The organism is Catalinimonas alkaloidigena (assembly GCF_029504655.1).
Lineage (GTDB): Bacteria > Bacteroidota > Bacteroidia > Cytophagales > Cyclobacteriaceae > Catalinimonas > Catalinimonas alkaloidigena.
Window position 1 is genome coordinate 7,040,001 of sequence record NZ_JAQFIL010000001.1, and the last position, 115,343, is coordinate 7,155,343.

The window sequence follows — 115,343 nt, forward strand, 5'->3', positions numbered from 1 at the left end:
GGAGCAGCGTTAGGGTGAGTCTGACAGAGGTAGAGCTACCAATAGGACTAGGGGGAGTCACATCCTACCAAATCCTGATGAACTCCGAATGCTGTCAGATATACCTAGCAGTGAGGGCTTGGGTGCTAAGGTCCGAGTCCGAGAGGGAAAGAACCCAGACCATCAGCTAAGGTCCCTAAATATATACTAAGTTGAACTAAGGCGGTTTCGTTGCACAGACAGCCAGGATGTTAGCTTGGAAGCAGCTATCATTTAAAGAGTGCGTAACAGCTCACTGGTCGAGCGACGGAGCATCGATAATAAACGGGCATCAAGTATATTACCGAAGCTATGGATGCTGAACTTGTTTCAGCGTGGTAGGGGAGCATTCTATTTGGGCCGAAGCTGTGCTGTAAGGCATGGTGGACCGGATAGAAAAGCAAATGTAGGCATAAGTAACGATAATGCGGGTGAGAAACCCGCACACCGAAAGGCTCAGGTTTCCTGATCAACGCTAATCGGATCAGGGTTAGTCGGGACCTAAGGAGTAGGCGAAAGCTCAATCCGATGGACAACTGGTTAATATTCCAGTACTGACTTATTGTAGTGATGGGGTGACGGAGCAGTGACAGGTTCGCGCACTGACGGAATAGTGCGTTAAAGGTCGTAGGTATAGGACTTACAGGTAAATCCGTAAGTTTTGCTGAAAGCCGATAGTACCGCGAGGCTACGGCCAAGCGGATAGTAACCGTAATCATACTTCCAAGAAAAACCTCTAAACGTTACGCAATAAGCTACCCGTACCGTAAACCGACACAGGTAGCCGGGAGGAGAACTCTAAGGTGCTCGAGTGAGACGTGGCTAAGGAACTAGGCAAAATGGTCCTGTAACTTCGGGAGAAGGGACGCTTACCCTGAACTTGTTCAGGGAAGCCGCAGTGAATAGGCCCAGGCGACTGTTTAACAAAAACACATGGCTTTGCAAAAACGAAAGTTGAAGTATAAGGCCTGACACCTGCCCGGTGCTGGAAGGTTAAGGGGGGACGTTAGGGGTAACCCAAAGCGTTGAACCGAAGCCCCAGTAAACGGCGGCCGTAACTATAACGGTCCTAAGGTAGCGAAATTCCTTGTCGGGTAAGTTCCGACCTGCACGAATGGTGTAACGATCTGGGCACTGTCTCAGCCACGCGCTCGGTGAAATTGTAGTTCCGGTGAAGATGCCGGATACCCGCCACGGGACGGAAAGACCCCATGAACCTTTACTATAGCTTCACATTGACATTGGGTAAAAGATGTGTAGGATAGGCGGGAGTCTAGGAAGCGGTGTCGCCAGGCATCGTGGAGACAACCTTGAAATACCGCCCTTCTTTTATCTAGTGCCTAACCCTATCTGGGGACAGTGTGTGGTGGGTAGTTTGACTGGGGTGGTCGCCTCCTAAAAGGTAACGGAGGCTTCCCAAGGTGCCCTCAATGCCGTCGGTAACGGCATGTGGAGTGCAATAGCATAAGGGCGCTTGACTGTGAGACCTACAAGTCGAGCAGGGACGAAAGTCGGGTATAGTGATCCGGTGGTTCCGCATGGAAGGGCCATCGCTCAAAGGATAAAAGGTACTCTGGGGATAACAGGCTGATCTCCCCCAAGAGCTCACATCGACGGGGAGGTTTGGCACCTCGATGTCGGCTCGTCACATCCTGGGGCTGGAGAAGGTCCCAAGGGTTGGGCTGTTCGCCCATTAAAGTGGCACGCGAGCTGGGTTCAGAACGTCGTGAGACAGTTCGGTCCCTATCTGTGGTGGGCGTAGAAAGCTTGAGAAGTTCTGACCTTAGTACGAGAGGACCGGGTTGGACGAACCGCTGGTGTGCCGGTTGTGGTGCCTACTGCACCGCCGGGTAGCTACGTTCGGAAAGGATAAGCGCTGAAAGCATCTAAGCGCGAAACCTTCTTCAAGATGAGGCTTTCCTTGAGGGTCGTGATAGACGATCACGTTGATAGGTGGCAGGTGCAAGTGTAGAAATATATGTAGCTGAGCCATACTAATTACCCAATAGTCTTTCTGTGCACAGATTAATCTAAGTTTACATCTCTCTTACATATCTCATGTCAATATGATATTGATCGTTAAAAGTGAAAGCTTGAAAGTTGAGCAGTATAAAAGCTGTAACTTGAAACTATAAGCATTCACCTTTAACCAAAATCTCAGGATGGCTCTAGCGCCGGGGATCAGTTGAAAGCAACCCCTGCTCTTCCCATTCCAAACACTTCATAAGCTCAATAGGAGTTATGATAATAAAGTATTTAAGATCTTAGGGTGGCTCTAGCGCCGGGGATCACCTCTTCCCATTCCGAACAGAGAAGTTAAGCCCGGCAGCGCCAATGGTACTGCATTCCGCGGGAGAGTAGGTCGCCGCCTTTCTATTATTATTGCCCCTTTCTTGCTTAGAAAAGGGCAATCAAAGCTAAGCCTTACTACTGAAGTAGTAAGGCTTTTTTTTTGTAATTTATTAATTCAAAATGTCAACTTTTAGTATCTGCTATTTTTAAGCCTTATATTTCAGCTTGGTTGAATAAGCACTAAAAAGCTAAAAGTTATAAATGGACAATGCGATCATAGAAACGAGCGCTTATGCGCGGGCAGGACTACTAGGTAATCCTACAGATGGTTATTTCGGTAAAACAATTTCTATCATTATTAGAAACTTTGGAGCAAGAATTCTCCTCTATCCTTCCCCCGAATTACATATAGAAGCTCAAGAACAAGATGTAAATATTTTTCGCAACATTTATCATTTAGTAGACTCAGTTAAACTCACTGGATATTACGGCGGCTCAAGGTTAATAAAAGCTGCCATCAAAAAATTCGGTGAGTATTGTGAAGCAGAACAGATCAAATTACCTAACAAAAATTTTACAGTACGTTATCACTCTTCTATACCTAGGCAAGTAGGGTTGGCAGGCTCAAGCGCCATATTAACTGCTACCATGCGAGCATTAATGAAGTTTTATGAAGTAAATATTCCTCAAGAAATACTACCAAGTATAATCTTATCGGCAGAAGTCGACGAATTGGGTATCAATGCAGGCCTGCAGGATCGTGTAGCTCAAGTTTACGAAGGCTGTGTGTATATGGATTTCAATAAAGAGGGGATGAAAGAAAAGGGTTACGGAAATTATGAAAGAATAGACCCTTCCCTCCTACCAAACCTATATTTAGCATATAAAACTGATCTAAGTAAAGTTTCTGGGGCTGTATTTAATAATGTGAAAGCCCGTTTTGAGAAAGGTGACGAGGAAGTAATACAAACTATAGAAGAAATTGCCAACCTGGCAGATGAAGGGAAAAAGGCTATCCTCCAGAAAGATTATGACAAATTGAACAAATTGATTGATCGTAATTTTGATTTGAGGTGTAAGATTATGAATATCAGCGATAGTAACATGGAGTTGGTAGAAACAGCAAGGAGATGTGGAGCCTCAGCAAAGTTTACCGGTTCAGGAGGTTCAATTATAGGTATATACAAAAATGACGAAGTACTAAATAAGCTAGTTATAGAGCTTAAGAAAATAAATGCGAGAGTTGTAAAACCTTATACAGTTTAAACTAGATAAAATGGTAAGAAAAGCAGTAATTCCTGCAGCTGGACTGGGAACAAGATTTTTACCAGCCACAAAAGCACAGCCTAAAGAAATGCTTCCAATTATTGATACTCCAACAATCCAATATGTGGTTCAGGAAGCAGTGGATTCAGGTATTGACGATATACTCATTATTTCTGGGAAAGGTAAAAGAACAATTGAAGATCACTTTGACAGGAATTTTGAATTAGAGTCACGTTTAGCTGAGAAGCAAGACGAAAATTTCTATAATGAGATTGTACGTTTAGCCGACATGGCGAACATACATTTCATACGCCAAAAAGAGATGAATGGCCTGGGAGACGCAATTTATCATGCACGTCAACATGTAGGAAATGAGCCGTTCGCAGTGTTATTGGGAGATACTGTAGTAGACTCTATCATCCCAGTTACTCAACAATTAATAGATACGTATGAGCAATTTCACAGTACAGTGATTGCAGTGGAAGAAGTTCCTAAAGATAAGGTTTCAAGATATGGAATAGCAGGGGGTAAAAAACTGGATGACAAAACGATGGAAGTCAGCGAATTGGTAGAAAAACCAAGTCCTGAAAAAGCGCCTTCAAATCTTGCTATTGCCGGAAGATATATTTTAACACCCGAAATATTTCAGGCCATAGAACAAACGCCCAAAGGTAAAGGCAATGAAATTCAATTGACAGATGCACTTCATTTACTGATGAAACGGGAAACCATCATTGCCAATACTATTGAAGGCAAACGTTATGATATAGGAAATAAGTTAGACTTTTTGAAAACGACAGTAGAATTTGCACTAAAAAGGAAAGAATTTGCTGACCCATTTTATCAGTTTATGAAAGAGGCAGTAAAAAATTATGAGGAAAAAAGGAGCTAATTAATTTTTAATCATACAGCCAGTAGGGTGAGTGCTATCATTCAGAATGGGCTTGCCCTGCAGTACAGCATCAATTGCATCTTTCAGATAGTGATGAGAAACATCAGATGCCACTTGTGGATTATCATCAATAGAACCTCTATACAAAATTTGATAATCATCTCCCCTATTTTGCATAACAAAAGCTTCAGGTGTTTTTTGGACGTTAAAGAGATCGGCAGCCTCCTGTTTATCGTCAACTAAATAAGGTACATTCCAACGTAAATCCTTAACTTTTTTTGCCATTTCAGTAGGACTATCAGACGGACTTTGAGAGGGGTTATTAGGGTTAATTAATATAAATTTGACACCCTGCTGCCGATAAGTATCAAAGAGTGAACTGATACGCCGGTCATACAATTTGGCATAAGGACAATAATTACTGGTAAAAATAACAACTACGGCTTCATTATCTTCCACTTCTGATAAAGAAAACACATTGCCATCCACTGCATTGGGTAGACTAAAATCCTGTATGCTCACTATTTGAGTAAGTAGTGAAAGAGAGAGAGGCACAATGGTAAAAAGAAAATGGAAAATCATATCTTTTAATAAAAGGTGTAACTCATAAGATAAGAAATAAAAAAACCGGTTCAGGTTATATGTAACATACAGGTGATTTATTTAACAAAAATTAACTAAATATATTGCACCGCATGCAGTAGTATTATACAACTCATACATTGAATAAGACAAAAAAGTTCTCAAGAGGGATTATTTTTAGCTCGAAGTGTTGCGTTTGCTGAGGAAGAATAATATCTGCTTTCAGTAAGGGATTGTGGGGATAATCAATATCCTGAATACAGATATTTGCTTTAAAGCTTAGGTTTTTTCTTCCGTATAATTTGTATAAACTTTCTTTAGCACACCAGGCCAGGCAAAGCCGTTCGGGATTATCCTTAAAAGTCGCCCATTCAGATGGATGAAGAAATTTGTGTTGTACTCGTATAAGTTTATCTGAGGGTTTCTCAATGTCAATGCCTACAGGCTTATCTAAACTAACAATAGCAGTGGCGTAAGGAAAGGAATTGGCAAGAGAGATATGAAAAGAATACTGCATGATATGCGGTTTGCCATGAATATCTTTATACATGGTATATTCATCTACTCCAATGGAGGAAAGTAAGGCATGTAATGCAAGACGGCTTGCTAAAAATTCAGCCTTTTTGATGGGATGATGTATTGCATCAAGAAGCTTAAGCTCATCTCGTGATAATGTACGCTCTTGGAGAAGTTCAGTCCATGGAGCTTCTATTTTCCAGAGCGCCCAACTTAGCTTGTCGTTTATCTTTACTATTTTTGTTAAAGCCATTGCAATTACAAAGGTATTTTTTTAAATGAATGTTAACCAATTGAAGGGAAAATATGAGGAGCAAGACTTTACAGGTTGAAAAACTACATACACTTAAAGGTCACAAAGACTGCGTATATACCCTAAGCGAAGGTCCTGAAGATAAGATATTCTTCTCTGGAGCAGGTGACGGAATGGTAGTAAGATGGGATCTGGACGATGCGGAGAATGGTAAAATCATAGCCAAAGTACCTGCGTCTGTATATGCTGTACACCATGAGTCTGAAAGAAATAATCTGATTGTAGGCCAGAACTATGAAGGGCTGCATGTAATAGATCTGGATACCAAAAAAGAACTTGGTTCCGTTAAAATAACAGAAGCAGCTATATTTGATATAAAGGTATACCAAGAAAATGTGATAGTAGCATCTGGGGATGGGGTAATAAACATTCTCAACTATCAAAAGCTGAATCTCTTAAAGCGGTTCAAAGAGAGCGATCAAAGTGCAAGGTGTATTGCTGTTAATCCAGTAGCAAAAGAAATGGCTGTAGGCTACAGTGATAATACCATTAGAATACATGACCTGAAGACATACGAAAAAAAATACGAGGTGAAAGCTCATGATAATTCAGTCTTTACCCTTACTTACAGCCCGGATTATCGTTGGCTATTGTCAGGAAGTCGTGATGCACATTTAAAAATATGGGATGTAAATGATCATTATGCTTTGCACGAGTCAGTAGTGGCTCATATGTACTGTATAAACCATATAGATTATAGTCCGGATGGAAAATACTTTGCTACCTGTAGCATGGATAAGTCAGTGAAAATTTGGGATAGTGAAAGATTTAAACTCCTGAAAGTAATAGATAAAGCAAGACATGCGGGACATGCTACCTCTGTTAACCGGCTACTGTGGAGTAAATCCAAAACAGAAAAAGGGCAAAATCCTTTAATTTCGGCTAGTGATGACCGTAGCATTTCCGTATGGGAGGTTGATTTAAACGAAAAAAAGAACGATTATCAGTAAATATTAGTAATTAAGCTGGTAATCAGCACAAAGGGCAACATATCTGTGCTACTGTACATTATGAACGAAAACTGCGAGAGCAGGTTTAGTAGATAAAATATCTCAATCAAATGAAGATTACACCACTAGAAATAAGGCAAAAAGACTTTGAAAAAAACTTCCGGGGTTATGATAAAGATGAAGTAAATGCTTTTCTTCAGTCATTATCTCAGCAGTGGGAACGTACACTGGAAGAGAACAAAGAAATGCGATATAAGCTGGATGCTTCACAAAAAGAAGTGGAAAAGCTCCGAGAAGTGGAGAGCTCATTGTTTAAAACCCTTAAAACCGCAGAGGATACGGGGGCTAATATGGTAGATCAGGCTCAAAAAACGGCTGATCTTAAGATAAGAGAAGCAAAACTAGAAGCTAATACCATTATAAGCGATGCACACTCCAAAGCCAGAGATATCTTGAGTAAAGCAGAAGGCAAAGCCCAGGAAATAATAGATGAGATGGAAGAGCGGGTAAAAATGCTCAAACAGAGCTATAAAGCCGCGGAAAACGATTATGATACCTTACTGTTTGAACTCCGTAGCCTGGCACAAAAAACACTTCAGAAAGTAGATAAAGCGGAATCGCAGCAAAAATTTAATATTGAGACTAAAGTTGAAGAGGCAGAAAGAATAGTAGAAGAATATAATGAGTTTCTGACTCAACGAAAAGCGGAAAGTGAGCGGGAAACAGAAAATACTTCTACTGCAAAAGAACATAAACAATATCATCAAACGGAAGAGGAGCAGGAGGCTGAGGCCGTCGAGGAAAAAAATAAATACCGCTCTCCTAGCCCACCACCCACAGAGCCTAAAAAAGGGGGCTCGTTCTTTGACAATATTGATTGATTTCTATGGGAAAGATCTCTCTGCAAGGCTTAGAATTTTTTGCTTATCATGGCTTTCATGATGAAGAACAAAAGATAGGAAACCGATACGAGGTGGATATTACTGTAGAAACCAATTTTGATCAGGCAGCAGAAGATGATCTCTTGGAGCATACAGTAGATTACGGACAGCTTTACTATTTAGTGCAGGAAGAAATGCAGAAAACCACCAGGCTTCTAGAGCGCTTAACCGCTAGGATAGCCGAACGAACTCTGCAGAAGTGGACTGTAATTAACAGTGTGGAAGTGAGCGTTTCCAAACTCAACCCACCTCTGGGAGGCCTATGCAAAAAAGCCAAAGTTACTCTTCAGAAAAGCAGGAATGCATGAAAGTGATCTTTTTAGTCTTAGTATTTTGCACATTTGCTTTTGTCATGGACAAACCTGCTTACGTACTTTATAATGAAAAGGGCAAAAAGGCAGATTACTATAAGATGATCAGGCGCCTGAGTAAAGCAGATATAGTGTTGTTTGGTGAGTTGCATAACAATGCACTTGTACACTGGCTACAACTACAAGTCATTAAGGATTTGAAGAAAGAGCAAAGACAGCTGATCTTAGGAGCAGAAATGTTTGAAGCAGATGACCAAATCATTGTCAACGAATATCTGAAGGGACTGATTGAAGCACGTCATCTCGAAAACGAAGCTAAAATCTGGAATAATTACAGTACGGATTATAAACCTCTCTTGGACTTTGCCAAGGAGCAAGCTTATACCTTTATAGCTACTAACATTCCCCGACGTTATGCCAGCTTTGTATCAAGAGCAGGACTTGATTCATTAGAGAATCTATCTGAAGAAGCACAGTCTTACATAGCCCCTTTACCCATAGAATTTGATGTTAACTTATCCTCATACCAAAATATGCTACAGATGATGGGGGGACATAACAATAGCGGTCATGGAGGAATGAAGGCGGAAAACATGGTGAAAGCCCAAGCCATTAAAGATGCTACTATGGCTCATTTTATTCTTCAAAACCTGGAAGAGAACTGTACTTTTGTACACTTCAATGGCTCCTACCACTCCGATAATTTTGAGGGAATTTACTGGTACCTGAAGCAAGTTAAACCAGAACTAGATATTGTAACCCTAAGTAGTATTGAACAAGAGGATATCAATAGTTGGAATGAAGAGCTAGACAGTTTGGCAAACTATGTCATTAGCGTTCCTGCAGACATGACCAAAACTTATTAAAATTGATTTTACCTGTTCAGAAAGGCTTCTTTGGCTTTAGCTAGTATTTCAGCGTGGTCAAAGGCAAGTTCTGGTAATTTACGCGTGCTAAACCAACGCGTTTCAGCCGCATCAGTAGCAGCCTGAGGATTTATTTCTGATTGATCCACTTCAGTATAATAAGCTACTGAAATGGCTCGAGCACGGGGATCGCGCTCAGGCTTACCAAAAGTATAAAGTTGAGTTAGATTGCTGGTATGAACGCCTGTTTCTTCTTCTAATTCACGGGCAGCAGCGGTATCTAAAGCTTCATCATCTTCTACAAAGCCTCCGGGTAAAGCCCACTTCCCTTGAAAAGGATCGTTTTTTCTTTGGATAAGTAATACCTGTAAATCTTCTCTTTGATAGCCGAAAACTACAGCATCTACTGTTACTTTGATATTTTGTGGGTAAGCCATATCTTTTCTTTTATATAATTTACTTGATATAAAAGTTGAAGGGCTTGATTGTTTTTGATAAAGGGGTATCACTTTATATGAAAAGAGCCTACACGGGAATAATTACAACTGTTCAAAATATTTATTGGGTTGCTTACAAAGAAGAAGAGGTATATAGGTAATTTTCCCCAGAATGATGCCTTTCGTGCCCTATTTTTCCCCAAAGGGACCTTGAATGTTATTAATTTTTAAATAGGAATCAACAGAAGAAATAGAGTATTCAGAAGTGGTAACCTGATTATTCTTTATTTCAGAGGCATCCACAGACGTCTGTTCATCTTCGCAGGAAAGCAAAAAAGCGAAGATAAGCACATAAAAACTAAAGGTAAGTAAGAGCGAAAAGGAGTGTTCGTATATTCTATTGTACAGACTGTTGTTTTTCATCGGACTTTATAAAAGTAAAACCACGGGCATCATTACCTTCATAAAAGTCAACTTCCATACCAATCAAAAACATGGTATCTTTTTTAGCGATATACACGGGAACATTATCCAGAGTGAACTCGGCATCGCCTGTACCTTTTTTGTCAAAACCCAGTACATAAGAAACGCCGGCGCACCCTCCCCCATTGACACCGATGCGTAAACCATACTCGTCGGGAATATTTTTGTGTGCGATTGTTTTCTTAATCTCTTCAAGAGCCTTATCGGAAACTTTTACTGGAATCATAGATGAAAATTAATCAACAATATCAGGCAAGTAAGTAAAGTGCATTTCAATAAACAATCAGCACTTTTTTGCGCCGTTAAAATACTTAAATTTGAAACGTAAGAACGCGTATAATGATTCTCAACACATACAATTTTTAACAAACCACTATGGAAGTTATCGTAGAGTTTGCCAAGTTTATCTTGCCGGCAGCAATTGTTTTGTATGCCATGTACCTTACTGTAAAATCTTTTCTTGATAAAGAGATGGCCCAAAAGATGGTAGATATCAAAGCTCAGAACTCTACCGCTATTATTCCCACCCGTTTACAAGCTTATGAGCGGTTAACTTTGCTTTTAGAACGCATTACGCCCAATAACCTGGTGTTTAGACTCAATGACAGTGGATACTCTGCTAAGGAATTTCATCAGATACTGGTAGCGAATATACGTGAAGAGTTTAATCATAACCTTTCACAGCAGGTGTACGTGAGTGACGAAGTGTGGAGTATGACTAAAAATGCAGTAGAAGATGTGATATTGAGTATTAACCAGGCCTCACAAAATCTGGAAGATGATGCCCGTAGCATTGACCTGGGCCGAAAAATAATAGACCAGCAAATGCAGGCTCAGAACGAGCAAGATGCAGTAAGCCAAGCGCTCTCCGCATTAAAAAATGAAGTACGTCAGAATTTTTAGTGAAACTGTATGACAGTATGCACAGTTACCCATAAGTAACACTAAACAGTTTCTATTGTATGGCATTTTATGATAAAGCATATACTGAAGAGAACTACAGCTTTAAGAAAGCAAAAAAAAGAGCTTCAGGTATATTACAAGACCCAGATCGGCTGAAAAAGCTGTTAGCCAATTCTGCTAAAAAAGTTCGGGCCATTGGCAATGACAATGAGAGTTTACAAAAGCTGAAGCATCAGGTCAATACATTTAACCGTATGACCAGAGCGTATGTAAGCGGGGAGTACCGCAATGTACCCTGGAAAAATGTGCTTATGGTTACGGCAGGTATCGTTTATTTCGTTATGCCACTGGACCTCATCCCCGATTTTATTCCTCTTACCGGCTTTCTTGATGATCTGACTGTGCTGATGTGGGTTTTTAATTCCGTGCAGGGCACTATAGAAGAGTTTGAAGAATGGGAAAATACAGATGCTCAGCAGATGAAATAACAAGAGAGGTCTATGGCTAAAACTCGTTCAAAGGGGATGCTTGCTGTATCTAAGTCCTACATTGTTGAGGAACTTTATCAAGAGCTTTAAGAAAGAAACAGTCAACATGATTAGCATTTTTTAAAGTAGGTAGCACAAATCACTGACTAAGCATTGGATTCATTAACACAGGCAGTACTCGGGGCAACTGTAGGTGAGGTAGTCCTTGGAAAAAAAGTAGGAAACAAAGCCCCGTTCTGGGGAGCTGTAGCGGGCACTATACCTGACCTGGATGTAGTGCTTAATTTTTTTGTAGGCGAAGTACAAAGCACTATATGGCATCGCACTTTTTCTCATTCATTATTGGTACTTACGCTGGTGACGCCTGTATTTGGCTACTTGGTATTTCTCCTCTATCGGCGATCTTCTGTGGCGAGTTTTGGTGATTGGTCCAACCTCTTTTTTTGGGGGCTGATTACACATCCACTATTGGATAGCTTTACTAACTACGGGACCATGATCTTTTATCCTCTGAGTGATGTGAGGGTTGCCTGGCGTACCATCTTTATTGTTGACCCGCTTTATACTTTACCGCTGCTTTTTGCCAGTATAGCGGTTTTATTTATGGCGAAAACATCGCTTATAAGAAAGCGAACTGCGGTCTTAGCATTATCTATCAGTACATTTTATCTGTTCTTGACGATAATTAACAAAATTAATGTCAACCATATAGTAGAAGAAAACCTAAAGAGCCAAAGCATTAGTCATCAGAAATATATGACTTCCCCTACTTTTTTTAATAACCTGCTATGGTCAGTAGTGGTTAAGGCAGACGGCCAGTATTATGTAGGCTATTATTCACTGCTCGATGATGATAAACAGATAGACTTCAGTGAAATTCCGCAACAAAAAGCTTTATTGTTACCTTATCTTCAGGGAGCTGATGCGGAGAGCAGAGCCTTACTCCTGGAACTGATAGAGTTTACCGAGTATTTTTATGCGCTAGAGCCAGGAGAAAACAGTATATATCTCTATGACCTTCGTTTTGGTAAAATCAGCGGCTGGTTTAAATATACTCGGGATTTTATTTTTTCATTTCATATCCAGGACAAAAACAGTGGAATAGAAATTAATAGAACGCCTTCTGAATTAGAGTTAAAAGATGAAAGCGTTAATAGGCTCCTTGAGCGAACGCTGGGAAAATAAACTAAACAAACTATGGAAAATAAAAATGCATTAATCGCAGGAGCTACCGGCCTGATTGGTAGTGAATTATTACGCATATTAAAGCATCATCCTTATTATCAGAAAGTATATGTGCTGACCAGAAGACCTTTGGACATCAGCCATGAGCGGATTACAGAAATCATTGTCAATTTTGATGAGCTTAGTGCTGCCGATTTACCGCAGATAGATGATATTTATTGTTGCCTGGGAACTACTATGAAAAAAGCAGGCTCCAAAGAGGGTTTTCGTAAGGTTGACTATGATTACCCTCTTAAACTGGCAAAGCTGGGAAAAGAAAAGGGAGCCAGGCAGTATCTTATAGTAACAGCATTGGGTGCAGACAAAAAATCCCGCTTTTTTTACAATCAGGTAAAAGGTGAAGCAGAAGAGGCAATCGCTGCTACTGGCTATGAAGCTTTGCATATTTTTCGTCCTTCTATACTTTTAGGTGACAGAGGCGAAAACAGAACTGGAGAGCGCATAGGTCAGGTGATGATGAATGTCATGAGTCCTCTTATGTTAGGAACGCTCAAAAAATATCGCCCGATAGAAGGTAAAAATGTAGCAGAGGCTATGTTCATCGCAGCCAAGCAGAACCTTAAGGGGCCTCATCTTTTTGAATCAGAAAAAATTAAAATACTAGCCAAAAGCGAACTATGATTGCAGTCATCCAACGTGTAGCAGAAGCATCAGTCACTATTGAAAAACAGGTAAAAGGAAAAATTGACACAGGTCTACTCATTCTCCTCGGTATAGAAGAGGCTGACGGAGAAGAAGATATAAGCTGGCTAAGCCGTAAAATAGCTAATCTAAGGGTTTTTAATGATGAAGAAGGTGTGATGAATAAAAGCTTACTGGATATTGACGGAAACTTACTGGTCATCAGTCAGTTTACCTTACATGCCAGTACTAAAAAAGGCAACCGGCCTTCATATATCAAAGCAGCTAAACCGGATACGGCGGTGCCTTTGTATAAAAAGTTTATCAAAGCCTGTGAGCAGCAAATTGGTAAAATTGTAGCAACGGGTGAGTTTGGTGCAGATATGAAAGTAGGCCTAATCAATGACGGCCCGGTAACCATCATCATCGATACTAAAGATAAAAAGTAATGACCTTAGAAGAAGCACAAAGGCAGGTAGATGAGTGGATCAATACCACTGGGGTACGTTATTTCAGCGAACTTACCAATATGGCTGTTCTAACCGAAGAAGTGGGGGAAGTCGCCCGTCTGATTTCTCGTCAATATGGAGATCAGTCGTTTAAAGAAAGTGACAAAGGGAAAGAACTCAGCGATGAATTAGCAGATGTGTTGTGGGTTGTCATCTGCCTGGCCAATCAAACCGGAGTAAATTTAACTGAAGCCTTTGAAAAAAATATGGAGAAAAAAACGAAAAGAGATAAGGACCGTCATAAGAAAAATAAAAAGCTGGAATCCTGAATAACTGGGTATAATAATGCAAATTATTATACAATCGTGATTTATGGGAGAATATTGGTATAATATAATTTTAGGAAGTTCATCATAAGCTTTCAAGTGTTAGAGTTGGCATGTGAACAAATTGGTTTTACGCGTAATTGGGCACTATATTCGTAGTATCACAAGTTATTTTTTGGCTCAAATCTCACGGAATTATATATGAAAAATTATCTTTCTTTTCACGGCTTTTATATCAGTATTTTATTGCTTATCTCTTCTTTTGCGCAGGCACAAAATTACTGCAATTGGGAAACGCTATCTCCGGCATCGAGCCATCGGGTAGAAGCCATGACAGCATTAGTCAATGATAAGCTTTATGTGTTTTCTGGTTTTGGTTTTGAAATAAAAATTCTTTCTACCACAACTATGTATGATCCGGCAACAGATAGCTGGACGGAGAAAGCCCCAATACCTATACCGGTTACGCATACTGGGGCAATAACTGTAGGTGAAGAAGTATGGCTGGCAGGGGGCTTTGAAGGTGATAATCCCGGAGTATCAATCAATGCTGTTCAAGTCTATAATACAGTTACTGATAAGTGGCGATCTGGTCCGCCTTTACCGCAGAAAAGAGCCTCAGCTGCAATGGCGCTTGTAGGACGTAAACTACATGTCTTCGGAGGCTTAAAAGAAGATCGCCAGACTGATGTTGCTGATCACTATGTGTTAGATTTAGATAATGAGGCAAAAGGATGGACAAAAGCTGCACCTCTTCCGGAGGCGAGAAATCATTTGAGCGCAGCAACAGTCGGAGGTAAAATTTACGCTATCGGCGGACAAAAAGGACATGATGAAAGCATTGTCAATACTGCTTTACTTCATGCTTATGATCCTGTGACAAATCAATGGGAAAGAAAAGCGGATTTAACTTTTGAGAGATCACATTTTGAACCTGCCACCTTTGTACTAGACGGACAAATCTATATAGTAGGGGGAAGAACGGAGTTTGAGTTTTTTAACGAAATCACAAAATACTCGCCTGAAACCAATACATGGACCGAAGTATGCGGCCTTCCTCTAAAGCTACTGGCCCCTGCGGCCCGCGTGATCAATGATCAGCTTTATATTACACATGGGGGTGATAATAATGTAAGGAACCCACTTAATACTGTATGGAAACGGCCTATAGAAAGAAACTTTTCAGCTGATATGGGCTTTCTCCGAACCTCACTAACATTAACGCTAAGCGCAGGAAGCCAAAAAACCATAAAAGAAGCCTTATGGGTAAAAAGTGATGCCCCACAGTATACGCTCTCTTTGAGTGGAAATCCTTCCTGGATTACCGGGAATGCTTTTTCTGGACAGGCATCTCACGAAGGAGATCAGGTCAATATTGTTATAGATGCGAGAGGTCTTGCTCCCGGAAATTACAGTACGGTACTCAAAGCAACGGCCCCGGGTTATGCTACGGCTGAACTACCAGTTTCTATTACAGTGACCGATAACACAATTGCCGAGGCTATATTTCTAAATGCTGGTGGCGGAGAGACCGCTACTTTTAATGGCGCAACCTATATTAATGATAGCAATAGTTCTGCCTTCTACGATAGTGAACATACATACACTAATCCCGCCTTATCAAATATACTTTACCAAACGGAAAGAGGTTCAATGAATGATGCAGGCAGTTTAACTTATGACATTCCGGTAGCAAATGGAAAATACACCGTTAGGACACATCATGCAGAATTATACTATGGTTATAAAAAAACCAATGGACCTGGCAAAAGAGTATTTGATATTAGTTTGGAAAGCCAACTTGTAGAAGAAAACGTAGACCTTTACATAGAAGGAGTAGGCGTAGGCTTAGCCTCCGAAGCCAAAGTGTTTACCTTCGAGGAAGTAGAAGTTGTGGATGGTAGCCTCACCCTGACAATGGAGGCTTCAGTAAATAGACCTACCCTATCAGCGCTGGAAATTATTCCGGAAAATATTTCTCCCACAGATGAAATCTGGCTGGAAGCTGAGGAAGCCTCCATAGGAAGTAATTGGGAGGTGGGCGAGGCTAATGAAGCCTCAGGCAGTCAATATATTACAGTAAAGGCAGGAAGGAATAGCCATGCTCAGGCTCCTTCAGGCGAGGCTAATCATGTGAGCTTCAATTTTAATGTGAGTCAGGCAGGAGAATATCAGATCTTTGCCCGGGTAAAAGCCCCTACTTATGGTGATGATTCATTTTGGGTAAAAGTAAACGATGGAGAGTGGATAAGCTGGATGAAGGGGGTACAAACAGCTACTTTTGCGTGGAAAGAAGTTACAGAAGGCTTGTTTTCGCTTCAGCAAGGTTTGAATACCCTAACTTTTGCTTATCGTGAAGATGGAGCTCTCCTGGATAAAATTCATATCATTAGCATAGCACCATCCTCCAGTCCTCCCTCTCCCGATATTTGGTTAGAGAGCGAGTGTGCCTCTTCTATAGGAAGTAATTGGGAGGTGGGCGAGGCTAATGAAGCCTCAGGCAGTCAATATATTACAGTAAAGGCAGGAAGGAATAGCCATGCTCAGGCTCCTTCAGGCGAGGCTAATCATGTGAGCTTCAATTTTAATGTGAGTCAGGCAGGAGAATATCAGATCTTTGCCCGGGTAAAAGCCCCTACTTATGGTGATGATTCATTTTGGGTAAAAGTAAACGATGGAGAGTGGATAAGCTGGATGAAGGGGGTACAAACAGCTACTTTTGCGTGGAAAGAAGTTACAGAAGGCTTGTTTTCGCTTCAGCAAGGTTTGAATACCCTAACTTTTGCTTATCGTGAAGATGGAGCTCTCCTGGATAAAGTTTTTATTACTCTGGATGGTCAGGGGCCTCAAGGAACTGGAGAAGGTGCTATCAATTGTTCAGATGAAAATAATAATGCCAGAATTGCAGCTTCAAAGAAGCAGGCAGACATCATGTTTGATGATATACAATACAGTACTGAGCAGAAAAGTATTTCTTCAGCGTTTTTAGTTTATCCTAACCCTACTACCGATGAAGTGAAAATTCAGTTGGGAAAACAATTTGAAAAAGGCAATATCTTATACTTGTATGATTCAAAAGGGGTGCTCCAGCAGCAGATACGAATAACGAACCACAATATATCATTGGGTACGAAACAGCTACCTGCCGGTATATACTATATAAAATACCATGATGGGAAGAACAGCATAAGCCGTAAGCTTATGGTGAGCAAATAAACGATAAGGAGACGAGGATGAGCTTTAGCTTACTCATCCTCGTAAATACCGATATACATTGTTCCTTCGGTGTCTATAGAGGCACGGTACATTCCGGCAGTATTGAAAGGCAAAGCAATATTTCCTTCGCCATCGATGGAGATCACGCCACCGCCTCCCCCCATCTCAACCAGTTTATCTTTTACTACTTCATTAGCAGCTTCTTTCAGGCTTAAACCTTTGTATTTCATCAGAGCGGCGATATCATAAGCCACCACAGAGCGGATAAAATATTCTCCGTGCCCGGTAGCAGATACTGCGCAGGTAGCATTGTCAGCATAAGTGCCTGCTCCGATGATGGGTACGTCCCCTACTCTGCCGTAGCGTTTGTTGGTCATTCCTCCTGTAGAGGTAGCGGCTGCCAGATTGCCGTTCTGATCCAATGCTACCGCGCCTACAGTACCAAACTTTCTATCCGGAAATTTAGCGTCTAATACACCCTGTCTGCGGTCACCTCCTTCATGATCCCCATCATGATCAAGCTGTTGTTTTTCAGTCTCTTTGATCCGTTGTAGCTGCTCATAACGACGGTCGGTAAAAAAGTAAGAGGGGGCTACCATATCCAGGCCCTGCTCTTTGGCAAACTGCTCTGCCCCTTCCCCGATCATCATGACATGGGGTGAGTTTTCCATTACAGCACGAGCCGCTGCTATAGGGCTTTTCACAGTAGAAATACCAGCTACAGTACCGGCATTACGGGTGGCTCCGTCCATGATCGCAGCATCCAGTTCATTCTTTCCATCATTAGTAAATACGGCGCCCTTGCCAGCATTAAAGAGAGGTGATTCTTCCATAGTCTGAATGGCTGTTACTGCTGCATCCAGACTGCTCCCTCCATCTTCCAACACTTTGTGTCCTGCCTTGAGAGCCTCTTCCAGTTTGGCGCGGTATTCAGCTTCGCGCTCAGGCGACATATTTTCTCTTTTGATGGTTCCGGCTCCTCCATGAATAGCAATGGCAAACTTTCCGTGCTTACTCATCTGGGCAAAAGCAGTACTGCTTAAGAATATGAATGCTAGTAAGTAGATTATTCTTCTCATGATAAGGTTAGGATTTGCTTATACCCGTAAGATACACAAAGAAGAGAACAAGCTTCAAGTGAATAAGCAATAATGCAAAAAAAGCGCAACGAAATATATCGCTGCGCTTGTAAAAACAGTATGGGTAGTAATAAGTATCAGTAAGGAGGATCAAAGATCTTTTTCAACTTCTTCTTAGCTTCTTTCTTGACTTCTTCGGTCGTTTCTTTCACTTCTTCTTTTACCTCTTCTTTCACTTTTTCGGCTTCTGCTTTGGCTTTGGCTTCCGCTTCTTTCTTTGCCTTTTCAGCTTCTGCTTTGGCTTTGGCTTCCGCTTCCGCTTTCTGCTTTTGAAGCTCCTGCTCTAGTTCTTTCTTTTCCTGCGCTACTTTAGCGGCTACCGCAGCTTTGGCGCTTTGTGTAGTGCTTTCGCCAGCTTCAGCTCCGGCAAGGCTTACCTTTGGATCATCGTAAGTACCACCGATTTTAAGGTTTAGCAGTATATTGGAAGAAACCGCTCCATTTGCACCTGTCAGTTGTGCAATTACACTGTTTACGGCTGAGCCTACAGCTCCGGCCGGAATATTCATTTTGGCAATGTAATCTACGCTACCATCTATGCCGTTACTGCCAGCAAGGGTGGTTTTAAAGTTCCCGATATTGACATCAAAAGGTTCAACGAATACTCTTCCGTTCTTTACTTCCGCCCGTACCTTTACATCATTCAAAGTGATGCCATCGGTATTGTTGAGTTTAGATACTTTGGTAATAGCTTCTACCAATTTAGAATCTTTAAGAGCCGCGTCAGCAATGGAGATGATTCCCTTACCATCCAAGGTGTTCATATCAGGACTCATGTCAGGCAGTAATAAGCCGGCAATCTGGAAATCAGTAGAGAAGTTTCCTTCCATCTTTTCAGCCACGGGCGCTAATGCCTGAACTGTGTTAAAGCTTTCGTAAGCTTTATTAATCGCCAGCTCATTAATGTCCAGATTGAAATCAAAGGCTGGTTTTTGCATGTCGCGGGTATCATAGGCACCACTCATGGCAAATTGTCCTCCCAGTGTATTAAAGCCTAGCTGATCCATCCGCAGAACACCATTGCGTACAATCAGGTCGCCTTTAAAATTATTTAGTGTAAGGTCATCGTAGATCACTTCAGCGATGCTGGAAGTGAAGACAAAATCAATGTCTTTAGGCACTTCTACCACTTCCAGGGCTGCCTCAGTGGTGTCTTCCGGTACTTCCTCAGTATCTTCTGACATAAACTCATTCAGGTTCATTTTGCCTGACTTCAAAGCCATTTCACCTTTTAGTACCTGATTCTCTCCAAAGATATAAGCGATATAGTTGGCCAGATAACCATTCATACGGAGGTCAGTACTTCCGGCAGCACCATCAAAATTACTCAGAGTAATTCTTTGAGGGTTAAACTCACCCTTGGCATTGCTGATGGTAAATCCCTGAGGGAAGTCTTCACCTACATAGCTAAAGTCTTTGACTTCCATAGAACCGGAAGTTTGTAGTGCCTGATAGTTTTCGGCTTCTACATCCGACATTTTACCTTGAGAAGAAATATTAGCTGTAATGCGCCCAGCAAGCTCCATCCCTTCCATAGGGTAAATATGCATTAGCTCCTCCAGGTCAATGGCTCCATTTACATTCAGGTCCCAGGTGTAGTTATCCAAGTTGGTCAACACCATATTGGCAGAGAAAGGCTCTCCTGCCATTTGCATATTAAAATTATTAAGACGGATCACGGTCTGTGCCATATTTCCGCTTTCATTGACCACTGAGGAGGTGAAGTTGATGTTTTCCAGCGGTGGATATTCTCCTGATTTGACAAAACCATTCTGCATTCCCATGGCCAGATTAATCTGAGGAATGGTGTTGGTAGTGCTGTCGTAAGTACCTTTTGCATTCAGGTCAATGTCAAAATTTCCTTTCATAGACAGGCTATCCATAGGGAACATTCGGTTCAGCTCTCCCAAGTCTAACTGTGCTTTAGCCATAGCCTCAATATAAGGCTTATCTAAGCCTCGCATCAGAAATTTTGCGTCAAGCGGGTTATTGCCCATCTGCGCATGAAAAGTCTCCAGATTCACCACAGTATTATCAAGATTATTACCCTCTTCGGTTTCTACCAGCAGGTCTACATCGATATTGGTAACCGCAGTGGGTAAATCAGGATATTGGAACATGGCATTCTGGGTACCTAGCTCCATTTTAAAAGCAGGCATAGAATTATCATTATAGGTGCCGCGGATAAAACCATTGAAGTTTACTGTTCCCTCAGCGGTCAGGCCATTAAAATCTTCCTGATAAGCTCCTGGAACTAATGAGAACAAGCTCTTAAAAGTATTTTCCTTGGCCGCATAGTTGATATCCATCACCATATCATCACCAGGCATGGCAAAAAAACCATCAAAGCCCATCTTGAAATTATTGACAGCCACAGTATTGTCTTTGAAGGTGAATTTCATGTTTGCCAGATCCATCAACATGGTCACATCCGCATCTACCTGCTTATTGGTCATATATTCCACTCCGTCATAGTTGACGGTAAGGGCACCAATTTCGGTAAGGGTTTCCATATCAAACTCATCCAGCGTAAAATCACCGCTACCACTGTGATTCACATTTTGAAGTACCATGAGCATGGGTAACGTCAGGTCTTCGTAGATGATGTTACCATCGGTGATTTCCCAGTGGTCAATACCAATAGAAAACTCAGAAGCCGCAGTATCTGCCGGTACTTCTTCCTCTTCACTAGCAACTGTGATGTCATAATTAGCCCTGCCATCTTCTAAAACCCTAATGTATAGATTAGGATTGTTCAGGTTGACTTCACTCAGGCGGGGCTGGTCGTCAAAAAGTACACTCCTGAGGTTAACCACCAGCTCAAAATTTCCTACAGAAACCAGGGTATCTCCTTCAAAAGGAGCGTTATTAACTACTCCAAAGTCCTGCATGGAGACTGTAACATTAGGGAAGTTTCTGAGTACGGAGAGGCTAAATGCGTCAATGTTATAATAAACCTTAGCATTGAGATTCTCAGCCATGGCTTTATCCACAGCTTTTTGAATATCATCTTTGAAGATCATGGGAAGAATGATGGCTGCCAAAAGCACAATACCTACCAAGCTACCCAATACAATTAGTAATTTCTTCATCATTTTCAGTGTTAAAAATCTTTCCTTGAATATAAAAAGCAGGTCTTTCAACCTAACATCATATCATTCTGATTCGGCACCATGTAAGAATTCTACTTACAATTAGCTTAGGCACGTATAACGAATAATAGTTGAAAAAGATTGGTAAAAAATATGTGCCGTATGTAAAATTTAACGATAAATGAGTGTGGATGTTGAGTGAGAAAAAAGAAGGCCCTTAGAGTGTATAGGAAAGGATTAAAGCAAAAAAAAGGCTTCCTCTTCTTTGTATAAGGAAGCCTAAGAAACTTTCAAAGGGCTACAGAAATTCAACAGTAGTGTTTCATGCAAGTCTTACTTATTTCCAAGGGACAAATGGTGAGGGATAATAATTGATATTCATCGCCTCAAAACGGTCTTTCTGGGCAGCCAATCTTTCTTTGTACTCATCCCAGTTTCTTTCTCCGGAGGCCGTCCAGCCGATCTCGGCATAGCCGGGCAGACGAGGAAAAACCATATACTCCAACTCATCCAGATTGGTAATGGTTTCTGTCCATAATGGTGCTTCAATGCCAATAATTTGTTCCTTTTCTATCCCCTCAGCAAGTTCAGCGGGATTCCAGATATAAGCACTGTCTACTTCTATGTAAGCTGCCCAGTGCAACCCAAGCTGTGTCGTTGAATCATATTGCATATCCATATACGCTTTGGTAGCGGGCGACATCAGTACCTTTGCCCCCTGAGCTACAGCTTTCTGTGCATTCTCTGCTTCTGCCCAGTATTGAACTACCGCATTATCTACGAGCTCGGCATTGGCGATTTCGTCCCAACCCATCACCTGTTTTCCGTGTGATTTTACAATCCCCTGAGCCCGGTTGATAAAAGGAATATAATCTTCCATGGGCGTTACATGTGACTCATCTCCACCTATATGGATATAAGGACCGGGAGTCAAGGCTGCTAACTCACCTACTACATCATCAATAAACTCGTACACCACTTCTTTATCGGTACAAAGTGTGCTGAAACCCACCTCTATACCTGTATACAGTTCTCGGGCTTTATTATCACAATTAAGCTCAGGATAAGAAGAGAGGGCCGCATTGGTGTGGCCGGGCATATCAATTTCCGGTACAATAGTGATATAGCGATCTGCTGCATAAGCTACTATTTCGGCATATTCCTCCTGAGTATAGAAGCCTCCTTCCCCACCACCTACTTCAGTACTTCCACCAGTTTCCGTTAGCTTAGGCCATGATTTGATTTCTATACGCCAACCCTGATCGTCAGATAAGTGTAGGTGCATGGCATTCATTTTATAGTAAGCGATATAGTCCAGGTACTGCTTTACATCCTCTGGCGCAAAAAAGTGGCGAGCCACATCCAGCATCACTCCTCTATAACCATATTCAGGATAGTCACGGATAGTGCCGCTGGGGATGTACCAGGGACCTTGCTGTACAGATCCCATTTCAATGGAAGCAGGAAGTAGCTGAAAAAGCGTTTGCATGCCACGAAAAATCCCCTCTTCAGTATTAGCGTTTAAGCTTATAGCCTCTTCTGTTATATTTAACTCATAGCCTTCCTCTCCCAGTTGATCATCATTGGCACCGGTAGAAAGGTAAATATGTCCCTCTTCAGCTTCTCCTTCGCTGCCCTCTACGGCAAGCTCAAAACCGGTAGCAGGCTTGAGCTTATCAGCAAGATATTGGGCGTTTTTTCTCAACGCTTCTGACGCTCCCTGTATATGAATGCCAGCTTCAGTGGTAAGCTCAAAAGCAGAGTTGGTGGCAGTCACAGAAACAGGTTTAGGAATGATCACTTCCTGACTTAAGTTAGTGGCAGGCATTTTTTTTTCAGGAGCGCAGGATAAAGATACTCCAGCTGTCAAAACAGCAAATAATGCCTTACAGTAAAGATTCAATATTATAAATCTCATAAAATTTGTGTTAAGCTGCCAATTTAAGAACTTATTTCGATTCTTAAGAGAAGTTGAGAGCACGATTCTTAGGACTTATCGTATTAGAATTTCAGATTATACGCTAATTTTGCGCCCATTATGAATCAAGGAAGTATAGCCGCAGCACAGGAAATAGACCGCCAGGAGCTGTTGCAGAAAGAAAGCCGCAAGAGAGTTTACTTTATCCTGAAATTTCTTTTGCTCCTAGGAATCATGTACATGAACTATGAGTTTCAGGACTGGTTCAGAGAGGAAGGAGAAAGTGCAGAGAAAAATATTTTTGCCCTCATTATACGGGCTGTGCTTTTTTATCTGTCCACGCATCTGCTGGTTTCACTGGCTAGAATCGTTATCGTATATTTTTATATCAGGAGGAAAAAGCTTAAAGAGGAGCAGGATAATGTAGTGCTGGCGGTCAACCGAATCGCCACGCTCATCTCTATTGCTGCATTTGTAGCTGCTCTCTTTTTATTGTTTGATATAAAATGGGAGACCTTCTTTACTTCCTTTTCATTGGTAGCAGTAGCCTCCGTTTTACTTACCAAAGATTATATTTCCAACACAGTCAATGGTATGATCTTCATGGCGAGTGATCGCTTTTTATTAGGTGATTATATTAAGGTGGGCAACCATGAAGGTAAAGTAATTAACATTACGCTAAGCAGTGTACATTTGCGTACGGAAGAAGGGGATTTTGTGGCAATTCCTAACACTACTGTATACAATTCAGATATTACAAACTTGAGCCGTCGCGAGCAGGGCCTGGTGCATGTAGATCTGGAAGTAAAAACTGAGTTGCTTAAAGATACAGCTAAACTGATGGATCAGTTAATTATTGCCGCCCAGGAATATGAGCGTTATATTAAGAAAAATAGTTTTGAGCTGGTCGTACGGCAGCTCTCTTTTGATAAGGTACAAATAAGGTTCTTGTTTAAGCTGAAGTCAAGCAATCCTGAAAAAGAACGCGAAATCAGGCGTCACACCCTTAGGGAGGCTTCCCAGATGATTGCGAAGCTCATTTGAGCCGAAACGTGAGGGCTTTATGCGAAGGGTATGTTATAATGCTGATTTCTGTATTTGAACATGGCAAGCTTACTTTTTACTACTAATACGCAACATGAAAAAATATTCAACACAGCCTCTGCTCCTCTTAGGAGCTTTTATCTTTCTGGGATGTTCAGGCCAATCTGACAATGCGCAATCAGCGGAGCAAAACGAAACGCAATCACCCAATATCATTCTCATAATGAGTGACGATCAGGGCTGGGGCGACCTGAGTATGAATGGAAACGCCAACCTGAGCACACCCAATATTGATAATCTGGCGAAAAATGGAATTTCTTTTGAGCATTTTTATGTAAGTCCGGTGTGCTCACCCACGCGCGCTGAACTGCTAACCGGACGTTATCATACGCGTGGAGGCGTCTATTCTACTTCTGCCGGAGGAGAAAGACTAGACCTGGATGAAACTACCATTGCCCAGCATTTTCAAAAGGCGGGCTACCAAACTGCCTGCTACGGCAAGTGGCATAATGGGATGCAGTACCCTTACCATCCAAACGGCCGTGGATTTGATGACTTTTACGGCTTTGCCTCCGGGCATTGGGGCAATTACTTTAGTCCTATGCTGGAAAGAAATGGCGCCATTGTAAAAGGGGATGGTTATATTATTGACGATTTGACCAATAAGGGGATAGAATTTATTCAAAAGAACAAAGAACAGCCCTTTTTTCTTTACCTACCTTACAATACCCCCCACAGCCCCATGCAGGTGCCTGATCGGTGGTGGAATGAAATGGATGGCAAAACACTAGACTCTCTGCATCGCGACCCCTCCAAAGAAGACCCTCAATTTACCCGTGCTGCTTTAGCCATGTGTGAGAATATAGATTGGAATGTAGGCAGATTAATACAGACATTAAAAACGCAAGGGTTGGAAGAAAATACTATCGTACTCTATCTCTCCGATAACGGGCCAAATTCCTGGCGATGGAATGGCGATATGAAGGGAAGAAAAGGTGCTACCGACGAGGGAGGTGTGCGTTCACCTTTGCTTATGCAGTGGAAGGGAAGATTAGAGGCAGGTAAAAAAATAGAGGAAATTGCGGGTATCATAGATATATTTCCTACACTGGCAGACTTGGCGCAGATTGTTACAGAACAGGAAAAGACTTTGGATGGTAAGAGTCTCAAACCTATAATGCTCAATGAAGGACAAGTATCTTGGGAAGATAGAATGCTGATTAATCATTGGAACGGAAAAACCAGTGTACGTAGCCAGCAGTATCGCCTGGATCATGAAGGTCAGCTTTTTGATATAAACAATGATCCCGGGCAGCGCAATAATATTGCCGAAGCCCATCCTGAAGTAGTAGAGAAACTTGCTGCTGCTCGTCATGAGTGGGAAAAAGATGCCTTGGCAGAGCTTCCGGCTGAGGATCAGCGTAGCTTTCTGGTAGGGCATCCGGACTTCCGATACCATCAGATTCCGGCCAGAGATGGAGCAGCCCACGGAAATATTCAGCGCTCAAACCGCTATCCCAATTGTTCGTTTTTTGAAAACTGGACCAGTACTGAAGATAGCATTAGCTGGGAAGTGGAAGTGCTGGAAGCAGGTGATTTCGCGGTAGAAGTGTATTATACCTGCAAGCCGGAAGATGTGGGAGCAACGATGCGGTTGAATTTTCAGGATATCGCCCATACTTTCAAAATTAACGAAGCCCATGACCCACCCCTGATAGGCATGGAAAATGATCGTATTGAGCGGCAGGAATCTTATGTGAAGGATTTCAAATCCATGAGTGCAGGAGTCATGCACTTTAGCCAGGGGAAAGGAACCTTAAGCCTTAAAGCGACTGAAATACCCGGAAGCGAAGCGATCGACTTTAGGATGCTTATGTTGGAAAAGTTAGAGTGATCGCCTGTAAACCGATCTGCTATTGTACAAAAAGCTATGTTTTAGCAGAATCCACGCTTTATATACTAAGATTGAGCGGCAGGGAAAGGCTTTATAGCCTTTTGCAAAACTTTATTCCATAATATTTCCGCTAAATCGAACCTATTACGCTATTTTTGCGCTTTCATAGCATAATAAAAATTTATTTCATGCAGAGCATCAGAAATGTGGCGATTATCGCTCACGTTGACCACGGAAAAACTACGCTGGTTGACAAAATTATTCACGCCTCTAAAGTGCTGAGGGAGAATCAGGAAACCGGCGAACTTATATTAGATAATAACGACCTGGAAAGGGAACGGGGGATTACCATCGTTTCTAAAAACGTGTCTGTACGTTATGGAGATGTAAAGATTAACATCATAGATACTCCTGGTCACGCCGATTTTGGCGGAGAGGTAGAACGCGTACTTAAGATGGCCGATGGCGTACTACTATTGGTAGATGCCTTTGAAGGTCCCATGCCGCAAACACGTTTTGTCCTCAGTAAAGCACTTGCGCTAGGCCTTAAGCCTATTGTAGTGATCAATAAAGTAGATAAAGAAAACTGCCGTCCCGATGAGGTACATGAACATGTGTTTGATCTCATGTTCAATCTGGATGCTACAGAAGAGCAGCTGGATTTTGTGACCATGTACGGATCTTCCAAGCAGGGCTGGATGTCAGCCGACTGGAAAAAGCCTACCGACAGCATTCTGCCCTTGCTGGATGCGATTGTGGAGCACATTCCTGAAGCACCCCGCAGAGAAGGTATCCCTCAGATGCAGATCACTTCATTAGACTATTCGGCTTTCGTAGGTCGTATCGCTATCGGCCGTGTGTATCAGGGCAAACTGGTAGAAGGCGCTAACATGGCAATCTGTAAAAGAGATGGCAGTGTAAAGAAAGCCAAGATTAAAGAGATTCAATCTTTTGAAGGCCTAGGCAGAGTAAAGGTTTCCGAAGTAGAAAGTGGTGATATCTGTGCCATCGTAGGTCTGGATGATTTTGAGATTGGGGATACCCTTACCGACGCTGAAAACCCACAGCCACTACCACGTATTTCCATTGATGAGCCTACCATGAGTATGCTTTTCACCATTAATAATTCTCCATTCTACGGTAAAGAAGGTAAGTATGTAACTTCTCGCCACCTGCGTGACAGACTATTTAAAGAAACAGAGAAGAACCTGGCGCTGAAGATACAGGAGACTAATAGCGAAGATAAATTTTTAGTCTATGGACGTGGTATCCTTCACTTGTCAGTTCTGATAGAAACCATGCGTCGTGAAGGTTATGAATTACAAGTTGGACAGCCCCAGGTCCTTTTCAAGGAAATTGATAGTGTGCGTCATGAGCCTATTGAGCATTTGGTAGTAGATGTGCCTGACGAATTTGCCGGTAAAGTGATTGAATTGGCTACTCAGCGTAAAGGTGAGTTAACGATTATGGAATCTCGCGGTGATGTGCAGCATCTGGAGTTTGATATTCCTGCTCGTGGACTGATTGGTCTGCGAAGCAATGTGCTGACTTCTACCGCTGGTGAAGCGGTAATGAACCACAGGTTCAAATCTTATGAGCCATACAAGGGTTCTATTCAGGGAAGAAATAGTGGGTCACTCATCTCTATGGATACAGGCGCAGGTACAGGTTATGCCATAGATAAGTTACAGGACAGAGGCGTTTTCTTTGTGGATCCGGGTGAAGATGTGTACGTAGGGCAGGTAATCGGAGAGCACAGCCGTGGTAACGATTTGGTGGTTAATATTCTGAAAGGGAAAAAACTGACTAACATGCGTGCCTCTGGTTCAGATGATAACACTAAGATTGCTCCCAAAAAGACATTCTCTTTGGAAGAAGCGCTGGAATACATTCAAAAAGATGAGTATCTGGAAGTGACACCCAAGAACATCCGTATGCGTAAGATCTATCTGGATGAAAACGAGCGTAAACGTATGGCCGCTAAGCTGGAAGCGCAGTAGATTTTTACCCTGAAACATGTTCAGAGTCCTGATCTCAATCTGAAATCAGCTATATTTGTAAAAGCGTTGCCTTAATCAGGTAGCGCTTTTTTTTGCATATGCTTCTTGCTGTATGCATGAAAAGTAAGCTAAAAAACATAAATGTTGCTATTGTCGGAGTAAGTAACAAAAACTTATTGGCAAATTTCCTTTGGCACTGTTTAGCCAGAGTATAGCCTGGCTCTTCTGCTTTGTACCGGTCAGCACTTACACCTTCTTCATTGTTAAGCTTATAATCACGTGCCTGGGGTACAATGCATACGGAGAACAGTTCCAGTGCCTGATTGTAATCATTATTTAAAAGCTTTAATGGTAGTTTTTTTATCTACTATGCATAAATCCTAAATATCCCTTAACTTAAAGCCTCAAAGTTTTTTAATATGCAAACAACTACCTATCAAGCTAACCTGGAACAGGCAAGAGAATTTTTATACACTCTGATCCAAAAAAACGCAAGCCCTGAAGGTGTGGAGTGGCTGGATAAACAACTGAGCAAACTCAGGCAGGAATGGGACTATCGCACCTTCTACTTCTCATTCAGTTCTGTGCCCCGCTTCCTGGGCAAGGCCTCAATAACATACGATGAAGCTAGCCTGAGCAAAGCCAACGCCCTTCGTGAAGGCTTCACCCCCCAGGACTGGGATACGACTCAGATAACACGCACTTATATTCTGCTTTTTCTGCCTCATGATGATCTTAAGGAGTATGCACTGACCATTGATCGGATGTGCGAAACGGCCGATATGTATGAACAGCAGGCATTATATGCGGCGCTTCCTTTACTACCGCACCCTAAGGAACTTACCGGTAGGGCAGCCGAAGGAATTCGTACCAATATGACAAATGTATTTGATGCTATTGCTTTGCACAACCCTTATCCGGCAGATTACCTGGAGCAGGAAGCCTGGAATCAGCTGGTGCTCAAAGCAGTATTTATGGGAAGGCCGCTGTATAAAATATACCATGTAGATGAACGGGCAAATCCTGAACTGGCGCGTATGCTGATAGATTTTGCGCATGAACGCTGGGCAGCTCATCGCCAGATCAGCCCGGAAATCTGGCGCTTTGTGGCTCCTTACCTGAATGAAGAATATTTGTCTGAGCTCGAAAAGTCAGTTAAAGATGGTGAACCATTGGAGGTAGAAGCCGCCCTGCTTGCTTGTTCGGAAAACACCTATTCAGGAGGAAAAGAGTTGCTTGACCAACATCCGGATGTCAAAGGCCGCATTGCCAAGAAAGAAATCAACTGGCAAAGTATCGGAGATCGCTATAATGTTAATAAGTAATGACTGATGAGTAACGATGAATAAATAATGAGTGAATGGCTAATGCTTTTACTATTTATACCTTTAGCTTTTTAGAAGTCCAACTCGTCTTAGATAAGCTCATTACTGGAAACTTTTAACTTTTAACTTAAAACTAAATCATGCAATTCATAGATCCACACATACACGTAACCTCCAGAACTACTGATGACTATGAAGCTATGCAGGCAGCAGGTATTGTTGCCATTATAGAACCTGCTTTCTGGCTGGGCCAGCCACGTACCAAAGTGGGTAGCTTTCAGGATTATTTTAATAGCCTGGTAGGTTTTGAAAGGTTTAGAGCCAGCCAGTTTGGCATCAAGCACTATTGTACGATAGGTCTCAATTCTAAAGAGGCTAACAATGAACGACTGGCCGAGCAAGTCATGGAATTGCTTCCCCTTTATGTAGGCAAAGAAGGCGTAGTAGCGGTGGGTGAAATTGGCTACGATGACCAAACACCAGCGGAGGATAAGTATTATCGGATGCAATTGGAACTGGCCAAAGAAGTAGATATGCCTGTCATGATCCATACCCCCCACCGGGATAAAAAACGGGGCACTACCCGCAGTATGGATGTGGCTATTGAGCACGGACTGGCACCTCATATGGTGGTAGTAGACCATAACAATGAAGAGACGGTAAAAGAAGTGCTGGACCGGGGCTTCTGGGCGGCCTTTACCATTTATCCGCATACCAAAATGGGTAGTGAGCGCATGGTAGAGATAGTGAAGCAGTACGGTACGGAGCGCATTATTGTAGATAGCGCAGCCGACTGGGGTGTAAGCGATCCGCTGGCTGTGCCCAAAACCGCTAAGCTGATGATGGAAAAAGGAATTTCTGAAGCGGATGTGCATAAGGCTTGTTATCAGAACGCATTAGAGGCGTACAGCCAGAGTGGACAAATGAAAGAAAGTGACTGGCAGGAAGGAGTCGCTATCGATCAGCGAGAAAAATACTCAGGCAACAGTGTGCTACGTGGCGGCCAGACACCCAAAGTAAAAGGCTCCTCAGGCATAGTAGAGAATTAGCAGGCATTGAACTATTTGCTATTGACATATAACCTTGGCTGGTGCTCTCACTGACCACAATTATTTTTTTACCAAATACAGCAATCTCCTATTTTTTTATGAAAAAACTCATTGCGCATGTCAAACTGATGCGTCCGGCTAATGTAATCACTGCCATTGCAGATATCATGGCGGGTTTTGCTGCTTCTGGCCTGGCTATTCAGTGGATAGATAATGGTGACCACAGTGAATCCTTAATGTGGCTGGCGTTAGCCACTATCGGATTATATGCCGGAGGTGTAGTGTTCAATGATGTATTTGATGCCGAACTGGACCGTATTGAGCGTCCGGAAAGACCTATTCCCAGCGGCGATGCCAGCTTAGTCAGTGCAAGTCTTTTAGGAGCTATACTATTAATATTAGGAGTTTTATCTGCCTGGATGATATCATTGCTTAGCTTGCTCATTGCTTTTCTGGTAGCTGCCTGTGCCTTACTGTATGATGCCTGGGGAAAACATCAGAATATCTGGGGCCCTATCAATATGGGGATGTGCCGAGGAGGAAACCTTCTCTTAGGCGTGAGTGTGGTTCCTGCTGTTATCGGGGAGGTATGGTACATCAGCCTGATTCCAGTCATTTACATAGCCGCCATCACCATGATCAGCCGGGGAGAAGTGCATGGTGGAAACAGGCAGGCCATTCGTGGGGCAGCTTTTATGTATGGCTTTATTTTTATTTGCATACTCCTGCTGGCATTTTTGTTCAATCAGGTGTATTGGCAGGTAATCCCTTTTTTGGCTCTGCTGTCCTACTTCATATTTCCTCCTCTCTTCAAAGCACTGCGAAATCCAGAACCACGGCTGGTGGGCCTGGCGGTCAAAGCGGGTGTCCTTTCTCTTATTATACTGGATGCCGCACTGGCTACCGCATTTACCGGTTGGTTCTATGGGCTGGTCGTATTGCTCCTGTTTCCCATCTCCCGCCTGGTAGGAAAAGCTTTTGCGGTAACCTAAACATACGCGCTTGAGGCACTTTTAGCATAGATTCATGGTTGTTTTTGTAGCATAACTATTATCTTGCAATCTATCTTTCTGATCAATACGAGTACATGAAATCCATACAGCAGACTTTTAGTGTCCCTTTCCAATACCAAGTTTTATTTACAGAAAAACTTTTTCATACAAATAATACTCTATTGGCCGAGCTCGTCAGAAGCCAGCAAAAGCCTAAAGTTTATTATGTGGTAGATAGTGGTGTTGCCGAAGTCCACCCGACACTGTTGCGGCAGATCAACAAGCATGCGCAACATTATGCTAAGGATTTTACTTTATGTGCTCAGCCTCTGATCGTACCGGGAGGCGAGCAGGCAAAAAATGACACTAAACTTCTGCAGCAAATTGTAGAGGCTACCCATACCTACAGTATAGATCGCCACTCTTATATCATTGCCATAGGCGGTGGTGCGGTGCTTGACCTGGTAGGTTTTGCCAGTGCGGTATCACACCGCGGCATACGGCATATCAGGATTCCTACGACTGTATTATCTCAGAACGACTCCGGTGTGGGGGTAAAAAATGGGATTAACTATTTTGGTAAAAAAAACTACTTGGGCAGCTTCGCCCCTCCATTCGCTGTAATTAACGATTTTGACTTCCTTTCTACCCTGAATGATCGTGACTGGAGAGCAGGAATTTCAGAAGCCATCAAAGTCGCGCTGATCAAAGACGAAGCCTTTTTCAAACAACTGGAAAAAGATGCGGAAGCCCTGGCCAGCCGTGAAGCTAAGCCCATGCAGGAGCTAATTTATCGTTGTGCAGAGCTGCATTTGGAGCACATCTCAGGAGGAGACCCTTTTGAAATGGGATCTTCCCGTCCCTTGGATTTCGGACATTGGGCTGCACATAAGCTAGAGCAGCTTACAAACTATGAAGTGCGTCATGGGGAAGCCGTAGCGATAGGGATTGCCCTGGACGTCACTTACTCTCAGCTGAAAGGCATGATCAGTGAAGAAGATCTACACAGAGTGATTTATTTACTGAAAGTACTGGGCTTCACCCTGTATGTTCCCCAAATGGAGCAGGAAGAAATTGTACAGGGCTTGCAGGAGTTTAGAGAACATTTGGGCGGAGAACTTACTATTATGCTATTGGAAGCCATTGGGCGAGGGGTAGAAGTACACCAGATGGATGTGGTACTTATCCGTGAGGCGATTTCAAAGTTAGAAGTTTTTGAAGAGAGCGATCTTATCGTATAATATATCTTTTTTAAACTGTTTTTATGAAACTGAATAAGCAGTACCAGCTTACCTATTGTACTAATATTCATCCGGGCGAAGACTGGGATAGCGTCATGCAGACCCTGGATATTTATGTGCCCAGAATCAAAGCAGCCCTTTCTCCTGATGAGCATTTTGGCATTGGCTTACGTCTCTCGCGACAGGCAGCTGACCAGTTAAAAAATGCCCATCATCTGGCAACTTTTAAAAACTGGCTGGCAGCCCATGATTGTTATGTCTTTACCATGAACGGCTTTCCCTACGGAGGCTTTCATCGTCAGCGAGTGAAGGATGAGGTGCATCAGCCCGATTGGACTACCGAAGCACGTTATGAATACACCCGCAATCTTTTTCATATTCTAAGCGAACTCCTGCCCGATGCGATGGACGGCGGTATCTCTACTTCACCTATTTCCTACAAATACTGGCACAAGAATGAGAAAAAAGTCGAGGCGGCTATGGAAAAAGGTGTAAAATATCTGAGCAAGCTTGCCTGGCAACTGTACGAAATCAGAAAGCAGCATGGTCAGTTTCTCCATCTGGATATTGAGCCCGAGCCGGATGGGCTGCTGGAAGATACCGAAACCACGGTGCATTTTTATCAGGAACACCTGCTCCCGCAAGGGATTCAATATTTGGAAGAGAAGCATGGAATGAAGGCTGAAGAAGCAGAAGAATGTCTGCGGGAGCATATTCGTGTCTGCTATGATGTATGTCATTTTGCCGTCATGTATGAAGAGCCAGCGACAGTATTTCAGCGCTTTGAGCGAGAAGACATACGTATCGGAAAAGTGCAAATCAGTGCAGCATTAAAAGCAAACCTCCCACAAAACTCAGCAGAACGTAAACTGACCGAGCAGGCTTTTCAGCATTTATCAGAATCTACTTATTTACATCAGGTAGTAGCCGCCAATCAGAATGGTACTCGCCAGCAGTATCCTGACCTGCCAGATGCCCTGGAGCAAATCAACGATTCTCAGTATCAGGAATGGAGAACACATTTTCACGTGCCGGTATTTTTAGAAAACTATGGTTTATTACAGTCTACCCAGGATGATGTGCTGAAGACTTTTCAGTACCTGCAAAGCCACCCGGTCACGCACCATCTGGAGGTAGAAACTTATACCTGGGAAGTTTTACCTGAAGAAATACGTATAGAGTTGGGTGAATCTATCGCTCGGGAACTACAGTGGGTAAGAGAAAATTTTGAGCAGGCATGAAGAAAACTGTTGTCATCAATGTAGTAGCCCTCTCCCCCCGCCTTATCGGTGGACATACACCATTTCTGAAGCAGTGGAGAGACAAGGGCAGGCAAATATCTATTGACCCGGTGCTGCCAGCAGTTACCTGTAGCTCGCAGTACACCTATCTGACCGGGAAGTATCCCGAAGAGCATGGTATCGTGGGTAATGGCTGGTACTTTAAGGACGAATGTGAAATCAAGTTCTGGCGGCAGTCTAATCATCTGGTACAGGCGCCTAAAATCTGGGAAGAGGCGAAAAAAGCAGATCCCGATTTTACCTGTGCCAATATGTTTTGGTGGTACAATATGTACTCCAGCGCGGATTATTCAGTAACCCCCCGCCCCCTTTACCCTTCCGACGGACGCAAGCTACCGGATATCTATTCGTACCCTATGGATATGCGTGATCGCCTGCAGCAGGAGCTGGGCCAGTTTCCTCTCTTTAGCTTCTGGGGACCCAATGCCAATATCAGCTCCACCCGCTGGATAGCTGATGCCAGCAAGAAAGTAGAAGAATGGCATAACCCTACCCTTACACTCATCTACCTGCCTCATCTGGATTATAACCTACAGCGCTGCGGTATTGATTTCAGCAAAATTGCCAAAGATTTAAATGAGATTGATGAGGTATGTAAAGACCTGATTACTTTCTATGAAGCTCGAGGGGCGGAGGTTGTGTTGCTCTCAGAATATGGCATTACGGATGTGAACCATCCAATACATATTAACCGTGCATTGCGTAAGAAAGGATGGATTACCATCAAAGAAGAACTCGGTCTGGAAAGGCTGGACGCAGGCGCCAGTCGTGCATTTGCTGTAGTAGATCACCAGCTGGCCCATGTGTATGTCAATGATAAAAGTATTATGGCAGAAGTAAAGCAACTGCTGGAAGATCTACCCGGTGTAGAGCTGGTACTGGATGAGGAAGGGAAAAACCAATACCATATCAATCACGATCGTGCCGGTGATTTTGTGGTCGGAGCTGATAAAAATTCCTGGTTTAGCTATTATTACTGGCTGGACGATAAAAAGGCCCCTGACTTTGCCCGTACCGTAGATATTCACCAGAAACCCGGTTACGATCCGGTAGAAGTATTTGCTGATCCTGACATCAAATTTCTGAAAGCGAAAGTAGGAATGAAGCTGCTGAAGAAAAAGCTGGGCTTCCGCTATTTGATGGATGTGATTCCTCTGGATGCTACATTAGTCAGGGGCTCGCATGGCCGTATTCCTGAATCAGTAGAAGACCGTCCTTTGTTAATTAGCCAGGATAAAAACTTATTAGCTGAAGAGCATATAGCTCCTACCGAGGTGTACGACGTAATGATGCAACACTTACAAAAATAAATAATACAGGAGGGATACGTCCCTCCTGTGTAAAATTTATAATATCTCCCCCGCCCCTGCTTCTTCTTCCAGGCTTTCCAGTTCGCTGATAGCGAGTGCAATCTGTGCGCGCTGCTCTTCCAGCAGTACTTCCGTAGAATCATCAAGACTCTTACTCCTCAAAGCTTTATTGTAGTCCTTTAGTGCAGCCTCCTCACCTCGTATACACTCTTTGAGAACAGCGTCTTCATCATTTTCTGCGGTAATCTCAGACTTGAAGTTGATCCATGCCCTATGCAGTTCGCTCATGATGCTGGTGTCAGAGACAGGCTTTCCGCCCAGGTCCAGAATTTCTTCAGCGATATCTATAGCAAAACCTTGCCGTATGTCTGCATTCTGGAGTAAAAAATTAGCCAGACGAGAATTTTTCACATTTTCTGCCGCGCTACGATAGCCTTTCTCAGCATCGTAGTTTTTTTCCAGCAATTCATTAAGGATATTGACTGATCTTTTATGCTCTTCCATAATTAAGAAATTAAGGTGGATGAAAAAATTGTGTTTAAATAATTCTCAAAACGAGTACTTGCTCAAAAGGTTTTTGGTCCTTCTTGCCTTTTTTTAAAAGCTGCAATTCCTTGTAAAACAGGGACTTTAAAGCGTGAAATTTATTTTTACTCTCACTTTTTCTCACCCCTGATCAATAAAAAAAATCCCTCTAAAAATATAACATTTCTGATATGAGAGGAGTAGGGTGCAAATGAAATTTAATAAACAGGTATTTGCGTACCGTGTTGTAGTTAGGATATAAACCTGTACCAAACCTTATAATTCCTGCCCTTTATGAAAGCTACAAATTCTAGACAACGACAAGTCAGTAAAAAAAGAATTACCAAGGGACGATTGCTCAAAAGAACCATTGGGAGAAAAAGAAAACTACCAAAAAACAGTAGAAGAGATCGTATTAACAGTCGTAAAACAGCCGATCAGGCTAACCGCCAGTTGAGCAAATTTCGTCAGGCATCCATTGTGGCAGTAGCCTTCACGATGCTACTTTTACTGTTTTTTCCCGGCGGAGAAGCTTCACAAGCCCAGGATTCAACGGAGGCAGAAACCATAGTGGCTGAAGAAAAAAGTATGAGTGAAAATACTTCGGTGGCTGCCGATGAGGCACTTGCTACCGTAAGGGAGTTGTGGAATGGCTTTTACCAGAATTTGCCCAAGCTGCTCATAGCATTGTTGGCACTTCTCCTCGCCTGGGTGTTTCTCAGGCTACTACGTCCTTTGATCCGTAGGCTTACCCATCGCTGGAACTTCTCAAATGCTGTGATCGCAGTGTTTTCTATTTCTGTCTGGCTTTTGGCAGCGGGTGTGGCACTTAGCGTACTGGCGGGAGATATACGGGCACTGGTAGGTTCGGTAGGCCTGGTAGGACTTGCCCTCTCCTGGGCACTGCAAACGCCCATTGAGAGTTTTACCGGCTGGCTGCTCAACTCCTTTCAGGGCTACTATAGCGTAGGAGACCGCATCGCAGTAGGCGAAGTGTTTGGCGATGTGTACCAAATTGACTCACTCACCACCACCGTCTGGGAAATCGGTTCGCCCGATCAGCCGGGAGCAGTGCAGGCTGAGCAGTCCACCGGGAGGTTGGTTACTTTTCCCAACAATGAGATTCTGACCGGCACGGTAATTAATCTGACAAGAGATTTTCCTTATGTATGGGATGAGCTGGCAATCCCTATTGCAAATGAGTCAGACATATCATTGGCAATGGAGGTTTTACAAAAGGTCGCTGATGGACTATTGGGAGCGTATATGCTTCAGCCCGCTCAGGATTATGCTCAAATACTAAAAAAATCGAACATCCATGAAGCAGTAGCAAAAAAACCTCAACTCTTCATTTCTGCTACCGACTCCTGGACCAATATCACGATTCGCTATCTGGTGGGAGCCAAAGCCCGCAGAAAATGGAAAAGTGACTTACAGATGGCGGTAAATAAGGAGTTGAGCCTGACAAAATATAAAAAGAAAATTATCTCTGCTTATGTACGACAGCAATATCAGCCTCTAGATGAGGATGGAGTCCCAATTACTAAAGCAGTATAAATAAAAAGAGGCTTATAATGACTTTGAGTAGCCATAAACAAGATAAAGCAGAAAGAAGCAAACACCTACCCTTGCAGGACGTTGTTAATATGTGTACCTACGTACAAGCTATTAATACATACGAGAAACAAATAAGTTTTTTCATCTAATTAAAAACCAATACAAGTTATGGCAAATTGTTTTGCACTTTTAGGGTGGAGTTTACCTGTTATTGAGAGCATGCAAAAGCTCAACAAACCTTATGTAGTCGTTTCCTTCCCGGATTTTGAGTCTTATGCTCAAGAAAATAATATTCCTTTTGTTTCCTACCAGTTTGATGAGTGGAGCGACAGCTCAAACTCTATTGACCTTGCTGAAAAACTAAAATCTTTCAATGTAGATGTAGCGGTGCCTTTGTTTGAGGAAACTGTAGAATGGGCAGGAGCGCTCAATTCCATTTACAGAAATGACCCTCGCGTACTCAACAGAGCCTTTTTGTTCCGAAATAAAGCCATGATGAAACGTAAGGCACTGATTGGCGGACTAAAAGTAGGTTTTTTTGAAGAAGTTCATAATCGGGAGCAGGTACGTGAATTTATGAAAAGACTCAACCAGGCCAATTTGCAGGTGCCCGGTGAAGAAGATAGTTGGGTGCACCTCAAGCCTTTTGCGGCTGCCGGTACAGTAGGGCATCGCCTGCTGCGCTCCATGCGTGATATTGACGAAAAAGTAGAAGACACCGACTTTCCCTGTATGGCTGAAAGCCACCTGAGTGGACGAGAGTTCTCCTGCGAAGCTTATATTAACAAAGGAAAAATCCGATTCCTGAACATTACTGAATATGTCAAGTTAGGCTATTCTAACTTCATTCCTGAGGGGCATTATCTGGAGAGCAAGCGTGACCTTATCCATAAACATGTGCAGAAGCTGGTGGATATCTTCGGCATAGAATATGGTATGATTCATCCCGAGTGGTTCCTTACAGAAAATGATGAAATGAACTTTGGTGAGGTAGCCTGTCGTATCCCCGGAGGCCATATTTTAGAACTGGCAGCCAAGGCATATGACTTTGATGCTCTGGGTGCGTTTGTGCTGTCTCATGACCCAAATATTACAGAAGAAGAGCTGGATGCGGTTTTTCCTCCTAAAGGACATAAGCCGGAAACTTATTACGGAAATGTGATGATATATCCCCGTAAGGGAAAAATCTCCAAACTGGAAATTCCTGACGAACTTACAGAGGAGCCGTATTTTGTAGATCACAACTTAGTGCCTCCTTTGAGCACACAAAAAATTGATTCTCGTGAAGGTTATGGGAACCACTTTGGTACAATTAATTTTAAAGGAGAAGACCCGGATCGTATGACCGAGCTACTGAAGCATTATGAGAATGTAGATTTCTATTTATAAACCATTGAACGAATAAAGTTATTTTAGCAGAACAGAATATTGACAACTTCCAAAATTCCTATCAGGAGTTTCTGGAAGCCAGTGAATTAACAAAACAGGATAAGGCCACAAAACTCATTAGTCAGGTTGATAAACTCAGCCTGACCCTCGAGGGCATGGCGTATCTGTACGAAAAGATAGGCCCCCTGGAAAAGGCAGGTGTATTTAAAGGAACGCCTTGGAATGAACCCAACAAGCTTGTCCCTACCCTGGTAAAGGGTACCCTGAAAAGCGGACACCCAAACTCTTCTTTTGAAGTACTTAGTGAGCTGCGTATGCTTGCTTATGCCAAAGGAGACATCAAATCTCGTAAGCTAAGCACTGATGAAGCCGCTAATTTTCTGGAAGAGGTGCTGGTACATAATCTGGAATTCGTTTTTCAGGAGCCCACAGAAGAGTCACGCATCAACATGAGCGAGCGCGAGCTGAAGAAGATTAGCTTACTGTTTAGGTTTTTGCTAGAGCATTCACGGCTGGAAGGTATCAAAGAAAAACTGGCGGAAGAGATCACCATCGTTTGTGAACAGCGCCCGGTAGTGACACGTACTGCACGCGAAATTATCAGTTTGGTAAAACAAAAAGTCCAGCTGGACACCCAGTCAGAAAGCGACAGTACGTTGCAAATGTATGTAGATGAACTGTATGCCCCTTCCACAGGAGCGAGAGAGCACCAGGAGCTTGAGGCCTATGAGGAATTTCTGAAGCAAGCCAGCCCGGATGTGCTGGCAAAGGAAGCTTATGAGATGGGGAAATCAATGCGTGCCCACGGTCTGGTAAGTAATTTTCATGCCAGCCTGCTACTTCACCTTATTGCTGCTGAGCAGGATGACTTAGTTCCGGCGGCTTTTGAGCTTAGTGATACTGGTGAAGCGGAATGGTATAGACATAAGAAGTTTGTAAGAAAACTGATTAGAGAGGTTATTCATCCTAACAATGCTCAATGTATCTATGGTTTTGCCAAGATGCTGGAAAAAGGGCTGTTTTCTCGCCAGGCTGTACGTGCCGGTCTGGACAATATGCGACGCGTTAGGCTGCATAGCAAGACTGAAGAAGATATCATACAATCTATCGTGCAAAAGCATCCGGATGTAAAAGCTTTGCAGTACCTTATTGGTGCACTGATCCGTATCTTAGGCCAGCCGCTGGGGGTGGGGCAAGGAAACAATCCTACCTGTCAATCAGCACGAGGTATTAGCATGTGGAGCCAGCATGCTCCTGCCAAGCTGATCAACCTGGTGATTACTGCCGCTACGCAGAACAATCTGGCATTCCGCTTTGAAGGCCACGAACTGGAGTCAAGTAAACTGGGCAAAGGTTTGGTAGAAAATATGGATTATAACCTGGATGCGGTCTCGGTAGTACTGGTACCTAAACTGGATAAGATCTATAATGAAATGATGCGCCTGGCGTCCGGCCGGGGAGAAGACCCCCACAAATGGGTAAACCCCGCGCTTTATGGACAGTGGATACAGGTGGGCTTTGCCTCAGTATATAATTACCTGCTCAATGCTATACAGGATTTCAAGGGCTTTCAGCGGATATTTTATGCCTCCTGCCATCCCGATTTTAACGGAGGGCACCGACTGGTTTATCCTAATCCGGTAGGTATCTATATTACTTCCTCCCGAGGGGATATGCTGGGTTTCCATGCAGTATCACTTTTACGCATTCGTCGTGACCCTGAAGGTGAAATGAGGGCTTATTTTCTAAATCCTAATAACGAAGGCCGCCAGGACTGGGGCCAGGGGATAAAACCTTCAGTGTATGACCACGGGGAAAAGCACGGAGAGTCTTCTTTGCCATTCTACCAATTTGCTTCAAGAGTGTATGCTTTTCACTTTAATAGCTTGGAAGCAAAGTATTGGGTGGACAAAGTGCCCAGTCCGGAGATCAAGAAAGTAGAAAAGCTGGCCCGTGAGAGTTGGGGTCGCGCCTATGTTTGGAATGAAATCAAAAAACAATGGTAAAACACTCTTCAAGAATATTATTAAATCAGGCAGCACTCAAAAGCAACATTAATTTTATCAAAAAGAAAACCGGGCCTGATGTCCGGTTTTCTTCCGTAGTTAAGGCCAATGCCTACGGCCACGGTATTCATCAGTTTGTTCCCATGGCGGAGGCATGCGGGGTCCGTCATTTTTCAGTAGCCTCAGCTTTTGAGGCAGAGGAAGTGCTGGAAAGCGTCACCAAAGGTTCCGGCATCATGATCATGGGTATACTTTATGAAGATGACATTCCCTGGGCGATTGAACATGATATTGAATTTTATATTTATAATTTTGATCGACTTCCTAAAGCGTTGGAAGCTGCTAAAAAGTTAAATAAAAAGGCCAGAATTCATCTGGAAGTAGAAACCGGGGCCAACCGCACAGGCCTGCAAGATGATGAGTTTCCGAAAGCGTTGGAGTTTATGAAGGCAAATCAGAATTTTCTGATTTTTGAAGGCTTGTGTACACATTTTGGCGGGGCGGAGAGCCTATCCAATCAGTTTAAGATAGATCAGCAGCACAAACGCTACAAAGCATTTATAAAACAATGCCGGACCAAAAAGTTAATGCCTAACTATAGACATATCGCCTGCTCCGCAGCAGCGCTGGCCATGAAAGACACGGTTTATGATATGGTAAGAGTAGGGGTAGCACAATACGGCTTCTGGCCCAGCCCCGATATTTACTACCTCCATTTGCAGGAAGTAGGTAAGACTTCTGATAAACCTTTGAAGCGTATCTTTACCTGGAAAACAGACATCATGGATATTCGCCATGTGAAAGCCGGGGAGTTCATAGGGTATGGTACAGCTTATCAGGCTACGCAGGATATGGAAGTGGCAGTAATGCCTCTGGGCTATTCTAATGGATATCCTCGTGCTCTATCTAACCGTGGGCATGTTTTGATAGGCGGTAAAAAAGCACCTATCGTAGGCTTAATTAATATGAACCTCTTCATGGTAGATATTACTCACATCCCCGACACCAAGGTAGGAGATGAAGTGGTGCTGGTAGGGCGTCAGAAAAATAATGTGATCAACGTACAGTCCTTCACCAATTTTACGCACTTGGTAAACAACGAAATGCTAAGTCGGCTGCCGTCGGCTATCCCCAGAGAAGTAGTAAAATAGAGAAAAGTTACCAGCAGTGGTAGTGAAATACTGGACGGTTCAATGAACATATCCTCAATTTTCATTGCCGGGGAAAGAGATAGCTAACAAAGGGAAAATTGTCAGGTTAAGTGAGCGAGTAAATTTTTTCGCCTAAACATTTTCAATTTTTTAGCATGAAAGCACTTGTTTATCACAAACCTAAAGATGTAAAAGTAGATACCATTCCTGACCCTATCATCCGGGATACCCGTGACGCCATCATAAGGGTTACTTCCACAGCAATCTGTGGTTCAGACCTTCATATTTACAATGGCCTGATTCCTGACAAGCAAAAGTTTGTAGTAGGACATGAGTTTATGGGAATAGTGGAAGAAACCGGTACAGATGTCCGAAATCTGAAACGAGGTGACAGGGTGGTCGTCCCATTTCCTATCGCCTGCGGTCAATGCTTCTTCTGCCAGCAACAGCAGTTGCATACCCATTGCGAAAATTCTAATCCCGAGTTTTATGGCCCCGAAGGAGACTTGACCAAAGGAAAAGGCGGCGGCTTATTCGGGTATACCAGCATGTATGGCGGATATGATGGCGGCCAGGCAGAATATGCCCGTGTTCCCTTCGCTGATTTTGGTCCTCGTAAAGTCCCCGATGAACTTAGCGATGAGCAGGTACTCTTCCTGACAGATATTTTTCCTACCGGATATTCAGCCATTGACTGGGCAGACGTCAAAGGAGGTGAAACAGTAGTAGTCTTTGGCTGTGGCCCGGTGGGCATTATGGCCCAAAAGTCTGCCTGGCTTAGAGGAGCTGAGCGGGTAATAGGCGTAGATATTCAGCCCTATCGCCTGGAAAAAGCAAAACAGGCCGCAGGAAGTGAAGTGATCAATGCTGCCGAAGAAGAAGTAGCAGAGGTAGTAAGAAGCATGACTGAGGGAAGAGGAGCCGATATTTGTGTAGATGCGGTAGGCATGGAAGCAGATCGCTCAATCGTCAAGAAAGTAACCAGCACCTTGGGTGGACAAGTGGGCTCTGCTAAAGTATTGGAAAACTGCTTTGATACTGTAAGAAGAGGTGGAATGGTAACTACTACCGGAGTATATGCTTCCTACCACAATAATTTCCCCCTGGGTAAATTTTTTGACAAAGGATTAGGCTTAAGAGGCGGACAAGCACCGGTGCAACGCCATATTGATTATCTGATGGACGTAGTAAAAGAAGGTAAAGTCAAGCTTGATGATATTATTACCCACCGCTTGCCATTGAGTGAAGCCGAGCATGGCTATAAAATCTTTAATGAAAAGGAAGATAATTGTGTGAAAGTAGTACTACAGCCATAGTATTAGAAGTGAGAAAGAGCCCTTGAATGTACAATATTTTGCATTCAAGGGCACGATTTCTGTTCACTGACAATCTAAATTTGTCAGTTGAATTTATGAAAGACTATGTGATAAGAGGGGCTTTAAGCTTGTTGCTCATCCTGCCCTGGAGTTGTAACACCGATGATTGTGGAGATCTGGGGGGAACACAGTATTACCAGATTACCGATATTACCCTGGCCAATGTTCGTTTGATAGAAGGAGGGTATAGCATAGAGGAAAATATCCCGGCCCAGACAGCAATTGCCTATAATCGTTATGGGCTTAACCTGATGCCGCTTTCGGAGGAAAGTGACCAGCCGTCTCAGAACTTAACAGCAGGATTCTTTCCTGCGGCTTATGCCTGTTCACCAGTATCTCCTCAGCCTACTGAAGAAATCGCTGATATTGCTGTCTTTAGTGATGCGGATTATGTGCAGGCCGGCAGCAGTAAAGTGATAGCTGCTGGAGACACATTAAATTCAATCTTCAAAATTTATGATTTCTATAGCGGACGTATCGTAGGGCTCACTGACTTTCTTATTGATGATGGTCTTCTGGCTTCAAATGATCCTATTATTTTACAACCTGCTTCTGAACCTGAGTATGCACAAAAACATGCTTTTACTGTGCACTATCGTCTTACAAATGGAGAGTTTTACAGCATGACAGCTCAAACGGTGACCTTAACACCCTGAACAAGTCTTTCTTTCTGAGGTTAGGTAAGTGTAAATCACTTTTGAAATTAAAAACAGATTTTTATGGCTGACACAAGCATAAAGAAGATAGATTCAACTCATTCACCTGAGATGAAAAACGGTGAGAAATTTTTAGCTTCAGGAAAAGGAGTGTCCATGCGGATGTGGGAAGATGAGTCCCCTAACATGAATAAGCCGGAAGTAAGCCGTCCTTACGAAACAGTGGGTTATGTACTGAAAGGAAAAGCGGAACTGCACTCCGAAGGGCAGGTGGTAACGCTGGAAGCCGGCGACTCATATTTGGTACCCAAAGAAGCTAAACATACTTACAAAATTCTGGAACCCTTTTCGGCAGTTGAAGCTACTTCTCCCCCATCGCAGGTGCATAGTAGAGAAGAATAATATTTCTTAAGCGGCAGCAAAATTTGTTGCCGCTTTTTTTTATGCCCAAAACTGAAAAGAAACAGATACTTACAATCAATATTGAATGACCTTCAGCTAATTCTTTCAAATGTATCTTTCCAAAACTATTAAGTGGTAATATACTGATAAGATCAGAAAAAAGCGTTTATCTTCATAGGCATAATTTCCGATCAAAATATTAGCACGCAGATGTTAAAAGTATTGGTAGAGGATATTATTTACAGCTATACATATGCTGAGGTAGTAGGCATTACAATTGCTTATTTTCTTGTACTGTACCTTGGCCTTGCCCCACTTTTCTTATGGGTCTGTAAGCTTTTATGGAAAAAGGGACACTTACAGCAAATTATTTCCCGAAAAGCTAACCCTCAGCAGATTCGTTTTGAGATCGGTCATTCTCTCAAATCCGTATTTATTTTTGGACTGTCTGCCATCCCGATGGTTTGGATGATCCGGGAAGGCTGGGTTATACTGCTTCCCAATACCTTTGGTTATATAATATTAGGACTGATCATCCTGAGCATCTGGAATGAAATCCACTTTTTTACCATCCATCGTCTGATGCATATTCCCTTTTTCATGAAAAGGGTACACTATGTGCACCACCGATCCATTACCCCTACCGTATATTCGGTCTACAGCTTTCATGGACTGGAAGCTTTTTTACTCAGTACCGTTCCCTTGACCATTGCCCCCTGGGTTCCTTTTTCACCTATGGCTATATTCCTGTATCCTCTGGTAAGTATCCTCTTAAATTTCTGCGGACATTGTAATTACAGGTTTGGTAATGGCACAGGTGCAGGCTGGAAAATACTGAGTACGCGCCATGCCGAGCATCATCGCAAAGGAAGGAAAAACTATGGTTTCGCCAGCCCTATCCTGGATAATTTGACTGCTTTGAATACTTCAAAACCTAAATCCAACGTTTCTAATAAGGAACAACAGCCCAATGCATAAAGTCTACATCACTTCCCTGGGCACATTTTTGCCAAATGCGCCTGTCTCTAATGATGAGATGGAAGATTATCTAGGCAGAATTAACGGTAAAAGCAGTATTGTCAAAAACCGTATGCTCAGGCAAAACGGCATTATGTTCAGACATTATGCTTTGGACAAAGCCCAGCAGAGTACCCACACCAACGCACAAATGGCTGCCCTGGCTATAGGACAGGCGCTGGACAGGAGTAGGCTTAAGGCTAAAGATGTTCAATTGCTGGCTACCGGCACTACCCAGGGAGATTTGCCGGTGCCGGGCTTTGCTAGCATGGTGCATGGAGAATCTGGACTTTCTAAATGTGAGGTAGCCAGCTTTCAAAGTGTATGTGCCAGCGGGATGATGGCGATCAAAAATGCGTATACGCAGATCTACTGTGGGGAAAAACAAAATGCGGTATGTGTAGGCAGCGAGTTTGCCAGCCGTTTGTTCAAGGCTTCACGCTATGATGCCCAACAAATGACTTCCGTGCCCTTTGATACGGAATTTCTCCGCTGGATGCTCTCCGATGGTGCGGGTGCATTGGTTTTGGAAAACCATAAAAGAGAAGATGGTTTATCTTTTAGACTTGACTGGATAGAGTTGACGTCCCATGCCCATCAGTTTCCGGAGTGCATGTACACTGGCAAGAATGACAACAAAAATTCGCGGGAAGCCAGTTGGCTGGATTATCCGGATTATACGGCCGCTGCCAATGCCGGGGCAATCAACTTGAAGCAAGACATCCGGCTGCTGGAACAGGTGGTAAAGACCGGTATAGCCCATTATTTTGAGCTCATAGATCAGGAAAAAATAAAAATAGAAGAGGTTGACTGGCTTTGCTGCCACTATTCTTCCGAATTTTTCAAAGCCCCCATCAAAGAGCTGATGGCCAAAGGTGGCGCTCTGATTCCTGATGAAAAATGGTTCAGCAACCTGGCTACCAAAGGCAATACCGGAGCAGCTTCTATATACATCATGCTGGAAGAGCTCATGTATTCCGGCAAATTGAAAGATGGAGATAAGATACTATGTATGGTGCCGGAGAGTGGCAGGTTCATTACCTCTTTCATGCTACTTACGGTAGAAGGCGCAAAAACTACTGATAAAGCTTATCCATTGCGTGAGATTGAGGCCCCTGAATTGGTGGTGGATCCAAATCCTACTTCAGAATGGCTGGTGCGGCAGTTGAGCCAGACCTGGATTGACTTTGAAAGTAAACTACTGAAAGTACCCATTGTGCGTAAAATCCATGACGGACAGCTAAGCCTGGAAGATTATAAACTACTACTGATGGACCTGCGGCAGCAGGTAATAGATGGGTCGCAGTGGATTTCTCGTGCGGCTTCCAATATTGATATTGAGCTGTTTGAGCTGCGCTCTGCCTTCATCAAACATACCGCTACTGAACACAAAGATTATCAGCTACTGGAGAAGAACTTCCATGCCTTGGGAGAGGATTTGAGCAAGATCCGCAGCGGAAAAAAAAATGTGGGAAGCGTGGCGCTCTCTTCATTTATGTTTCAGCAGGCGAGCAAGCCTAATCCCATAGATTTGCTGGGGGCTATGTTCATTATTGAAGGCATTGGAAAACGACTGGCCGGCTATTGGGGAGAAATGATGAAAGACCAGCTGCATCTTCAGCAGGATCAGGTTTCCTTCTTCACTTATCATGGCGTAGCGGATGAAAACCATTTTCATAATCTGGAGCAGGCACTGAATCATCCGAGGATGGACAGGGAGGTTGCTGGGAAAATTGCGAAGACGGCTAAAGTGACCGCCCGCCTGTATCAGATGCAACTGGAAGAACTGGGTAACTACTAAAATCTCAATCGTATGGGCTCACAACACATGTTTGACCTTTCCACCCACGACAGCCGCGATCCAAATCCCTGGCTGGCGATGTACCTGGATAGCAGTATTCCGATCAATGACCACACCAAGCTGGCATTGATGCGTGATAACAGCTCACGCTCGGTTATGTATCTGCTTCCGCTGGTCCGCTTCTGGTCCAAGATCATGATCTTTTTGTATCCATGTCTTCAAATTCTTCCTCCCTAAGTTTCCTGATTCCTCCAGGGTGCTTCATAAAATCTTGGCCTGGGGACTGAAAAACTTTGTGAGTAGGGATGCTAATTTGCTGATCTTCAGGCATTTCCATGTGGGGAGTGAGATTATGCAGTTCATCGCTAAAAATGTGGAAGGCGTAGAAGTACAGACCAGTCCGCTGAAGCCCAAAGATTTTGAGGATATCAAAGAGGATCTCTTTTTGAAGCATGATCTGAATCTGTACAATTTTGTGATTAACCTGAACCGTCAGCTCAAAGAAAAGAAGCTGGGTATCAAAGGAAAACGTCCGATTGATCTGTCTATGATTACGCCCGATCGTTTTGACCACATAGAATTTCCTGACCGCTGGACGAATATTTTGGATTTAAGGTCAGCCATTGAGCTTTTCACCCCTTTCTATCAGTTTTTTCTTACAAATAATGATTTTATCAGAGCTTCAAATTCGCTGCAACTGGATGAGACTATCGGTATTTACACCTCACAAATTCTCAATACACCGGGGCATCTGAGTTTGGTGAACAACAAGCATCCGATGGTACCGGAGACGACTTATAGTGCAGCTTACAGGTTAGTACTCCATGGTTTGGCGGCAGAAACTTTACATGCGGTGCTGGTTAACCTCAAACAGGAACGTTTTGCCGATGGTGTGATCACTCCAAACGTACAGCCAACTACTTCTTCTTAATGGCCAGCTGACCGCAGGCGGCGTCTATGTCTTTGCCACGGCTCCGGCGAACATTGACAATAACCCCTTTCCTTTCCAGATAGGCGGCAAACTGATCCAGACGGTCGGCTTCGGTATTTTTGAAGTCAGCTTCCTTGATAGGATTGTACTCTATAATATTGACCTTGCTGGGCACGCGCTTGCAAAACTCCCAGAGCTCCCGGGCATCTTCCAGCGTATCGTTGAAGTTATAGAAGACAATATATTCAAAGGTGACTCTACTGCCGGTCTTGTCGTAAAAATAATTCAGTGCTTCACGCAAAGCTTCCAGCGTATTGCTCTCATTGATCGGCATGATCTGATCTCGCTTTTTATCATTGGCGGCATGTAGCGAGAGTGCCAGGTTAAATTTCACCTGATCATCTCCCAGCTTTTTGATCATCTTGGCAATGCCCGCCGTAGAGACCGTAATCCGCTTGGGCGACATGTTCAGACCTTCAGGAGAAGTGATATGTTCAATAGAAGTCAGTACGTTTTGGTAATTCAGCAGGGGCTCGCCCATACCCATGTACACAATATTAGAAAGGGGTATTTGATAATTTTCTTCTGCCTGCTGATTAATTAAAACGACCTGGTCATAGATTTCAGCAGCGTCCAGGTTACGCTTGCGCTCCATGTAGCCGGTAGCGCAGAACTTACAGCTGAGGGAGCAACCCACCTGCGAAGATACACAGGCCGTCATACGGCTGTCCGTAGGAATGAGTACACCTTCTACCGCATGTCCATCATGCAGCTGAAACATCGATTTGATGGTGCGGTCGCTGCTGAAGTTTTGTTCCTGTATGGCAACGGGTTTGATGACAAAGCGCTCCTGCAACAGCTCACGTGTGTTTTTAGAGAGGTTAGTCATCTCTTCAAAGCTTCGGGCAGACTTTTTCCACAACCATTCCTGTATCTGCTTGACGCGAAAAGGTTTCTCCCCTATTTCTGCCAAAAATGCCTTAATAGCTTCAGGTTTGGCTTTACGAATATCTGTTTTCTTTTGCTGTGCACTGACTACACTCATACGAACGAATAATGATGAATGAATTATGAAGAAAAGCTAGTTTTCAGATGATCTTGGTTAAGCCTTAATCAATAGATCAAACGAAAGTCGGCTTACTTCTCTGCAAATTTATGATATATTTGCTATGATCTATTACTACAATATTTATAAGCTACTAATTCAAAATTAGACGAATAAGTTGAGAAAAACCCTAGAAAGCGCCAGTAACTTTATTGATGGCATGAATGAAGCCATTGGCAAAGGTGTCTCCTGGCTCAACACCCTACTGGTCATACTCATTTGCTACGATGTGGCGGCCCGCTATCTTTTCAATACCTCCTCCTCTGGAATCGTAGAACTGGAATGGCATATCTTCTCTTTCATTTTTTTGTTGGGAGCAGCCTATGCCCTGAAGCACGATAAGCATGTGCGGGTAGATGTATTCTATCAGAATTTTTCACCAAAAAAACAGGCTTGGGTCAATCTGATTGGCACGCTGCTATTTTTAATTCCTTTCTGTATCATCACCATTCAGTCTTCACTGAAATTTACAGCCAATGCCTATGCCATCAACGAAGGATCACCTGATCCGGGAGGTTTACCCGCTCGTTTTATTGTGAAAGGGGCTATTCCTGTTGGTTTTTTTCTGCTGCTCTTACAAGCCTTTTCTTTAGCCTTCCGATCATTACTAACCGTTACCGAATCCACTAATAGCGACCATGCCTGATATACTGCCGATTATTCTCTTTCTGTCTATTTTCCTGTTAATTCTTTTTGGCTTTCCGGTGGCCTTTACGCTAGGTGGAGTATCCATCTTGTTTGGGTTGGTAACATTCGGTCCGGACTTCTTTTACCTGCTGCCCCTGCGCGTCTTCGGCACCATGACGAATTATGTGCTGTTGGCGGTACCGCTGTTCATCTATATGGGAATAATGCTGGAAAAATCCGGCCTGGCGGAGAGCCTGCTGGAAACGATGGCCTTGCTATTTGGTCGCTTTAAAGGGGGGTTAGCCATTTCAGTGATCATTGTAGGAGCGATGCTGGCCGCATCAACGGGAATTGTAGGAGCCACGGTTATTACCATGGGCCTGATCAGCCTGCCTACCATGCTCAAACGTGGATATAGTGCTGAGCTGGCTACGGGGACCATTGCTTCTTCAGGAACGCTGGGGCAGATCATTCCACCCTCGGTGGTACTGGTACTTTTGGGAAGTGTATTGAATGTATCAGTAGGCGACTTATTTACCGCTGCGCTCGTACCCGGACTGGCGCTGGTGGGATGCTATTTGCTGTATGTGGTGGGAGTGGCAACTTTTAAGCCGAGCGTAGCGCCTCCCATGCCTGCTGAAGAGATTGCTGAATTTAGAAGAGAGGGAATGTTGAAAAGAGTAATTGCTGCCTTTGTGCTGCCTTTTCTGCTCATCGCAGCCGTATTGGGGTCTATCTTCGCGGGTATTGCCTCTCCTACCGAGGCAGCAGCAGTGGGCGCTATGGGTGCTTCTTTGCTAACAATCCTTCAGGGACGCTTTAACATAAAAGTGCTGAAAGAAGTGATGCAGGAGACTACTCATTTGACCTGTATGGTGTTTATTATCCTTGTAGGAGCTACCGCTTTCGCCCTGGTCTTTCGTGGTATGGAGGGAGACCGCTATCTGGTGGAGCTAATTGAGCAGGCCAACCTTTCACCCATGGCTTTTCTGGCAATTGTAATGGTAGTGGTATTTGTTGCTGGCTTTTTTATTGATTTTATAGAGATCATTTTCATCATAGTACCAGTAGTAGCACCTATTTTTAGTGCAATGGGCATAGATTTAATATGGATTGGAATTCTGCTGGCGCTGAACTTACAGACTTCTTTTCTCTCTCCACCCTTTGGCTTCTCTCTCTTTTACCTGAAAGGCGTAGCCCCACCGCAAGTCACTACCGGTCATTTGTACAGAGGCATCATCCCTTATGTGATTATACAATTGGTTTTTCTGGCTTTGGTGGTCATCTTCCCTGAGCTCGTTACTTTTCTGTTGGAAGATTAGGAGAAGAAGACTGACCGGTAGTTGGAAGCCAAATAACGGAAGTGAGTGTTCCATGTTCCAGCTCTCAATCTTCCGCTTTAAGTAACCCTACCTTTTCCTTCATAGGAGAATTTCTTTAAATTATGTTCTACAACAACCTGCACCTAACATGTACAAGACTGTCTATTCTACTTTTTTCTTCATTTTTATTGGCTACTTTGGCATAGCTCAACCTTCTACTTCTCCCATGCAATGGCCAGACGGTAAACGTATGGCGCTCAGCCTGAGCTTTGATGACGGACGTCCCAGCCAGGTGGATGTGGGAACACCGCTCTTTGATCGCTATGATGCCAAAGCTACTTTCTACCTGGTACCTTCTGCTGTGGAGCAGCGCCTTTCTAAATGGAAGCAGGCGGCGAGCAACGGTCATGAAATGGGCAACCACTCACAGAAGCACCCCTGTTCCGGCAACTTTCTTTGGGCAAGAGATAAAGCTATAGAAACGTATAGTCTTGAGCAGATGGAGAAAGAGCTAAAAGACGCCAATCAGCAGATTGAGCAAATGTTAGGCGTGACACCCACTACTTTTGCCTATCCCTGCGGGCAAACGTATGTAGGGAGGGGTACACAGACACAAAGCTACGTGCCGATAGTCGCAGAATTATTCACAGCAGGGCGAGGATGGCTGGATGAAGCGCCTAATGATCCTTCTTACTGTGATATGGCACAGATTACAGGGGTTTCTATGGATGCCAAAGACTTTGATGAAATAAAACCTATGATAGAAGCTGCTGCAGCGCAAGGTCTTTGGCTGGTACTGGCAGGTCATGATATCGGGGAGGAAGGTGCACAAACTACTCGCACAGAGATGCTGGAAGCCTTGATTCAGTATGCCCAAGATCCGGACAATGGTATCTGGCTGGCCCCGGTTGGTGAAGTAGCGGATTATGTAGTGGCAGAGCGCTGAGCAAGCAAAAAAAATATTGAAATCCAAATTTTCAAAATCATTATATAGCTTTCTAAGTTGTGCATAACAAACGTAAAGCTATTTTTTATGAAATCTAACTTTCACATTTTTCGGACAATTTTCAGAGAATATCAGTGGATTCACCTTAGCCTTGGGATTATTGGTAATATTTCGTTCTTCGTAGGCAGTATTTTTTTTCTGTATGAGTCACTCAAAGATGCTGGGGTATGGCTATTTATCATTGGATCTTTTGGAATGCTGATCGGTAGTTTAGGAAGTGCCATTGTGAAATATGAGGAGAAAAAGCAGCCTGCTTAGCTTTTTACTATAACTCAAAGAATTCTTTCTGCCTGATGAGCTAGAATAGCAGTTTACAATTTCCTATGGGTCTGAACGTTACATTCTCACCCGTAAAATTATTTGGTATGGCATCAGGGAAAGAACATACAATGGGGTCAATACTGCTGACTCCGCTGGCCGGTTTGGTAGCCTGGCACCTGAGCGGGGGTGATCAGGCAGTCACGGCACTGGCTGCCGGTGGTTGCCTGAGCGGTATTTTCATAAGTCCCGATCTGGACATGCCGACCCGCACGGTATCGGAAACTACGCTGCTGCGCTGGTCCTGGGGAGTGGGATATATCTGGATTTTCCTCTGGTATCCATATGCCTTATTTTTTAAGCATAGAGGCATCAGCCATTGCCCGCTGGTAGGTACCTGTACGCGCCTGATTTATATGGTGGGCTTAGCTTTTCTGATACAGGAAATTTTTCGGCAAACGATGCAGGTGGATGGGCAGCTGATGTTCTGGATGAAAGATCATTATCTTGCCCTGGCTATTTTCTCAGCGGGCTTAGCGGTTTCAGATATAGGTCACTGGATTATGGACAATTTCTGACAAACCCTGATGATAAATGCTCTTAGCAGGTTCACAGTTTTTCTAAAACAACTGCTTTAATCTCTCCTACATTTTGTTGAGGAATGTTCAAGGCTTTCAGGCTGATCCTTTGTTCTCCCTTTTCAAGCTGAATACTCCCTACTACTAGACTTCCCCAGCTCTGTTCGTAAGACTCCTGTCCCCGGTCAGCCCGATCATATCCGCTAATGATTTTCGGAGTGAAAGGCTGATTGATTTTGCGCGAGACTTTATCGTTGGGCGTAGTAAGTTGCATCTCAGCCCCGGTTTGCTCCGTAGAAGCAGTGTATTTAAGCATAGCTTTATACTGACCGGCTTCTACCACATCCAGCTTCCAGTACATACTGTCTTGCCTATCTGTCCATTGATCCACCCAGTCATTAGCCCAGCCATGCGGACCAAATTTGTAAGAAAGGCCTTCAGAAAGAGTAGCCTCATGCGCTGGTAAGGTGACTACTGGAGCCTGATCGTATCCTACAGGAATAGGCGGCGCTTCAACACCCTTGGAAGTAGCCTTAGAAAACCATCGCAGATAATCTTTGTGCAGACTTCTGACAATATCTTTACGCTCAGTAGCCAAATCTTTTGTTTCGCCCGGGTCATTTCGCATGTCAAACAGGCTGATATCATTTTCGCTCTGCATCACCAGTCGGTATTGTGGCATGCGGACAGCGCCGGGATAAGTCTTGATTTCGCCATTTACCTGATGGGTAAAAATAGTGCGGTCTTTATCCAGATAATCTTTTTCACCGATGAGCAGTGGTAGAAGGCTAATACCATCCAAAGGTTGAGTTTTTATTGGCTCCAACTGGCACAATTCGTAGAGGGTAGGCAAAATATCTATATGAGCAGTAATCTGATCAATCACCCTTCCTTTTGGTAAGTGGCTGTCCCACTGGATAAAGCTGGGTACCCTAACCCCTCCCTCATGCACATGAGCCTTGCGGCCGCGCATGCCTCCGTTATAGCGCCAGGTATTGGGTCCATTATCAGTGATAAAAAGTACGATGGTATTTTCATTAATATCCAACTCATCCAGTCTTTGCAGAATACGCCCTACATTGTCGTCAATATTTTCGCACATCCCATAGATGGCTGCCAGCTTATCGTCTAACCCTTTAGCCTTATACTTATCAAAATACTTATCCGGTACCTGAAAGGGGCCATGCGGAGCATTATAAGGGATATAGCAGAAGAAAGGCTGGCTTTGATTTTCTTCAATAAAATTAATGGCGTAGTCAGTCAAGACATCTGTAATAAAACCTTTCGTCTGGATGCTGTCCTGATTATGCTCCAGTTGGGTGTCAAAATAATTGTACCAGTGCCCTGCCTTAAAACCTATGAATTCGTCAAACCCCTGCCCTAGCGGATCACGTGGATAGTGGGCGCCATTATGCCATTTGCCAAAGCAGCCGGTGGCATAGCCATTCTGCTTGAACATTTCAGCCAGGGTCACCTCTTCGCTTTGCATATCTTCCATGCCGCCAGTTACCCAGGAAGTACCTGTACGTAGATGATACCTTCCCGTAAGCAGGCTGGCGCGGGTAGGCGCACAAACAGGACTTACAAAAAAGCGGTCAAGCCGTACTCCTTCTTTGGCGAAATTGTCCAGCACAGGCGTTTCAATGGTGTCATTACCATGAATCCCTAAATCACCATAGCCCTGATCATCGGTAAGGATGAGCACTACATTCGGATGATTGACTACCGGATACTCTTCCTCCTCGGGAAGGGTGTCACAGGCAAAAGCAAAAAAAAGAGAGATTACAGCAAGGCATTTGAAACGAAGCATAAGTTAGACATTAGGATGAAAGCTGGAGTAGTAGATTTTTTCATTGTACTGAGCATAATCGTTAAACTGCAACTGAAATTTTTTATAAGACTCATAAGCCTTACGACTGGGAGCATCGTTTTCAATCATTTCGTTAACGACCTCTTCGCTATGCTGTCTGAATACATTCAGCACCTCATCGGGGAATTTACGGAAGTCTACATTTTCTTCATCCCTGAGTTTGATAGCATACTGGCTATTCATCACCTCTGACTGAGCAAAAGACCACATATTCAGGCGCTGAACACAAGTGATAAGTATTGCCTGAATGTCGGAAGGAAGCGCTTCAAACTTCTCTTTATTGGCAAAAAGCTCCAGAGCAGTGCCCGGCTCATGCCAGCCCGGATAGTAATAATAGCGTGCCACATCATAGAAGCCCATCTGGTAATCATGAAAAGGACCTATCCATTCAGTAGCATCAATAACACCTCTTTCCAGATTGGTATAAATTTCTCCACCTGCTACCAATACGGAAGTTCCTCCGGCTCTATTAAAAACCTTGCCCCCGATACCCGGAATCCGCATCTTCAGTCCCTGAATATCTTCCGGAGAGTTGATCTCCTGATTGAACCAACCACCCATTTGCATACCGGTATTGCCGGCAGGAAAAGGGAGAAGGTTATAATTGGCGTAAGTTTCCTGCCAGAGTTCAGTGCCGCCTCCCCCTACCAGCCAGGCATTCATCTGTTGGGCATTCATGCCAAAGGGAACGGTGGCAAAAAACTGGGCTGCCGGAATTTTTCCTGCCCAATAGTAGGCGGCACCGTGCCCCAGTTCTATGGCTCCGTTGCTGACCGCATCAAAAACTTCCAGGGCTGGCACCAGCTCTCCTCCACCATATACAGTAATCTCCATGCGTCCGCCCGACATCTCCTTCACCCATTCGGCAAACATATTACAGCCTTCTCCCAGAATCGGAAAATTAGGCGGCCAGGTCGTCACCATTTTCCAGCGAAAAGTGTCATTAAAATTGATATAAGGGGCCTGTGCTTGCTTTTTTTGCTGGCTTGAAGTGCAGGCAGACTGAGCCAATGCCGGAGCCGCTACTGCAGCAGTTAGACTGTGACGTAAGAATTTCCGTCGGGTAGATTTAGGTGTATCGTTCATAAATTTTTCAAAAGAGCAAGATATAAAGGAACGTGTAGAAATAAAAAGTAGTTAAAAGCTAAGCATTTGTGATATTTAATACAAAATCTGTTAACTTTGCAGTCTTTTACGACAAATGGACGGGTTCCATTATGTTTAACAAACATTTATTATGGCAGTAAAAATTAGATTGGCGCGTCGAGGACGCAAAAAACTGGCAATTTACGATGTAGTCGTAGCCGACGCCAGAGCACCACGGGATGGTCGCTTTATTGAAAAATTGGGTATTTACAACCCTAACACCAACCCTGCAATGATTGACATCAGGGAAGACAAAGCATTGGACTGGTTACTGAAAGGAGCCAAGCCTACCGATACGGTAAGGGCGATGTTGTCTTACCGCGGGGTGATGTTGAAAAAACACCTGCAGATTGGTGTCAACAAGGGTGCTATTACGCAGGAAGAAGCAGACAAGCGCTTTAACGAGTGGATAGAGTCTAAAGACGCTCAGGTAATGGGCAAGAAAGAGTCGCTGGCTAAGAAGCAGGAAGAAGAAAGAAAAGCACGTCTGGAAGCCGAGAAAAAGATCAACGAAGCTCGTGCCAAGGAACTAGCCGCGAGTCAGCAGGCAGAGGTTGAAGAAGCCGAAGCTGAATCTGCGGAGGAAGGTACTGCAGAAGCTGCAACTGAAGAGGCACCAGCAGAAGCTCCTGCTAAAGAAGAGCCCAAAGCTGAAGAGAAGCAGGAAGAGGCTGTAGCAGAAGAACCTAAGAAAGAAGAGGCGACTGCTGAGAAAGAAGAAAAAGCAGAGGAGAAGAAAGAAGAAGAAGCTCCCGCTGCTGAGGAAAAAAAGGAAGAGGCTCCGGTAGCTGAGAAGCAAGAAGAGACTCCTGAAGTTAAGGAAGAGTCTCAGGCTGAAGAGTCTCAGGCTGAAAAGAAAGAAGAAGCCAAGGCTGAAGAACCTAAAGCAGAAGAAAAGACTGAGGAGAAAAAAGAGGAAGCTCCTGCTGCTAAAAAAGAAGAGGTGAAAGCTGAGGAAAAGAAGGAAGACGAATCTTCTGAAGAAAAGAAAGAAAGTTAATATGTTATGCGGATTGATGACTGCTATCAGCTAGGATACGTCACCAAAACGCACGGCCTGCAAGGGGAAGTCAATGTATTTTTAGATGTTGATTTTCCTGAAGCATACGAAGAAATGGAATCAGTATTTCTGCAACTCTCAGGTTCAGGAACGCTGATTCCTTTTTTTATTGAGAGCCTACGTCTTCAAAAAGACAGTCTGATTGTCAAGTTTGAAGATATTGATAATATAGAACAGGCAGAAAGCCTGCTGAAAGCAAGTTTGTTCCTACCCCTAGACCAACTGCCCCCGTTGGAAGAAGGGCAGTTTTATTTCCATGAGATTATCGGCTTTCTGGTAGAGGATGAAAATGAAGGTCAGCTCGGAATGGTCAAAGATGTGTATGAGGCTGGTGAGCAGCACCTGATTGCGATGGATTATCAAAGCCAGGAAGTACTCATTCCGCTGAATGATGATATTATTCTGGAAGTAAATAAAGAAAAGAAAATCGTCTTTACCCGGCTGCCGGAAGGATTGCTGGATGTATATTTAGAGTGAGAATAGTTAGTTCTAAGTGTTAATCCGTAGTGATATAGTCAAAGAGCCAAAGTTTGTGACTATCGTACTTACTATTACGCTAAGAACCTAGAACTATTCATGCCAGTTCGCAATTGGCCAAGGCTACATAATCCGGACGGTCAGCTACATGTTGATGGCGGTAGCTCTTGAGCATCTCCCCTTTATAAAGCACAAACACGCCTGACATACGAAAACCATCTCCTGCCAGCCATCCTATGCCATGAGTTTTGATAACTCCAGTTTTAATACCTCTGATCCAGGCATGTATACCAAAAAGCTGGCTAAGTGTACCACGTTTAAGCTGAAAAGTATTGTAAAGGCTGCAATCCGGGTCACTGATATGTTTCACATTTGAAAGGCCCTGTTTCTCCAGAAATAGCTCTCCTTCATAGTGTGAACTCATGTGTACCAATATGATTTCTACTCCCTGCCGCTCTATTTCCTGGCGGTGTTTTCGAAGATCAGCCAAGGCTTCACGACAAAAGACACAACCGAAATGTCTTAAAAAAACCAGAAAAACAGGCTTACGAAAAGATAGGTCATTCAATGTGTCTCCCTCCTGAGTATTAAACCCCTTTAAAGTATCGGAAAGAGAGTTATGGGGATTGTGTTTGTCATCATTGGGTGTTTGCCAGGCTTTAAAAACATGATAAAGGATAATTCCAAATACTATCGACCAGATTACATCTTTAAGCGCGATAAATGATGCAAGACGAGCCGTAATAAGATCACTAAAATAATAGCTCATTAACATTAACGTGCCACATAATTTGATGAAAATACCAGTGGTGATAATGAGTACATGCCTCACAGGATTATCGGCTGCCAAATAGTAGGCCGCTCCAAAAATGATCGCGATTAACCCAAACATTTTCCAGGGGAAGACGGCATAAGGAGCTGGCATACCTGCCCAACGTAGCATTACCTCAGTAAAAAGTGCAAAAGTAAGTCCCCAGACGGCATTGGTGATACCAGCAAAACGGAGAACGATGGCAATCCAGTCAGGTAAATTTTTCATAAGTTGTTTTTGCGCTTTTAACTTGATAAGCTCTGACAAGAATAAATACAAATGGGATTACCCATACAAGGTCATTCATGATGAGATGAAACAAATATTGCTTAGTAGCTTTTTCTTCCAGTACAAAGAAGTAAAACCAGGCTGCTCCTCCAATTTTTGAAAAAATGCCTAATGCTAGCAGATACCAAAACCGAGTAGGATAAATAGCAACAGCTATATAAACCGCGCCAAAAAGCATTACACCTATCCCTTGCCAGCTAATAATGGCAGGAGCATTTAAATCACTCTGACTAAGCCACTGATAAAAAGAATTGGGGAAATTATAAATGAAAAACCCCCAACCTAAATTATAAGCACCTGCGAGTAGCAGAAGTCCTCGCATCCAGGGTTCTACCCTCAACTCTTCCTCTTCTACCATACTTTTACTCCGATTTTAGATATAAACATGAGACTCAGATCAATGGACATAACTTCCTGCGTTAATGTCAATAGTACAGCCGGTAGCATGATCTGCCATGCCGCTGGCTAAAAAGGCTACGGTAGGTGCTATGTCCTCCGGCTTAGTGAGCGCATTTAGCGCCAGGTCGTTTTTCACATAAGACTCTCCATACTTTTTGATAAAATCATCTGCCATATCGGTATGGGTAAAACCCGGTGCTACAATAAAAGCTTTGATGCCCTGTCTGCCATAAGCTCTTGCAATGGAGCGAGTGAGTGCTACTACGCCTCCTTTAGAGGCGGCATAAGCCAGAAAATCAGCGGTATCTCCTCTGAATGCAGCTCGCGAAGATATATTGATGATGCGTCCTCCGCCACATTCGGTAAAGTGTTCAATAGCTTTCTTACATAGCAGTCCGGTAGCGTGCAGGTTAACCTGCATCGTCTTTGACCAGGCATCTGTAAAAGCAATATCATCACCTTCAACCTCCGAACTGATCGCAATACCGGCATTATTCACGATGGCATGTAATCTCCCAAATTCAGCCATAACATTCTCAAAAAGCTGAATTACCTCAACCGGCTTACTTAGGTCAGCCTGAAAAATCTCAGCTCCTCTACCAATATCTTCCGCTACCCGCTGTGCAGTGTTGCGGTTGCGGTTATAATGGACTGCGATCTGAGCACCAGCCTCAGCGAGCTGTTCTGCAATGGCTTTGCCTATTCCACGGCTGGCACCGGTAACCACTATTTTTTGCCCTGACAAATCTATTTTCATAAGCGATATATACAAATAATTTACAAAGGAAAAGTTAAAAAAAATCTGCTACAAGTATAAAATATTTTTGTTCATAGAATTTTATTCTTTAGCAGCAAAACCTCCTGATAAGGATTTTGTATACTTGTTTTTTAAAAAAAATTAGTATCGCAATGAATATCACCCCTGAACAAGCTAATGAGCTGATACGCAAAAGAAGGTCTATTTACCCAGCGCTTTATAGTGGCGAGACAGTAGATCAGCAAATTATAGAGCAAATGCTGGAAAATGCCAACTGGGCGCCTACCCATGCACTTACCGAGCCCTGGCGTTTTACAGTATTCAGTGGAGCAGGTTTACAAAAGCTGGCGGACTTTCAGTCTGAACTTTACAAGGAGTTAAGTTCTGCCGAAGACAATTTTGATCAGATTAAATACCAAAAGCTGAAAGATAAACCTTTGCAATGCTCTCACATCATCGCGATAGCAATGAGCCGCGACCCTAAACAGAAAATCCCTGAAATAGAAGAAGTGGAAGCTACTGCCTGTGCTGTGCAGAATATGTACCTGACGGCTACTGCCTATGGGGTAGGTTGTTATTGGGGTACCGGAGGCATCACCTATAAAAAAGAAGCCAAACCCTTTTTCGGTCTCAATGAAGAGGATAAGCTTTTAGGTTTTTTGTACGTGGGCACGCCAACAGAAGGAAAGTGGCCGGAAGGCAGGAGAGGCCCCATTGATGCAAAAGTAAAATGGATTAATGATTAAGCCGGCTTACCAGCCATAACGATTAAATAAGTTTTCAGCTTCTTCCGTATAACGAGCGATATTACTTTGTGAGCTACTATCTGCATTGACTAAACCTAGATTACGTAGGCTGGGAGGGGGGTCAATATCCGGGCGGGTAGGGTACAAAAAGTGTAAACGGGTGTATTGAGTTACGATATCACGTGAAAAGAGATAATTGAGCAGCGCACGAGCCTGGGCAGGGTGAGGCGCTTCATCAAGGATGCCCACTCCCGTCAAATGGAGATAAATGGCAGGAGGTGAAAAAAGGAGCCCTGCCGATTGGAAGCGCTTTCCTTCGCTCAAATTTTTAATGTAATCCGCTGTATTTGTTAGCGCTAGCCAGGCAGTACTATCAGTAACAGAAAAATGCGCGGGAGAACGGTAATGAGCAGAGTCTAACAGATTGGCAGAGAGACCGGATATCCACTGCTCTGCCTCAGCACCCTGGTCAGCGAGCATGGAGGCAAGCTGCGACAGGTAAATATTTTTATTTTGGGTTCCCCAGCCTGTTTTTCCTCGCCATTCGGGATTGCTTAGGTCAGCGTAGCTACGCACTTGCAGCGTGTCAACGCTATCACGTAGGTAAGCTATGGCATTAGCACTATAGCCCAGCCCTATCCATTGCAAATTACGATCACGCAGGTGCTCAGGAATGGCATTGACAATGCTGCCTTGCGAAAGCGTGTCCAGCAGACCTACTTGTTTGGCCTTCTGAAAATAAGTGATGCCTTCTAATAGGATAAGATCAGCAATTACGCTATCCTGTTGTTGTTGGGCTAATCGTTCAATAATCTGTTCTCCCGTGTCAATGATAATATTTACTTTTACCCCGGAAGAGCGTTCAAAAGCTGTAAATAATTGCCGGTCTGTAGCATTTAGGGCATTACTAAATATGGTCACTACCTCACCCTGTTGCACCCTTGGTGTAGGTGAATCACAGGCAAGTATACCGCTGAGCAGAAAGAATAAAATCCAATACAATTTAGCCATAGACTGTAGGAGGCAGCCCTGCTATTATGCTGCCTGTACTTTGTTTACTGAAGGATAGCTTTTGAGTAATTTTTTGCTAAGGTAATGGAAGCGGGCGAAAAGTAAAATGGCAGCAAGAGTAAGGCTAAGCAAAAGACCGTACCAAATGCCATGAGCCCCTAACTCCATAGGGAAGGCCAGCCAGTAAGCAATAGGGAGACCCACCAGCCAGTAAGCCACCAGAGTGATAATGGTAGGAATCTTAACGTCAGCCATGCCTCTCAGGGTACCCAGGCCTACGGCTTGTACACCATCTGAAAGCTGAAAGAACGCAGCTACTATCAGCAATGAGCCTGCCAGTTCTATTACTTGCGGCTCATCAATATAAAGTGAAGGAAGAAAATATTTGCCTACTACAAAAATGATGGCGGAGGCAGTCATTAGCATCAAGCCCATCAGAAAAGCGCTGAAGCCGGCCCTTCTCATATTGGGGATATCCTGTTTTCCTAATTGGTTACCTACCCTTACGGTAGAAGCCGCAGCAATGCCAGTGACCATCATATAACTAACGGCTGCCATATTAAGCGCAATCTGGTGTGCTGCCAGTGCCTGAGCGCCGAGCCAGCCCATCATGATAGCTGCACAGCTAAAAGCACCTACCTCAAATACGTACTGGAAACCAGTTGGAATACCCAGTTTTAACATGCGTACCACCAGCTTCTTTTGAAATTGCTTTAGCTTAAGCCCCTGCTGAAACCAGCTTGCCCGGCTAACATAAATGACTATGGCGATGGCCATAATGACTCTCGAAATAAAAGTCGCCCATCCTGCACCATTAAGCCCCAGGGCTGGAAATCCCAGCTTGCCATAGATCAGCAGATAGTTAAGCAAGATATTCAGGAGGTTGGCACTCAAGGTAATAAACATGGCTGTGCGGGTAAAAGAAAGCCCTTCTGCATATTGCTTGAAAGTCTGGAACAACATAAAAGGCACCAATGAGAGTGTGATGATCAGGAGATAAGGAATGGTGATTTTAACCACCTGCTCAGGCTGCTCCAGATAATACAGCAATGATGATCCAGCCAGCACCAAAAGTCCGAGTAAAAACGCAGCGCATAAATTGATGATGAAGCCGTGACGGAATACCTGACCACTCTTTTGCTTATCGCCTTTCCCGTCAGCTGCAGCCACCAGTGGAGTGATGGCCATAGAGACACCAATGCCAAACATCAATACCAGCGAAAAAATACTGTTGGCCAGTGACACAGCCGCCAGCGGGTCGGTGCCTAATTCCCCTACCATTACACTATCAGCTACACCAACAGTGATATGCCCAAGTTGGCTTAAAACGATGGGGTAGGCAATGATAAAAGTTGTGCGAAAATGTGTATGTAAAGGTTGTAATGACATGCTTAAAATACACGATCAATAAGTATGATCAAATAATAGCCTGATAGTTAACAATCCGGCAGACAAAAAATTCCTTTCTTACTAAAGATTCAAGAGGCGGGCAGCCTTCAATAATCCTGAAACACTGATTGCGTCAGTGATGCGCCCTTCCATTACCATATCAACAGCTTCTGAAAAAGGAAGCTTCATGATTTCCAGATCTTCAGTTTCGTCAAATTCGGTGCTCCCTTCTTCCAACTCGCGAGCTATGTACGTAAACCCCTCTTCGTCAGTCACCGAGTTAGAAGTATGGAGACGCATCAGCAAAGTCCAGCTTTTGGCGGTAAGTCCGGTTTCTTCTTTGAGCTCCCGCCGGGCAGAGTCCAGCGGATCATTGGCTTTGCTACCACCGCCCATAGGTATTTCCCATGAGTATTCATCAAGGGTATAACGGTACTGCCCTACGAGCCAGGTGTTTCCTTGATCGTCTATCGGAATGATGCCAATGGCCAGGTTTTTAAAAAGCACTTTACCATATATCCCCTCCCCTCCTCGGGGGTTGATCACCTGGTCTTCGTGGACCTCTATCCAAGGGTTCTGGTAAAGCTCCTTACTGCTGATTTGTTTCCAGGGATTGATACGCTCTTTCATGCACAATATATTTTTCCGTTTATAAGCAACTTGCTCGTCTAGTTAATTCGATAAGATTTTTAACGGAGCACAAATATAATGCAACGTAAATGGCAGCCTGTAGTTTTGGCAAATTTGAGGAAATAAGGCTCTCTTGCTAAGCGGTCCAGCGCTTGGATGAAGTTATTTTTTGAAGGTTTTAGAGAAAGAATCTTAGTCGACCAGCTTTTTGAAAAAATCCCACATCACAATACCGATACTGACCGAAATATTGAGAGAGTGCTTCGTACCAAACTGGGGAATTTCCAGACAAGTGTCTGCTTTTTCCACAACCTCATCTGCAATACCAAAAACTTCATTGCCGAATACCAGGCAGTATTTATTATCTCTGTAAGGAAGAAAATCCTGTAGAGGGACTCCTTCATCTACCTGCTCCACACATAAGATTTTGAATCCCTCTTCTTTAAGCTCTTCAATTAGTTCAACAGTTTTTTCGCGGTATTCCCAACTTACCGCGTCCGTAGCACCTAAAGCTGTTTTGTTAATTTCGCGGTGAGGAGGCGTGGCCGTAATACCACATAGAAAAATTTTTTCTATCAGAAAGGCATCTGCTGTACGGAAGGCAGAGCCTACATTATTCATGCTCCGGATATTATCCAGTACAATCACGATCGGATGTTTCTTTTTGGCCTTAAACTCTTCCAGGCTAAGGCGTTCCAGTTCTTCGTTCTTAAGTTTTCTCATGTATGCGCAGATCATTGCTCCACTCCAAAGCCTGAGGTCTTTTCTAGTTCTAGTCAGATGTACCCAACAGGTACTGTGCTTAGTAGTGGTAGCTGGTTTTGGCTAAATAGTGAATATATAAGATATTGAGCTGAAGACAATGAATATAAAAATTTATCTACACTTATGAAGTATGAATTGTTTTTGCTGAGGAAAGGCTTCTTATTATTTTTGTAAAATCTCCAGTTAAAAAAAACACAAATATGCCGGGTGCTAAAGCTAAAGAAGACAGCAAGGACGCAAAAAAAGTGACACCACTTATGAAACAGTACAATGCTGTTAAAGGCAAGTATCCCGGTGCATTACTGTTGTTCAGGGTAGGAGATTTCTACGAAACTTTCGGGGAAGACGCGATTACCACCAGCAGAGTACTGGACATTGTACTGACCAAACGTGCAAATGGCTCTGCCTCGGAGGTTGAGCTGGCAGGCTTTCCTCATCACGCATTGGATAATTATCTGACCAAACTGGTGCGGGCCGGTTATCGCGTTGCGATCTGTGATCAGCTGGAAGATCCAAAATTTGCAAAAGGTGTAGTTAAGAGAGGTGTCACAGAATTGGTTACTCCCGGCCTTTCCTTTAATGATAATGTGTTGGATCGCAAGCGAAACAATTATCTTGCTTCCCTGCACTTCGAAAAAGATAAGATAGGTATAGCCCTCCTGGACTTGTCTACCGGAGAATTTATCACCTCCTGTGGTACAGTTACTTATATAGAAAAGCTGCTGCAGAGCTTTAACCCGGCAGAGGTTATTTATTGCAAGAAAGACAGAAAAGTTTATGAAGAGCTTTTCCGTGATCAGTATAATACTTATCGTCTAGAAGACTGGCTCTTTACGCACGATTACGCTTACGAAAGGCTCACAAAGCACTTTAATACGCAATCGCTGAAAGGTTTTGGTGTAGAAAATCTGACTGAAGGGATTATAGCTGCCGGGGCAGTGCTCTATTACCTGGAAGAGACAGAGCATCGAGAAATCAAGCATATATCCTCCCTTGCCCGTATCGAGGAAGAGAAATACGTTTGGCTGGATAAATTTACCATTCGTAACCTGGAACTGATTTTTCCCCAGCACGAGGGGGGTGTTCCACTGATTGATGTACTGGATAAAACATGTACACCCATGGGTGCCAGATTGCTTAAAAAGTGGATTGTGCTTCCTTTGAAGTCTAAAACAGCAATAGAAGAGCGGCTACATACGGTTGAAGCTTTACTGGAGCAGGAAGAAATGCGCAAGCAGATTATCCAATACCTGAAGACCATCGGTGATCTGGAAAGACTTATCTCCAAAGTTGCGGCGGGAAGAATCAATCCGCGGGAGATGATACAGCTCAAAAGGGCTATCAAACATAGTATACCCGTCAAACAATTATTGGCTTCACTGGAAATCCCACAGCTCAAGAAACTGGCGGATCAACTGCATACCTGCGAATACATACTGGATAAAATTGAGCGTGAACTCCGGGATGATCCTCCACTGGTCACCAATCAGGGAGGCTTAATCAGGGAAGGTATACATGAAGAGCTGGATGAACTCAATAAAATTGCCTACTCTGGCAAAGATTATCTGGAGCAAGTTCGTCAGCGAGAAATACAAAATACGGGCATTAGCTCGCTCAAGCTATCTTACAATAAGGTGTTTGGTTATTACCTGGAGGTTAGCAATGCCCACAAAAACAAGGTGCCTTCCGACTGGATCAGAAAACAAACCTTAGTAAATGCTGAGCGCTATATTACTGAGGAACTCAAAACTTACGAAGAAAAAATCCTGCATGCCGAAGAAAAGCTAACTCACATTGAGCAGAAACTTTATCAGGATTTAGTGCTGGCAACGACTGAGTTTGTAACGCAGATTCAGCAGAACGCCCGTACCCTGGCAGTAGTAGATTGCCTTTCTTCCTTCGCACAGATTGCCTATCAAAGCCACTATACTAAACCAAAATTAGCAGATGATGATGTAATAGATATCAAAGAAGGAAGGCATCCGGTAATAGAAAAGCAGATGACACCCGGGGAGAACTATGTGCCTAATGACATTTATCTGGATAATGAAAAGCAGCAGATCATCATCATCACCGGACCCAATATGGCAGGTAAGTCAGCCCTGCTTCGTCAGACTGCACTGATTGTACTAATGGCGCAGATGGGTTCATTTGTACCGGCTGCCCATGCGCAAATCGGGATTGTAGATAAAGTGTTTACCCGTGTAGGTGCTTCCGACAACCTGGCCAAGGGAGAGTCTACATTTATGGTAGAAATGATAGAGACCGCCAGTATTATTAACAACCTCAGTAGTCGTAGTCTGTTGCTAATGGATGAGATCGGTCGGGGTACCAGTACCTATGATGGGATTTCTATTGCCTGGTCAATAGTAGAGTATCTGCATAACCACCCGCGCTTTCAGGCCAAAACGCTCTTTGCTACACACTATCATGAGTTGAATCAGCTTTCTTCCAATTTCGCAAGGATCAAAAATTACAATGTGGCAGTAAAGGAAGTAGGGAATAAGATTTTGTTTCTGCGCAAGCTAAAAGAAGGAGGTAGCGAACATAGCTTTGGTATCCATGTAGCACAGATGGCAGGCATGCCGCAGCAGGTGGTAATGCGTGCGAATGAAATTATGCATCACCTGGAAAAAGATAAAATCAATGGAAAAGGAACGCAACAGATGAAAGATATTCCTAAGCAGCAAAATTTTCAACTTTCATTATTTGATGCAGACCCAAAGTTTATCAAAATTAAAGAAATGCTGGAGAAGACAGACATCAATACCGTCTCGCCAGTGGAAGCACTACTAAAGCTCAATGAGCTGCAGCTGATTATGAAATCATAGTTTGCTAACGATTTCATATCCAAAATAAAAAGCCAGCCTTACATAAGCAGGGCTGGCATACTCTTTACGGTTACTGTACAATTTTTAAATCTGCGAATAGCTGGTAGGGACCAAAAATGTGCGCTTAACCTGAGAAACAGTATTGGCGTATTTTTCCATACCTGATACTTCTTTCCAATCAGGATGTGCGCTAAACTTCTTCCAGTTGCGGTCACGCTCTTCCAGATTATCGAAAACCAGCATATATATAAGATTAGGCAAATCCTGCCCTACCATCGTTTTTCCGAAAAAGACAGGATCGAGGCCGGTTTTGTAGAAAATGTCCATTTCATCCTCGTTAAACATCTCTATCTTACGTACACCAGCTTCTTCACTAAAGCTTTCGTAATCTCTCAGCTCAAATATGCGCTCTCCCTTTTCGGGGACTTTTAGCTTGGGTATAACGTCAAAAGCTTCTAACAGGTAATTATGCATGCGAATAAAGTTCAGGTTGTCCGGCGTGGCTGCCATATAATTCTGACTATTATCCTGATACACTTTCTGTTTTTTTATTTTTTCTTCTGCACTAGCAAACTCCTCCAGAGACTGATAAGGGATGAGCATGAATAGCTTTGGAGGGTGAGACATACCCATTTCGGTGAATACCCCAACATTCTCAATACCAATATTGTTGAGAGCAGGAATTACAGCTTTGCTAAGATATTCTTCAAAGGTGGATAATTTTCCTCCTGATTTCAGCTCGTATACTCTAAGCTCATAATATTCCTTTGAGGATTGTTGTTGTTCAGCAGCTATGCTGCTTGCGCTGCCTGCCGCTGTAGTTGCAGCCAGTGTAGCTAGTGTGTTTTTGACAAAGGATCGTCTTTTCATGATCTGTGGTTCTCGATTTCTTGTTTTAGGTGTGTTATAAAGTTGTTAAAGTGTTGCCTGAGCACAGGAATAAGGTCTTCAAAAGAAGGGTTTTGCGCTTCAAATTGTATTTTAATGTCATTAATTACCTCTTCCATATGCTCTAAACGCATAAGCTTCATATAAGACATTACTTTATGATTGTGACTTCGGAAAAGCTCTTCGTTATTCCCTTCCAGAGCGTCTATGATGAAGGCCTTGCTATTTTCTGTAAGTTTTAATATTTGCTCTAATATCTTGATGTAATCTACAGGGTCATTTACATAAAGCGCTTTTAGCTGAGAGAAATCAGGTGTATCAAGACTAACATCAGCGGTTAACACTTCGCCTTCTTGTTCGGTCTTACCAGAATCGGTTACCATTTTGGTATTCACGATATTGGAGAAGTAACGGAGCTTGTGGTGTAAATCTTTCGGATTAATAGGCTTGGCAATATAATCGTCCATTCCATTTTCCCTTATGCGTAGCCGTGTACGGTCAGAGACAGAGGCTGACAAAGCGAGGATAGGGATATTACTATAATGAGGATCTTTTAGCTTTCTGATTTCCTGGGCAGCTTCAAAACCATCCATCTCGGGCATTTGTATATCCATCAGAATAAGATCATAGTGATTTTGTTTTACCTTTTCCAGAGCTTCCAGGCCATTGAGGGCAGTGTCTAGTTGAATATGCCAGGTATCACATAAGCCTTCCATTAAGAACTGATTAGGGATAACATCCTCAACATACAGAACTTTTAAGCCCTCCAAAGGCTGAAACTCATGTATGAAGCTTTGGTCACTTTCCCTACTGAAAGGTGCTGAATCAGGTACTTTTTTGAAGGGAAGTCTGACCTGGAAAGTGGTTCCTTTACCTTCTTCGCTGTGGAGTACGATCTCTCCTCCAAACAAATCTACTAACTTCTTCACAATGGATAAGCCCAAACCGGTGCCACCAAAATAACGTGAAGTGCGCTGGCTAGCCTGCTTGTAAGGGTCAAAAATAATGTCTTGCTTCTCTTTGGCAATACCGATGCCGGTATCAGCTACCTCAAAAAGAATAGTATACTCTTGCTCAGTCTCAGCATCTACATAGATACTGAGGATAACTTGTCCCTCTTCAGTAAATTTGATGGCATTATTTAGCAGGTTGTTCAGGATTTGACCCAGGCGATTTACATCACCATTAAGCATGCCGGGAAGTTCTTCTTCCAGTAAAGTACGAAACAGCAAGCCTTTCTCATGGGCAAGTGTTTTGTAAGTCATCTTAATGCCTTGTATAAACTCTTTGAGATTAAAATCATCCTCTGCAAAGCCCAGCTTGCCTGCCTCAATTTTAGAGTAGTCTAATACATCGTTGATAAGTGCGGTGAGACTTTCGCCAGAAAACTTGAGTGTTTGCAGTAATTTGGTTTGGTCTGCACGTGGAGTACCCTGAAGCATCAGATGTGTCATCCCTAGTACGGCATTAAGCGGGGTCCGAATCTCATGACTCATAGTAGACAAAAACTCTTCCCTGTTTTTCAGGGTCTGCTCTGCTTCTTCTCGTGCTTCTTCCAGTCTTTCTTCATTCTCCTTAAGCTCGCTGATGTCAGAAATACGCAGTAATGCGAAGCTTTGGCGAGAAGTTTGGAAAAAGGAAACGGCAACATTGGCCCAGAACGTTTTTTGCTCCCGGCTGACACAGCGTATATTTTGCTGAAAAGCTTTTGTGTGCAGCAATGCGCTTTTCAGAGGTTGTAAATCGGTAGAGTTATCGAATAAGTTTTGGAAATGCTTCTCTTCCAGATCTTTTTCAGAGGTTTCAAAAACCTCCAGAAATTTCTTGTTTACCTGCTTGATGGTTAATGCTGGCAATTCTACCAATGCGATGGCATCTGCCAGATAATCAAATACATTGGCAAATAAAGAAGCAGGGTCAGTTACTGATTCGGCAGGAGGAATACGCTTTAAGAGCACCAGAAATGAAGCGGCCTCATCTTGAGCCGATTCATCTAAAGCTCTAAAGTCAAGCTCAAGTTCCAGTGTCTCTCCCGATTTGGTCATGAAACGGCTTCTGAAATTTTTTAAGGGGACTTTAAAAGCGTTTTGAAAGCGAGCTTCTGCATCGGCACGGTCATCAGCATGTATAATACTTTCAAGTCTATGCCCTTCTAGTTCATCCTGGGTATAGCCGAGCATCTGCCGTATTGAGGGGCTGATATATTTGATGCTAAGGTCTTTTTGGAAAAAGCATACAATCTCATCCACATATTCTGCAATGAGTTTGAGATATTGAGGTGCTGACTGAAAATCGGTCAACGCCTGTTCATCCCAAGCGGTAGAGTCTGACAGTAGTGTGGGTTTGTTGCCCTTGCGCATTGTAAAACTTATCCAGCATGACCCGCATAGGCACAAAGCTGTTATCCTGCTTAACTCTGCACTGATATTGCAAACTAACGATTCCGTTTAGTATTGTCTCTTCTCGGGCATAACGCAAACGCTGCTGGTCTGACGGATGTAGCATGTCAATAAAATTCTTGCCCTGATACATATCAATATCAAGTAAGGAAGTAGTAGCAGGGCTGATATAATTGATCTTGCCTTGAGCATCTAACAACAGAAGTGCTGCCTGGCTTGAAAGCTCTGGAGCAGGAGAGGAAATAGGAGGCTCATATTCAGCCCCTTTTTCATAAGCAATCAGGCGGTTTAGGTTTCCCTGTGTGTCAAAAGTTCTTTTTACAATATTCTGGACCTGCACGAGTTCGCCATTACTCTGGTAGGCGCAATATGTGTAAGTTTTTAAAGCAACGCGTTCCTTGGTATCCTGCTCTATTTCCTGTAGGATACGCGCTTTATCTTCATCAGCTACAAGTGCCACAAATCCGCCCACGCCGATATACTCAGCCTGACGATAGCCATAGAGTTGGCGTACTGCGGGGTTAACGTATAAACATTGTAGTTGGGCATTGTAGAGCGAAACTATATGAGGAACATTGTCCGCCAATAGTTTATAGTTGAGGCTTAATGCATCTTCGCTAGCGGCCAGGGCTTCAATCACCATCATGTAGATATCACCTTTTTCGTGTGTTATTGAACTAAGCAGAAAGCTGGCCGGCAACAGTTGTTCATCCTGCCTGATGATGAAAGCTTTTTGTTCTAAAGTCTGGGATGAAAAACCAGGTTTATGCGAGAGGAAGTTTCGCAAATTTTGATGAATGTCTTGCTCTATCAGATCAAATATACTTTTGCCTTCGGCTTCTGCTGAAGTGTACTGAAACAAACGACTGGCAGTAGAATTAAAATAAATGATACTCCCTTGCTTGTCAAAGATGACAACTGCTTCTGAGGTATCATTGAATATTTCATTAAGTCTGCCTTTATCCATTTTCAAGGTACAGAGGATTTTTCCTCACAAATGTATGGTTTATTTGATTAATTGTATAAATTTTATAATATTTTTTATTAAAAAAATTAAAAAAACACTCTATTTCAGCAATTTCCCCAGAATGTCAATACATGAAACCGGATTAAAGAAACAACCTTTAAGGTGATAAATAGCCAAAATAAATACAAAATTAACGTGTAAGTTAAGAAATTAATCAAGGATTTGAAAAGTGAAAATCTATGTTGAAGCATAACTGATGAGTTTTTGATAGAGCAGATCGGGGTCAATGGGTTTAAGGATGTAATCATTCATTCCATATGCCTTAATTTGATCCAAAGTCTCATCAGAGACAGAACCCGAAAGTGCAATGATGGGTACTGAGGCATCAAATAACGAGCCTGCCTGGCGGATAATCTGGGAAGCTAAATATCCATTCATAACCGGCATTTTGAGGTCCATCAGTACTACGTCGTAGTTGTGATGATGCAGTTTGTCCAGTGCTTCGCGCCCATTGAGTGCAGTATCAAGATGTATCTGCCAAAGAGAGCATAAGCCTTCCATTAGAAAATGATTAGTAACCACATCTTCTACAAACAGCATTCTAAGCCCATGAAGGGAAGAATACTCCTGAAGCTGGTCTGAAGGCGGCGGTACTTCTTTGCTTTCGTTAGTCTGCATACCTTCAGGAATTGCAAGAGGAATAGTAAAGTACAGCCTTTTTTGTTTTGAAGCATGTTTATCAATGTACCAATTCGTCCCGATAAGAGAGGCGATGTGATTTACAATGCCAAGGCCCAAAGCAGTTTTATCCAATGGATTTTTATCAAGCACCGTCTCAAACACAAAGCTAAGTTTTTCAGTATGCTCATCTATTTCATCATGTGTGATGGATAGACTGATGGTACTATTGCTTTCAGTACAGGCTTCTGCCAGAGCCTCAAATAATATTGTCAGCGACTTTCTAATCAGGCGTACGTCTCCTTTTAAAAATTGTGGAAGCGCTCTGTCTATCTCAGATCTCAAAGCTAAGCCCTGGGTTTTTGCATAAGTATTAAATGTATTTTCCATGGCCTCTATTATCTCCTTAACACTAAATGGCTGAGGATCTGGTTGCATACGTCCATGTATAAGGTCGTCATAGAGTAGTATATGTTCAATTGCTTTTTGTAACCGCTGGCCAGAATGCCGCATACTTTGTAAGATAGGCAATTGGTCAGTCCTTGGGTGCATACTCAAGAGCCGGTCTACTAAGGTGGAAAGTGTACCGAGGGGTACATTAGTCTCATCCTTTAGTAAGTGTAGCAACTGCCGTGTTTCGGCTTGTATATTTTGTTCAGTATACTTTAGAGGATGAGTTGGAGATGTATTATGCTTAGGGTAAAGCGTAGCCAAATACACAGCCGGGGCTTTTTGTAGGCGAGAAATCCGTTGAATGTCCACATCCGCAGTTATAGATATAGAAGCTTCATGGTTTTCGTGGATTTGTTTTTGTAATCCATGTAAGCATTTTTGAGAAGAAGTGACAAAGGCATCAAGTTCAGCCTGAAATGCTGTTGAAAATAGCCTGGAGAAAGGCTGATGTCTGATGTCGTTCTTTTCGTATGAGAGTAATTGTAGGGCAGAAGGGTTAGCATACTGTATGTCATAGGAAGTATCAAAAATGACGATAGCATCTGAAGATTTTTCAAAAAGATGATAAAGTTTTTCTTGATTCATGGGCGATCTTTACAGTGATAAAGCAACAAAAAATAAGAAAGCTTGAAAGGTAAACCGTATTTAAGGCGCCTATTATCTCAATGCAATTTATTAAAACCTATGACTCATTACATTTTTAAAGACTCTTTTCTGTAAAGGGATAGGGGAAATGTTTTTTAAGTGCATAAATTTGTAACTCAACCTATAACATGTTAAAGTAGTAAAGTCCTCTCGGTGGGACAATAAGTATATTTTTTATTTTCTCTCTTTAAAGAAAACAGACATGAATCATATATCAGATGGAAGAGATGCATCGGTGGCGGAAGTGATCGCGAAAATGTTTCTTGATATTGGTGTCGTCAAGCTAAATGCGGATGAACCTTTTCAGTGGAGCTCGGGCTGGAAATCACCTATTTATTGCGATGGGCGTATATCGTTATCTTATCCGCAGGTAAGAAGTTATATCAAAGAAGAATTGGCAGAACTGGTTCGTAAGCGTTTTTCTGAAGCTGAAGCCATAGCAGGAGTTGCTACTGCTGGTATTCCACAAGGAGTATTGCTCGCAGATGTATTAGACCTGCCCTTCTTATATGTTCGCACTAAGCCCAAGGGGCATGGCATGGAAAATATAGTAGAAGGAGAAGTTATTAAAGGTCAGAAGGTAGTGGTGGTTGAAGATCTGGTTTCTACAGGAGGGAGTTCTTTAAAGGCTACTGCGGCGCTAGACCTTTCGGGTTTGGAAGTGTTGGGACTTATTTCAGTCTTCACCTATGGTTTTGATACGGCACGAGAACATTTTGCCGATGCAGGGATTCCCTTTGTCTCTATGAGTAATTATGATGTGCTGATCAAAGAAGCAGTAGAACAAAACCTGATTTCAGCTACAGATCTTTCTTCATTACAGGAATGGAGAAAGGCACCTCATCTTTGGAAACAAGATGCCTGATACTGAATATTATTTTTTTGCCAGGCTAAACGTCCACACCGGGCGTTTAGCATGGTTGACTACATCTTCAGCAATACTGCCACTGAGGAGGTGACTGATGCCCCGGCGGCCATGAGTGGCTAACGCAATCATATCGGCATCTATATCTTCAGCGAAGAATACGATACCATCCTCTTCCACATCATCATTATATACATTTAAGGTATAATTTCCCAACTTATGCTTTTCTACAAAAGCCTTCATCTCCTTTTTATAATAACGGTCTGTCTCAAATGAGCTGGGCGTATTGATACAAACAATGTGCAGGGTGGCATCAAATAGTTTCTGAAGTTTCGTAAGCTCCGAAACAAGTTTGTCGTCGTCATCTCTCAAGTTGGTAGCAAACACTATGTTCTTGATGGAATCAGGCTCAACGCCCTCCTTGACAGTAAGCACGGGGCAATATGAGCGTCGAACCACTTTTTCAGTGTTAGAGCCTATCAACACCTCTTCAATGCCGCTGCTACCCTGAGTCCCCATTACTACAAGGTCAACTTCCTGATCAGAGATAGTTCTGGCGATGCTTTCATAAGGGTTGCCGATTTCTACCTCTCCATCAAGCTTGATGTCTCCATATTTGGGGTTCTTTACCAGCTCGGTAAGCTGCTCCTTCATTCGCTTAAGCAATTGGGCAAAGAACATAGAGTCCATCCCATCAGGAGCAGTTACTTCTCCCATCGCATTAAAAGATGTGCCATGAGGAGCTTCCACCACGTTCAGTAATTTTACAGTAGCGGAAGTTTTTTTTGCTATACCATGAGCAAGATCCAGTGCAAACTGGGCTTGTTGAGAAAAATCAGTAGGGACAAGAATGCTTTTCATAACTAAAAATAATTTTACGTTGATTGGCTAATGCAGCAGTAAATTATAAGATTTATTGGATTAGTCGAGCCTCTTGTAATAATATAGAAAAATTAATAGCTCTTTTTGAGAAAAGATCAGATAAGCAAATGTCCGATACCAAAGCTAAGCACGTAAATCAGGGTAGTGATCGCCATCTGCTTAAGGTATGGATCCAATTCGGGTGCCGTTTTCTTATACTGCACTGCTAGGCCGTTTTTAGTAAGCAGAGGCAAAGTGATAAGAAAAAGCAGTTGTGTCCAGGACTCAAAGTTAAGCCATACATACAAGAGAGAGCAGAGAAAGCCCGACGACAGTAGAGCCCAATGATATGCAACCGCCCGGCTACGCCCCAGGCGCACCGGAATAGAGCGTTTTCCGGCCAGTTTGTCTGTACGGATATCACGAATATTATTTACATTAAGCACTGCAGTAGAAAACAGTCCGCAACTCAGCGCGGGCAGTAGATAATCCCATGGAAGCTGTTGAGCATACAAATAATAAGATCCCAACACACCTACCAGGCCAAAAAAGGTCAGGACAGATATATCTCCCAGGCCGGCATAGCCATAAGGTTTGCTCCCCGAGGTATAGGTGATAGCGGCAAAAATAGCGGCTACTCCCAGCAAGAGAAAAAATAATAACAGTAACTTATTGCCAGGAAGGGCAATGAGTAAAAGTAATATGCCGCTGATAAAAGAAAGTACCCCAAAGAGGATGATAGCTTTCTTCATAGCCTGCGGCCTGATATAGCCTGATTGAACTGCACGCGAAGGCCCCTCACGCTCAATACTGTCTGCACCGTGAATAGAGTCGCCATAATCATTGGCAAAGTTGGAGAGGATTTGTAGGAATATAGTAGTCAGTACACTGAGGGCAAATATCTGCCAGTCAAAATGATCAGCATAGGCAGCCAGAAAAGCGCCCATCCCTATGCTGGCCAGTGCCAAAGGTAAAGTACGGGGGCGTGCTGCCAGTATCCAGACCTGAAGTTTTTTCATGGCATACTAAGCGTCTATGGCTTTGGTCAATTCTTCTGACATAGGCTCAACTGAAGAGGGGAAAAACTTTATCAACCTGCCTTCTTCGTCTACCAGATACTTGCAGAAATTCCAGCTGGGCTCCTGATCGTTCCAGCCGTTCAGGCTGCTATCACTTAGCCAACGGTAGAGTGGATGTTTGTCTATGCCTTTGACAGATATTTTCTCAAACATAGGGAAAGTCACTCCGTAATTTGCTTCACAAAAAGTAGCGATCTCTTCATTGCTGCCGGGCTCCTGTCCTCCAAAATTATTGGCGGGGAAACCCAAAATAACTACTTTATCGCCGTACTTTTCATTCAGCTCCTGCAAACCTTTATACTGTGGGGTGTAACCACACTTGGAGGCTACATTAACTAATAAGACCTTCTTCCCTTTGAACTGAGAAAAGTTGACAGCTTTTCCTTCAATGCTGTTCAAGCTGAAATCGTAGAAAGACGCCGGGGCATCAGTAAGTTGCCTCATAGGATTAGCAAAGGCTAGAAATAAAAAACTCGAAAAAAAGAATAATAGCTTTTTCATGGGTTTACATACGTTCAGGGACCTGAATGCCTAATAAACTCATGGCACTTTTGATTGTTTCTGCGACTGCCTTAGAGAAAATCACCCGGGCAAGCAGCAGCTCAGGATCTTCCTCACCAAAGATAGATACCTCGGTATAGAAGCGATTATATTCTTTGGCCAAATCATAAGCATACTGCGCAATGACCGAGGGAGCGTACTCATCAGCCGCCAGTGAAATTTTATGAGGAAAATCTGTGAGTATACGAATCACTTCCAGCTCTGCCGGATGGGGGGCTTTATTGGCCTTAAGCGCTTCGGTATTCTCCAGGTCTAATTGCATATCCTGCGCCTTTCTGACAATAGCTGAAATACGGGCATGGGTATATTGAATAAAAGGAGCCGTGTTACCTTGAAACTGTACAGATTCCTCCGGATTGAACAGCATCCGCTTTTTAGGGTCTACTTTGAGCAGGAAGTATTTCAGTGCACCAATACCCAATATTCTGTACAGCGCTTCAGCCTGCTCATCCGTAAACCCTTCTATTTTACCCAGCTCTTCAGTATGGGTTTTGGCAGTCTCAATCATCTCAGCTACCAGATCATCAGCGTCTACCACTGTGCCCTCGCGGGATTTCATCTTACCTGAAGGAAGATCTACCATACCGTAAGAAAGGTGATATAGGCCCTCTGCATAACCTCTCCCCAGTTTTTTCAGAATAAGGAAAAGTACTTTGAAGTGGTAGTCCTGTTCATTCCCTACCACATATGCCAGGTTATCAAAAGGATAATCCTCATAACGCAGATCGGCAGTACCCAAATCCTGGGTGATGTACACTGAGGTACCGTCGGCACGGAGTACCAGCTTTTCGTCCAGGCCATCTTCACTAAGATCTATCCATACTGAGCCATCCTCTTTGCGGTAAAAAATGCCTTTTTCCAGCCCCTCTTCTACTATGTTTTTTCCGAGAAGGTAAGTTTCTGATTCATGATAAATCTGGTCAAAGTGCACACCGATGGATTGATAAGTAGCGTCAAAACCTTCGTATACCCAGCCATTCATTTTTTCCCAGAGGGCGGTCACCTCAGCATCACCCTGCTCCCACTTCTGCAGCATGTCTTGCGCGGCTTTCATGAGCGACGCTTCTTTCTTGGCTTGCTCCTCTTTCATGCCTTCTGACTTTAGCTGCTCAATTTCTGCCTTATACGCCTTATCAAACTCTACATAATACTTTCCTACCAGGTGGTCGCCTTTGATACCGGAAGATTCGGGCGTTTCGCCATTACCAAAGCGCTGATAGGCCAACATAGATTTACAAATATGAATACCTCTGTCATTGACGAGATTTACCCGCTTCACCTGATAACCATTGGCTTCCAGTATGCGAGACACACTATCTCCCAGAAAATTGTTACGGAGGTGGCCAAGATGGAGCGGTTTGTTGGTATTGGGAGAAGAAAATTCTACTACCACTTTACGATCCTGCAAAGCGCCGAATCCATATTTTTTATCTTCCTGTAGTCCTGTTTTGGCAATCTCTTCCAGCAGATTCAACCAGATTTGCTCTTCGATTTCCAGATTCAGAAAACCTTTTACTACATTAAAGTCTTTAACAACAGAGCTCTGTCCCTTCAGGTATTGCCCGATATCTTCGGCAGTAGCCTGTGGATTTTTTTTGGAAAAACGAGCATAGGGAAAAACCACAAAGGTATGAGAACCGGCAAATTCCTTACGGGTAGGTTGCAGCTTAATTTCATCCGCATTCAAAGTATGCTGATAGAGACTATGAAATGCATCAACAATATTTTTAACAATTAACTTTTCTATATCCATCGGCCTGATATTGACAATTCGTTTGCGATTTTTGCAGCGCAATTTTAAGTTTTGCAAAGATGTCAAATATATACCAATATTGCATGCCTCTTAGTTCATACAAAAATTTAAAGCCTTCTGATGAGAAGATATATTGATCTGATAGAACAAACTTTTGACCTGCCCACTGAAGATTTTAAGGTAGATCAGCAGGGACTCTATTTTCATGACGTGCCACTGATGGACGTGATTAAAGAATTTGGTACACCGCTCAAGCTCACTTATCTGCCCAAGATCAGTGAGAATATTCAGCGGGCCAAGCAGATGTTTAGCCAAGCTATTGAAAAACACAACTATCAGGGAAATTACCAATACTGCTATTGTACCAAGTCTTCTCACTTTGAGTTTGTGCTCCGCGAAGCCTTGAAAAACGATATTCACCTGGAGACATCTTCTACCTACGATATTCAGATTATCCGGAAACTGTATGAGCAGGGAAAGATTGATAAAAACATTCGTATTGTCTGTAATGGCTTTAAGCGTGATTTGTATAAGCAGTATATCAGCGAAATCTTGAACGATGGATTCAGAAATTGTATTCCGGTGCTGGATAACTTGGGGGAAATAAATTACTATGAGGAGCATGTTAAAGGTGAATATGAGGTAGGCATCCGGGTAGCTTCAGATGAGGAACCCCGCTTTGAGTTGTACACTTCCCGCTTAGGAGTGCGCTATAGTGATATTATTGAGTTTTATCATGAGAAGATAAAAAATAGTAGAGCAAAGCTTAAAATGCTTCACATATTTGTAAATCAGGGCATCAGTGATTCTGCCTATTATTGGAGTGAGCTTAGTCGCTTTGTATACAAATATTGTGAGTTGAAAAAAATATGCCCTGAGCTGAATTCCATTGATATCGGGGGAGGCTTTCCGATCAAAAATTCCCTCTGGTTTACTTACGACTATGCCTATATGGCGGAGCAAATTGTGGCTAATATCAAAGAAATATGTGATGAGAACGATGTGCCGGTGCCTGATATCTACACTGAGTTTGGTATCTATACCGTGGGAGAAAGTGGTGCGGCGATTTACTCCATTCTGGATCAGAAGCTGCAAAATGACAAAGAGTTATGGTATATGATAGATGGCTCATTCATTACCCAACTGCCCGATATCTGGGGGCTCAACCGTAAGTATATTATGCTGGCAGTGAATAATTGGGAGAATGAATACCAGAAAATAAACCTGGGCGGGCTAACTTGCGATAGCATGGATTACTATAATTCAGAGGCACATACCAATGAGGTCTTCCTGCCCAAAATCAAAAATGGAGAGCAGCAGTACATAGGCTTTTTCCACACCGGAGCATATCAGGAGGCGATTGGAGGCTATGGGGGTATTCAGCATTGCCTGATTCCCGCGCCTAAGCACGTAGTGATCAATAAAAAAAGTGACGGTACGTTTGACTATCAATTATTCGCCCGGGAGCAGGACAGCGAAGCGATGATGAAACTGCTTGGCTACTGAGTTTTGAAAAACTTGATGGGGTATGATTTTTTAGCCGGGAGGAGTAATAAGAGTAAAACAAAAAAAGGGAGCGGATAGCATGTGAATTTTCTGCCCGCTCCCTGAAATTATTGAACTTATAGATTAAACCTCGCTGGTTGACTTTCTATGTTACCGATTGGTTGGCATATGCCTTGACGTCTACAATTCTGGCGATAAAGTAAGACTGCCCATTCAGACTAAAATCATCAAGCTTAATCTCAGCCTCGAACTCCAGCCCGTCTTTATTTACCAAAGTGTGCTCTGATTGGGTATGAAGGTGTTCTCTTAAATAACTTACGATTTCTCCTTCTCCTACATTTTTGAAGAATGCGCTTACATTGATGCCGCTCAGTTGCTGTTCGGTGTAGCCAAACATCTTCTGGGTATTTTTATTAAAGAAGTCTAGTTCACCATTTGCGCCAATGCTGATGAAAGAAGCAAGCGCAGTATCCAGCACAGCTTTGATACGAGACTCACGTTCTGTCATGCTCCTTTGTTTACGGTTCATCTCTTCCTGTGTCGCCTGCAGTTCTTCCATATTCTGACGCATCTCCTCTTCCTGAGCACGCATCTGTTCGGTCATCTGTGTAGACTCTTCCAGTAACTGCTGAGTACGAGAGTTCACCTTGGCAGAAGAAATGGTAGAAGCAATGCTTTCAGCGATTTTTTGTAAAAACTCTATTTCATAATCTTTAAATACCTGGAAAGAAGCGATCTCAATAGCTCCGTATACTTCCTCATTCACCAAAAGAGGAACAATCAAAATACTGGTAGGGTTGCTATCTCCCAAGCCTGAGGTAATTGCTATATAATTTTCCGGAACATCAGTGAGGAAAATAGTGTCTTTTTCTTGCCATGACTGTCCTACCAGCCCTTCACCTTTATAAACTTTTTGCTCAACATATTTTTGACGATCCCAGGCGTAACATGCTTCTAACTTCATATAAGCTTCGTCACCATCGGTATCTTGAACTATGAACATACCTCCCTGATTAGCATTCAGGTATTTAATAAGGTCCGACAGGATGGTATTGCTCAACTCTTCTACACTATGGTTGTTCTGGCGAAGAATTTCACCAAATTTAGCAGAACCTTCTGTAGCCCAGTTTCTCTTCTTATCGTCTTCGGCTACTTTTTGCAGGTTATCACGCATGTTGATCAGGGCATTGCCTAATACATCATGCTCACTAAGCGGACTGAAAGATGCCTGATAATTTCCTTCTCCTATTTGCTCGGCAAATTCAGAGGTGTCGCGTAGGCCATTCACTAAGATATCTACTGCCTTAGCCATATCACCTACTTCATCATGGTTAACCTTTTGTTTGTTGTTATCAGTACCTTTTTCTTCCTGAGGAAGTTCGCCTTTGCCTAATCTTTGGATCAGCTCTTTTAAATAATTAATTGGTTTGGTAATGTTGCGGGTGAGCCAAAATGCTCCTAAAAGACCGATAAGAATAGTAATAGTACACAGGATCAGGATTATGTTACTGAGCTTGTCCGAAGAGGCAATGATGCTGGCTTGTGCCTGGTCTGCTTCTTCACGCTTCAGTGAACTGATCTTATATAGTTGGTCTTTAAGCTTATTGGTTCTGGGTAATACTTCACTCTCAACAGCTTCAGTAGCCTGCCACTTAACCATAGCATCTTCGTAGTCTTCAAAAGAAACCAATTGTGACATGATATCTTTCTCTATGTCAATCAACTCTTCAAAACCAATGAATACTGAGTCTACAGTTTGACGCTGGACAGTATCCTGCCAGTAAGGAAGGAGTGCCCCTAGCTTATCTTTAAGTTCTGGGTAGCGGAAACTATGCAAATCCTTGAGCGCTTCTTTGTCTTCCTGATTGTTTTGAAGGTAAACCCAGTTAGTGACCAGCATTTTGGATTCAGTCACCAAAAGGATAAATTCATCAATTGCTTTCACTGAGGGATCAATGACTTCTGTGTTTTCATTGATCAGTGTGTTGCTGTTACTGATCGTAATAATACTAACAGCCGCATTAATGGCGAAAATGACAATCAGTGAAATAAAACCACCAAAAATTTTACTACCAATTGTGAACTTAGGTTTCTTCATAATGATTACAAATGTATTCTATGCTAATGGCCCGATTTTTCGGATAAACGGATCAAAACTATGTGATTAGAAAAAGGTATATTAGTAGAGTACAAGTTTTCATCTTTATTGGTGGATATAAAACTTATCTGAAGATGAAATATTACAGGGTAATTTCTATGCGCTTTTTGACCTGCCTCCACCAAGTACTATAACTTATTGATTGACAATTTTTTCAGGTCACAAACTGTTATGCTTAAACTAGTACTATTACAATCCGTGCTGTTTATTAACTTTGTGTTCAAATCCAAAATGTATGATAGACAAATTAGAAGCCATAAAGGACCGTTTTGAAGAAGTGGGGCAGTTGATTGTGCAGCCTGATGCAATGGCCGACATGAAAAAATACTCTAAGTTGAGCAAGGAGTACAAAGATCTTGAGAAGGTGGTGAAAAAATATAACTCCTATCAAGATGTGTTATCCGATCTTAAGAGTGCCAAAGAACTACTTTCTACGGAGAAAGATCCTGATTTCCGGCAAATGGCTAAGGATGAAATAGAGGCTAAAGAAGATGAGAAAGAAGTGCTTGAGGAAGAACTCAAGCAGATGCTGATTCCTAAAGATCCTAATGATAGTAAGGATATAATACTGGAGATAAGGGCAGGCACCGGAGGAGACGAAGCTGCTATTTTTGCCGGGGACCTATTCCGTATGTACCAGCGCTATGCCGAGAAGAAAGGCTGGAACCTGACCATACTTGACCTGACCGAAGGGTCTTCGGGAGGCTACAAAGAAATTATTAGTACCGTATCGGGTGAAGATGTATATGCTCAGCTTAAGTTTGAATCAGGAGTTCATCGTGTCCAGAGAGTACCTGCAACTGAAACTCAGGGACGAGTACATACTTCAGCCGCCAGTGTGGCTGTATTACCCGAAATGGAAGATGTAGAAGTAGAGATTGATATGAATGATGTTCGTAAGGATACTTTCTGCTCCTCAGGTCCCGGTGGACAGTCCGTAAACACCACTTATTCTGCGGTACGCCTTACCCATGAGCCTACCGGCCTGGTGGTAACTTGTCAGGATCAGAAATCTCAGATCAAAAACCTGGAAAAGGCTTTGAAGGTACTTCGCTCTCGCCTGTATGAGATAGAACTGGAAAAACATAATGCGGAGGTAGGGGCTCAGCGTCGCTCTATGGTAAAAAGCGGAGACCGCTCTGATAAAATCCGTACCTACAACTATCCTCAAAGCCGTGTGACAGACCATAGAATCAACCATACTGTATATAATTTGCCATCAGTAGTAGATGGCGATCTGGACGATTTTGTTGAAAAACTGAGGATTGCTGATAATACCGAAAAAATGGAGGAAGGAAAGGCGTAAGCCTGAAGAAGCTTAGACCATGGGCTATTTAGTTGATCTTGGGAAGTTGACACTACTGCTGATGCTGATTTTATCCCTCTCCTGTACGCCTGAAGAAGAGATAATTTCTACGGATAAGAGGTTAGCATTAGCATTCAGCCAGGATACGGTAAACTTTGATACACTCTTCAGTACTCAGAAAAGCATTACACAAAGCCTTCAGATTTACAATCTAGATGATAAGGCGGTACAAACTGATATCCAACTGGCAGGAGGAAATAGTTCAGCCTATTCCATATTCATCAATGGTGCAAAAGGCGTAGATTTTAATGATGTTCTCCTCCGGGGAGGAGATAGCTTGCTAGTATTGGTAGAAGCTAACATTGACTCCAGAGATGAAGATGCTCCTTTCATCATAGAAGACTCTCTCCTTTTTCTGACCAATGATAATCAGCAGAGCGTAAAATTATTAAGCTGGGGACAAGATGCTTATTTTATAGATAGCTGGCAGGTTGAAGAGGACCTTATGCTCTCAGCAGTACGACCTTATATAATCAGAGATTCTATTTGGGTGAAAGAAAATGCAAAACTGCAAATTCCTGAGGGCGCAAATTTGTACTTTGAAAAAGGAGGAAGTGTATGGGTAGATGGCAGCATAGAAGTCAAAGGTCATGCTGAAAATCCTGTACTTTTTACACACGTACGTCAGGATGGTGCTTATGCTAATGGTTCAGGCCAATGGCAGGGCATATTTATGAGCGAAAAAAGCCGGCAATCCGTAATAGATCATGCTATTATCCGCAATGCTGAAGTAGGCCTGTTTATCTCCAAGCCTGATGAAGATACAATTCCCGACCTGCTTATTCGTAATACAGTGATTGAAAACATGTCCATCAACGGAATTCTTGCTATTAACTCAGATATTGATGCTTACAATCTGGTCGTTAATCATTGTATGGTTAATGCTGTGGGAAGCTTTGGGAAAGGATATTACCGCTATGTACACTGCACTTTTGCTAACGATGCGGTGACTTTTGCCCGTGAAGGAAGCACCGCTTTTTTTGTGGATACGCTACAGGCTGATCCATCCCTTAATCAGGATTTTCACCTGGAACTTCGGAATAACATCATTTGGGGAAACATGAAGAACGAGCTAGGTTTTATACTGGCAGAAGAAAGCTCTGAGATAGAGGTATCGTTTAATTTGATAAAAGCCGAAGCAGTAGACTTTCCTTTTCCAGAGACCAATATCCTCAATGAAGCTCCTCAGTTTACGGATCCGGCAATATACAAATATGCGTTAGACTCAACGTCTGCGGCCATAGATCAGGGTAAAATTACTTTTGTAAAAGAAGATATAGAGTCAAAAGAAAGAGACGAAAAACCTGATTTAGGAGCATATGAGTTTGTGAAGCAGGTTGAATAGATTCTTTCACCAAAACGATTATTTATACTATGCAAATGTTTCAGAAAGAAATAAAACTTCCCTCCTACTCAAGGGGATTTCATATCATTACGCATCAAATAGAAAGAGAATTTGAAGAAATCAGACATATACAGCAGGGATTGCTCCACGTATTCATTCAGCATACATCTGCTAGCCTTACGATCAATGAAAATGCTGACCCTACGGTAAGAGAAGATTTTGAGCGCCATATGAATAAAATGGTGCCCGAAAACGCACCCTACTACGAGCACACACTGGAAGGACCAGACGATATGCCCGCTCATATCAAAAGTTCGCTCATGGGCAGTAGCGTTACTGTTCCTATTACTCGAGGAAGTCTCAACCTGGGAACCTGGCAGGGAATATATCTTTGTGAGCACCGCAACCGGGGAGGTAACCGCCGGTTGATATTGACAGCGTACGGACATTAAAAAAGCTGATTCAGCTTATTGCCGAACCAGCTCAATTTGAAATTCTCAATTTGTGACCTGTGCTATCTAATTTTTGCTAGCGTCAAAGAGCTTTTGCTTCTCTTCTTTGGTAAGGCTATCGTAACCACTTTCAGAAATCTTATCCAGAATTGCGTCTATTTCCTCCTGTTTGCTCTGGGTATCGGCGGTAGGACGACCGTTGCTTCTCTTCTTCTGCGCATTGCGATAAGAGACTTTTACCTTAGGCTGTCTTACAAAAAAGCTCTTAATAAATGAGAAGAAAGAGGCAAGCGGTTTACCAAGATCGTTACCACTCTGAAGCTGCTTGATATAAATGAAGCCTAGTGCTGCTCCTGCCAGGTGAGCCAACTCCCCCCCAGCGTTGGGTCCGGCAGACTGGGCGAAAGAAAGAATGACATAAAAAATGGCAATATACTTGATCCTGACCGGTCCGAGCAAGATAAGCGCGATGGTGTAATTAGGCATAAAAGTAGCAGCTCCTACTACCACCGCATATACCCCTGCTGAAGCTCCTAACATACGAGAGGTGTCTACCGCATCGGCAAAATAAGGCAGGGTGTTATAGATCAGAATGTAAAAGAGCCCCCCGGCTAGTCCTCCCAATACATATAAATTGACGAACTTCTGGCTCCCCAAAAACTCCATAATCAGGCTGCCAAACCAATAAAGAAAGAGCAGATTGAAAAGAATATGGAAAAACCCCTCATGGGTAAAGAAGTATGTGATAAGCGTCCAGGGCTTTACAATAAAATTATCCAGTGCTGCTGGCAGCATGAGCTGGCGGAGAATCAGCTCATATATTTCTCCGGCACCCGAGAAAGCTAAAATAACTCTGAAAAATATCAGAGCCAGAAATACTACTAAATTTATTACCAGAATCTTCATCAGGCCATTGTTGGGCCTATTGAAGGCATTTTTAAACTCGTCTAATATACTGTTCATGACAACCTTTGCTAATAGAAAGAATTACGTTTTCCTTGCCATACTTTGATGAGTATGAAGGCAAATAACATCCCGCCAAGGTGAGCAAAGTGCGCTACATTGTCTCCGGGTACGCGGTCAAATCCTGCCCAAAGCTCGTATAGTCCGTAGAATAATACAAAATATTTTGCTTTAATAGGAAAAGGAAAAAATAACAGAAATAATTCAGTGTTAGGAAAAAGTAATCCAAAGGCCATAAGTATGCCAAAAATAGCGCCCGAGGCGCCTACCATTGGAATATCTGCTTTGCGCTCCAGAATCTGATTGGCCCATTGCTTCCCCTGGTTGATATAGCTGGTGCTATTGGGATTATCATAATATTGATCTATAAAATTTTGTACTTCAGGGCTTTGCCAGGCAAACTGTGCATTGTCTCTTACAAAAGTATCAAAGCGTGCAGGAGTAGGCTCTGAAACATAAGCTTCCACTGCGTTTTTGAGCTCATTGACTTCATAAAAGTTAATACCCGAATATAGCAAAGCAGCTCCTAGGCCGGTAACCAAATAAAATACCAGGAAACGTTGACTACCCCAGAAACGCTCCAGCAAAGGCCCAAAGATGAAGAGGGCAAACATATTACCGAAGAGGTGGCCTAAACCACCATGGATAAAAAGATGGGTAAAAAACTGATAGGGACGAAAGCTATCAGAGAAAATATAGCGAAGCCCCCCAAACTCTACGAAATTAATAGAAAGAAGAGACTGAGCAATAAAAATACCGATGTTGATAATCAACAGGTTTTTAACAATAGGGGTGAGTCTTCCAAACATGCGTGTTATTTAAAAAAGTCTGAAATCTGGTCAAACTCCAGGATGTAGTAAGTCTTACGGCCATCCGGAGCATAGTCAGTGTGCAGGCAGCCAAACAGGCGGTCAATGAGCGTTCCCATTTCTGCCGGGTTGAGCTTTTGCCCTCTTTTGACCGACATACGCCGGGCGATAGAACGTGCTACACTTTCTCGTTTGTTACTGGAAAGGTCGGATTGGAAGGATTTATATTGTTCTATAAGCCCCTCAAATATTTCTTTTTCGTTTCCACCTTTTATATCAGTAGGTACGCCGTTTATGACGATGGTGTTCTGTCCGAAGATGGTAAAATCAAACCCGAGAGCATGAATTTCATCCTGAAGCTCATCTACCAGGGCCATATCTGCTGAATTAAGCACTAGCGTTTGTGGGAAAAGTGACTGCTGTGATACACCTGAGCGGCGCTCCAGTGCCAACGAATAATGCTCATACAAAATGCGCTCATGCGCAGCCTGCTGGTCAATGATCATTATACCGGATTTAACCTGAATCATGATATAGCACTGGTGAATCTGAAAAGGTTGCTCACTGGTGCCATGAGTAGTATCATTAAATAATGAAGCCCCACTAGGTATCCGGTTGGCAGCACTCTGAAAAGTCAGAGAGTTTTCTTCCTCCTCTTTTTTCTCTTCAGTATCATCCTCAAAGTTGAAATAAGAAGAGTGTTGGGGCTGATTGTATAAACTTTCCCACTGGGAAGTATCCGCACGCTTAAGGGCAGATTGTTGCTTGAATGCTCTTTGAGCATTATTTTGAGTATTTGGAGAAGGATCAGGCGGAGTACTTCTTTCTCCTCTGGATATGCGGCTCAGGATACTGAAATGGTTCTCTTCTCTTTCCTGCTCATCCAGTGAAGGAGTAACAAGATTAGTTCCTAACGCTCTTTTTACAGCCGCACGAATAATGGCGTATACTGTACGCTCGTCGGCCAGCTTAATTTCCGTCTTGGTAGGGTGAACATTGACATCTATTTCTGCCGGATCTATTTCAATAAATAGCGCATAAAAGGGAAAAGAATCTTCAGGCAGCATAGCCTCATAGGCACTCATTACCGCATGGTTCAGGTAGCTGTTTTTGATAAACCTACGGTTGATAAAGAAAAACTGCTCTCCGCGGGTTCGCTTGGCATACTCAGGCATACCGATATACCCATAAATTTTGAGTGAGGGCGTTTCTTCCTGGCAGCTCAGAATCTGCTTGCGATAGCTATCTCCCAGCAGCTCAGCAATACGACGGCTGAGTTTCCCTTTACCCAGGTCATAAGTGAGCGTGTCGTTGTTGTAAAACTCAAAAGAAATATCCGGCCTTGCCAGCGCCACCCGGAAAAACTCATCCATGATATGGCGCATTTCTACTGCGTGTGACTTCAAAAAAGTACGTCGGGCAGGAACGTTAAAAAAAAGATTCTTTACACTGATAGAAGTCCCTGCATCTGCGGTCATAGGTTCACTATCCTTAAACAATGAGCCTTCTACACTAAGACAAGTGCCAAATTCGTACTCCCGCGTGCGGGTAATCAACTCTACCTGAGCTACTGCTGCTATTGAAGCCAGCGCCTCCCCTCTGAACCCTAAGGTATGAATGGCATAAATATCCTCAGCTCGTCTGATTTTGGAAGTGGCATGCCGCTCAAAACTCATACGGGCGTCTGTTTCACTCATACCGGTGCCGTTGTCCTTTACCTGGATAAGGGATTTTCCTCCATCTTTGACAATCACACAAATATGATCACTGGCCGCGTCTATTGCGTTTTCTAACAACTCCTTGACTACTGACGCTGGCCTCTGCACTACTTCCCCTGCTGCAATCTGGTTAGCAATGGCATCAGGCAGAAGTTGAATGACATCTGACATGTAAGCTACCTCCGTTTCGAGTATTTTCTTATTCTGATAAAGAAATAGATTGGAACGATAAGCACAAAGATGTAAAAAATATCATTACCATATAATAAATAGCCCCCAATGAATACAATCAAGGAAATAAGAATGATCATTTGTAAAATATTTGCATTCTTAGTATAGTTAGCTCTTCTAGAGAATGAGCCGGCAATACCTGAGCTGTAATCAGAGCGTCCTTCTTTACGGACTTGGCTTATTTCTTGCTTAATTCTGCTAGTACGTTCCTCTATATCTTCTTTTACAGGATCGTAATAGCGTGGTTCAATATTAAATCGCCTATTGTTAGGCAGACGGGTGAGTGTAGGGAATTTCATCTCTGTATTCTTTTGATATGCAGCACTAAATAGGCCAAATATTTGTTAAAATCGCAAACGAAGAACGCCCTTATGTTGAAAAAAGTTTTTCAGCACTTTCTTTTTCATATGACAATTTTGGGACTTACTCAGCTTTTGGCAATACAGTTGCTCACAGCGGGTACACCCGGTAGCAGAGTCCCAAGAGAGCAATGGATAGCCAGTGTTTTTGATACCCTTAGTCTTGAACAAAAGATAGAGCAGCTCTTCGTTTTTTCTTTATACGAAAACCAGGATAAGGAAGATATACAGCGCCTGCTTCAGCTACTAAACAGGCGTAACATTGGGGGGGTGTATGTGCAGGCTGAAAATGTATCTGCACAGCTTAACATTACACAGCAATTACAGCATCGAGCAGCCTTCCCTCTGCTGATAGGCATGAATGCCCGACTGGGTGCAGGTACAAGTCTGGATAGTGCAATCAGGTATCCTTCATTTATGACCTTAGGAGCTATACAAAATGATGCTTATCTGTATGATTTGGGGGCAGAAATAGCGAAACAATGTCGTAAGCTAGGTGTGCATGTAAATATGGCTCCTGTCTTAGATATAAAGGGCGGTAAGGTGCAGCCAGCAGCTGGAGGAGATATGATGAGCGATGATTTTGGTCAGGCTTTTGCCAAAAGCTTACGCTATATGCAGGGAATGCAGGACTATGGACTTATACCTTGCTATAAGCAATATCCGCTGGCTTCACCTTTGGCCATGGCCAGCCTGGGAGGTAGGGCCTCTTCTACCAATTACCAAGAAGGGAAATTAGTAGCACAGCTTAACTTTACTCGAGAAGGTAATGAGATCTCTGACAAATCATTCCTGTTGCGTAATGCTATTCCTGAAAGCTATCTCTACGAAAAATACCTGGAGTTAGAAGGATTAGCAATCTCCAAACCCCTCAGTGGTATTCAAGGAGATGCTGCCAAGGTGGCAGTAAAGACCCTGCAAGAAGGGAATGATATGCTCTTGGCAGGAGCAGAAATTGAGCAGGCTATTAACGGAATAAAAACGGCACTGGCACAAGGGGAACTGTTGGAAGAAGACATTGATCGTAGAGTCTTCAAGATATTGAATGCCAAATATCTGGTAGGTTTGGATGGTCAGTTGGTAAATACCTTATCTCAACCTACTAAAGAAAAGACAGTACGCTGGAAGAGTGAAGCATATATGCTCAAGCAGTACCTCTACGAAGAGGCTATTACAGTAATTCACAATAAGGAGTCACTGATTCCGGTGCGGGTATTGGATACTACTTCTTTCGCTTCACTTTCTATTAACCTGGATCAGGAAGGGGCCAGTCCCTTTCAGGAAATGCTGGATAATTATGCTCCATTTACCCATTACTATATAGAGAATAGTAAAAAGAACATCAATTACAATAGTCTCTACAAAGAGATAAACCAATATGGGCATGTGATGGTAGCGCTGTACGACCACCCTTCTCGTAAAGGGCCTCAGGTTGATCGCGAACTACTCACTTTCCTCAAGTTTTTGCGTAAGAAAAGCAATGTTACCATTGTCGCATTTACCCAGCCTCATCACCTGACCGACCTGGAAGAGTTTCCGAGCCTGGTATGCGCCTATGAGGATGACCCGGTGGCGCAGGAAGTTGCTCCTCAAATTTTGTTTGGAGCTATAGGGGCAAAAGGACGTTTGCCGGTGAATGCCTCTAAAACCCTAAGCGCTGGAATAGGTGTCAATACCCGCGGCCTGGCACGCCTGGGATATGCTCAGCCCGAGGCTGTAGGATTAGATGCAGATACTTTGCTATTGATAGATTCATTGGCACAATGGGCAATAGATGAAGAAGCCACTCCCGGTTGTCAGGTGCTTATTGCCAGAAAGGGCAAAATAATTTGGGAAAAAGCCTATGGCTATCAGACCTACGACAAGAAAGACCCTATTACACCAGAGACTATTTACGATATAGCTTCGGTAAGTAAGGTGGCGGGCACCATGCAGGCGATCATGTTCTTACAGGAGAGAGGAACAATTAATTTGGAAGAGAAAATATCGACTTACCTTCCAGAACTTAAGGGTACCGATAAAGAGCATATTACGGTGAGAGAAGTATTATTGCACAGGGCCGGCTTACGCTCGTTTATTCCCTTCTGGTCTATGACCAAAGACCGCAAAGGGCTGAATCCTGACCTGTATCGCTTTTCTCCCGAAGAGGGGTATAATATGCAGGTAGCCAGTGGGCTGTATGCAGTAAGCAGCCTCAGAGATTCAGTTTGGCAATGGACGATTGATTCTAAGCTGCTAAGAAAACGTGGCAGACGTAATCCTTCCTGGAAGCCTGAATATAATTACCGTTATAGTGACCTGAGTTTTTATATATTGCATCGCTTAGTAGAGCGTATGACGAATCAGCCTATGGATGAGTTTTTATATCAAAACTTCTACGACCCCTTAGGTTTACGCACCTTGACTTACCGTCCTCTAAGAGAGTTTCCGGCTGAAAGAATAGCCCCTACAGAAGAAGATAAACACTTCAGAGATGCGTTGATAAGAGGAACAGTACATGATGAGGGCGCTGCACTTTATGGCGGAGTAGCTGGTCATGCCGGTTTGTTTAGTAATGCACATGACCTGGCCGTACTCATGCAAATGAACCTGCAAGATGGTATCTATGGCGGAGATCGTTATTTTCAGACAGGTACAGTAGGTAGGTTTAGCATAAGACAATATAATGACAGTCGCCGAGGCTTGGGCTGGGATAAACCTGAATATATCAGAGACGGAGGCCCTACTGCGCCAGAGGCTTCTTATGCTTCTTTCGGCCACTTGGGCTTTACGGGTACAGCGGTATGGGTTGATCCAAAATATGACCTGGTTTATATATTCCTTTCTAATCGTATACATCCAAGTGCCCGGAATACAAAACTTCTTACAGAAGGTGTGCGTACAAAAATACAGTCGGTAGTTTACCGTGCTATGGAAGATTATAACGGTCGTTGACCTCTCACTCATTTTTAGATGAAAATAGGTATTGTTTGTTATCCTACTTTTGGCGGTAGTGGCGTAGTGGCTACCGAGCTAGGAAAAGCTTTGGCCAAAAAAGGCCATCAGGTACATTTTATTACTTACTCTCAACCCACTCGCTTGGACTTCTTCAACGAGAATCTATTTTACCACCAGGTAGATGTAAGGACATATCCCCTCTTTCAGTATCCTCCCTACGAGTTGGTATTGTCCAGCAAGATGGTAGAAGTGGTAAAATACGAGAAGCTGGATGTATTACATGTGCATTATGCGATCCCCCATGCCTCAGCAGCCTTTATGGCTAAACAAATTTTGGCTACTGAAGGAATTCATATTCCTGTAGTGACTACGCTGCATGGCACCGATATCACACTGGTCGGTAAGGATGCATCCTTTGCTCCTGTCGTTACTTTCAGTATCAATGCATCAGATGGCATTACGGCAGTTTCTGAAAGCCTGAGGTCAGAGACCTACGACTATTTCAATATTACCAAAGACATTAAGGTAATCCCCAATTTTGTGGATCTGGAACGTTTTAAGCGTCAGCGCAAAGACCACTTCAAGCGTGCTATCTGCCCTAACAATGAGTGTATGATTGTGCATGCTTCTAACTTTCGCCGGGTGAAGCGGGTAGAAGATGTGGTAAAAGTTTTTGACAAAATTCGCAAACAGGTTCCTGCCAAGCTACTGATGGTAGGGGATGGACCGGAAAGATCCAATGTAGAGAAGCTTTGCCGGGAGCTGGGTATCTGCGATGATATTCGCTTTCTGGGTAAGCTGGAAGCCATAGAAGAAGTGCTCTCCGTGGCCGACCTCTTCCTGATGCCCTCTGAGAAAGAAAGTTTTGGGCTGGCAGCCCTGGAAGCGATGGCATGCGAGGTGCCAGTGATTACCAGTAATATTGGTGGGCTCACCGAACTGAACGTTGACGGAGAAACAGGCTTTGCTCTTCCTGTAGGAGATATAGACGGCATGACAGAAAAAGCCATTTACATACTGTCTTCTGCCAATCGGCTAGATGCTTTCAAGAAAAGAGCCTTAGACAGAGCCAAGGAGTTTGAGGTCAGCCAGATTGTTCCTCTGTATGAAAAACTCTACCAGGAAGTATTGGATAAGTTCCGTAATGTGGCGATGTCCTAAGGGGTTATTTTAAGAAGTTGCGTAAATACCGGCAAATTGCAGGGCCTCTCTGCTCTAAATCGTCGATAAGATCTTGCTCATCTTCTATTCCTACGGATAATCTTAACAGCACATCTTTTACTCCGGCTTTCTTTCGCTCATCAGGAGGGAGCAGGGAATGAGAAGTACGGGCAGGCATATTTACAATCGTCTCTACGCCTCCTAAACTTACTGCCGGAGCTATTACCTTAAAGCGGCGAATCAAAGCTTCTGCCTCAGCCCCGCTGCGGAGCGCGGGTTCAAATGAAAGCATACCCCCAAACCCACTCATTTGTCTGCTTGCAATCTGAAAATCAGGGCTTCCCTTTAAGCCTGGGTAATATACCTGCTGAACTTTAGGGTGTGTCTGCAAGTATTCTGCTAAGGATTGCGCATTTTTATTTTGCTGATTTACCCGTAATGACAAAGTTTTCAGACTGCGTTCTATCAACGCGCAGGTAGTAGCATTTACATTACTGCCTAAAATTTTTCCGCTTTCACTGATACGCTCCCTCAACTTCTGAGAAGTGGCTACAGCCCCAAAAAGGAGATCGCTATGGCCTCCCAGGTATTTGCTTCCGCTATGGGCTACAATATCTATCCCAAACGTAATAGGGTTCTGGTTAATGGGAGAAGCAAAAGTGTTATCAATCATTGTCAGCAGCCCATGATGCTTGGCAAGCTTGGCCACTGCCTTCATATCTGTTACCCTCAAGAGGGGGTTGGAAGGGGTTTCAATATAAATCATTCTGGTTTCTGGACGTATGGCAGCCTCCATCGCTTCTGTATTCGCATCGGCAAAACTATAACTGATGCCAAACTGAGGAAGCATCTGCGTAGCCATCTGATAAGTGCCTCCGTACAGGTCTTTCTGGAAAAGTACATGTTCTCCACTCTTCACCAATGCCAGCATACTATTGCTGATGGCAGCCATGCCGGAGCCAAAAACCAGCCCTGCTTCGCTCCCTTCCAATGCGGCGATTTTGGCAGCCACCACTTTCTGATTGATGGTATTAAAATTTCGTGGATAACGGATGTCATTCTGATCCAGGAAGTCTATGGCAGAAGAAGTAAAGATAGGTGTATTGACCCCTTCGGTATTCATGCTTTTTTCTTTTCCGGCATGCACACAAAGGGTAGCTTTTCCACTTTGATCATTCATATCTTTGGCAAATAAACAGTTAAGCCCGGAATATGATAAAATACTGCTAATGAACAAAGCCAAATGTGTAGATTCTGTCAGGCAAATGCAGTTTGCCTTCATAAATATATTCTATCTTCCGCTTTGTAATGTCAGACGTTGAAGAAAACATAGCAATTGCTTATCTGCAACAGGATGAGGATAAGGAAAATAAGTGTATACTGACCAGTCAGCGCTTAATAGTAATACATCGTGGCAGGGTAAATAGCTTCGAGCGACATCATATTAAAGACTTAGGGTTTAGTAAACGCAGAATTATGCTGCCTCTGGTAAGTGGGGGCATTATGGCACCACTCAGTCTTCTGGCTATCTTTCTTAACCTGTACAACCCCTGGCCTCTGATGTTTATCTTTTTTCTGGGCTTGGCGCTTTTTTACCTGGGTTGGCAGCAACATCCGGTACTTACCGTCAGAGATGGTGTGAAAGAACACGACTTTTTTCTAAAAGAGGCAACACCAAATTTACGCGCATTTACATCTTTTGCCCGGCAGGTGATTTTTCAGGGGAGTAGCTGGCTCTTTTATCCGATTTTACTTGAGGAATGGGTTATGATTAAGGAAGAAGAGGTATTTGAGCCGAAAGCACTGAAGAGAAAGAATTTTCTGCGCCTGATGAATAACAAACAGTTAGTTCGGTGGCGGCAGCAAAAAAGAAATAAAGTCGCTGCTTATGCTATCCTTCATATTGATCCATTGAAAGTCAAAGCTAATATTCGGTATGAAACTACCGAAAGAGGTTCCCCGGAATTATACGCTCATGTATACGGCGCAATAGAACGAGAAGCCATTGTAAAAACAGAGTACAGTTGAGTTTGGGAAATGGTAAATTTGGTATATTTTGAAAGCTATACAGCGAATAAATACATATAGCCATAATCTACCTACTAAAACAACTACCATGTCTGTAAAACTTTTTCTTATATTTTCATGCATACTCATGATAGGATCTACAACATACTCTCAGGGACAGGCGCAGCAGTGGATGAAGTACGAGCTCACTTTTGAAAGTGATAAACAATATGAAAATCCACTATATGAAGTCGATAGTTTTAATGCTGAGTTTACGGCTCCTTCCGGCAGAACACATAAGATCCACGGCTTTTGGGATGGAGGGCGCAGCTGGAAAATCCGCTTTATGCCTGATGAACTGGGAGAATGGCAATACAAAACATCATGTTCTGATAAAAGTAATAGCGGTCTATCCGGCCATGAGGGAAGCTTTCTTTGTGAAAAAAATACCAGTGAGCAAGCGATTTATCAAAAAGGTAATATCATCCACAATGAGGGAGATTACCACCTGAGTTATGCGGATGGCAAGCCTTTCTTCTGGCTAGCCTGTACCGCCTGGAATGGGGCGCTGAAATCTACCGAAAAAGAATGGGACGATTATCTGGCTCACCGCAAAGCGCATAACTACAGTGTCATACAGTTTGTCACTACCCAGTGGCGGGGGGCAGATGTCAACAGCCAGCTTCAGAAAGCTTTTACTGGTCAAGGTAAGATCAAGCTTAACCCGGCTTTCTTTCAGCATCTGGATCAAAAAGTAGATAAGGTCAATGAGTATGGGCTGGTCGCTGCACCGGTCTTGCTTTGGGCATTACCTAAAGGAGAAGGCAAAGAACTCAGCCCCGGCTATGCTTTACCTCAGGAGGAGGCTATTAAGCTTGCCCGTTATATGGTAGCCCGCTATGGTGCTCACCATGTAGTCTGGGTATTAGGCGGTGATGGATGGTATACTCATCTGTACGAACAAAGGTGGAAAAACATTGGTAGGGGAGTATTTGGAGATGAGCATCCGGGCGTAGTTGCCCAGCATCCTATGGGGCGCTCCTGGATTGGCGAAGCCTATGCAAATGAAGACTGGCTGGATGTGGTAGGCTATCAGTCAAGCCACGGAGTAAATACTGGTACTATTGACTGGATCAATAAAGGACCTATGAAGAAAAACTGGGATAAACTGCCTGCCCGGCCTTTGATCAATATGGAGCCTTGTTATGAAGAAATTTACTTCCGGACCACCGATACGCATGTTCGTAATGCTTCTTACTGGAGCATTTTTGCCACTCCCGTTGCCGGTATCACTTATGGGGCAAATGGCATCTGGCCATGGATACGTAAAGGAGAAAAAATCCTTAATCATGGGTCATTGAGCGAGAAAAGCCCAAGTACATGGCGAGAAAGCATAGACTTTCCGGGTAGCCACCAGATGGGATATCTGGCGAAATTCATGCAGCAGTTTGACTGGTGGGAGTTAAAGCCAGATCATAATTTACTAAAGAAACAGCCTGGAGAAGAGCAATTTGATCATTATATCTCTCTTCTGCGCACCGATGATTATAGTACTGTGCTTACCTATGTCCCTTTTAAGACGGAAGTACAAATCATAAACGCTCAGAACCTCAGTTATCAGGGGCAATGGTATAAGCCGGTAGATGATAGCTATGTAAATGCAGATATTGAAACTCATTCAAATACTATCCTTACTAGCCCCCCCGATGAAGGAGATTGGGTCCTGATACTCAGATCCGGGAAATAAGCACAAGAAGGGAAAATTCTTACATTGATTAGCTCACTTTTTTTTTCAGTTTACCTTTTTGGTGTAAGCTTTAAAATGAATTTACAGAAATACGGAGATAAAGTACTAGCAATAAAGTAGGGGCTGGTTTTAGATGCCTAAGTAATACTCACTATGCTTCTCATAACCGTAAAAATTGAGTTTTTTACAATTTAGGAACAGATGCGTTGAAAGGTAATTTTTTTTATAAAGGGAGAAGGCTTAGCTGTTTTTTTTACAAAAGGCAAAAAAACAATATTTGATAAGCGATTGAAAACTAGAAGGTTATTGGGTAAAAAAGTGAATTAAGGGCTATTGCAGCATAATTAACTCTATTTTTCTGATTCGGATTGAATAATTAAACAACCATGAAGAATCAGATTGCTGCTCTCATCATTACAGCACTCCTATGCTGCCTCAGCTTTGAAACATTCGCACAAACTACTTACTATAGTCGACAAAGTGGTGCCTGGAATAACCCTGACACCTGGTCTACAGTTAGCCATGCAGGATTAGCTGCATCGCAGGTGCCGGGTACCAATGCTACAGATAGAGTGATTATCGCTGACGGAGATGTGGTAGATTATAACGCTTTTGCTAATAATGGTAATAGTGCGACCATTGCCTCTTTGACAATAGGAACAGCCGATGGAACGGGCAGCTTACGCTTTCCTTTCTCCAATTATAATGGTGGCGCAAACGGGAATCTGGATAGGCTGACTGATGGTAGCGGTTATACACTGACGGTTACAGAAGACGTAGTCATTGCAGCAAATGGTAGCATACTTTCTGTAGAAGGAGGTAGTGGATCCCCTGTAATGAACGGAGCTGCTCGTAACGAGGACCATTTTTTTAATGTTCAGGGAAATCTTAGCAATGCAGGTACAATTGATCTGGAGGGCAGCAGTAACAACCAAAGAGTTGATTTAACGCTTGAAGGCTCTGACAACCAAAGCATATCAGGAGAAGGTATATGGGATACCTATAATGTTACTTATAATAATAGCGGTGCTTATCCAAATAATCAGATCGAAAACCAGTCCATAGCCTTTACCAACTCAGTAGAAGCAGGGCGTTCAAGTTTCACCCAGGGCACTTATGTGCATAACAATAGTGGAACTTACAATAACAGAGACAACAACAATACGACTTATACAAATACCTCATTCCATATTAATGATGGTATCTTCAATATGATCATTAACCACACCAGTGACCGTAGTGTAAGCATTGTTGGTGGTAATATTGAAATTACCGGAGGGCAGTTCAATGGTGGTCATGGAGGAGTAGGTAGTGGATTGGCTACTAATATCACAATAGATGGTAATGTAAACGTTTCAGGCAGTGGTATTTTTAATCTTGGTGATGGTGACCCGGCTACTACTACTACCCCCACAGACGGAACGCTTACAATTGGAGGTAGTGCTTCTGCAATTAATGCGACTACCCTCTATACCCACGACCTGACACTGAATTCAGGTGCGAATCTAAGTATAGAAAATGGTGCCATCTGCTCCGTAGGCAGTAGTAATAATAATAGTGGCGATTTAATGCTGGATGGCGTAAGTGGAAACGGCTCAGGCTTATCTATTAGTGGTATGACTACTCAACTTACTGTCTACAACAGAATATTTATAAGAGAAGACTGCTCATTGATCCAGAATACTGGTACGCTGGAGGTAACACCAAACTTTACCACTGGAGGTGACCCTGAATCCATTCAGATAGAAGGGGCAAATGCTTCTTTCACTATGCTGGATGGTACACTAAATGTGATGACGAGCATCACTGAAGCTAGTAATAATATTGATGCAATAATACTGGAAGCAGACAATGTTACGCTTGATATACAGGGAGGCTCAGTAACCATGGGCAATACTGTTAGTGGTAGAGGAAGGCTGAGGTTTAGGCAGGCGGCGGGTGAAACCGCTAATTTTACAGTTTCTGGCTCAGCTAATGTCATCGTAGCGGATGCTGTACAGAGAAATACGTCGGGTTCTATCTCTAATATCACACTCTCGGATAACGCTACATTTTTGGTAGGTACAGATAACGCCAGTGGAAATGTAGGCACATTTCTTCATGAAGGTACTTTGACCATCAATGATAATGCTATTGCCAGATTTGGAAATTTCGGAGACCTATATGATATCATAATCAATGGGAGTGGTACCTTAGAGACAGGAACAACAGAGGTAAGCGGAAAAGTAGATATTAATGGAGCATTTAACTACAGTAGCCCTACCGCAAGCTGTACCTTTTATAGCGGGATGGATATTGAAAGCGGAGCAAGTCTAAATATCTCCGGAGGGACCATTAATATCTTACCCGATCTGACTACTGTGGCTGATACAAGGCTACAGATACGAGGCGACTTATTAATGAATGGGGGGGTAATCAATCTGGGTGCAAGTATCACTGATATTACAAACGGAAACCTTTTGCAGGTATATGATGGCGGTACGTTTACTATCAATGCAGGTACGTTTAGTATGCTCGCCAGCCCTTCTTTGACCACAGTGGCTAATCGGAACCCCTTTAATATTACCAATGATGATGCGGGTGAAGATGCTACCCGAGGAGATGGTATCGTCAGTATTGGTGATGGTGCGGGAGGGAGTGGTACTGCCCGGCTAATCATCGCTCCCAATCTGGCTGCAGAATTACCCACACCTTCTACTCGCAACATATTTGATATGGATGGGGCAAATAGCGTGTTGACGATCAACACTGATGGATATTTACAGGTAGGTGGAGGTAATATCGGCAACTTAAGGTTAAATACTTCAGGAGCGCGCTTCTTGATGAATGGAGGTACTTGTGATATCACAGCATCGTTTACCCTAGATAATGGTACCGAATTACATATGAACGGAGGCACACTTAACGTAGGGACAGGAGATAGTAATGGAGCAAACCGCTTTGTCTTTGCCGGCAATCCTAGCGAGCAAACACGTTTGTTGTTAAGTGGAGGAACGATCAATGTAGGAGACGGAAATAGTGATTTCGTAGTAGGAAATAGTAACAATAATCCATCTTTCGGAAATGTAGCATTTCAAAGCCTGGAGATAAGTGGGGGGACATTTAACCTGAACGGAAGCTTCCTGTTTGATGATGCCAATGCACGTTTTGATATGAGTGGAGGTAATTTTAACATTAACCCTCGTGGAGACCAAAACACTCTGGCAGATGAACATATCTGTCATTTCAGGCGAGGGATTGTCGATTTCAGCAGCGGGCAGATTACCATCGTAAACCCCCATGAAAGCAGTGGTACAGGCTACGGACTAAACATTAATGACGCAGGTAACCCAAACGCAGGAGACCTGATTAGTGGAATGCCTTCAGGTACAACACCTACTGCTGCTAACTTTGGCGGAACTTTTCGCTTTGGGAACGGCTCTGCCGCGCTGGGGGGGTCGGAAGATGGATTTGATCTGTTGCTTTCTCCAGATCATACCTATGGCTCCTTCATTGTGAATAACCCCAGCGGGACTAACCGTCAGGTGGAAATAGTAAGTGGAGGTGAGGACTTTCTGATGAGTGGAAATCTGATTCTTTTTGCAGGATCTTTGGATATCAATGATAACACACTCAATCGCAATGCTACGGGTGGATCATTGACAATCAATCCCACTGGACATCTTGTAATTGGTAACAGTGATGGTGCGCACCATTTTCCCGGAAATAATACGCCCTTCAGTAGCTACGTATTAGGTGTAGGCAGTACAGTAACTTATGATGGAGCCGGTGATGCTGAGGTTAGTCTGCCGGGAACCGCGCAATTCTCTAACCTGATCATCTCCGGTACAGGGAATAAAACCCTTTCTACCCCTGAGACAGTCAGAAATATCCTTACTTTAGAAGGGAGCACATTTGTAAGTGGAAGCAAGCTCACGATGGCTTCGGGGTCTACTATTTTGCGTACCGGAACAGATCTTGCCGGTATCATAACAGGTAATGTGCAAGGAAGTAATCCATACACATTGGCTTATCAGGGTGTTTCCAAGACTACTCAGGGCGCTGAATGGTCGGGCAGTGGTTCAAAGTCCTTCACCATAACAATGGATGCTAGCCAAACACTTACCCTCCATACCCCCCTAACAGTGGGTGGTACTCTTACTTTGGCCAGTGGTATCCTCTCAGACAACGCTCATACCCTCACTGTGTACGGAAATGTTATAAATTCTGCTACGCATACTGGAGGAGGCAAAATACTTTTAAGTGCAAGTGCAGCAACACGTAATATCGGCGGGGATGGCAATGGAGTTTTTCAGAACCTGGAACTGAACGACACCAGAGGAGCAAATCTAACTGCAGCCCAGACGGTCAACGGAGTGCTTGCGCTTTCTGATGGAATTTTCAATGTTGATAATTATGCGCTGAATTTAGGCGCAAGTGCTACAGTAACAGGAGCCTTTAGCAGCAGTAATATGATACAGGTAAACCCTGGAGCGGGTGCAGCAGGTGTAGTCAAAGCATATAGCGGAGCGGGTACTTTTACCTGGCCGCTAGGGTCAAACAGCAAGTATACCCCCGTTACCATTCAGGTAATTAATGCAGCGGCAGGAGGTTCTATTACAGTGAATCCGGTAGATGCTGAGAATCCTTTCACTACAGATGCAGGGAACTTCTCATTGGATTATTACTGGATTGTAAGCCGTAGCGGCTTTGGCTCAGAAACTGCCAACCTGAGCTTTACTTATGATCAGTCTGATGCTGATGGCAGAGGAAATGAGGCTGGCTATGTCCCGGCTCGTTATGCGCCGACTACCTGGACCAATCTTAATAATGTAGCCCTGGTAGATGAAACAAATAATGTCATCAGCTTTAATAATGTAACCTATATCAACGGACAGTTTACCGCAGCAGAACCATCAGAGTTTGGTACTGTCCTTACCTATTACAGCAGAGCAGATGGCAACTGGAATACCGCTTCTTCCTGGTCAACTACTGCATTGGGAGGAGGAGCAGCTTTGACTATTCCGGGGAGCAGTACGCCGGTAATCATCGGAAACAATAATACTATTACTGTAGGAAATAACAATACAAATGCCCCGAGTGTAGAATTACAAAGTACAGGAACACTGGAAATTTCGGATGCTACTACCGGACATAGCTTTGGCACAGTGAGTGGAACAGGCACACTCCGTATCATAACAAATGATACCGATGCTACTCCTTTTCCAGGGGGGACTTACACTGAATTGCTCGGATCCTCGGGGGGTACCATTGAATATGGTGGAAGTGGTACTTATACAGCTTTGGCTGCTCCTTCATCTTTCCATAACCTTACTGTTTCCGGTACCGGTACAGTGAGCTTACCGGATGCAGCATTTGATATTGAGAGTGATCTATCTATTGAGGGAAGCGTCCAGCTATTGGTGAGTAATACTAGCAATGGTAATCTTGATATTGGGGGTAGCTTAAATACTTCTTCCGGCACTACGCTTAGCTTGAGGTCAGGAACAGCCAGAACAATTACGGTTGGCTCAGACATTACGAATGGGGGTACTTTTCATGTTACAGGTGGCGGTGTTAGTGCTCATACCTTAAGCATAGGCGGTGATCTGATAAACAATGGTGTATTTGATATGACCAGCACAGCTAACCATTATGGTAATGTAAGCTTCATCGGTTCAGAAAACGCCGTAATAGGAGGTTCGGGTGCTATAACCGAATTTTACCGTCTTATCATCAACAAAGGAACTTCATGGAGCAGTGAACTGGAAGTTACTGCAAGTAATTTCAGTATCAGCGGCCCTACGAATACAGTTAGCAAAGCCCTGCAATTACAAAATGGCACTCTCTTACTCAGTGCGCCTCATACAGTCACTTTAAGTACGGGTGGAGGACAATTCACCATCCCCTCTACAGCCGGATTGTGGATAAATGATGCCGGAGCTGAGGCTGAAATTACCTCTTCCTCTTCCAACCTTTTTCTGGAGGGACTTTTAAAGCTTACGGATGGTTCAATTAATATCGGAGATGATATCAGCGGTATAGATTTTAATGCTATCTACTACGCTACTGGAAATGCAATAATCAATGTTGAAGGAGGCACATTGACAGTAGGAGGAGAAATCCGGCCGAATCCTACTTCAGCAACATTAAGTTATATTCAATCAGGAGGCATTGTCAGGCTGGCAAACAACAGAAGTAGTACGGAAAGTATCAATAACAATTTTGAAGCTGATTTTTGTATAGAAACCGGCTCAGGTAGCAGTTTTAGCATGTCTGGAGGGCTATTGGAAATCGTGAGGAGAAATTCAGGAAACGATGGTAAAGCCATTAGAATCAATGCCGGAGTTACGCATAATGTAAGCGGAGGAACAGTAAGAATACTAAATTCCAGTACTGTATCCAATTTTGATGTGGGTATCACTTCGGCCGCTCCATTCTGGAATCTTAAAATTGGAGATGGCAATTCCTTTACAGAGCGAGTAGGCGCATCCAATGGTGGAGAGCAGGATCTAACGGTACTTAATGATCTAAACATCAATCTGGCAGGAGGAACTTTCAAACTGTATCAGGCGAATGCTTCAAACCCCACCAATAACGATATAAATCTGAATCTGGGGGGTAATTTTACCCTCACCAATGGTCGTTTTGAGGCTGGTGATCCCAGTATTGTTACCTTTAATGGCTCTGGCTTAGCAGGACAGTCTTCACCTCAGGTTGTAAGCGGGTCTCCTACTTTTTACAGTGTGAACATCAACAATACTAACGGCTCAGGAGGCATAGAACTGGCAGCTAACATTGATATTGAAGGAAATTGGACCTATACCACAGGGACACTGGATCAGAATGGGCAACTTATTAAGTTTGATGGGTCAGTCAGTCAACTAATCAATGGTAATGCGCTTAGCTTTGATGATATTGAAATTGACAATGCGGCAGGCGTAAGTCTAAGTGCCAGTCAGATGACGGTCAACAGTGATCTGAGTTTAACAGAAGGTATTCTTGATCTGGGAGTGAACAGGCTTTCCTTAGCGCCAACAGCTACAGTATCTACGTCTACAGTATTTGATAACAGCCGAATGATCATCACCAACGGGCAGGAAGCCGCATTAGGAGTAGAGAAATCATATGCAGTAAACATACCTTTCTTATTTCCTATCGGTACCGCCACAGCGTATACACCTGTCACGCTGGAGCTTACTAATCATGGGGTTAGCGGTGATGGTATTGTCAAAATTAAGCCCATAGCAAGTCGCCATCCTTTAGCACCGGCAAGTAGTGCGTTGAATTATTATTGGATCGCAGAGACTACAGGTTTTTGGCGTAGCACCAGAAATAGACCATAGCTATACCTACGTTCAATCAGATGTCGCGGGTACTGAGACATCTTATGAAGACGCTTATTTTGACGGTACTGACTGGCAGGCAGGAGTGGATACTAATGTGGATGAGAGCACAAATACTATTGTAGTATCAACAAGCGAGATGCTCAATCAGTATGCGTTTACTGCCGGAAGTAATTTTACCAGCCCTACCATTTATTACAGTCGTGCTGATGGTGCATGGGATGATATGCTAACCTGGTCTACAGATCCCTCAGGAGTGCCCATGGCTGACACAGTTCCGTCTGCTAATAATCCAGTGATTATTCAATTCGGGCATACGGTAACTATTCCTGCTACTACCCATGTATATGCGGCGAATACAAGCATTGAGAATAACGGAGAATTGGTTATAGAAGAAATTAATGGTGATACTTATGTCGCTATTGGAACAGTGGGTGGTACAGGCACACTTAAGTTTTCCGTAGATAACGTTCCGGATATTCCAACACTGGATAACGACTTTGTGAATTCAGGAGGGGGAACGGTAGAATACGAATTTATTTCTACCAGAGATGAGGATCTACCAGACACACAAACAGTTTACAATCATTTGATTATTGATCATCAGGGAGGCAATGATGAAGCGCGGATGACTACCAATTATACCATCAACGGTAATCTGAGTGTTGTATCAGGAAGGCTAGATCTAAACAGCCATAGTTGTGACCGTAGCACCACTGGGGGAACTTTTACTATGGTAGGCGGTACAGAGCTTTGGGTAGAAGGAAGTGATAATTTTCCTGTGAATTACTCAACCTACAGTTTGGACCCAAGCAGCACAGTACGTTATCGCTATAATAATAATGTTCAATTCATATCAGATTTAGGTGGGGCCAGTTATGGGAATATTAATTTTGAGAGAACTGGAGGTACATTAGCACCTAAACACCTCAGCGGAGATATTCATGTAAGTGGTAAGCTGGATATATTCTCAAGAGTAGAGCTTCACACGAATGATCATGACATATTCCTGGCTGGAGAATGGGAAAGGGATGCCAGAAATAATAGTGCTTTTGTTCCTGGTGAGGGAACGGTAACCTTTAACGGAAGTATACTTCAGGAGATAGATATTGTAGGAGAAGATGACTCGGAAACTTTCGGAAATATTATCATTGACAATGCCGCAGGTGTAGAGGTGAATACCACCAGCTCCGTGTTGACTTATCTTGATATTGAAGAAAATTTGACAATAAGACAAGGTAGTCTGAATATGAATGGTCAACCCCTCAATTTATCAGGAGACTTGATTAACAATAGCAGCAGCACTGCACCTGTCACAAATACAAGCATTGTTTCTTTTAACAGTACGGCTGCTGATCAGGCTATCGGAGGAAGTAATGGTGTAGTGCTGGAAGATATTATTTTGGAGAAAGCTCAAGGGACTAGCTTAATTCTTGATACATTACTGACCATTAATGGAACCCTTAACTGGAGTAATGAAGGAACGATCTCATTAGTAAATGATGCCCTTAGCTTTGGTCCTTCCTCTGATATTAACGGTTCTTTTGGAATTAACCGTATGATTGTTACAACGGGTACTACCAATGGACCGGAGGTCGTTAAGCAAGGAAATACAAATGCGGATAGTTACGATTTTACTTTTCCGTTAGGAGTTAGCGGACGCTATACCCCGCTAGTAGTAGATGCTACAGCCATAAGCGGTAGTGGAAGTATCGCAGTGCGTTCAGTTACAGGGAATACCAATGGCAATTTTACACTGCTGGAAGCTGGACGTGCTATTGACCGCTTTTTTAGCTTGAACCTAACAGGTATTTCCAGCCTTCGTGCTGCTCTTGACTTTACATATGCTGATACAGATGTACAAGGGAGTGAGATCAATTATCTTTCCTGGGTGTATGAAGGCAGCCCGATTACTACAGAAGCCAGTAATGGCTTTGTAACGGCAGCCGCCAATACATTTGGTTCAACGGATGTCACTATCACAAATGCAGCAACAGAATGGATCGCTGCGGAGGCAGGGGCATTCTTCCCTAAGCTTTATAGTATAGCCAGTGATGACTGGAACGTAGCTACTACCTGGAATACAGCCATTGATGGTAGCGGTAGCAATGCTATTCCTACCCAATATAATGATGTGGAAATTCAAAGTGGAGATGTCATTACAGTAGGCAGCAATGCTTCAGTAGCTTCTATGCAGTTAGACGGTCAGTTGGAAATCACCAGCGCTGCCTCAGGCTATGATTTAGGTGTGCTTACTGGTAGCGGTAAGCTGACCCTAAATTCAGGTGAGTTACCCACCTATAATGCTTTGGGCAGTACGCTCTTTGATAATGGGACAATAGAATATAGCGGAGGAGGAGATTATAATTTGCCAGACTCACGTACCCAGTACAAAAACCTTGAAATAAGCGGAGGGGGGACCAAAACGATGCTTACCAATATTACAGTATTGAATGACCTTACCATTGATGCAGCAACGCTGGATGCTCATAGTACAAACAACTATAACCTTTCCCTGGGGGGAAGCCTAAGCTTGCAAAACAGTGGTAATTTTGAACCGCATAACGGAGAATTCGCACTGATAGGAAGTAGTGCTCAGTCTGTCCCTTCAGGTATCAGCTTCAATAATCTTCGTTTTGACAATGTAGGAACAAAAAGCATTAATACAGCGGGGACCCTTACGGTGAACAACTTCAGAATCCTGGCTTCCTCAGGACAGGTATCTTTCATAACACCTACGAATGTAGAGATCAGCGGTAACTGGAGTAATGCAGCCGGAGCCGCTGCTTACACTAATGTAGAAGATCTCGATCTGAGCGGCTCAGCGAATCAAAATATTATTGGAACAAATACTTTCCATAATTTAACCATCAACAAAAGTGGCGCTGGCCCTGTCGTAACCGCTACCGGAACCATTACGCTTGATGATGGTAGTAATGGAGGGAGCATGACCATATCTGCTGACGATATCGTGAATGGCAGCGCCAATTATAATCTGTTGGGTGATTGGAGCAACAGTGGTTCGTTTTCTACCACCGGAACTGTCAATTTCAACGGAGCATTAGCACAAGATATCAGTGGAAATAACACTTTTGGGTCACTCATCATTGACAATGCTGTCGGGGTAAATATGGCTGATGATGTTATTACTACTATTAACAGCGATCTTACGGTTACCAGCGGTACTCCTTTAAATACCGGAGGAGGCACGGCTACTGTTGTTTTTGATGGAACAGGAGCACAAAACATCAATGGCTCGGTTACATTCAATAACCTGACTAAGCTCACAGGAACTATACTTACGCTTAGCGGAAGCAGTGTGGTGAATGGTGAACTGACTCTCGGCACTGGTGTGATTAATACCACAAACTCTGATATGCTAACGATTGGGACGAATGGGTCAGTGTCAGGGGGCTCCACTACAAGTTATATTGACGGGCCACTTCGACATCTAGAAAGCTCTACTGCGGCAAAAGTAAAGCGCTTTCCTTTTGGAAATAATGGTGTCTATCGCCCCATTACCCTGAACCTGGCACAAGCTGATGCCACCGAAAGAAGCTACACCGCTGTGCTGACCGAAGGGCCTCCTGCCAAGCGGACGCTACCTACTGTTCCCGAAAAACTCCTGCGGGTGTCTGGCGCAAGACACTATTCTATTACACAGTCGCCTGCAGCAGCGGTAAGCTCAGCTACAGTCACAATAGAATACAATGCGGATGATGAGGTGGACGATGGACCTGCATTACGCATTGCTAAGAGCGATGGCGCAGGAAACTGGGTGAATATCGGGGGGGGAGGAAGTAGCCCCGACCCAGCTGATCCAGGAGTTTTTACGAGCGGAATTATTACCTCCGGTACTTTCACTACCTTCAGTGATTTTGTGCTGGCATCATCTTCCGCGCCTAATAATCCATTACCCATAGAACTGCTGTATTTTGGTGGGCAGGTAGATGAAGAGCAGGTACACTTAATATTGGGCAACTGTCTGGGAGAATAACAATGATTACTTTGAGATTGAGCGCTCATCGAATGGTAAAAAATTCATGACAATAGGAAAAATTGCTGGTGCAGGAAATAGCACCGTAGAGCAACTGTATCAATTAGTAGATAAAGAGCCCCTACTCGGCTCTGCCTATTATCGTCTCAGGCAAACAGACTTTGATGGAGAGTCAACGTATTCCAAAATTATTCTGCTGACTTTTTATCCGGAGGCTAAGCACTACTCCGACTTGTCACCGAATCCGGTTGCTGGAGGAAAAACAGTGTTGAGACTTGGTGGAATGCAAGCCGGCACTAAAGTTCGGGTGTCTCTCGTTCATATGTCGGGTAAAATTATTCGTCGGTTTGAAGTCTCTGCAAATCAGATAGGAGCAGTGGAATGGGAAATGAGTGGGCTGGATAGCCTGGCTTCAGGAGTGTATAGCGTGCTTATCTCTACAGAACAGTTCAATGAAACTTTAAGGCTTATCATTCCTTAAGAAAGAAGCTTTAAGCTAGCGTATTCGCAACTTACTGGTTTTAGGGTTGATAAAAGCGAAAGATAATCTCCAGATATAGAGAGCGGGATATGGCTCCGGGATTAATACCGGCCACCCCTTCAGGAACTTTTACACCCCTTTCAGCAAAGTAATCTTTCCAAATCGGAAAAGTCTCCCCGGTATCGGGGTCAACATAGGTCATGGGTGCCAGAGGAAAAAGTGGCTTGCCCTGGTTGGCTCTTTTAAAAATTTCGTAGATCAGTTCAGAGCAATAGTAAGCCTCGTCACCATCTGTATAAATTTCGTCATAAGGATTGCCGAGCAGTGCGTGTGCCTGTATTAGCGCACTTGGTATAAGAGGCTGATATGCTGTCTTCAATCGCCCCACCATTATTTTGGGTTGGCCCTCATCATTTACATTACGTTGCAGAAAATTTTTCAGCGGTGTGGCTATTACTCCTTTGGAAACCGCTTCAATTACGTAGGTCTGATCATCCTGCATCACTACTATGCCCATATGTGAAAAGTCAGCGCCATCTACGCCTTCTGTTACTTTTTCTATAGATTCGCAATAAGGGCCACAGTCCAGATCTTGAAAAAGTAAATCACCATTTTGAGCTTTATAAGCACCTTGTGCATAAGCAGTATTGAGGATAAATACGGCAAATAAGCTCAACAATAATACTCTACACATGGCTATCTTTTTCTGAAAGGTATGCGATAATAAATGTAATAATCGAAACCGAAGTTAACCTCATCTTCTCCACTGCCAAAGCCGGGAATACGGTAGGGTACTAAAGAGCTGCGGTCTATATAGCGCTGCCCGAAACGATAGCGCATCGTATATCCTAAAAATATATTTTTGAACAAAGCTACTTTCACCCCGGCATTCATTTCTACCCAGCTTACGCTCAGGTTCTCATTGCTTTGTGTAATAGCAGTGGCCCCCCAGAAGTTATCAGGAGTACTGAAGCTGACCTGATCGTCAATGTTACTGAATGCATATTTTAGCCCAAAGTAGATGACATCGCCTATCGCGTCATAAGTGTTTTTCTGCTTATCTTTCAGCAGATTAACATCTATTCCCAGCTTATAATAATCTCCGCTGCTACGGTATTGGAAGGCCTCATTCTCTGCTACTCCCGCTTCACTTTGACGGTTGAGCTCAGCATGACCATATTCAGCAGAAAGCATAAAGCGCCCCATGGCCAGATCGGCCTGGAGGCCATAGTAAGTGCCTTCGTCATCTATAACTGTTTGTATTAGGCTGTTTACTGCCGGACCAACCCTTAAAGCAGCAGGAATAAGCGTGGACTGCATTTTTTCTCTCTCTACCGTATCGGCGGGCACATTAGTTTGTTGCTCTTGTGCCCACACATGGCTCAGGCTGAGGCAAAGGAATATGCTAAAAAAATATTTCAAGGTTAAGATTATTGTTAATGTTTAATTCTTCGGTATTTACCTCCACGTCCTGAAAATCATAGTCATCACTGTCAACATCCAGGCTGTTAACTCTGGTTTGAGGCAGGCAGTCGAATATCTGTACGGTATCTACAAAGTAAGAAACATTTAAACTACGACTGACAATTTCTCCTTCATCATTTTCAATCTCAAAGAAGAAGGTAGTGTTGTTGCGATTGGTATCCACAGGTAAGCGAATACGGTCAAGCGTATCACTCTCTTCCAAAATAACATTTCCCAGATCATCGGTAATGCTTGTAAATATGAGCGTATCTAATACATTGGTAGTCACCACCGGATCGGTACTGGTGGTGTCTATCCTATAAAAGCGAGCCCGTGCCAAATTGGTATATTCGTACTGACAGGTATAAATCCTGATATTAGGATTAGTAAAAAGATTAATATCAGGTTCCACGACCAATAATGAATCAAAGGCAGGATTAATGCTCCTGAGATTTACATAACGCTGTTCTACCCCACATTCGGGTGAAACCAGCTTTTGTTCCAGTTCATACGCCAGTACCAGGGTATCCGTTTGTAGTTCAGCAGCAGAATCTTCTTTCCAATTGACATAAAAGGTTACCTGATTGCCGGAAGGGTCTAGTGGAAGGGAAACCCTTCTCAGGGCAGTATCCTGCACATCAAGGTAAGCGCCATTGCTGGCCAGTATAGACGCTATGTAGAGCGTATCATTACGGGCATTGCTCCGGTCCAGCTTCAAAAACTCAACCCTGGCAGTGTCAAAAGTATCGGTGACACAACTGACGTTTTCGTCCAGGCAGGCAGTCATCGCCAGCGGCAGTAGGCACATCCAAAACAAAAAATGGCGAGGCAGGAATAAAAGTAGGTGCTTCATGTATAGAGAAACGTCTCAAATGCTGTGTAAAATATAGAATACTGGCAAACGAAAACGAAAAAAGCTTTGTTCACAAGTGTCTTTATGCATACGCATAAGTGCTGTGTTTATTTTTTGTAATTTTGCCGAAAGTTAAAAAGAAAGCGAGTTTGAAAACAAAAGGGATCAAAAAAGATAAAGTAAATGTCGTCACCTTAGGTTGTTCCAAAAACCTGGTAGACTCTGAGGTGATGCTTACGCAGCTCAAAGGTAACAATATTAATGCTACCCACGAGTCTCAAAAGGATGACGCCAATGTCATTATTGTTAATACCTGCGGTTTTATTGACAATGCCAAGCAGGAGTCTATTGACACCATTCTTCGCTATGCCGATGCCAAGCAAAGTGGTATGATAGATAAGTTGTACGTGACCGGCTGTCTTTCGCAGCGCTACCGTGATGATCTGGAAAAAGAAATCCCTCAGGTAGATGCTTTCTTCGGCACTATGGAGCTTCCCCTTTTGCTCAAAAAGTTCAAGGCAGATTACAAGCATGAGCTGGTAGGTGAGCGAATTACTACTACCTCCCGCCACTATGCGTATATGAAGATTGCGGAAGGCTGCGATCGCCCCTGTTCTTTCTGCGCTATTCCGCTGATGCGAGGTAAGCATGTCTCCCAACCGATAGAGACCCTGGTACAGCAAGCTAAATCCCTGGCTCGCAATGGCACCAAAGAGCTGCTGCTCATTGCCCAGGACTCTACCTACTATGGCCTGGACCTTTATGGCAAAAGAAATCTGTCAGAACTCTTAAAGCAGCTTTCCGATGTAGAAGGCATAGACTGGATTCGCCTGCACTATGCTTTCCCTTCGGGCTTTCCTACGGATGTGCTGGATGTGATGGCGGAGCGCTCTAATATCTGTAATTACCTGGACATGCCTTTGCAGCACGGTTCCAGCCGCATGCTTAAGCTGATGCGTCGGGGTACTACACGTGAAAAAACGGAAGCACTGATTCATCAGATTCGTGAGAAGATTCCTAACCTTACCTTGCGGACTACGCTCATTGCCGGTCATGCCGGGGAGACGGAGGAAGATCATGCGGATATGATGGGTTTTGTAGAGAAAATGCGCTTTGATCGTCTGGGCATCTTTACCTATTCTCATGAAGAAGGGACGCATGCCTACGCTATGGAAGATAATGTGCCTGACAAAGTAAAGCAGCAGCGGGCTAATGAAGTGATGGAGTTACAAGAGAAAATCTCTTACGAACTTAATCAGGAGAAGGTTGGAAGCATACAGAAAGTATTGATTGACCGTAAGGAAAGCGGGAACTACATTGGTAGAACAGAGGGGGATTCACCAGAGGTAGATAATGAGGTAATTATTCCTGCCGACAAGAATTATCTGCGCATAGGCGACTTCGCCCAGGTACGTATAGTAGATGCTACTGACTTTGACCTCTTTGGAGAAGCAGTTCAACAATAACATTCCGTATAGACTTTGGGGTGATTGAGTACTATTGTTTGCCTTTATTGCACAAAACCTTGAGATTGTGCTAACGTAACTATACTATGTCTCGCAGTGAGCAAACATTTTTGTATCATTACGCATTTAATTTCCTCTTAGCTCGTATTATTCCGCAGCACTATGAACATAGAAAAACTTAATCTTTCAGAGACTGGTACTTTCTCTCCTATCTTTCTAGACTACATTAACAATAAAGACACCCTTCAGAAATTTCATAGTCGCCGACCTGATCTGAAAAGCTTTGAAAAGCAGTTGCAGGAAAAAACATTCTCCCAGGCGAGCCGGCAGCGCTTGCAGGCAGTTTTGCGTAAGCAATATACCAGCGTAGCACAACCTACTGAAGTAACACAGAATATAGAAAAGCTTGGTGATAGCAAAACATTTACCGTTACCACCGGTCATCAGCTCAATATCTTTACCGGTCCGCTCTATTTCATTTATAAGATCGTCACTACTATCAATTGTTGTAAGCAGCTAAACGAAGCTTATCCTGAATATCATTTTGTGCCCGTTTACTGGATGGCCTCAGAAGATCATGACTTTGAAGAGATCAACCACTTTCATCTTTTTGGTAACGATTATAGCTGGCGTACGGATCAAAAAGGGGCAGTAGGCCGGTTTACTACGGAAAATATTCAGGCTATTTTAGACGAATTACCAGGCAAAGTAGAAGTCTTCAACAAGGCTTACAAGCAGCACAAATATCTGGCAGATGCGGTACGATGTTACGTCAATGAGCTGTTTGGAAAGCACGGCCTGCTGGTGCTGGATGCCGACCATGCTGAGCTGAAGGCAGATTTTCGTTCGGTGATGAAAGACGATTTAGTCAATCATAGCGCAAAAAAATATGTAGAAGCTTGCTCAAAGGAACTGAACGAATTGGACTACAAAACACAGGTGTTTCCAAGAGAAATTAACCTCTTTTATTTGGATGAGCAATTGCGTGAACGAATTGAGAAGATAGGCGATAGTTTTGTGGTGCTGAATAGTGAGCTCAAATTTTCTGAAGCAGGGCTGATGGAAGCATTAGAGAGGCATCCCGAAAAATTCAGCCCTAACGTAATCCTTCGCCCGCTCTATCAGGAAACCATACTTCCCAATCTGGCTTATGTAGGAGGACCATCCGAACTTGCCTACTGGCTGCAGCTCAAGAGCATGTTTGAATATTATCAACTTCCTTTTCCTATACTGCTCCCCCGTAATTTTGGGCTGGTGATCAATAAAAGTAATGAAAGGAAGCTGAACAAAGTGCCCATCCAAACCAAAGACCTTTTTCTGGATAGCCAGAGCCTGATCAGAAAATTTGTAGAGGCCAATGCGGAAAACAGTCTTTCTTTGAATGAAGAGCAGCAGGAAATTTCTAAAGTTTTTGATGCGATCAGGAGCAAAGCAATAGATGTAGACAAAAGTTTGGAAGGCCTGGTGGGTAAAGAGGAAAAGAACACGCTAAAGATATTGCATAATATTGAGAAGCGTCTCAAGAAATCGGAAGAACAGAACCAGGAGATACATGTCAAGCAACTGGAAAGCCTGAAAGACAAACTGTTTCCTGATGGTAGCTTACAAGAACGTAAAGAGAACTTTTTAAACTTCTATATCAACAATCCGGCTTTTCTGGATGAGGTGCTGGAACACTTTGATCCGCTGGAATTTTGCTTTTATATCCTTCACGAAGAAGCAGATGAATCTTGACCAAAACTGAAGCGCGTACCTATTTTCGTCGGCAGCGAAAGCAGCTGAGCCAAGATGAATACCAGCTTGCCAACCAAAAGCTATATGAGCAGGCGATCACCTTTTTGGGCAATGTGAAGCCCCTGGCAGTCCATTGTTTCCTCCCTATCTTAAAAAACAAAGAAGTCAATACCTGGCCAATCATAGCATGGCTGCATGAACATAATATACAGGTAGTGGTACCAAAGAGCAGCCTGGAGGACAACAGCATGCAGCATTTTCAGCTCAGCCAGGAAGTAGAATGTGTGGAAAATACCTGGGGTATTCCTGAACCACAAGGTCAGTCATTGGTTTTAGTAGCAGAGCGGGAGATTAGCGTGGTCCTTGTTCCCCTGCTGGCTTTTGATCAGCGGGGAAATAGAGTAGGTTACGGGAAGGGATATTATGATGCTTTTTTGAGCAAATGTTTGCCGGAAACACTCAAAGTAGGACTTTCTCTTTTTCCTCCCCTTACAGCTATTTCGGGCCTCAATCCATTGGATGTGAAGCTTTCTCATGCCATTACACCTGACAAAGTATGGGATTTTGCGGATTCCGGTACTAAGAACCAAGAGTAATGCACAAACTGTTATATATTTGTGCGAATTATCAGCATTAGAATAGAAGGGATAATATGAGAATTATTATTGCGGGTGCAGGAGATGTAGGAAAACATCTGGCTAAACTGCTGGCATACGAAAACCAGGATATCGTAGTGATTGACCTTAACCAGGAGCGCCTGAGGCAGCTTGGAAGTCAATTGGATGTTTCTACAATTCGGGGGAGTGCT

At 43.3% G+C, this 115,343-nt stretch carries 93 protein-coding genes and 2 rRNA genes (2 of these 95 cut by a window edge); 60 read left to right on the forward strand and 35 right to left on the reverse strand.

All coding sequences use genetic code 11. The features are described from left to right. The 4 genes from OKW21_RS28590 to galU all read left to right on the forward strand — a co-directional run. Positions 1-2,037, forward strand: a 23S ribosomal RNA gene (locus OKW21_RS28590); it begins 860 nt to the left of the window's first position. Positions 2,038-2,283: 246 nt separating this feature from the next. Further along, positions 2,284-2,392: ribosomal RNA gene (gene rrf / locus OKW21_RS28595) — 5S ribosomal RNA — on the forward strand. A gap of 179 nt (positions 2,393-2,571) precedes the next feature. Continuing rightward, entirely contained in the window at positions 2,572-3,576 is a 1,005-nt protein-coding gene (locus OKW21_RS28600; protein WP_277486454.1) for a mevalonate kinase family protein, read from the forward strand. Positions 3,577-3,586: 10 nt separating this feature from the next. Further along, positions 3,587-4,468: a UTP--glucose-1-phosphate uridylyltransferase GalU gene (gene galU / locus OKW21_RS28605; RefSeq protein WP_277486456.1), complete on the forward strand. Its 882-nt coding sequence runs from the start codon at positions 3,587-3,589 to the stop codon at positions 4,466-4,468. Here galU and OKW21_RS28610 read toward each other — a convergent pair whose 3' ends face one another. Further along, on the reverse strand, positions 4,469-5,050 hold the full coding sequence (locus OKW21_RS28610; RefSeq protein WP_277486458.1) for a thioredoxin family protein: 582 nt from the start codon (positions 5,048-5,050) through the stop codon (positions 4,469-4,471). A gap of 133 nt (positions 5,051-5,183) precedes the next feature. Further along, positions 5,184-5,819, reverse strand: coding sequence for a 4'-phosphopantetheinyl transferase family protein (locus OKW21_RS28615; protein WP_277486461.1), 636 nt, complete (start codon positions 5,817-5,819; stop codon positions 5,184-5,186). A gap of 53 nt (positions 5,820-5,872) precedes the next feature. On the opposite strand from OKW21_RS28615, the gene OKW21_RS28620 reads away from it, so the two are divergent. From OKW21_RS28620 to OKW21_RS28635, 4 genes are all read left to right on the forward strand, one after another. Further along, on the forward strand, positions 5,873-6,829 hold the full coding sequence (locus tag OKW21_RS28620; RefSeq protein ID WP_277486465.1) for a WD40 repeat domain-containing protein: 957 nt from the start codon (positions 5,873-5,875) through the stop codon (positions 6,827-6,829). 110 nt (positions 6,830-6,939) lie between these two features. Continuing rightward, complete coding sequence (locus OKW21_RS28625; protein WP_277486467.1) at positions 6,940-7,710, forward strand: DivIVA domain-containing protein; 771 nt, start codon at positions 6,940-6,942, stop codon at positions 7,708-7,710. Between the two features lie 5 nt (positions 7,711-7,715). Beyond that, complete coding sequence (folB, locus tag OKW21_RS28630) at positions 7,716-8,078, forward strand: dihydroneopterin aldolase (RefSeq protein ID WP_277486469.1); 363 nt, start codon at positions 7,716-7,718, stop codon at positions 8,076-8,078. Continuing rightward, on the forward strand, positions 8,075-8,947 hold the full coding sequence (locus OKW21_RS28635) for a ChaN family lipoprotein (protein ID WP_277486471.1): 873 nt from the start codon (positions 8,075-8,077) through the stop codon (positions 8,945-8,947). Before folB ends, OKW21_RS28635 begins: the two co-directional genes overlap by 4 nt. A gap of 8 nt (positions 8,948-8,955) precedes the next feature. On the opposite strand, the gene OKW21_RS28640 is transcribed toward OKW21_RS28635, so the two are convergent. Both OKW21_RS28640 and OKW21_RS28645 read right to left on the reverse strand, forming a co-directional pair. Next, the gene (locus OKW21_RS28640; RefSeq protein WP_277486473.1) at positions 8,956-9,384 is read right to left on the reverse strand and encodes an NUDIX hydrolase; all 429 of its coding nucleotides are present in this window, start codon (positions 9,382-9,384) and stop codon (positions 8,956-8,958) included. Positions 9,385-9,781: 397 nt separating this feature from the next. Continuing rightward, the gene (locus OKW21_RS28645; RefSeq protein ID WP_277486475.1) at positions 9,782-10,093 is read right to left on the reverse strand and encodes a HesB/IscA family protein; all 312 of its coding nucleotides are present in this window, start codon (positions 10,091-10,093) and stop codon (positions 9,782-9,784) included. Positions 10,094-10,242: 149 nt separating this feature from the next. Here OKW21_RS28645 and OKW21_RS28650 point away from each other — a divergent pair, with 149 nt between their 5' ends. From OKW21_RS28650 to OKW21_RS28680, 7 genes are all read left to right on the forward strand, one after another. Further along, the gene (locus OKW21_RS28650) at positions 10,243-10,770 is read left to right on the forward strand and encodes a DUF7935 family protein (RefSeq protein ID WP_277486477.1); all 528 of its coding nucleotides are present in this window, start codon (positions 10,243-10,245) and stop codon (positions 10,768-10,770) included. Between the two features lie 59 nt (positions 10,771-10,829). Beyond that, positions 10,830-11,258: a YkvA family protein gene (locus tag OKW21_RS28655; protein ID WP_277486478.1), complete on the forward strand. Its 429-nt coding sequence runs from the start codon at positions 10,830-10,832 to the stop codon at positions 11,256-11,258. A 153-nt stretch (positions 11,259-11,411) separates the two neighbouring features. After that, complete coding sequence (locus tag OKW21_RS28660) at positions 11,412-12,443, forward strand: metal-dependent hydrolase (protein ID WP_277486480.1); 1,032 nt, start codon at positions 11,412-11,414, stop codon at positions 12,441-12,443. Between the two features lie 12 nt (positions 12,444-12,455). Beyond that, the gene (locus OKW21_RS28665; RefSeq protein WP_277486482.1) at positions 12,456-13,124 is read left to right on the forward strand and encodes an oxidoreductase; all 669 of its coding nucleotides are present in this window, start codon (positions 12,456-12,458) and stop codon (positions 13,122-13,124) included. After that, positions 13,121-13,573, forward strand: a complete 453-nt coding sequence (gene dtd, locus OKW21_RS28670; protein ID WP_277486484.1) for a D-aminoacyl-tRNA deacylase — start codon at positions 13,121-13,123, stop codon at positions 13,571-13,573. Before OKW21_RS28665 ends, dtd begins: the two co-directional genes overlap by 4 nt. Continuing rightward, positions 13,573-13,902, forward strand: a complete 330-nt coding sequence (locus OKW21_RS28675) for a nucleotide pyrophosphohydrolase (protein ID WP_277486486.1) — start codon at positions 13,573-13,575, stop codon at positions 13,900-13,902. Before dtd ends, OKW21_RS28675 begins: the two co-directional genes overlap by 1 nt. A gap of 198 nt (positions 13,903-14,100) precedes the next feature. Continuing rightward, on the forward strand, positions 14,101-17,115 hold the full coding sequence (locus OKW21_RS28680; protein ID WP_277486489.1) for a Kelch repeat-containing protein: 3,015 nt from the start codon (positions 14,101-14,103) through the stop codon (positions 17,113-17,115). Between the two features lie 29 nt (positions 17,116-17,144). Here OKW21_RS28680 and OKW21_RS28685 read toward each other — a convergent pair whose 3' ends face one another. From OKW21_RS28685 to OKW21_RS28695, 3 genes are all read right to left on the reverse strand, one after another. Continuing rightward, positions 17,145-18,194: an isoaspartyl peptidase/L-asparaginase family protein gene (locus OKW21_RS28685; RefSeq protein ID WP_277486491.1), complete on the reverse strand. Its 1,050-nt coding sequence runs from the start codon at positions 18,192-18,194 to the stop codon at positions 17,145-17,147. Positions 18,195-18,331: 137 nt separating this feature from the next. Next, positions 18,332-21,349 carry an AsmA family protein gene (locus OKW21_RS28690; protein WP_277486493.1) on the reverse strand — a complete coding sequence of 1,006 codons (3,018 nt, stop codon included), beginning with the start codon at positions 21,347-21,349 and terminating at the stop codon, positions 18,332-18,334. 334 nt (positions 21,350-21,683) lie between these two features. Beyond that, a complete protein-coding gene (locus OKW21_RS28695) occupies positions 21,684-23,264 on the reverse strand; it encodes a beta-N-acetylhexosaminidase (RefSeq protein ID WP_277486495.1) in 1,581 nt (526 codons plus the stop codon). Positions 23,265-23,384: 120 nt separating this feature from the next. On the opposite strand from OKW21_RS28695, the gene OKW21_RS28700 reads away from it, so the two are divergent. The 9 genes from OKW21_RS28700 to OKW21_RS28740 all read left to right on the forward strand — a co-directional run bounded on the left by OKW21_RS28700 (position 23,385) and on the right by OKW21_RS28740 (position 35,420). Continuing rightward, positions 23,385-24,308: a mechanosensitive ion channel family protein gene (locus OKW21_RS28700; RefSeq protein ID WP_277486497.1), complete on the forward strand. Its 924-nt coding sequence runs from the start codon at positions 23,385-23,387 to the stop codon at positions 24,306-24,308. 94 nt (positions 24,309-24,402) lie between these two features. Continuing rightward, entirely contained in the window at positions 24,403-26,202 is a 1,800-nt protein-coding gene (locus OKW21_RS28705; protein WP_277486499.1) for an arylsulfatase, read from the forward strand. A gap of 188 nt (positions 26,203-26,390) precedes the next feature. Then, positions 26,391-28,202 (forward strand): translational GTPase TypA, encoded by a 1,812-nt coding sequence (gene typA / locus OKW21_RS28710; protein ID WP_277486501.1) that lies wholly within the window; start codon positions 26,391-26,393, stop codon positions 28,200-28,202. Positions 28,203-28,621: 419 nt separating this feature from the next. Beyond that, positions 28,622-29,527 (forward strand): EboA domain-containing protein, encoded by a 906-nt coding sequence (locus OKW21_RS28715; RefSeq protein WP_277486502.1) that lies wholly within the window; start codon positions 28,622-28,624, stop codon positions 29,525-29,527. Positions 29,528-29,667: 140 nt separating this feature from the next. Beyond that, the gene (locus OKW21_RS28720; RefSeq protein ID WP_277486503.1) at positions 29,668-30,576 is read left to right on the forward strand and encodes a TatD family hydrolase; all 909 of its coding nucleotides are present in this window, start codon (positions 29,668-29,670) and stop codon (positions 30,574-30,576) included. A 98-nt stretch (positions 30,577-30,674) separates the two neighbouring features. Further along, a complete protein-coding gene (gene eboC / locus OKW21_RS28725) occupies positions 30,675-31,568 on the forward strand; it encodes a UbiA-like protein EboC (protein WP_277486504.1) in 894 nt (297 codons plus the stop codon). Between the two features lie 95 nt (positions 31,569-31,663). Next, positions 31,664-32,809 (forward strand): 3-dehydroquinate synthase, encoded by a 1,146-nt coding sequence (locus tag OKW21_RS28730; protein WP_277486505.1) that lies wholly within the window; start codon positions 31,664-31,666, stop codon positions 32,807-32,809. Positions 32,810-32,832: 23 nt separating this feature from the next. Then, complete coding sequence (gene eboE, locus OKW21_RS28735) at positions 32,833-34,050, forward strand: metabolite traffic protein EboE (RefSeq protein WP_277486506.1); 1,218 nt, start codon at positions 32,833-32,835, stop codon at positions 34,048-34,050. Continuing rightward, positions 34,047-35,420, forward strand: coding sequence for an alkaline phosphatase family protein (locus OKW21_RS28740; protein ID WP_277486508.1), 1,374 nt, complete (start codon positions 34,047-34,049; stop codon positions 35,418-35,420). Before eboE ends, OKW21_RS28740 begins: the two co-directional genes overlap by 4 nt. A 36-nt stretch (positions 35,421-35,456) precedes the next feature. Here OKW21_RS28740 and OKW21_RS28745 read toward each other — a convergent pair whose 3' ends face one another. Further along, the gene (locus OKW21_RS28745) at positions 35,457-35,924 is read right to left on the reverse strand and encodes a ferritin-like domain-containing protein (protein WP_277486509.1); all 468 of its coding nucleotides are present in this window, start codon (positions 35,922-35,924) and stop codon (positions 35,457-35,459) included. A 315-nt stretch (positions 35,925-36,239) separates the two neighbouring features. On the opposite strand from OKW21_RS28745, the gene OKW21_RS28750 reads away from it, so the two are divergent. The 11 genes from OKW21_RS28750 (at position 36,240) to OKW21_RS28800 (ending at position 48,231) form a co-directional block, all read left to right on the forward strand. Next, positions 36,240-37,502, forward strand: a complete 1,263-nt coding sequence (locus OKW21_RS28750) for a mechanosensitive ion channel family protein (protein ID WP_277486511.1) — start codon at positions 36,240-36,242, stop codon at positions 37,500-37,502. A gap of 168 nt (positions 37,503-37,670) precedes the next feature. After that, positions 37,671-38,891 (forward strand): ATP-grasp domain-containing protein, encoded by a 1,221-nt coding sequence (locus tag OKW21_RS28755; RefSeq protein WP_277486513.1) that lies wholly within the window; start codon positions 37,671-37,673, stop codon positions 38,889-38,891. 155 nt (positions 38,892-39,046) lie between these two features. Next, positions 39,047-40,897, forward strand: a complete 1,851-nt coding sequence (locus OKW21_RS28760) for a hypothetical protein (protein ID WP_277486516.1) — start codon at positions 39,047-39,049, stop codon at positions 40,895-40,897. After that, the gene (alr, locus tag OKW21_RS28765; RefSeq protein WP_277486518.1) at positions 40,891-42,048 is read left to right on the forward strand and encodes an alanine racemase; all 1,158 of its coding nucleotides are present in this window, start codon (positions 40,891-40,893) and stop codon (positions 42,046-42,048) included. The genes OKW21_RS28760 and alr overlap by 7 nt, the downstream gene beginning before the upstream one ends. A gap of 155 nt (positions 42,049-42,203) precedes the next feature. Next, the gene (locus OKW21_RS28770) at positions 42,204-43,364 is read left to right on the forward strand and encodes a zinc-dependent alcohol dehydrogenase (RefSeq protein WP_277486520.1); all 1,161 of its coding nucleotides are present in this window, start codon (positions 42,204-42,206) and stop codon (positions 43,362-43,364) included. Positions 43,365-43,459: 95 nt separating this feature from the next. Continuing rightward, positions 43,460-44,080 carry a hypothetical protein gene (locus tag OKW21_RS28775; RefSeq protein WP_277486522.1) on the forward strand — a complete coding sequence of 207 codons (621 nt, stop codon included), beginning with the start codon at positions 43,460-43,462 and terminating at the stop codon, positions 44,078-44,080. A 63-nt stretch (positions 44,081-44,143) separates the two neighbouring features. After that, a complete protein-coding gene (locus OKW21_RS28780) occupies positions 44,144-44,482 on the forward strand; it encodes a cupin domain-containing protein (protein WP_277486524.1) in 339 nt (112 codons plus the stop codon). A gap of 210 nt (positions 44,483-44,692) precedes the next feature. Further along, positions 44,693-45,460 (forward strand): sterol desaturase family protein, encoded by a 768-nt coding sequence (locus tag OKW21_RS28785; protein ID WP_277486526.1) that lies wholly within the window; start codon positions 44,693-44,695, stop codon positions 45,458-45,460. Further along, positions 45,453-47,300 (forward strand): beta-ketoacyl-ACP synthase III, encoded by a 1,848-nt coding sequence (locus tag OKW21_RS28790; RefSeq protein WP_277486528.1) that lies wholly within the window; start codon positions 45,453-45,455, stop codon positions 47,298-47,300. The genes OKW21_RS28785 and OKW21_RS28790 overlap by 8 nt, the downstream gene beginning before the upstream one ends. A gap of 12 nt (positions 47,301-47,312) precedes the next feature. Beyond that, a complete protein-coding gene (locus tag OKW21_RS28795) occupies positions 47,313-47,537 on the forward strand; it encodes a DUF6999 family protein (protein WP_277486530.1) in 225 nt (74 codons plus the stop codon). 19 nt (positions 47,538-47,556) lie between these two features. Then, positions 47,557-48,231, forward strand: a complete 675-nt coding sequence (locus OKW21_RS28800; protein WP_420870127.1) for a DUF6999 family protein — start codon at positions 47,557-47,559, stop codon at positions 48,229-48,231. Here OKW21_RS28800 and rlmN read toward each other — a convergent pair. Next, the gene (gene rlmN, locus OKW21_RS28805; protein WP_277486534.1) at positions 48,218-49,276 is read right to left on the reverse strand and encodes a dual-specificity RNA methyltransferase RlmN; all 1,059 of its coding nucleotides are present in this window, start codon (positions 49,274-49,276) and stop codon (positions 48,218-48,220) included. The genes OKW21_RS28800 and rlmN overlap by 14 nt on opposite strands. Before the next feature lie 178 nt (positions 49,277-49,454). Between rlmN and OKW21_RS28810 the strand changes: the two genes are divergently transcribed. From OKW21_RS28810 to OKW21_RS28830, 5 genes are all read left to right on the forward strand, one after another. Further along, on the forward strand, positions 49,455-49,982 hold the full coding sequence (locus OKW21_RS28810) for a TRAP transporter small permease subunit (protein ID WP_277486536.1): 528 nt from the start codon (positions 49,455-49,457) through the stop codon (positions 49,980-49,982). Next, positions 49,975-51,285 carry a TRAP transporter large permease gene (locus OKW21_RS28815; protein WP_277486538.1) on the forward strand — a complete coding sequence of 437 codons (1,311 nt, stop codon included), beginning with the start codon at positions 49,975-49,977 and terminating at the stop codon, positions 51,283-51,285. The genes OKW21_RS28810 and OKW21_RS28815 overlap by 8 nt, the downstream gene beginning before the upstream one ends. A gap of 148 nt (positions 51,286-51,433) precedes the next feature. Further along, entirely contained in the window at positions 51,434-52,231 is a 798-nt protein-coding gene (locus OKW21_RS28820) for a polysaccharide deacetylase family protein (protein ID WP_277486540.1), read from the forward strand. Positions 52,232-52,318: 87 nt separating this feature from the next. After that, positions 52,319-52,549 (forward strand): YrhK family protein, encoded by a 231-nt coding sequence (locus tag OKW21_RS28825; protein ID WP_277486542.1) that lies wholly within the window; start codon positions 52,319-52,321, stop codon positions 52,547-52,549. A gap of 107 nt (positions 52,550-52,656) precedes the next feature. Beyond that, on the forward strand, positions 52,657-53,127 hold the full coding sequence (locus OKW21_RS28830) for a DUF2227 family putative metal-binding protein (RefSeq protein WP_277486544.1): 471 nt from the start codon (positions 52,657-52,659) through the stop codon (positions 53,125-53,127). Positions 53,128-53,158: 31 nt separating this feature from the next. Here the strand turns inward: OKW21_RS28830 and OKW21_RS28835 are convergent, their stop codons facing one another. Both OKW21_RS28835 and OKW21_RS28840 read right to left on the reverse strand, forming a co-directional pair. After that, positions 53,159-54,937 (reverse strand): arylsulfatase, encoded by a 1,779-nt coding sequence (locus OKW21_RS28835; RefSeq protein ID WP_277486546.1) that lies wholly within the window; start codon positions 54,935-54,937, stop codon positions 53,159-53,161. A 3-nt stretch (positions 54,938-54,940) separates the two neighbouring features. After that, positions 54,941-56,083, reverse strand: a complete 1,143-nt coding sequence (locus tag OKW21_RS28840) for a TRAP transporter substrate-binding protein (RefSeq protein ID WP_277486549.1) — start codon at positions 56,081-56,083, stop codon at positions 54,941-54,943. A 151-nt stretch (positions 56,084-56,234) separates the two neighbouring features. Between OKW21_RS28840 and OKW21_RS28845 the strand changes: the two genes are divergently transcribed. Together OKW21_RS28845 and rimM are read left to right on the forward strand one after the other, a co-directional pair. After that, positions 56,235-57,143: a 30S ribosomal protein S16 gene (locus OKW21_RS28845; protein ID WP_277486552.1), complete on the forward strand. Its 909-nt coding sequence runs from the start codon at positions 56,235-56,237 to the stop codon at positions 57,141-57,143. Between the two features lie 6 nt (positions 57,144-57,149). Beyond that, positions 57,150-57,680, forward strand: coding sequence for a ribosome maturation factor RimM (rimM, locus tag OKW21_RS28850; RefSeq protein WP_277486554.1), 531 nt, complete (start codon positions 57,150-57,152; stop codon positions 57,678-57,680). Between the two features lie 97 nt (positions 57,681-57,777). On the opposite strand, the gene OKW21_RS28855 is transcribed toward rimM, so the two are convergent. The 3 genes from OKW21_RS28855 to OKW21_RS28865 are packed head-to-tail and all read right to left on the reverse strand — an operon-like array spanning position 57,778 to position 59,935. Beyond that, the gene (locus OKW21_RS28855; protein ID WP_277486556.1) at positions 57,778-58,719 is read right to left on the reverse strand and encodes a SelL-related redox protein; all 942 of its coding nucleotides are present in this window, start codon (positions 58,717-58,719) and stop codon (positions 57,778-57,780) included. Next, positions 58,703-59,137, reverse strand: coding sequence for a hypothetical protein (locus tag OKW21_RS28860; protein ID WP_277486558.1), 435 nt, complete (start codon positions 59,135-59,137; stop codon positions 58,703-58,705). The genes OKW21_RS28855 and OKW21_RS28860 overlap by 17 nt, the downstream gene beginning before the upstream one ends. A 39-nt stretch (positions 59,138-59,176) precedes the next feature. After that, on the reverse strand, positions 59,177-59,935 hold the full coding sequence (locus tag OKW21_RS28865; RefSeq protein WP_277486560.1) for an SDR family NAD(P)-dependent oxidoreductase: 759 nt from the start codon (positions 59,933-59,935) through the stop codon (positions 59,177-59,179). Positions 59,936-60,087: 152 nt separating this feature from the next. Here OKW21_RS28865 and OKW21_RS28870 point away from each other — a divergent pair, with 152 nt between their 5' ends. After that, on the forward strand, positions 60,088-60,681 hold the full coding sequence (locus OKW21_RS28870) for a nitroreductase family protein (RefSeq protein WP_277486562.1): 594 nt from the start codon (positions 60,088-60,090) through the stop codon (positions 60,679-60,681). 6 nt (positions 60,682-60,687) lie between these two features. On the opposite strand, the gene OKW21_RS28875 is transcribed toward OKW21_RS28870, so the two are convergent. From OKW21_RS28875 to OKW21_RS28890, 4 genes are all read right to left on the reverse strand, one after another. Further along, positions 60,688-61,692 carry an ABC transporter substrate-binding protein gene (locus OKW21_RS28875; RefSeq protein ID WP_277486564.1) on the reverse strand — a complete coding sequence of 335 codons (1,005 nt, stop codon included), beginning with the start codon at positions 61,690-61,692 and terminating at the stop codon, positions 60,688-60,690. A 24-nt stretch (positions 61,693-61,716) separates the two neighbouring features. After that, positions 61,717-63,081 carry an MATE family efflux transporter gene (locus OKW21_RS28880; RefSeq protein ID WP_277486566.1) on the reverse strand — a complete coding sequence of 455 codons (1,365 nt, stop codon included), beginning with the start codon at positions 63,079-63,081 and terminating at the stop codon, positions 61,717-61,719. Between the two features lie 81 nt (positions 63,082-63,162). Further along, positions 63,163-63,711, reverse strand: a complete 549-nt coding sequence (locus OKW21_RS28885) for an NUDIX domain-containing protein (protein WP_277486568.1) — start codon at positions 63,709-63,711, stop codon at positions 63,163-63,165. A gap of 192 nt (positions 63,712-63,903) precedes the next feature. Next, positions 63,904-64,434, reverse strand: a complete 531-nt coding sequence (locus OKW21_RS28890; protein WP_277486570.1) for an RNA methyltransferase — start codon at positions 64,432-64,434, stop codon at positions 63,904-63,906. 299 nt (positions 64,435-64,733) lie between these two features. Here OKW21_RS28890 and mutS point away from each other — a divergent pair, with 299 nt between their 5' ends. Continuing rightward, positions 64,734-67,307, forward strand: a complete 2,574-nt coding sequence (gene mutS, locus OKW21_RS28895) for a DNA mismatch repair protein MutS (RefSeq protein ID WP_277486572.1) — start codon at positions 64,734-64,736, stop codon at positions 67,305-67,307. Between the two features lie 84 nt (positions 67,308-67,391). On the opposite strand, the gene OKW21_RS28900 is transcribed toward mutS, so the two are convergent. The 4 genes from OKW21_RS28900 to OKW21_RS28915 form a co-directional block, all read right to left on the reverse strand. Next, positions 67,392-68,177, reverse strand: coding sequence for an NIPSNAP family protein (locus OKW21_RS28900; RefSeq protein WP_277486574.1), 786 nt, complete (start codon positions 68,175-68,177; stop codon positions 67,392-67,394). Continuing rightward, entirely contained in the window at positions 68,174-70,555 is a 2,382-nt protein-coding gene (locus OKW21_RS28905; protein ID WP_277486576.1) for an ATP-binding protein, read from the reverse strand. The genes OKW21_RS28900 and OKW21_RS28905 overlap by 4 nt, the downstream gene beginning before the upstream one ends. After that, positions 70,503-71,561, reverse strand: a complete 1,059-nt coding sequence (locus tag OKW21_RS28910; RefSeq protein WP_277487821.1) for a PAS domain-containing protein — start codon at positions 71,559-71,561, stop codon at positions 70,503-70,505. Before OKW21_RS28910 ends, OKW21_RS28905 begins: the two co-directional genes overlap by 53 nt. Positions 71,562-71,798: 237 nt before the next feature. Further along, positions 71,799-73,277: a response regulator gene (locus OKW21_RS28915; RefSeq protein WP_277486579.1), complete on the reverse strand. Its 1,479-nt coding sequence runs from the start codon at positions 73,275-73,277 to the stop codon at positions 71,799-71,801. A 262-nt stretch (positions 73,278-73,539) separates the two neighbouring features. On the opposite strand from OKW21_RS28915, the gene pyrE reads away from it, so the two are divergent. Next, positions 73,540-74,202, forward strand: coding sequence for an orotate phosphoribosyltransferase (gene pyrE, locus OKW21_RS28920; protein ID WP_277486580.1), 663 nt, complete (start codon positions 73,540-73,542; stop codon positions 74,200-74,202). Positions 74,203-74,211: 9 nt separating this feature from the next. On the opposite strand, the gene OKW21_RS28925 is transcribed toward pyrE, so the two are convergent. The 4 genes from OKW21_RS28925 to argS form a co-directional block, all read right to left on the reverse strand. Continuing rightward, positions 74,212-75,063 carry a universal stress protein gene (locus tag OKW21_RS28925; protein WP_277486581.1) on the reverse strand — a complete coding sequence of 284 codons (852 nt, stop codon included), beginning with the start codon at positions 75,061-75,063 and terminating at the stop codon, positions 74,212-74,214. Between the two features lie 116 nt (positions 75,064-75,179). Next, on the reverse strand, positions 75,180-76,082 hold the full coding sequence (locus tag OKW21_RS28930; RefSeq protein WP_277486583.1) for a 1,4-dihydroxy-2-naphthoate polyprenyltransferase: 903 nt from the start codon (positions 76,080-76,082) through the stop codon (positions 75,180-75,182). A gap of 6 nt (positions 76,083-76,088) precedes the next feature. Further along, positions 76,089-76,586, reverse strand: a complete 498-nt coding sequence (locus tag OKW21_RS28935; RefSeq protein WP_277486585.1) for a glutathione peroxidase — start codon at positions 76,584-76,586, stop codon at positions 76,089-76,091. A gap of 61 nt (positions 76,587-76,647) precedes the next feature. Next, the gene (gene argS / locus OKW21_RS28940; protein ID WP_277487823.1) at positions 76,648-78,456 is read right to left on the reverse strand and encodes an arginine--tRNA ligase; all 1,809 of its coding nucleotides are present in this window, start codon (positions 78,454-78,456) and stop codon (positions 76,648-76,650) included. A 120-nt stretch (positions 78,457-78,576) separates the two neighbouring features. Between argS and OKW21_RS28945 the strand changes: the two genes are divergently transcribed. After that, positions 78,577-79,962 (forward strand): type III PLP-dependent enzyme domain-containing protein, encoded by a 1,386-nt coding sequence (locus OKW21_RS28945; RefSeq protein WP_277486586.1) that lies wholly within the window; start codon positions 78,577-78,579, stop codon positions 79,960-79,962. Positions 79,963-80,107: 145 nt separating this feature from the next. Here OKW21_RS28945 and OKW21_RS28950 read toward each other — a convergent pair whose 3' ends face one another. Continuing rightward, a complete protein-coding gene (locus OKW21_RS28950) occupies positions 80,108-82,060 on the reverse strand; it encodes a GAF domain-containing protein (protein WP_277486589.1) in 1,953 nt (650 codons plus the stop codon). 295 nt (positions 82,061-82,355) lie between these two features. On the opposite strand from OKW21_RS28950, the gene prfA reads away from it, so the two are divergent. From prfA to OKW21_RS28965, 3 genes are read left to right on the forward strand one after another with little or no spacing between them, the layout of a single operon-like run. Further along, on the forward strand, positions 82,356-83,426 hold the full coding sequence (prfA, locus tag OKW21_RS28955; protein ID WP_277486591.1) for a peptide chain release factor 1: 1,071 nt from the start codon (positions 82,356-82,358) through the stop codon (positions 83,424-83,426). A 19-nt stretch (positions 83,427-83,445) separates the two neighbouring features. Further along, positions 83,446-84,831 (forward strand): hypothetical protein, encoded by a 1,386-nt coding sequence (locus OKW21_RS28960; RefSeq protein ID WP_277486596.1) that lies wholly within the window; start codon positions 83,446-83,448, stop codon positions 84,829-84,831. Between the two features lie 29 nt (positions 84,832-84,860). Continuing rightward, complete coding sequence (locus OKW21_RS28965) at positions 84,861-85,283, forward strand: secondary thiamine-phosphate synthase enzyme YjbQ (protein ID WP_277486599.1); 423 nt, start codon at positions 84,861-84,863, stop codon at positions 85,281-85,283. Positions 85,284-85,349: 66 nt separating this feature from the next. On the opposite strand, the gene OKW21_RS28970 is transcribed toward OKW21_RS28965, so the two are convergent. Genes OKW21_RS28970 through OKW21_RS28985 form a run of 4 tightly spaced genes read right to left on the reverse strand, consistent with a single transcriptional unit; the run spans position 85,350 to position 89,303 of the window. Continuing rightward, positions 85,350-86,246 (reverse strand): rhomboid family protein, encoded by an 897-nt coding sequence (locus OKW21_RS28970; protein WP_277486601.1) that lies wholly within the window; start codon positions 86,244-86,246, stop codon positions 85,350-85,352. Positions 86,247-86,257: 11 nt separating this feature from the next. Further along, entirely contained in the window at positions 86,258-87,055 is a 798-nt protein-coding gene (locus tag OKW21_RS28975) for a rhomboid family intramembrane serine protease (protein ID WP_277486603.1), read from the reverse strand. A 5-nt stretch (positions 87,056-87,060) separates the two neighbouring features. Further along, on the reverse strand, positions 87,061-88,944 hold the full coding sequence (mutL, locus tag OKW21_RS28980) for a DNA mismatch repair endonuclease MutL (RefSeq protein ID WP_277486605.1): 1,884 nt from the start codon (positions 88,942-88,944) through the stop codon (positions 87,061-87,063). A 5-nt stretch (positions 88,945-88,949) separates the two neighbouring features. Then, on the reverse strand, positions 88,950-89,303 hold the full coding sequence (locus OKW21_RS28985) for a hypothetical protein (RefSeq protein WP_277486607.1): 354 nt from the start codon (positions 89,301-89,303) through the stop codon (positions 88,950-88,952). A gap of 72 nt (positions 89,304-89,375) precedes the next feature. Here OKW21_RS28985 and OKW21_RS28990 point away from each other — a divergent pair, with 72 nt between their 5' ends. Both OKW21_RS28990 and bshA read left to right on the forward strand, forming a co-directional pair. After that, complete coding sequence (locus OKW21_RS28990) at positions 89,376-92,297, forward strand: serine hydrolase (protein WP_277486609.1); 2,922 nt, start codon at positions 89,376-89,378, stop codon at positions 92,295-92,297. Positions 92,298-92,315: 18 nt separating this feature from the next. Next, positions 92,316-93,461, forward strand: a complete 1,146-nt coding sequence (bshA, locus tag OKW21_RS28995) for an N-acetyl-alpha-D-glucosaminyl L-malate synthase BshA (RefSeq protein WP_277486611.1) — start codon at positions 92,316-92,318, stop codon at positions 93,459-93,461. 4 nt (positions 93,462-93,465) lie between these two features. Here bshA and OKW21_RS29000 read toward each other — a convergent pair whose 3' ends face one another. After that, positions 93,466-94,641, reverse strand: coding sequence for a trans-sulfuration enzyme family protein (locus OKW21_RS29000; protein WP_277486614.1), 1,176 nt, complete (start codon positions 94,639-94,641; stop codon positions 93,466-93,468). A gap of 128 nt (positions 94,642-94,769) precedes the next feature. On the opposite strand from OKW21_RS29000, the gene OKW21_RS29005 reads away from it, so the two are divergent. The 5 genes from OKW21_RS29005 to OKW21_RS29025 all read left to right on the forward strand — a co-directional run bounded on the left by OKW21_RS29005 (position 94,770) and on the right by OKW21_RS29025 (position 109,018). Then, entirely contained in the window at positions 94,770-95,489 is a 720-nt protein-coding gene (locus OKW21_RS29005; RefSeq protein ID WP_277486616.1) for a DUF952 domain-containing protein, read from the forward strand. Positions 95,490-95,616: 127 nt separating this feature from the next. Next, positions 95,617-97,215: a glycoside hydrolase family 140 protein gene (locus OKW21_RS29010; RefSeq protein WP_277486618.1), complete on the forward strand. Its 1,599-nt coding sequence runs from the start codon at positions 95,617-95,619 to the stop codon at positions 97,213-97,215. Positions 97,216-97,601: 386 nt separating this feature from the next. Next, entirely contained in the window at positions 97,602-104,540 is a 6,939-nt protein-coding gene (locus OKW21_RS29015; protein WP_277486620.1) for a beta strand repeat-containing protein, read from the forward strand. A gap of 85 nt (positions 104,541-104,625) precedes the next feature. Further along, on the forward strand, positions 104,626-108,537 hold the full coding sequence (locus OKW21_RS29020; RefSeq protein ID WP_277486622.1) for a beta strand repeat-containing protein: 3,912 nt from the start codon (positions 104,626-104,628) through the stop codon (positions 108,535-108,537). A 46-nt stretch (positions 108,538-108,583) separates the two neighbouring features. Beyond that, positions 108,584-109,018 carry a T9SS type A sorting domain-containing protein gene (locus OKW21_RS29025; protein WP_277486624.1) on the forward strand — a complete coding sequence of 145 codons (435 nt, stop codon included), beginning with the start codon at positions 108,584-108,586 and terminating at the stop codon, positions 109,016-109,018. 40 nt (positions 109,019-109,058) lie between these two features. Here the strand turns inward: OKW21_RS29025 and OKW21_RS29030 are convergent, their stop codons facing one another. The 3 genes from OKW21_RS29030 to OKW21_RS29040 are packed head-to-tail and all read right to left on the reverse strand — an operon-like array spanning position 109,059 to position 111,335. Then, positions 109,059-109,712 carry a YiiX/YebB-like N1pC/P60 family cysteine hydrolase gene (locus OKW21_RS29030; RefSeq protein ID WP_277486626.1) on the reverse strand — a complete coding sequence of 218 codons (654 nt, stop codon included), beginning with the start codon at positions 109,710-109,712 and terminating at the stop codon, positions 109,059-109,061. A 2-nt stretch (positions 109,713-109,714) separates the two neighbouring features. Continuing rightward, positions 109,715-110,440, reverse strand: coding sequence for a DUF6048 family protein (locus tag OKW21_RS29035; protein ID WP_277486629.1), 726 nt, complete (start codon positions 110,438-110,440; stop codon positions 109,715-109,717). Continuing rightward, on the reverse strand, positions 110,424-111,335 hold the full coding sequence (locus tag OKW21_RS29040) for a DUF6452 family protein (protein ID WP_277486635.1): 912 nt from the start codon (positions 111,333-111,335) through the stop codon (positions 110,424-110,426). The genes OKW21_RS29035 and OKW21_RS29040 overlap by 17 nt, the downstream gene beginning before the upstream one ends. Before the next feature lie 149 nt (positions 111,336-111,484). Here OKW21_RS29040 and rimO point away from each other — a divergent pair, with 149 nt between their 5' ends. The 4 genes from rimO to trkA all read left to right on the forward strand — a co-directional run. Further along, entirely contained in the window at positions 111,485-112,801 is a 1,317-nt protein-coding gene (gene rimO, locus OKW21_RS29045) for a 30S ribosomal protein S12 methylthiotransferase RimO (RefSeq protein WP_277486637.1), read from the forward strand. Positions 112,802-112,963: 162 nt separating this feature from the next. Next, complete coding sequence (gene bshC / locus OKW21_RS29050) at positions 112,964-114,535, forward strand: bacillithiol biosynthesis cysteine-adding enzyme BshC (protein ID WP_277486639.1); 1,572 nt, start codon at positions 112,964-112,966, stop codon at positions 114,533-114,535. Then, complete coding sequence (locus tag OKW21_RS29055; RefSeq protein ID WP_277486641.1) at positions 114,532-115,131, forward strand: 5-formyltetrahydrofolate cyclo-ligase; 600 nt, start codon at positions 114,532-114,534, stop codon at positions 115,129-115,131. Before bshC ends, OKW21_RS29055 begins: the two co-directional genes overlap by 4 nt. A 56-nt stretch (positions 115,132-115,187) precedes the next feature. Beyond that, on the forward strand, positions 115,188-115,343 hold the start of the coding sequence (trkA, locus tag OKW21_RS29060) for a Trk system potassium transporter TrkA (RefSeq protein ID WP_277486643.1). It continues 1,185 nt past the right edge of the window; the window shows 156 of its 1,341 coding nt (coding positions 1-156); its start codon is at positions 115,188-115,190; its stop codon lies beyond the right edge, outside the window.

What these genes read in the sequence shown, in the direction of transcription:
- OKW21_RS28890 (WP_277486570.1), bottom strand. Translation starts at nt 64,434, where the DNA reads ATGAGAAAACTTAAGAACGAAGAACTGGAACGCCTTAGCCTGGAAGAG.
- OKW21_RS28695 (WP_277486495.1), bottom strand. Translation starts at nt 23,264, where the DNA reads ATGAGATTTATAATATTGAATCTTTACTGTAAGGCATTATTTGCTGTT.
- OKW21_RS28770 (WP_277486520.1), top strand. Translation starts at nt 42,204, where the DNA reads ATGAAAGCACTTGTTTATCACAAACCTAAAGATGTAAAAGTAGATACC.
- pyrE (WP_277486580.1), top strand. Translation starts at nt 73,540, where the DNA reads ATGAATCATATATCAGATGGAAGAGATGCATCGGTGGCGGAAGTGATC.
- alr (WP_277486518.1), top strand. Translation starts at nt 40,891, where the DNA reads ATGGTAAAACACTCTTCAAGAATATTATTAAATCAGGCAGCACTCAAA.
- OKW21_RS28925 (WP_277486581.1), bottom strand. Translation starts at nt 75,063, where the DNA reads ATGAAAAGCATTCTTGTCCCTACTGATTTTTCTCAACAAGCCCAGTTT.
- OKW21_RS28745 (WP_277486509.1), bottom strand. Translation starts at nt 35,924, where the DNA reads ATGGAAGAGCATAAAAGATCAGTCAATATCCTTAATGAATTGCTGGAA.
- OKW21_RS29000 (WP_277486614.1), bottom strand. Translation starts at nt 94,641, where the DNA reads ATGAATGATCAAAGTGGAAAAGCTACCCTTTGTGTGCATGCCGGAAAA.
- eboE (WP_277486506.1), top strand. Translation starts at nt 32,833, where the DNA reads ATGAAACTGAATAAGCAGTACCAGCTTACCTATTGTACTAATATTCAT.
- folB (WP_277486469.1), top strand. Translation starts at nt 7,716, where the DNA reads ATGGGAAAGATCTCTCTGCAAGGCTTAGAATTTTTTGCTTATCATGGC.
- OKW21_RS28690 (WP_277486493.1), bottom strand. Translation starts at nt 21,349, where the DNA reads ATGATGAAGAAATTACTAATTGTATTGGGTAGCTTGGTAGGTATTGTG.
- eboC (WP_277486504.1), top strand. Translation starts at nt 30,675, where the DNA reads ATGAAAAAACTCATTGCGCATGTCAAACTGATGCGTCCGGCTAATGTA.
- OKW21_RS28970 (WP_277486601.1), bottom strand. Translation starts at nt 86,246, where the DNA reads ATGAACAGTATATTAGACGAGTTTAAAAATGCCTTCAATAGGCCCAAC.
- OKW21_RS28600 (WP_277486454.1), top strand. Translation starts at nt 2,572, where the DNA reads ATGGACAATGCGATCATAGAAACGAGCGCTTATGCGCGGGCAGGACTA.
- OKW21_RS28870 (WP_277486562.1), top strand. Translation starts at nt 60,088, where the DNA reads ATGAATATCACCCCTGAACAAGCTAATGAGCTGATACGCAAAAGAAGG.
- OKW21_RS28675 (WP_277486486.1), top strand. Translation starts at nt 13,573, where the DNA reads ATGACCTTAGAAGAAGCACAAAGGCAGGTAGATGAGTGGATCAATACC.
- OKW21_RS28625 (WP_277486467.1), top strand. Translation starts at nt 6,940, where the DNA reads ATGAAGATTACACCACTAGAAATAAGGCAAAAAGACTTTGAAAAAAAC.
- OKW21_RS28855 (WP_277486556.1), bottom strand. Translation starts at nt 58,719, where the DNA reads ATGAAAAATTTACCTGACTGGATTGCCATCGTTCTCCGTTTTGCTGGT.
- OKW21_RS28985 (WP_277486607.1), bottom strand. Translation starts at nt 89,303, where the DNA reads ATGAAATTCCCTACACTCACCCGTCTGCCTAACAATAGGCGATTTAAT.
- OKW21_RS28610 (WP_277486458.1), bottom strand. Translation starts at nt 5,050, where the DNA reads ATGATTTTCCATTTTCTTTTTACCATTGTGCCTCTCTCTCTTTCACTA.
- OKW21_RS28900 (WP_277486574.1), bottom strand. Translation starts at nt 68,177, where the DNA reads ATGAAAAGACGATCCTTTGTCAAAAACACACTAGCTACACTGGCTGCA.
- OKW21_RS28910 (WP_277487821.1), bottom strand. Translation starts at nt 71,561, where the DNA reads ATGGATAAAGGCAGACTTAATGAAATATTCAATGATACCTCAGAAGCA.
- OKW21_RS28815 (WP_277486538.1), top strand. Translation starts at nt 49,975, where the DNA reads ATGCCTGATATACTGCCGATTATTCTCTTTCTGTCTATTTTCCTGTTA.
- OKW21_RS28705 (WP_277486499.1), top strand. Translation starts at nt 24,403, where the DNA reads ATGAAAAAATATTCAACACAGCCTCTGCTCCTCTTAGGAGCTTTTATC.
- OKW21_RS28645 (WP_277486475.1), bottom strand. Translation starts at nt 10,093, where the DNA reads ATGATTCCAGTAAAAGTTTCCGATAAGGCTCTTGAAGAGATTAAGAAA.
- bshA (WP_277486611.1), top strand. Translation starts at nt 92,316, where the DNA reads ATGAAAATAGGTATTGTTTGTTATCCTACTTTTGGCGGTAGTGGCGTA.
- OKW21_RS29015 (WP_277486620.1), top strand. Translation starts at nt 97,602, where the DNA reads ATGAAGAATCAGATTGCTGCTCTCATCATTACAGCACTCCTATGCTGC.
- OKW21_RS28945 (WP_277486586.1), top strand. Translation starts at nt 78,577, where the DNA reads ATGAGAAGATATATTGATCTGATAGAACAAACTTTTGACCTGCCCACT.
- OKW21_RS28865 (WP_277486560.1), bottom strand. Translation starts at nt 59,935, where the DNA reads ATGAAAATAGATTTGTCAGGGCAAAAAATAGTGGTTACCGGTGCCAGC.
- OKW21_RS28915 (WP_277486579.1), bottom strand. Translation starts at nt 73,277, where the DNA reads ATGAATCAAGAAAAACTTTATCATCTTTTTGAAAAATCTTCAGATGCT.
- OKW21_RS28615 (WP_277486461.1), bottom strand. Translation starts at nt 5,819, where the DNA reads ATGGCTTTAACAAAAATAGTAAAGATAAACGACAAGCTAAGTTGGGCG.
- OKW21_RS28650 (WP_277486477.1), top strand. Translation starts at nt 10,243, where the DNA reads ATGGAAGTTATCGTAGAGTTTGCCAAGTTTATCTTGCCGGCAGCAATT.
- OKW21_RS28835 (WP_277486546.1), bottom strand. Translation starts at nt 54,937, where the DNA reads ATGCTTCGTTTCAAATGCCTTGCTGTAATCTCTCTTTTTTTTGCTTTT.
- OKW21_RS28685 (WP_277486491.1), bottom strand. Translation starts at nt 18,194, where the DNA reads ATGAGAAGAATAATCTACTTACTAGCATTCATATTCTTAAGCAGTACT.
- OKW21_RS29040 (WP_277486635.1), bottom strand. Translation starts at nt 111,335, where the DNA reads ATGAAGCACCTACTTTTATTCCTGCCTCGCCATTTTTTGTTTTGGATG.
- OKW21_RS28755 (WP_277486513.1), top strand. Translation starts at nt 37,671, where the DNA reads ATGGCAAATTGTTTTGCACTTTTAGGGTGGAGTTTACCTGTTATTGAG.
- OKW21_RS28760 (WP_277486516.1), top strand. Translation starts at nt 39,047, where the DNA reads ATGGCGTATCTGTACGAAAAGATAGGCCCCCTGGAAAAGGCAGGTGTA.
- OKW21_RS28820 (WP_277486540.1), top strand. Translation starts at nt 51,434, where the DNA reads ATGTACAAGACTGTCTATTCTACTTTTTTCTTCATTTTTATTGGCTAC.
- OKW21_RS28885 (WP_277486568.1), bottom strand. Translation starts at nt 63,711, where the DNA reads ATGAAAGAGCGTATCAATCCCTGGAAACAAATCAGCAGTAAGGAGCTT.
- OKW21_RS28840 (WP_277486549.1), bottom strand. Translation starts at nt 56,083, where the DNA reads ATGAACGATACACCTAAATCTACCCGACGGAAATTCTTACGTCACAGT.
- OKW21_RS28875 (WP_277486564.1), bottom strand. Translation starts at nt 61,692, where the DNA reads ATGGCTAAATTGTATTGGATTTTATTCTTTCTGCTCAGCGGTATACTT.
- OKW21_RS28930 (WP_277486583.1), bottom strand. Translation starts at nt 76,082, where the DNA reads ATGAAAAAACTTCAGGTCTGGATACTGGCAGCACGCCCCCGTACTTTA.
- OKW21_RS28665 (WP_277486482.1), top strand. Translation starts at nt 12,456, where the DNA reads ATGGAAAATAAAAATGCATTAATCGCAGGAGCTACCGGCCTGATTGGT.
- OKW21_RS28790 (WP_277486528.1), top strand. Translation starts at nt 45,453, where the DNA reads ATGCATAAAGTCTACATCACTTCCCTGGGCACATTTTTGCCAAATGCG.
- OKW21_RS29025 (WP_277486624.1), top strand. Translation starts at nt 108,584, where the DNA reads ATGACAATAGGAAAAATTGCTGGTGCAGGAAATAGCACCGTAGAGCAA.
- OKW21_RS28990 (WP_277486609.1), top strand. Translation starts at nt 89,376, where the DNA reads ATGTTGAAAAAAGTTTTTCAGCACTTTCTTTTTCATATGACAATTTTG.
- argS (WP_277487823.1), bottom strand. Translation starts at nt 78,456, where the DNA reads ATGGATATAGAAAAGTTAATTGTTAAAAATATTGTTGATGCATTTCAT.
- prfA (WP_277486591.1), top strand. Translation starts at nt 82,356, where the DNA reads ATGATAGACAAATTAGAAGCCATAAAGGACCGTTTTGAAGAAGTGGGG.
- mutL (WP_277486605.1), bottom strand. Translation starts at nt 88,944, where the DNA reads ATGTCAGATGTCATTCAACTTCTGCCTGATGCCATTGCTAACCAGATT.
- galU (WP_277486456.1), top strand. Translation starts at nt 3,587, where the DNA reads ATGGTAAGAAAAGCAGTAATTCCTGCAGCTGGACTGGGAACAAGATTT.
- mutS (WP_277486572.1), top strand. Translation starts at nt 64,734, where the DNA reads ATGAAACAGTACAATGCTGTTAAAGGCAAGTATCCCGGTGCATTACTG.
- OKW21_RS28975 (WP_277486603.1), bottom strand. Translation starts at nt 87,055, where the DNA reads ATGTTTGGAAGACTCACCCCTATTGTTAAAAACCTGTTGATTATCAAC.
- OKW21_RS28830 (WP_277486544.1), top strand. Translation starts at nt 52,657, where the DNA reads ATGGCATCAGGGAAAGAACATACAATGGGGTCAATACTGCTGACTCCG.
- OKW21_RS28750 (WP_277486511.1), top strand. Translation starts at nt 36,240, where the DNA reads ATGAAAGCTACAAATTCTAGACAACGACAAGTCAGTAAAAAAAGAATT.
- OKW21_RS28950 (WP_277486589.1), bottom strand. Translation starts at nt 82,060, where the DNA reads ATGAAGAAACCTAAGTTCACAATTGGTAGTAAAATTTTTGGTGGTTTT.
- OKW21_RS28655 (WP_277486478.1), top strand. Translation starts at nt 10,830, where the DNA reads ATGGCATTTTATGATAAAGCATATACTGAAGAGAACTACAGCTTTAAG.
- OKW21_RS29030 (WP_277486626.1), bottom strand. Translation starts at nt 109,712, where the DNA reads ATGTGTAGAGTATTATTGTTGAGCTTATTTGCCGTATTTATCCTCAAT.
- OKW21_RS28700 (WP_277486497.1), top strand. Translation starts at nt 23,385, where the DNA reads ATGAATCAAGGAAGTATAGCCGCAGCACAGGAAATAGACCGCCAGGAG.
- OKW21_RS28740 (WP_277486508.1), top strand. Translation starts at nt 34,047, where the DNA reads ATGAAGAAAACTGTTGTCATCAATGTAGTAGCCCTCTCCCCCCGCCTT.
- OKW21_RS28720 (WP_277486503.1), top strand. Translation starts at nt 29,668, where the DNA reads ATGCAATTCATAGATCCACACATACACGTAACCTCCAGAACTACTGAT.
- OKW21_RS28935 (WP_277486585.1), bottom strand. Translation starts at nt 76,586, where the DNA reads ATGAGGCAACTTACTGATGCCCCGGCGTCTTTCTACGATTTCAGCTTG.
- OKW21_RS28635 (WP_277486471.1), top strand. Translation starts at nt 8,075, where the DNA reads ATGAAAGTGATCTTTTTAGTCTTAGTATTTTGCACATTTGCTTTTGTC.
- rlmN (WP_277486534.1), bottom strand. Translation starts at nt 49,276, where the DNA reads ATGAGTGTAGTCAGTGCACAGCAAAAGAAAACAGATATTCGTAAAGCC.
- OKW21_RS28965 (WP_277486599.1), top strand. Translation starts at nt 84,861, where the DNA reads ATGCAAATGTTTCAGAAAGAAATAAAACTTCCCTCCTACTCAAGGGGA.
- OKW21_RS28785 (WP_277486526.1), top strand. Translation starts at nt 44,693, where the DNA reads ATGTTAAAAGTATTGGTAGAGGATATTATTTACAGCTATACATATGCT.
- OKW21_RS28680 (WP_277486489.1), top strand. Translation starts at nt 14,101, where the DNA reads ATGAAAAATTATCTTTCTTTTCACGGCTTTTATATCAGTATTTTATTG.
- OKW21_RS28775 (WP_277486522.1), top strand. Translation starts at nt 43,460, where the DNA reads ATGAAAGACTATGTGATAAGAGGGGCTTTAAGCTTGTTGCTCATCCTG.
- OKW21_RS28620 (WP_277486465.1), top strand. Translation starts at nt 5,873, where the DNA reads ATGAGGAGCAAGACTTTACAGGTTGAAAAACTACATACACTTAAAGGT.
- OKW21_RS28640 (WP_277486473.1), bottom strand. Translation starts at nt 9,384, where the DNA reads ATGGCTTACCCACAAAATATCAAAGTAACAGTAGATGCTGTAGTTTTC.
- OKW21_RS28795 (WP_277486530.1), top strand. Translation starts at nt 47,313, where the DNA reads ATGGGCTCACAACACATGTTTGACCTTTCCACCCACGACAGCCGCGAT.
- OKW21_RS28780 (WP_277486524.1), top strand. Translation starts at nt 44,144, where the DNA reads ATGGCTGACACAAGCATAAAGAAGATAGATTCAACTCATTCACCTGAG.
- OKW21_RS28905 (WP_277486576.1), bottom strand. Translation starts at nt 70,555, where the DNA reads ATGCGCAAGGGCAACAAACCCACACTACTGTCAGACTCTACCGCTTGG.
- OKW21_RS28860 (WP_277486558.1), bottom strand. Translation starts at nt 59,137, where the DNA reads ATGGTAGAAGAGGAAGAGTTGAGGGTAGAACCCTGGATGCGAGGACTT.
- OKW21_RS28845 (WP_277486552.1), top strand. Translation starts at nt 56,235, where the DNA reads ATGGCAGTAAAAATTAGATTGGCGCGTCGAGGACGCAAAAAACTGGCA.
- OKW21_RS29010 (WP_277486618.1), top strand. Translation starts at nt 95,617, where the DNA reads ATGATAGGATCTACAACATACTCTCAGGGACAGGCGCAGCAGTGGATG.
- OKW21_RS29005 (WP_277486616.1), top strand. Translation starts at nt 94,770, where the DNA reads ATGTCAGACGTTGAAGAAAACATAGCAATTGCTTATCTGCAACAGGAT.
- OKW21_RS28825 (WP_277486542.1), top strand. Translation starts at nt 52,319, where the DNA reads ATGAAATCTAACTTTCACATTTTTCGGACAATTTTCAGAGAATATCAG.
- bshC (WP_277486639.1), top strand. Translation starts at nt 112,964, where the DNA reads ATGAACATAGAAAAACTTAATCTTTCAGAGACTGGTACTTTCTCTCCT.
- OKW21_RS28730 (WP_277486505.1), top strand. Translation starts at nt 31,664, where the DNA reads ATGAAATCCATACAGCAGACTTTTAGTGTCCCTTTCCAATACCAAGTT.
- OKW21_RS28715 (WP_277486502.1), top strand. Translation starts at nt 28,622, where the DNA reads ATGCAAACAACTACCTATCAAGCTAACCTGGAACAGGCAAGAGAATTT.
- dtd (WP_277486484.1), top strand. Translation starts at nt 13,121, where the DNA reads ATGATTGCAGTCATCCAACGTGTAGCAGAAGCATCAGTCACTATTGAA.
- OKW21_RS28880 (WP_277486566.1), bottom strand. Translation starts at nt 63,081, where the DNA reads ATGTCATTACAACCTTTACATACACATTTTCGCACAACTTTTATCATT.
- rimM (WP_277486554.1), top strand. Translation starts at nt 57,150, where the DNA reads ATGCGGATTGATGACTGCTATCAGCTAGGATACGTCACCAAAACGCAC.
- typA (WP_277486501.1), top strand. Translation starts at nt 26,391, where the DNA reads ATGCAGAGCATCAGAAATGTGGCGATTATCGCTCACGTTGACCACGGA.
- OKW21_RS28960 (WP_277486596.1), top strand. Translation starts at nt 83,446, where the DNA reads ATGGGCTATTTAGTTGATCTTGGGAAGTTGACACTACTGCTGATGCTG.